We start from the raw sequence: 115,343 nt of genomic DNA on the forward strand, positions 1-115,343 counted from the left end.
TTCATGGGGACTGTCTTCCTCCGTCGGCCATCCGGCATGGCGAGGTATGCGATGCCGGTCAGCCTGGTTGTGGTTGCTTTCCGCTCAGGTTGACGATAACGTAAACGTCGATTCTATCGTTCAATCCGGTTTTCTGCCCGGCTACGAGATACCCCGATGAACACGCAATACACCATCACCGAGCTCGCGCGGGAATTCGACGTCACGCCACGTGCGATCCGCTTCTACGAGGATCAGGGTTTACTCTCGCCGAGCCGCGAAGGATCGGGCGGCTTGCGGCGCGTTTATTCGGGTCGCGACCGAACGCGTCTGAAACTCACGCTGCGCGGCAAGCGGCTTGGCTTCACACTGTCGGAAATTCGCGATCTGCTCGACGTGTACGAATCGCCGACCGACACCGTGCCGCAACTGCACGCGTTTATCGCAACGGTTACGCGTCACCGCGAAGTGCTCGAACGTCAACGCGAAGATCTCGACGCGACGCTCGAAGACCTCGCGCAATACGAAGCGCAGGCGCGCGCGCTGCTCGAGAGCGGCCAGCGCGACGCGAAGCCTGCCTGAGTTTGCCCGACCCTGACCGGCGTTTCCGGAGCACGCGCCTCATGAATCACTTCCCCAAACTGTTGTCGTCGCAAATCGGTTTCGACGTCGCGCAGACCATGCTCGAAGGGTTCGACCGCCACTACCGGATCTTTCGCGACGCCGCGATTCACGCGAAAACGCTCTTCGAAGCCGCCGACTGGCACGGTTTGCAAAGGCTTGCGCGCGATCGCATCACGTCCTACGACGATCGCGTGCGGGAATGCGTGGAGCGGCTCGAAGACGAATACGACGCGGAGAACATCGACAGTGAAGTGTGGCAGCAGATCAAGCTGCACTACATCGGCCTGCTCACCACGCACCGGCAGCCCGAATGCGCGGAAACGTTTTTCAATTCGGTGTGCTGCAAGATTCTGCATCGCTCGTATTTCAACAACGATTTCATTTTCGTGCGCCCGGCCATCTCGACCGAATACATCGAGAACGACGAGCCGGCCGCGAAGCCGACCTACCGCGCGTACTACCCCGGCAAGGACGGACTCGCCGCGACGCTCGAGCGCATCGTCACGAACTTCCAGATGGAGCCGCCGTTCGAGGACCTGACGCGCGACGTCGGCTGCGTGATGCAGTCGATTCACGACGCGTTCGGTGTCTTCGACGAAGCGCCGAACTTCCAGATTCACGTGCTCTCGTCGCTGTTCTATCGCAACAAATCGGCGTATATCGTCGGGCGCATCATCAACGGCGACGCGCTGCTGCCGTTCGCGGTGCCGCTGCGTCACGTGAGGCCGGGCGTGCTCGCGCTCGACACGGTGCTGCTGCGGCGCGAGCAGTTGCTCATCATCTTCAGCTTCTCGCATTCGTATTTTCTCGTCGACATGGAAGTGCCCTCGGCGTACGTCGAATTTCTTTGCACGATCATGCCTGGCAAGCCGAAGGCGGAAATCTACACGTCGCTCGGCTTGCAGAAGCAGGGCAAGAATCTGTTCTATCGCGACCTGCTGCATCACCTGTCGCATTCGAGCGATCGCTTCACCATCGCGCCCGGCATCAAGGGGCTCGTGATGCTCGTGTTCACGCTGCCGTCGTTCCCGTACGTCTTCAAGCTCATCAAGGACAACTTCCCGCCGCCGAAAGAAACCACGCGCGCTCAGATCCAGGAGAAGTATCAGCTCGTGAAGCGCCACGACCGCCTCGGACGCATGGCCGACACGCTCGAATATTCGAGCGTCGCGCTGCCGCTCTCGCGGCTCGACGAAACGCTGTTGCGCGAACTCGAAAAGGAAGTGCCGTCGCTCATTGAATACGACGGCGGGAACCTCGTGATTCGCCATATGTACATCGAGCGGCGCATGGTGCCGTTGAATCTGTTCCTGCAGAACGGCAACGACGACGACGTCGAGCACGGCATCAAGGAATACGGCAATGCGGTGAAGGAACTGATCCAGGCGAACATCTTCCCCGGCGACATGCTGTACAAGAACTTCGGCGTCACACGTCATGGCCGCGTGGTGTTCTACGACTACGACGAGATCGAATACCTGACCGATTGCAACGTGCGTGCGGTGCCGCCGCCGCGCAACGAGGAAGACGAAATGTCGGACGAGCCGTGGTATGCGGTCGGTCCGCACGACATTTTCCCGGAGACGTACGGCACGTTCCTGCTCGGCGATCCGCGCGTGCGCCGCTCGTTCATGCAGCACCACGCGGACTTCTTCGACCCGGCGTTGTGGCAGGAGCACAAGGATCATCTGTTAAAGGGCGAGTTGCCCGATTTTTTCCCGTACGACCAGAGCGTGCGCTTTTGCGTGCGCTATCCGGAGCGTTTTATCGAGGCGCCCGATGCGCAAGCGGATGAACCCGACGTGCGCGTCGCCTGATGGATCGCAGCAGGGATCGCGTCAGGGATCGCATCAGGACTCGCATGAGAAAACGCGCGGCGGCAGCCATCAAAGGAATGACGTCGAGGGTATGACCAAGGAGCTGAAACATGAGTGACGCAAACAGCAGTGGGAATCACGCGGATCCGGTTGTCATCGTCAGCGCTGCGCGCACGCCGATGGCGGGATTTCAGGGCGACTTCGCGGCGCTGAGCGCGCCGCAATTGGGCGCGGCCGCGATCGAAGCCGCGGTGCGACGCGCGGGCCTCGAGCCCGAACAGATCGACGAAGTGGTGATGGGCTGCGTGCTGCCCGCCGGCCTCGGCCAGGCGCCCGCGCGCCAGGCCGCGCTCGGTGCGGGTCTGCCGCTTGCCACCGGCAGCACGACCGTCAACAAGATGTGCGGCTCCGGCATGCGCGCGGCGATGTTCGCGCACGACATGCTGGCCGCGGGCTCGGTCGACGTAATCGTCGCGGGCGGCATGGAAAGCATGACGAACGCACCGTATCTGCTGCCGAAAGCGCGCGGCGGCATGCGCATGGGCCACGGCCAGGTGCTCGACCACATGTTCTACGACGGCCTCGAAGACGCCTACGAAAAAGGCCGTCTGATGGGCTCGTTCGCCGAGGAATGCGCGGCGTCGTTCGATTTCACGCGCGCGGCACAAGACGCGTTCGCGGTCGAATCGCTGAACCGCGCGAAACGCGCGAACGAGGACGGTTCGTTCGAATGGGAAATCGCGCCGGTCAAGGTGGCGGGCCGCAAGGGCGACGTCACGATCACGCGCGACGAGCAGCCGTTCAAGGCCAACCTCGAGAAGATTCCGACACTCAAGCCCGCGTTCAGCAAGACCGGCACCGTGACGGCGGCGAACTCGTCGTCGATATCGGACGGCGCCGCCGCGCTCGTGATGATGCGCGAATCGACCGCGAAGCGGCTCGGCGTCACGCCGCTCGCGCGCGTGGTGGGTCATTCGACGTTCGCGCAGGAACCGGCGAAGTTCACCACCGCGCCGGTCGGCGCGATCCGCAAGCTGTTCGCGAAGAACGGCTGGCGCGCCGGTGACGTCGATCTCTACGAGATCAACGAAGCGTTCGCGGTCGTCACGATGGCGGCGATGAAGGAGCACGGCCTGCCGCACGACAAGGTCAACGTGAACGGCGGCGCGTGCGCGCTCGGCCATCCGATCGGCGCCTCCGGCGCGCGGATTCTCGTCACGCTGATCGGCGCGCTCAGAAAGCGCGGCGGCAAGCGTGGTGTCGCGACGCTGTGCATCGGCGGCGGCGAAGCGACCGCGATGGGCATCGAACTCGTTTGATGCCCGATTGACGCACGCCCGGCGCGCGACGTTCGCCATGTCATACGTGCGAGCCCGCAGCGCCGGCAACCTTTGAGGAATGCGATGAAAACAGTGTTGATCGTCGGTGCGTCGCGCGGCATCGGCCAGGAATTCGTACGGCAGTACAGGAAGAGCGGCTGGCGCGTGCTCGCCACCGCGCGCGACGGCGCCGCGCTCGACGCGCTCAACGCACTCGGCGCCGAAACCTTCGCGCTCGACGTAACCGTGCCCGAAGAAATCGCCGCGCTCGGCTGGAAGCTCGACGGCGAACGGCTCGATGCGGCGATCTTCGTCTCGGGCGTGTACGGCCCGCGCACCGAAGGCGTCGAAACGGTCACCGCCGAGGACTTCGATCACGTGATGCACACCAACGTGCTCGGTCCGATGCAACTGATGCCGATCGTGCTGCCGCTCGTCGAGGACGCGAACGGCGTGCTCGCAGTGATCTCGAGCCACATGGGCAGCATCGCCGATGCGACCGGCACGACCGGCTGGCTCTATCGCGCGAGCAAGGCGGCGTTGAACGACGTGCTCAAGCTCACGTCGATCGAAGCGCGGCGGGCGACCTGCGTGTCGCTGCATCCGGGCTGGGTGCGCACCGACATGGGCGGCGCGCAGGCGGCCATCGATCCCGCGCGCAGCGTCGCGGGCATGCGTGACGTGCTCGCGCAGGCAGCGGCCGCGCGCGACGCGTTCCATGGCCGCTTCTATCAATACGACGGCACGCAGCTCGACTGGTAAGGAGACGTACTCATGGTGCTCGATCAGGATCACCTGATGGTGCGCGACGCGCTGCGCACCTTCGTGCGCGAAGCGATCACGCCGTACGCGGCCGCATGGGACCGCGAGCGCACTTTTCCACGCGACGTGCACCAGCAGCTCGCCGAACTCGGCGCTTATGGCGTGCTCGTGCCGGAAACGTATGGCGGCGCGGGCATGGACGCGCTCGCGCTCGCGTTGATCCTCGAGGAAATCGCAGCTGGCGACGGCGGCACGTCGACCGCGATCTCGGTGAACAACTGCCCTGTGTGCAGCATCCTCCTGGCTTACGGCAACGACGCGCAGAAACGCGACTGGCTCACGCCACTCGCGCGCGGCGAGATGCTCGGCGCGTTCTGCCTGACCGAACCGCAGGCGGGCTCCGATGCGTCGGCGCTGCGCACCACCGCGACGCGCGACGGCGACACGTATGTGCTGAACGGCGTGAAGCAGTTCATCACGAGCGGCAAGAACGGCCAGGTCGCGATCGTGATGGCCGTCACCGACAAAGCCGCGGGCAAACGCGGCATCAGCGCGTTCATCGTGCCGACCGGCACACCGGGCTACGTGGTCGCGCGCGTCGAGGAGAAGCTCGGCCAGCATTCGTCGGATACCGCGCAGATCGTGTTCGAAGACTGCCGCGTACCGGCCGCGAACCTGATCGGCGCCGAAGGCGAAGGCTACCGGATTGCACTCTCGGGACTCGAAGGCGGACGCATCGGCATCGCGGCGCAAAGCGTCGGCATGGCGCGCGCCGCGTTCGAGGCGGCCTTGGGCTACGCAAAGGAACGCGAGAGCTTCGGCTCGCCGCTTTTTTCGCACCAGGCGGTGCAATTCCGTCTCGCCGAGATGGCGACGCAACTCGAAGCCGCGCGTCAACTGATCTGGCATGCGGCGTCGTTGAAGGATGCCGGCTTGCCGTGCCTGACCGAAGCCGCGATGGCGAAGCTCTTCGCATCCGAAGCCGCCGAGCGCATCTGTTCCGCGGCCTTGCAGATTCACGGCGGCTACGGGTATCTGAGCGACTTTCCAGTCGAGCGGATTTATCGCGACGTGCGCGTCTGCCAGATATACGAAGGCACGAGCGACATCCAGAAGATCCTGATCGCTCGCGCGCTCAACTGAAATTTCGATGAATAAGCCATTGTTGTCGCAGCAACGACCCGCCGACTGTCCGTGCGGCGGCGCCACCTCCGAACCGCGCAGCGGCGCCGCCGCCAAAGCGCCGCGCTTCGCGCAATGTTGCGGACGCTACATAGACGGCGGCGAAGCGGCGCCGCGCGCGCTCGAACTGATGCGTTCGCGCTATAGCGCCTACGTGCTCGGCTTGAGCGACTATCTGCGCGCCACGTGGGATGCGCGCACCTGCCCCGCCGATCTCGACGCGGACCCCGCCGCGCCCGGCGCGCCGCGTTGGCTTGGACTACAGATCAAGTCGTTTGCCGAAAGCGACGCCGATCACGCGACGGTCGAATTCATCGCCCGCTACAAAGTGGGCGGCCGGGCGCATCGGCTGCACGAATTGAGCCGCTTCGTGCGCGGTGAGGATGGCCGCTGGCGCTATGTCGACGGCGACGTCAGCGAATAAGCGCCGCAATCGTCGCAACCACCGCAAGCCTGTCGCACACCGAACCTTTCCCCTCTCTTTCACAAGCTGACGGCGCGATTAGTGCCACCTCACATAAGGCCCTCATTACAGGGCCTTTTCTTCGTGTTGGCCTCGCACCACAGCACGCACGCGACCATTGTTCGCCGCTTGCCGCCACGCATCGCAGAGGCCCGTTAGCTTTGGCCTTGCGAGCCTTGTCACGGGTACAGCAATTTTTTCGGCCCGGGTTCTCCTTGATTGCACAAAACAAAATTGTCGTGCCAGGATGAGTCCGTAGTTTCATGACGTCACTTTGCGAGAGCAGGTCATACCGGCTCCGCGAAATGCGCAGGAAACCGTGCCGGCCGCTACATCGATGCGAGCCGCGGCGGTTCCGAAGTGCAGGAAGTGACGCTCATCATCGGCGCGTGGGGTCGCGTCGGCCGTTGGGTTCATCCCGTGCGATCTCGATCAGCGTACGTTGCGCGCAAAGCGCACAACGTACGCGAGTGAATCTGTTTGTCGAAAATGCGGACGAAAGGAAGCCGTCAGCAACCACTTTCGACAGACAGGCAGCACGGAGTTCAGGGCAAGTCTTTCAGGCAGGTGCGTCAATGGTGTTGAGCAAGGTTCTGAAGAAGTGTGCGGCGATCTGCGCCGCGTCGACTTGCGCTGTCGCGATCGCACACGCCGATCCGCTCTCCTACGCGTCTACCGCAAACCCGAGCGCTACACCGCTCACCGCGCCGGTCACCGATACTCAGGCCGGGCCGCTCACGCGCGCACGCGTGCCGCGCATCACGCTCGACGACGACGTCTACCTGCCCACCGCGCACCTGAACGAACAGATCATCCGCGTGCCGGTCGACGCCGCCGGTACGGTCACGCTCGAAACGACGATCTACAAACCGGACGGCCCCGGTCCGTTCCCGATGATCGTGTTCAACCACGGCAAGATTCCCGGCGACCCGCGCACCCAGGAACGCAGCGACCCGCTGCCGTTCGCGCGCGAGTTCGTGCGCCGCGGCTACGTGGTGGTCGCGCCGAACCGCCAAGGCTTCGGCCATTCGGATGGCGTGTACCAACAGGACGGTTGCGACGTCGAACTCAACGGCCTTGGCCAGGCGAGCGACGTCGCGGCCACGATCAATTACATGTCGAAGCAACCTTACGTCGACGCAACGCATATCGCGGTGGCCGGCACCTCGCACGGCGGTCTCGCGACGATCGCCTACGGTACCGAAGCGGCGTCGGGCGTGCGGGCGCTCATCAACTTCTCGGGCGGCCTGCGCCAGGACGCCTGCACCGACTGGCAGGGCAACCTGACGCGCGCATTCGGCGCATATGGCGAGAAGACCAAAGTGCCGTCGCTGTGGCTGTACGGCGACAACGATTCGGTCTGGAGCGCGCCGCTCGTGGCAGACATGTACGCCGCCTACGACGCGCACGGCGCGAGCGCGAAGATGGTCGATTTCGGCAACTACAAGAACGACGCGCATCGGCTGGTCGGCGACCGCGACGGCGTGCACGTGTGGTGGCCGGCCGTCGAGTCGTTCCTCGCGCGCGCCGGCATGCCGACGGCCGTGCAGTATCGAGTGGCCGACCCTACCGCGCCGAAGGCCACCGGCTTTGCCGCGCTCAATGCAGTAGATGCCGTGCCGTATCTCGACGAAGCGGGCCGCAACGGTTATCGCAACTTCCTGCATCAATATCCGAGCCGCGCGTTTGCCGTGTCGGATTCGGGCGCGTGGTCGTGGGCCGAAGGCGGCGACGATCCGATGTCGGTGGCGGTCACCAATTGTCAGAAACAGAGTTCCGATCCTTGCCGTCTGTATGCGGTGGACAACTCAGTGGTCTGGGGCAGCCAGTCTTCGCAGACGGCCGATGCGAACGGCACGTCTCACTCTGGCGATGCCGATGGACAGCGTGCTATCGCGAGCCGCGAGTAAAGCGAAGCGCGCAGGAATCGTGAATCAAGCCCGGTTCTAACGGGCTGCAAGCCTGCCGTATCGGCAGGCTTTTTATTGTGCGCTGAGCATGTCCCAACATGACTCGGGTGCGAGTCCCTTGCATTGCTCGCCAGACATTTCGTGTACCCGCTGAGCCCGGAAGCCAGCGGGTTTTTTGTTAACCGTGAATCAGCGCCTGAATCAGCACGTGAGCGATCGAGTGAACGAACGTTCGCGCCGCGCGTGCCCCAAAAAGCCCGCTTGCCTCACATTTGCGCCAGTAACCGCCAACTATTTTGACGTCGCCATCTCCGTCGATCGGCGAGCTTCGATTCCGAAGTCGTCCTAGCTGCGTCGAACAGCGCCAAACCCCGGCGCCGCAAGGAAAAATGCACATTTCGCCCCTGCTGCGCGCCGCTCAATAAACCGCTAATCTCGACTCCGCGCATTCGCCTGGGCTCTTGCGCCGCCACCTGAAAAAGCTTGCGGCACATCGCAAAAGACCTTCGAAAACGACCTTTAAAAAGGGCTCAAAAAGAAGCCTCGCGCGTGAGTGGCAAAAAAGCACCCTGGAGTACCTCTTTGGAAAAATCAGCAGCACATTCCGTCGCACCCTCAATGGCGGCCTCGATCGCACCAGCGGTCGCCCCTGAAGACTGGGTCGCCCGCAGCCTGCGCGCGGTGTGGCACCCATGCACGCAGATGAAGCACCACGAGCGCCTGCCGCTCGTGCCTGTCGCGCGTGGTCAGGGCGCGTGGCTCTACGATCGCGCGGGCCATCGGTATCTGGACGCGATCAGCTCGTGGTGGGTCAATCTGTTCGGTCATGCGAACCCGCGCATCAATGCGGCGCTGAAAGACCAACTCGATACGCTCGAACACGCGATGCTCGCCGGCTGCACGCACGAGCCTGCGGTCGAACTCGCCGAACGCCTCGCCGCGCTGACCGGCAACACGCTCGGCCACGCGTTCTTCGCCTCGGATGGCGCGTCCGCGATCGAGATCGCGCTGAAGATGAGCTTCCACACCTGGCACAACCGTGGTTTCGCCGACAAGCAGGAATTCGTCTGCATCGCTAACAGTTACCACGGCGAGACGATCGGCGCGCTCGGCGTGACCGACGTCGCGCTGTTCAAGGACGCGTACGATCCGTTGATCCGCCACGCGCACGTCGTCGCATCGCCCGACGCACGGCTCACGCAAGCCGGCGAAACCGCCGCCGACGTCGCGCGCCGCGCGCTCGAACACGTGCGCTCGCTGTTCGACGCGCGCGCGAGCCGCATAGCCGCGCTAATCGTCGAGCCGCTCGTGCAATGCGCGGCCGGCATGGCGATGCACGACGCGTCGTATATCGCGGGCCTGCGCGCGCTGTGCGACGAATACGGCGTGCATCTGATCGCCGATGAAATCGCGGTCGGCTGCGCACGCACCGGCACCTTCTTCGCATGCGAACAGGCGAGCGTGTGGCCGGACTTCCTGTGCCTGTCGAAAGGCATCAGCGGCGGTTATCTGCCGCTGTCGATCGTGCTGTCGCGCGACGACATCTTCGCGGCCTTCTATCACGACGACACCGCGCGCGGCTTCCTGCATTCGCACTCGTACACCGGCAATCCGCTCGCGTGCCGCGCCGCGCTCGCGACGCTCGACCTGTTCGCCAGCGACGACGTGCTCACCGCGAACGCGCGCAAATCCGCAACGCTGAAAGCCGCGCTCGCGCCGCTCGCCGATCATGCGCAGGTGCGCAATCTGCGTCAGTGCGGCACGATCTTCGCGTTCGATGCGCTCATCGACGATCCTCAGCAGGCCAGAACGTTTTCGCGCCGCTTCTTCGAAAACGCGTTGCAGCGTGAGTTGCTGCTGCGCCCGATCGGCACCACGGTGTACCTGATGCCGCCTTATATCCTCGACGACGAAGAACTCGCGCTGCTCGCCGCACGCACGCGCGAGACCTTCGACGCCACACTCGCGGAGGCCCGCTGATGCATCTGCTCGACACACTCGCCGAAGGGCTCAAGGACATCGATGCGCGCGGGCTGCGCCGCCGCCGCCGCACCGCCGACACGCCCTGCGCCGCGCACATGAGCGTCGACGGCCGCGACATCATCGGCTTCGCGAGCAACGACTATCTCGGTCTCGCCGCGCATCCGCAACTGATCGAGGCGATCGCCGAAGGCGCGCGCCGTTATGGCGCGGGCAGCGGCGGCTCGCATCTGCTCGGCGGCCATTCGCGCGCGCATGCGCAACTCGAAGACGATCTCGCGCAGTTCGCGGGCGGTTTCGTCGACGATCCGCGCGCGCTCTATTTCAGCACCGGCTATATGGCGAATCTCGCGACGCTGACCGCGCTCGCGGGCCGCGGCACGACGCTCTTCTCCGATGCGCTCAATCACGCGTCGCTGATCGACGGCGCGCGCCTCTCACGCGCTGATGTGCAGATCTATCCGCACTGCGACATGGACGCGTTGAGCGCGATGCTCGAAGCGTCGGACGCGAACGTCAAGGTGATCGTCTCCGATACGGTGTTCAGCATGGACGGCGATGTCGCGCCGCTACCGCGTCTGCTCGAACTCGCCGAGCGGCATGGCGCATGGCTCATCGTCGACGATGCGCACGGCTTCGGCGTGCTCGGCCCGCAAGGGCGCGGCGCCATCGCACAAGCCGCGCTGCGCTCGCCGCATCTGATTTCGATCGGTACGCTCGGCAAGGCGGCGGGCGTGTCGGGCGCGTTCGTCGCCGCGCATGCGACCGTGATCGAATGGCTCGTGCAGCGCGCACGTCCGTACATCTTCACGACCGCGTCGGTGCCGGCGGCCGCGCATGCGGTGTCGGCGAGTCTGCGCATCATCGGTGGCGCGGAAGGCGACGCGCGCCGTGCGCATCTTCAGCAGCTGATCGAGCGCACGCGCGCGATGCTCAAGCGCACGCCGTGGCTGCCGGTCGATTCGCACACCGCGGTGCAGCCGCTCATCATCGGCGCGAACGAGGCGACGCTCGACATCGCCGCGTCGCTCGACCGCGCGGGTTTGTGGGTGCCCGCCATTCGTCCGCCGACGGTGCCGGCCGGCACGTCGCGCCTGCGCATCTCGCTCTCCGCCGCGCACTCGCACGGGGATCTCGACCGGCTCGAAGCGGGCCTGCAACAACTCGGCGTGCGCGCCGCATGAGCAGCCGCATGAGTCCCATCACGTACGCAGACGACGCGCTCTCGCTGTTCGTCACCGGCACCGATACGGAAATCGGCAAGACGTTCGTGTCGTCGGCGCTATTGCGCGGCTTCGCGCGCGAGGGTCTGCAAGCGGCTGCGATGAAGCCGATCGCCGCAGGCGCCGCCGAAGTGAATGGCGTGCTGCACAACGAAGACGCGGATCAACTCGACGCCGCGTCGAGCGTGCTGCTGCCGCCGGCGCTGCGCACACCGTATCTGCTGAAAGAGCCGGCCGCGCCGCACATCGCGGCCGCGCTGGAAAACGTCACGTTCGATATCGGGCACATCGTCAGTTGCCATCAGCAGGCGGTGAAGCTCGCGGAGATCGTGGTCGTCGAAGGTGTCGGCGGCTTTCGCGTGCCGTTGACCGCGACGCAGGACACCGCCGATCTCGCGGTCGCGTTGAAGCTGCCGGTCGTGCTCGTGGTCGGCATGCGGCTCGGCTGCATCAGCCATGCGCTGCTCACCGCCGAAGCAATCGCCGCGCGCGGTCTGACGCTCGCAGGCTGGGTCGCGAATCGCATCGACCCGGACATGACGTTCCCCGACGAAAACATCGCGTCGATTCGCGCGCATCTTGCGCAGGCGTACGACGCGCCGCTGCTCGGCATCGTGCCGCATCTCAGCCCGATCTCGCCGGAGCTTGCGGCGCAGCAACTCGACATTCAACGGCTTCTGCAAACGCTGCGCCGATTGCGCGCGGCATAGCCGCAGCCCCGCGGCGCTGAACCCCATTTCATCCCTACACGAGGATCGATCACATGACACAACTGAACATCGCAGCGGGCACCGCCGACTGCAATCCAAACCCCGCCGCCGCAACTGAAGCGAAGCCGCTCGCGCGCTGGCGCGTCGCCGATATCGTTGCGTTGTACGAACTGCCGTTCAACGACCTGCTGTTTCGCGCACAGCAAACGCACCGCGAGCATTTCGACGCGAACGCCGTGCAACTGTCGACGCTGCTGTCGATCAAGACCGGCGGCTGCGAGGAAGATTGCGCGTACTGTCCGCAGTCGGTGCATCACGACACGGGCCTCGCCGCCGACAAGCTGATGGCCGTCGACGACGTGCTCGCCGCCGCACAGGTCGCGAAAGACAACGGCGCGACGCGCTTCTGCATGGGCGCCGCGTGGCGCAATCCGAAGGACCGTCACCTCGAACCGATCAAGGACATGATTCGCGGCGTGAAGGCAATGGGCCTTGAAACCTGCGTCACGCTCGGCATGCTCGAAACGCACCAGGCGCACGCTCTGCGTGACGCGGGCCTCGACTACTACAACCACAACCTCGATACGTCGCCCGAGTTCTACGGCCAGATCATTTCGACGCGCACGTACCAGGACCGCCTCGACACGCTCGAACGCGTGCGCGACGCGGGCATCAACGTGTGCTGCGGCGGCATCGTCGGCATGGGCGAGTCGCGCCGCGAACGCGCGGGCCTCATCGCGCAGCTCGCGAACATGGAGCCGTATCCGGAGTCGGTGCCGATCAACAATCTCGTGCAGGTGCAAGGCACGCCGCTCACGGGCACCGAAGCGATCGATCCGTTCGAGTTCGTGCGCACGATCGCGATCGCGCGCATCACGATGCCGCGCGCGATGGTGCGTCTGTCGGCGGGCCGCGAGCAGATGGACGAAGCATTGCAGGCAATGTGCTTCCTCGCCGGCGCGAATTCGATTTTCTACGGCGACCAGTTGCTGACGACGAGCAACCCGCAGGCCGAAGCGGACCGCAAGCTGCTCGCGCGTCTTGGCATTCGCGCCGAGGCCGCGCAACAGATGCCGCTCGAGCAGAGCGGTTGCGAGCATGGCTGCGCTCATGGTCACGATGAGCACGCTGCGCCGAACTGAGCGCGTGCGCCGCATGCGATAGGCGCGTGCGAATAAAAAAGGCTGCCTCGTTTCTGCGAGGCAGCCTTTTTACATTGGGCATCCGTATTCCGCGGGTGATTTGTCGTTGTGCGGCGCAGTGAAAGCAGCGGGATGCAAGTGGCTGCTATGGCCTGGTTCGTGCTTGATTCGAATCACTTACCTTCGAAACATCGACCAATTGGCGCTCCCGGCCACAACGCCGCGCATGCGCTCGCTTGTAAGAAAAATTATGTGTCGCGCAATGGAATAGTTGCGCGCAGGTCATGTTTACGAATGAAGACGCAGCCTGGTCGCGGCCGGCCGGCGGTCCGAGCATGTGCTACCTCATCAATCACGAGATCGCTTTGATTCACACGACGATTCAACCCGCCTGGATCCGCATCACACACTGGATCAATGCGCTCGCTGTCGTACTGATGGTGACAAGCGGCTGGCAGATCTATGACGCCTCGCCGATCTTTCCAGCCTTACAGTTTCCTTCCGTCATCACATTGGGCGGCTGGCTCGGCGGAGCCTTGCAATGGCATTTCGCGGTCATGTGGATGCTGGTCGCGAATTTCCTCATCTACGTCGGGCTGAATATCGCTTCGGGACGTCTGCGCCGAAAACTGCTGCCGATCAGCTTCAAGTCGCTTGCAACCGATCTCGTCGCCGCACTGCGCGGCACGCTCGGGCACGAGGACCTCACACGCTACAACGCGGTACAGAAATTCGCCTATCTCGTGGTCATTGTCGATATCGCGCTCCTGATCGTGTCGGGACTGGCGGTATGGAAGTCGGTGCAGTTCCCGCTGCTGCGCACGCTGATGGGCGGATACGACAATGCGCGCGTCGTGCATTTCGTTGCCATGAGCGTGCTGGTGGCGTTCTTCGTCGTGCACGTCGTTATGGTCGCGCTGGTGCCGCGCTCGCTGCTTTTGATGATTCGTGGACGCTAACCATGACCTTTCGAAAAAAGGCTGTGAAGCCTGATACGTTTCTTCGGTCTCACGCTGAATCGATCATCAATGATGCGCGCAACGAACTGAAAAATCCGGCCCGCCGGCTGCTCGGAAAGCGGATTCTCACGCTCGGCGGCATTGCGATGCTGTCCGGCTGCGACTTGTCCAATGACAAGTCGGTGAACACCATGCTGCGGAGAATTTCGTTCTTCAACGACGACGTGCAAGCCCTGTTGTTCAATCCGAACGAGATGGCCCCGACCTATCCGGAGTCGATGATCACACGGCCGTTTCCGTTCAACGCGTTCTACGATATCGACGATGTGCCCGAAGTCGACGCTGCGACATACCGGCTACAGGTGGGTGGCCTCGCGACTGGCAAACGCGTCTGGACGCTCGACGAGCTGCGCGCGTTGCCGCAGGAAAGCCAGATCACGCGTCATATCTGCATTGAAGGATGGAGCGCGATAGGCCGATGGGGTGGCGTGCGCTTCTCCGATTTCCTGAAACGCGCGGGCGCGGACATCACGGCGAAGTACGTGTCACTGCACTGTGCGGACAACTACTGGACCAGCATCGACATGCCGACTGCGCTGCATGCTCAGACGCTGCTCGCACTCACGTACGACGGCCAGGTGCTGCCGCCGAAATACGGCTTCCCGATGAAGCTGCGTATGCCGACCAAGCTCGGTTACAAGAATCCGAAGCATATCGTCGCAATCAGTGTGACGAACGAATATCCCGGTGGTTACTGGGAGAACCAGGGCTATAACTGGTTCGGCGGTTCCTGATATGCACGGGTCCACTCGAAACTCAACAGTCCTTTATGGAGTATCCATGTCTATTCGCTTGAAACTTGGCGTCATCCTCACTACGCTGACTTTTGCCGGTGTCGCGCTCGCTCAGACGCCCGCGGCCAAACCGTCGCGCATCCGCGGCGATATCGTGTCGCTCGACGGCGACGTCCTGAAGGTGCATCGTCGTAGTGGCGACACTGTGTCGATCGAGCTCAAACCGGCCGTTGCCGTGTCGGCGGTCAAGGCCATGCAGCTTTCGGACATCAAGCCGGGCTCCTTCGTCGGCACGGCTGCAACGACGGGCACTGACGGAAAGTTGACGGCCACCGAAGTGGTCGTCTTCCCCGAATCCGCGCGCGGCACGGGTGAAGGTCACTACGCATGGGACCTCGGTCCGAACAGCACGATGACGAATGCGAACGTCGATACGGTTGTTCAGGGTACCAGCGGCCGGAATCTCAAGCTGTCGTACAAAGGCGGAAGCAATGAGGTAACCGTACCGCCTAACGTACCCATCGTGACTTTCACGCCGGCCGCACGCACCGATCTGACCCCGGGCAAGAAGGTGTTTGTGGTCGCGACGCCCGCGTCGCAGGGTGCATTCGTAGCGCAGCGCGTGGTGGTCGAAAAGGATGGGGTCGCTCCGCCGATGTAGTCGATTGGCGGCCGGATGGATGACCTGCCCGCTGCGGTAGCACGTGGTTCAATGTCCGCAGCGAGTCGATTTATGCTATCCGCATCGCCTCGCGTTTGTTGTCCCCTAAAGGAGAAAACCAAATGTCACGATCCATCTCGCAGTGCGCTTTCAGGGTGTTCGGTGGCCTGGCCTTGGCGGGTACGCTGACCTTAGTACAAGCGGCGCCGGTCTCATTTGCAGTGCCGTTGTCGGGCGCTCAACAGGTTCCGCCGGTGCAGACTCCAGGCAGCGGCAACGCCAACCTCACGTACGACTCAGCCACGCGGGTCGTAACCTGGAACATCAGCTTCAGCGGATTGTCGAGTCAGACCACGATGGCACATTTCCACGGACCTGCCCCAGCCGGAAAAAACGCCGGCGTGAAGGTCTGGCTCTCCCAGAAGGGCAACATGGAGGTGACGAGCCCCATCAGCGGCCAGGCCACGCTATCCCCGGACGATGCCAAGATGTTCGAGGCCGGTGACATGTACATCAACGTTCACACCAAAAACAATCCGAACGGCGAGATCCGCGGCCAGGTGGTGCCGCCGAAGAGCAACTGACGCGGCCACTGAAGCGGCGTCCTGAGATCAGGTTCCCGGCGGGCTCAGAGATAAGCCGCGAGCAGCATCACCACGGCAGCGCCGACGCCGAGCGGCAGCAGCGCCAGCAGCGCTGGCGTCTGCCGCGGCGCGTCGATGGACGAGGGCAACAGCTTGTAGCCCGTTAGCATCGGACGCACCAGGTTGTGTCCCTTCGCGACCGCGTAGAGAGCGATCACGAGCACGTGCAGCACCACCGCGGCGAGCAGCACGTCCCAAACAACCCCATGCAGCGTCGAGATCGCGTTGGCGAGCCATGCGGGCACGACTTCGCTCAACGGCCCTTCGTCGGCGATGTCGTTGTTGACGTAGAGCCCGCTCAGCGTCTCGACCAGCAGCAACGCGAGCAGCAGCAGGACCATCCAGCCGCCGGCCGCATTGTGGCCCACCTGCACATCCGGCTCGCGGCGAAACAGGTGGCGCAAATGACGAAGTGCAGCCGCGGGCGACGCCACGAAACTGCGAAAGCGCGCGGTCTCACTGCCAAAGCAGCCCCATAGCAGCCGGAAAATAACCAACGCGAGCAGCGTCTCGCCGACCCGGACGTGCCAGTCGATCCAGTTTAGTTTCAAGGTGACATAGGCCGCCGTGACCAGCACGACCACCAGCCAGTGAAACAGTCGCACCGGCGCGTCCCAGATCAGCACCGGGCGGCGGACAGGCTGTGTCGGCCGCGTGACGAGTTCGTGAGCATCCATGTTTCGCGCCTCCGTCCGCAAGCGGCTGGAAGAGATACAGGCCCGGGGTGAACACCACTCCGGGGAATAGCAACGCGGTGACGCAATAGCCCGTGATGTTCTGTACGCCAGGCTTCTCAATCGCGAGCTCCGGCAGCGCCCGGAACGGTTGCATCCAATGACCCAGGACTCGCCGAAAGCGATTGCCATCGCCGCCTTGTCCAAGTTGGCGTGCAGCGCGTGCGCGGCTGGCATCGCGATTACGAATCTACCAGTTCGTCCAACCGCGCGCCCGTTGTGGGTGGCGAAACGACCGATGTACTTCATCAAGCGGCGGTCATGGTCCGGCAACTGATTGTCTGTTCGCGATGCTGGAATGGACGTCCACGAATTTCGGGTAACGCTCCGGAAGGGGTACTGAAACGCGATTGAAGCGAATGCGCTGATGATCGCTCAAGCAGCGCTTCTTGCTGGACGAACTTGCGTTTCGCTTTCCTGCCGATCCGCGCGGCAAGGCTGACTCCGCCTGCAGCTTGTATCCGCGTATTGCACGGCGTAGACTGAGAATTGACGTGGAGATGGCATTCCTCCCTAACCGCCCGCAAGGGCTAATGATGCCTACAGGCCTGGGTTTAGGTACTGTGGGCACGCCTCGACTCGCTTCGTTTGTCTGAAGCGCGCGCCATCGTCAAGCTGGCGTCCCCTCCCAGTTTTCATCACCGTACCGATTAACGTCTGTCCGCCTCGCTGATTGCAGTCGAGCGCGCTGGCGGCGTCGGAATCTCTGCTCAGGCTCCATCCCGCCGTGTGACAGCCGTGTCTCGTGCGTGCGGTCGACGGAATCTGGTTGCAGGCACAGGTGTGCGGCTGCCAGGCAGGAAGTAGGAGGAAGGGGGTGCGCATGGTCTTTCACAGCATCCTGTTCGAAAAACCAGAGGACGGCCCCAGGCGCGATGACGTGCCCGAGCCAGATTTCTTTTGCGATCTCAATCTCGACCAGATCGTTGCGGCAGTCACGACGGGATGGAACGACTACAACCTGAAGCCGTTCTTTTACACCGAGTTGTCGCGTGAGGAAGCGATCACGTATCGGCACGAGGTCATGCAGGACCTCGACGATGCTGGCGTGTTCGCCAGCATCAATGCTTTCGCCCAGGGCATGCGCAAAATGCGCGAGCACCTGGCACAGGCGGAAAAGCTCCACTACAGGCTCCAGAAGGAGTGGTGGTTCCTCGAAGCAGTCGTGGTTTATTGCGAGACACTTGCGGTCTTTGCCCGGGATCTGCCGCTGGCAGCGCCCACATCGAAAGGGCTAAGGGCGTTTCATCAATACCTGACTGGATATGCTGCATCGGAGCGCTTTCAGTCGCTCACACATGACGCAGACCATATCAAGAGGCGCCTTTCGGCGATTCGATATTGCGTGCTCATCAAGGGAAGCGTCGTCACGGTACGCCACTACGACGCGGAAATTGACTACAGCACCGACGTTCTGCATATCTTCGAGAAATTCAAGCAGGGCGTGGTCAAGGATCATCGCGTCGAGTTGCGCGACTGGCTCGACATGAATCACGTCGAAGCGCACGTCCTGGACTTCGTTGCGCAACTGTACCCGCAGGAGTTCATGGAGCTCGCCACATACTGCGCGAACAACGCGAGCTTTCCCGATGCCACGATCCGCACGTTCGACCGCGAAGTCCAGTTCTACTTCGCGTACCGCGGCTACATCGATATCTGCAAAGCGGCGGATCTGTGCTTTTGCTACCCGCGCGTGTCATCCAGCAACAAAGCCGTGCGCTGCGACGAGACGTTCGATCTGGCGCTCGCGCACAAACTCACGAGCGAAAACGCACGTGTCGTCCAGAATGATTTTCATCTCGATGACGAAGAACGCCTGATCGTCGTATCGGGTCCCAACAACGGCGGAAAAACGACCTTTGCGCGCACCTTTGGCCAACTGCATTATCTGGCGAGGATCGGTTGTCCAGTTCCCGGCCGCAATGCCACGCTCTTTCTGTACGACCGGCTGTTCACGCATTTCGAGCGCGAAGAAAATACCAAGGATCTGCGCGGCAAGCTTCAGGACGACCTGATGCGCGTTCATCACATAATGAGGCACGCCACGTCGCGCAGCCTCATCATCATGAATGAGATCTTCAGCTCGACAACGCTGACTGACGCACTCTTCCTGAGCAGGAAGATCATCGGCGAGATACTGGAGCGCGACTCGTTGTGCGTTTGTGTGACCTTCATCGAGGAGCTTGCGCATCTTGGCGAACAGGTCGTGAGCATGGTCAGCGAGATCAAGCCGGGGGACCCGGCTTCCCGCACCTACAGAGTGAGAAGAAAACCCGCTGACGGTCGCGCGTATGCGGTGTCGGTCGCAGAACACTATGGCTTGACATACGACCATCTGAAGGAGCGGCTCGGGCTATGAAGGCATATCTCCTCTACAGGGACCGCGACTTCAATATGCACCGCGAGGCCGGGTGGAACGAGCCGGCGCTGGTACAGGACCTGGAACTGAACACGCTCTATCAGACGATGGCGCAGGGCGACGCGTTTCTCTACGACGTCATCAAGCGGGTCGTCCCGGTCAGCTCGGTCGTTCTGGACGAAATCACCTATCGCCAGACCATTCTCAACGACTGCATCACTCGCGAAGCCACTGTGCGGCAGCTCTACGCTATCGCGATCGAGGCGATCGAAACAGAGCGCAAGAGCCACTACAGTTTCTTTTCCTCGTCGGCCAGTTCGGTGCTGTACGGTGCGCGGGAAATGATCCAGCAATTTGTCGGTGTGCTGAAGACGCTGAGGACCGTAGCGGACTCGCAGGCCGGGCAGTTCCAGTCAGAAGGGTTTGCCCAATTTTTCTCGATGATTCAGCGCGAGTTGACGGACGAGTACTTTTTGACGATCCGGCAATGTCTCAAGGAGCTCAAGTTCGGCGGCGGAGTGCTGATCAGTGCCGGTTTGGGCACGGGCAACAAGGGAATCAACTACGTACTGCGCAAACCACACGAAAAAGATCCCAATTTTCTGAAGCGGCTGCTCGCCAAACGGTCGCCCTCGTTGACGTTTCGTATTGCCGATCGAGACGAGAATGGTGCCCGCGCATTGGCAGAACTGGAGGCGCGCGGTATCAATCTCGTCGCCAACGCGCTTGCGCAATCAGCCGACCACATTCTCAGCTTCTTTACGATGCTGCGCACCGAACTGGCTTTCTACCTCGGTTGCGTCAATCTGCATCACGAACTGACACGGCGGGGCCTCGCCATGTGCGTTCCGGTTCCGCATGAGCGCATTGAAAGACGGCACGCCATCGAAGGGTTGTACGACGCGAGCCTGGCGCTGCGCAGCGGACGCGCGCCCGTCGGCAATGACATGCACGGGGACGACAAGGAACTCGTCGTCATCACCGGCGCCAATCAGGGCGGCAAGTCGACATTCCTGCGAGCTCTCGGACTGGCGCAGATCATGATGCAATGCGGAATATTCGTCACAGCGGCGTCGTTCTCGGCGAACGTATGCGACGGAATCTCGACCCACTACAAGCGCGAGGAAGATGCATCAATGAAGAGCGGCAAGCTCGATGAGGAGCTCAAGCGAATGAGCGAAATCGTCGCACACATCAAGGAACACTCACTGTTGTTGTGCAACGAATCCTTTGCCGCAACCAATGAACGCGAAGGTTCCGAGATCGCCCGACAGATCGTCGTGGCGTTGTTGCAGAAGCACGTGAAAATCGTATTCGTGACGCACCTGTACGCATTGGCTCACGGGCTGTATGAGCAGAAGACTCAGGACATGATGTTCCTGAGAGCAGAGCGGCGAGCCGATGGAGAGCGCACATTCAGACTGACCAACGCCGAGCCCTTGCAGACTAGCTACGGAGAAGATCTGTACCGGCGAATTTTTCTCTCACAGCGTGATGGGGACGCGCACGGCGAGTCCGCCTCGGCGGACCTGTCGAAGGTCGAATAGCGAGCCGCCTATCGCGCAGGCATTAGTCCGGCCGAACACGACCGACGCATTCGCCATCTTCTGATTGCCATAGCGGACGGATTCGGGACGTCGGAATGACGTTATGGCGGGCATATCTTCCCCGCTAGCGGCAGCAGACTTCTGATCAATTCGGTCCATCCGCTGCACCAGCCGATGGCGCTAATGAGTGCGCCCCGGTCTTCTGCCGTGTCGGTGCCCCGCAGGTCCCATCGGAACGAGTTCTCGAAGGTCGAGAGGTGGGTGGAAATGCTGAGGATGCTCGCGTGTTGGGACTTTGCGATTTGCACGCCTTCGTGCTCCATCGCCTCGATCAGATGCAAGCGGCAAAGGACGGGCGAATCGGTCCCCGCGCATCGGCCGCATACATAGGGGAGCCATCCACGCCGGTTGTCCGCGGCAAAGCGCACTGCGTTCGTCATGTCTCGTCCCTGCGCCAGGCGATCGGGTGGCACATTGCCTTCGGAGCGCTCGTGGTAGCCAAGGTCGCACAGATGGCACGGGCCGGGCGCATGCAAGAGGTGCCGCGAGACACGGCCCGGGACCAGGCCGTGGATGCCACGATCGTCCAGGACATGCAGGGCGCGACGCATCAGTTCCCCATACAGAATCGTGCAGCCGTGAATCAGATGAGGGCGGAACGCTGCTTCGACGACCAAGAAGCCCAGGCTATGGCGCGAGCACAGGCCCCAATTCGCGTAAAGGCGCGCACGCACGCCGGGGTCCATGATGCTGCCTTGAATAAACCACCAAAGGAAATCCACTTCGCCGTTCGATAGCACGAAGGTTCGCGCGGATTCGACTTTACCTTCCTCATGCATCGCAGTGCTCCCGGATAGGCCGTGAGCACGCATGTGCGTGAGACCCGAAACGTCGGCACGCGAGATGCAATGTGGGGAAACCGGGGAAAGTTGCGCACACAGAACGCCCAGATTACGAACAGCGAGGTAAGCCTGGACAGAGGGGGTTGCGGCTCTACAGCCCTTCTCCAGGGAACTGTAGGCATCATCAGCTGCGGCCTATGCAAGCAGCGATTCAGGGAGGAATGCCATCTACCATTTCGACATTTTCATTCTATTCACCGCGTTCGCGCTTTGCAACGCGCGCAGCGGCAAGTTCTGCGGCGCTTGTCGCGAGCCCTTTTTAATCTGAGCTTCTGGTCGGAGAACCAGACTGCTGCGGTGCGAGATGCAATCGGACCGTGGTCGCGGCACAAGTCATCGCTGAACCGCCCTGCAGTTTCCTTGCTACACTGAATTCAGTGGAGATGGCATTCCTCCCGAACCGCCGGTCAAGTCCGGCTGATGATGCCTACGAGTTCCTGGGTCAGGAGGTCGTGGGCATGTCCCCGCGTCCCGCTGGCCAGATTTGTACCCAACTCGAATCTGGTTTCCTATGCTTATCATCATTACGTCAAGGTCGTACGTACTCGTCACTCGAAGCATCCGTGCGTATCGTGGCGCGCCCTGCATGCAACGATGGTTCATGCATTCTTCGTGGACCAATTGGAGCGCCTCATGAAAGGCAGTCAATTGACGGTGTTTGTAGCCAATCAGAGCCACCGCAAGAGTCGCATGACCGTCGTCGACTGGATTCTGAGCAAGACGAAAGAAGCCGGCATCGAGGGCGCAACGGTGATCGAAGTGAGCGAAAGCATCGACGCTCATGGCAAGTACCACGCGGCGCGCTTTTTTGAATTGATTGACCAGCCCGTCGTGGTCACGGTGGCCGCGGAGGATGCACGCATCGATGCACTGCTCGATATTCTTCGACACGGCGGTGTCGAACTCTTCTACACGCGCTGTCGTATCGAATACGAGGTGCTCGGCGCAGGCGTGAGAGGCGGCAGCGAGTAGCGGACTCCAGTGCTATGCTGCACGGCACAATCGTGTGTCGCGGTGGCGGTGAACTAGAATGAATCAAGCGGCGGATGACCGGGCCTGCCTCGGTCGAGCAACGCGGTGTTACTCCGGGTAGTGGACGCAGCCACGTGCGCGCCGCCCGGAGCTGCAAGGACCCGGTGAGCGGCGGAGATGCACGATGAACGGATATCAACTGACGTTCTACACAGAGCAGAACAGGAAACACGGCCATCAGACCGTATGCGAATGGCTGCTGCATGAGGTCCGCCAACTCGGCATCGGTGGAGCGACCGTCATCAATTGCGCCGAAGGCATCGGCCACGCGGGTTCGCATCATGCGGCCCACATGCTCAGGCTCGACGACCAGCCGGTGCAGATCATTCTTGCCGTGACTGAAAAGGAAGCCGGGCAGCTTCTGGATCTCGTGCGCACCGAAAACGTACACGTTTTCTACATGCGCTTTCCGATTGAGTTCGGCGTGATCGGCGACGACGTCCCGCATAAGCCGTCGAAGCATTTTTCCCTGTTCGGCCGGTCAGCGGGATAGCAGGAAACGCAAACCTTGCAAGCGTCGACGCGTCACCTATACTCAAAACTGATTTTTGCGGAGATGGCATTCCTCCCTAACTGCCGCTAGCAAGCTTTGCGGCTAATGATGCCTACAGGGTCCCCGGGCGCTTCGGGGCCGGTAGGCATTTTTCAGCCGGCTCGCCTTTTCGAGCATCCCGGGCATATCGTTGCCTACAAGAACGCAAAAAAAACATGGGATGCGTAAGCGAGTCGCCGCGCAGCAATTGTTGCCTCCCCCGTCCATACGCTTCGCAGCGCAGTCGCGTAGCGATCCGCGCGTGCGTTAGGTCGCGGCCCCAATGCGTCGTCCATCGGCCCTTCGTCTTCGCGGAGGGTGTATGAACACGCGCGACGTCGCCCTCCAGATTGCCCAGGTGGTGACCGTCATCGCACTGTCGCCACTGCTGCAAGGCGTCATCCTGCAATGGGAAGAACGTGTGCAACGCGCACGCGGCCCCGGCGTCTTCCAACCCTATCGGGACCTGTGGAAACTCTTCCACAAGCAGCTTGTCGTGCCCAATTCCGCTTCGTGGATTTACTGGACTGCGCCGGTGGTCGCCTTTACCTGCATGCTCACGGTGCCGATCCTCATCCCGGTGCTCACTGACTTTCCACTGCCGCTTTCCGACATGGGCGACATCCTTGGCGGTGGCCTCATCCTGACGCTCGGGTCGTTTGCAGTCGTGCTGGCGGGTCTGGATTCGGGAAGCGCCTATGGCGGCATTGGCTCGAGCCGCTCGGTGATGCTCGGCATTCTCGCGGAGCCCACGCTGATCCTCGTGCTGGTCGGCATCACGCTGCTCGCCAAAGCCATGTTGCCGTTCGTCGTGAACCATCTGCTCGTGGCACAGCCATCCGTGTACTGGAGTCCGGCACACCTGTTTCTCGTCTTCGCGTTTTTCGTCCTGCTGCTAGTCGAGACGGACCGCTTGCCGATCCACTCGAGTACGCACATCGAGGTGTACATGATCGAGGAGGCACGCATCCTCGAATATTCCGGAGCGCTTCTGGCGTTGCTCAAATGGGCGTCGATGATGAAGCAGTTCATTCTCTACACCATTTTCTGCAACGTGCTGACCCTGCCGTGGGGACTGTCGCAGCATGGCACCGCGTTGGGCGCATTGGGTGCGGCGATCGGTCTTTTCCTGCGCATGTTGCTGGTCGTGCTCGTCGTTGTCGTTGTCGAGACGGCGCAATCCAGGTTGCGCTTCTTCCGCTATCAGGAGCCGCTTGCGGCGTCGTTCATGCTGGCGGTGCTCGCGATCGCCGCTAACCAGCTTCGGTGACATGTCATGCTGCTCGCCCACCTGAGTCCGCTCGCCGCATCGCTCTTCAGCCTGCTGGCGATTGGCAGCCTGCTGCTTGCGTTCGTGATGCTGGGTTCGCGCTGGCTGAAGGACTATCTGCTCGCGTTCATTGCCGAATCGTGGCTGATCGCGGCGCTCTCCGGTGCAGTGGGCTACTACGGCAACTACCACGAACTGTATCTGATCGCGCTTCTCACCGCGCTTTTTCGGGGCATGGTGCTGCCCTATCTGATCTGGCGAATCATCATCCGGCTGGAAGTCGAACGGGAATTGCACGTGATCCTGCAGCCCAGCTCAAGCATCGTGCTGGGGGCGTTGCTGGTGCTCTTCGCGTTTGTCGTGTCGAATCATCTGGGCAATGCGCTGGGCCTGGGCGGCACGGTGGTAGTGCTGGCGCTCACGGTCATGCTCTCGATGAAGCTCATCGGCTTTCTGATGCTGGCAGTGCGTCATGAAGCGATCAGCCAGGTGCTGGGCCTCCTGATCCTTGAGAACGGTATCTTCCTGGGCTCCCAGATCCTCGTGCCTGGCATGCCGATGCTGATCGAACTGGTGTTGCTGTTCGATCTGCTCGTTATCGTCGTGAGCTTTGGCGTATTGGTTCGCTATCTGGTCGCGCATGTCGGCAGCACGAGCAGCCGTGAACTTAGACGGCTGATGGGGTGAACATGATCGAGACATGGAGTGTCGTGATCGTCGTTGCACCGGTCGCCGCGGCAGCAATTTGCGTGGCGAGCCGGCGCGCGTCCGTCGCCGAGTATGCGAACCTCGCCGCATCGATTGTCTGCGTGGTCGCGGCGGTTTCGCTCGTCTGCACTGTCAAGGACGGACATCGCTTTCTTCGCGACTACGTCGTGGTCGATGCGCTGGCCGCCTGGACCCTCGTTTGCACTGCGCTTGTGTATTGCCTCGCTTCGATCTACGCGGTTGGCTATATGCGGCTGCTGGCGGAGGAGCGTGAGCGACTGCCGAACTTCTATGCGCTCTTCGCGCTATTCGCGGCGACGATGATCTGCGGGCCGATCATGAACAATATCGGTGTTTACTGGATCGCAATTGAGCTGACCACGCTCGTGAGCACATTCCTCGTCGGCTTCGAACGCGGCCAGGAAGCAATCGAAGCATCATGGAAGTACATCATCGTCGTTTCCGCAGGCATCAGCCTTGCATTGCTCGGAACGGTGCTCTTCTACTGGGCGGGCAGTCTTGTCATCGGCCCGACCTATGACATGACGTGGGACGCGCTGCGCCGTGCGGCTCCCAGGATGAATCCCGCGCTCACCCAGATGGCGTTCCTGCTCGTACTGGTCGGCTATGGCACCAAGGCTGGCCTCGCACCGATGCATACGTGGCTGCCGGATGCACACAGTGAAGGGCCGGCGCCTGTGTCCGCGATGCTCTCCGGTGCGCTGCTGAATACGGCCATGCTCGGCGTCGCGCGCTTCCTGACGATCACCGATGCCGCCAGCTCATCGCTGCTGCCGCGCACCGTGCTTGTTGCGCTTGGCGCGTTTTCGCTCTTTGTCGCCGCGCTGTTCATCGTGCGTCAGGAGGGCGTCAAGCGGCTGATGGCGTATTCCAGTGTCGAGCATATGGGCGTGCTGGCGCTCGGACTAGGATTCGGTGGTCCGCTCGCGATTGCCGCGGTGCTGTATCACATGCTCAACCATTCACTGAACAAGTCGTTGATGTTCTTCGGCGCCGGAAACGTCATACGCGTGTTCGGCACCAAGGACATGGGTGAAATCCGCTATGTTTGGGATCGCTTTCCCGTCACGGGCGCACTGTGGCTGGCGGGCGCGGTGGCGATCACGGGAGCGCCGCCGTTTGGTCTCTTTCTGAGCGAGCTGACGTTGATGCGCGCGGGGATGGTGACCTCGAACGTTTGGGCCGTGATCGTGATGTTGATATTGCTGATCGTGATCTTCATCGGTTTTCTCAACCACTTCAGGGCCATGTACTTCGAAGCCCGGCCCGTGGGCCAGGTGTACAAGGTCACGCGCGCGGCAAACGCCAGCGCATGGATGACGGTCCCAATGTGGCTCGCCTTTGTGCCGGTACTGATCCTCGGTGTGTGGTGGCCACAATACCTGTGGCGTTTCTTTGCAATGGTCGCCGCGGATCTGGGAGGGCAGGCACGATGAACAACTGCACGCTCAAGGAAGTCACGCTCGCCGAACTCGGTGCGGCCGCCGACGATCTGCTCGGCCGCGGGGGGCGCATGCAGGCCGCCTACGCGTGGTTCCCTCGCCGGGACGCTGCGGAAATCCGCTATATCGCGACCGCGCCTGGCCAGCGCGAGTTCGTGAGCTGGCGCGTCGAAACAGGCAACGCGCCTGTTCCCAGTCTCGCCGGCAGGTGCCCGCTGCTCGGCTGGTATGAGCGAGAGATCATGGAAATGAGCGGTGTCGCGTTTGCCGGACATCCGGAACCCGAGCGCCTCGTCACCGCATTTTTGCCGCCGATGGAGCGCGGCCCGCTCGAACCGGCGGATACGGCGCAGGCGAGCGTCGCTCGCTCGCTTCCCGCCCCGACGCTGCCGCAAGTGTCAGGCAAGCACGTCCAGTTATTGCCGTTCGGCCCCGTGCGCGCCGATGTCGTCGAGTCGGCCCAGTTCATCTTCTACTACGTTGGCGAGGGCATTCTCCACTATCACCCGAATCTATTCCTCAAACATCGCGGGATGGAAAAGCAGTTCGAGGGGATGGACATCGAACAGGGTGCCCTGCTGGCGGAGCGCGTTGCGGGCATCGACAGCGTCGCGCATGCGCTCGCGTATGTGCAGGCGGCCGAAGACGCCGCAGGCTGCATCGTGCCACCTCGCGCACGTTGGCTTCGCGTGATCGTGGCGGAGCTTGAGCGTGTCTACAACCACTTGCATTACCTCGGCCACTTGTGCCATACAACCACGCTGAAGGTCGGCGAGGCCCAGGGCAAGCTGCTTGAGGAGCGCGCCAAGCAAATGAATGCGCTGGCCTGCGGCAGCCGGCTTTTGCGGGGCATTCTGTGGCCAGGCGGCGTACGCCGCGATCTGGACGTGGTGGCGATTGCCGAGGGTGTCGCGGCGCTCCGCCCCGAACTGGAGCGGTATGTCGAACTGATTGAGCGGACCACCAGTCATCTCGATCGGCTCATTTCTACAGCGCCGCTCAGTCAGCAACTGGCCTTCGATCAGGGCGCGACTGGACCAGTCGAACGGGCATCGGGCGTCGACCGGGACCTCAGACGGGATCACCCTTATGCCGCGTACGATGAATTGCCGCCCGCTGTCGCGACCCGGAGCGAGGGTGACGCGTTTGCCCGGATGAAAGTGCGGATCGCTGAACTCCGGACGAGTCTGGCGCTGCTCGACGACGCGATCATGCGCGGCATTCCTGCCGGGCCACTCCTCGCGCCCTGCCGCTGCGCTCCGAACGCCGAGGGGCTCGGCTGGGCTGAGTCGTCACGGGGCACCGTGCTCTACGCGCTGCATCTCGATGACAGGTCACGCATTGCGCGAGCGAAGATCAAGTCGCCGTCGTTTTCCAACTGGCGCGTTTTCCCCTTCACCGTGCACGACAGCAACATGATGGACTACGCGATCAACGAAGCGAGTTTCGGTTTGACCGTTTCGGGTTGCGCGCGATAGGACGGAGCGACTATGTCTCTATGGAGCTGGTTTGGACTGACGAGCGGCAGCGCAAGTACCGAATGGCCGCTCAAGGGCGATGCGCACGGTCAGCAAGGCGTGCTTGGCATGCCGCGTTACGATCCGGCCAGGTGCCGGGATGGTTGCGACGCATGCGCAAAGGCATGCATCACGCACGCGATCACCTTTTCTCCCGGGCGGGGAGCGCATGTCCCTCCGGAGGTGGATTGGGGCCGTTGCATCGTGTGCCAGCGCTGTACCGAAGCGTGTCCGACAGGCGCCTTCTCGCCATCGACGGACTGGGCGGTTGGAGTGACGAATCGGGACGACCTCGTGTGGGACGAGGCCTTGGCTTCCCGCATGCCACGCGAGGTGGCCGAACGGACGCGCCGCACATTCCGCCGCAGTCTGCATATCCGCCATGTCGACGCGGGATCGTGCAATGGTTGCGAATCGGAACTGCAGGCGTTGAACAATCCGTTCTACAACCTGCACCGCCTTGGCATCTTCTTCACGGCGTCACCACGCTTTGCCGATGTCCTGCTCGTCACCGGGCCGGTGACGCATGCGATGCGTGCACCGCTACTGACGACGTATGAGGCGATGCCCGATCCGAAGTGGGTCATCGCGACAGGGACATGTGCGGTGTCGGGTGGCGTCAGCGCAGGAAATTACGCGTGCGGCAGCGGCCTCGACGGCGTCTTGCCGGTCGACGTCTACCTGCCGGGCTGTCCGCCTAATCCTGCTGCGATCATTCACGCGTTGCTGTTGATAGTCGGTCGCGCGGAGCAACGGATGCGAGGAGGGCAACTTGAGCGCTGACCTGATTCTGGCCGCGAGCGTCCTGTGGCTTGCCGCCGCCATCCTGTCGCCGATACGCCCAGTCCGGGCGTTGCCCCGATATTTGCTGAGCGCCGGCTGCGTGCTGGGCGTCGCGGCGTGTCTGATCGCTTTGCCCACCGCCCCCCCTCGCGTTGAATTTCCGTTTGCGCTTGCCTCGCAGCGCATCGCGTTCGCGCTCGAACCCTCAGCGCTCTGGCTGCTCGGCTTCGGTCTTGTACCGGCGATCTTCGCCTGCTGGCTTGGCTCGCCCCTCTCGGGCGATTCCGGCACGTGGTGGGCGGGGGCATCGCTGAGTCTGCTCGGCGCACTGGGTGTGTTCGGTCTGCAGGACGGTATGTCGATGCTCGTCGCCTGGGAAGTGATGAGCCTGGGGGGAGCGGTGATGCTTGCCGGCGAACGCGCGCGCGAAGCCAATGGCAAACCCGTGCTGCTCATGCTCGCGCTGCTCGAGGTGGGCGCGATTGCACTCGTCTTCGCGATTCTGCTACTCGATCACGCGTCGGCCGGCATCGGTTTCGACGCATTTATTGCCCATGCGCCCCACACGTCGACGCTTCTGTCGTGGGTGGCCGGTATGGCTCTGCTCATCGGCTTCGGCGCGAAGCTCGGCCTCATCCCCTTCTACGAGTGGTTTCCGCGCGCATATTCGAGCGGCAGTGGTGCGACTGGTGTGCTGTTCTCCGGCGTCGTACTCAATGCGGCCTATTTCGCGCTGAGCCGCGGCTGGAACAGCTGGCTGGGCGTCGCCAACGCTAGCGGCACAGCGTTCGGGCTCGGCGTGGTCGCGATCGCGATCGGCGTTGTCAGCGCGGTGCTGGCGATCCTGTTTGCTTTCCAGCAGGACGATTGGAGAGCGTTGCTCAGCTATTCGTCGGCGGAAAACGCGTCGGTCGCGGTGGCGATGCTCGGCGTGACGCAACTCTTTCGCAGCGACCATTTGAACGATCTCGCCGGCCTCGCATGGACCGTCGCGTTGTTGCATCTCGCCGGCCATGCGCTCGCCAAGGGCGGGCTCTTTCTGGTCGCCGACGGCATCCAGGCGTCGACGGGCAATTACGACATCGTGCCGCGCGGCTGGATCAGAAACAGCGGTTTCATGCTGGGTCTCGGCGCACTTTTCGCCGTGATGAGCCTGGCGTCGATTCCCCCGCAGGCGGGGTTCGTCAGCGAATGGTACGTGTTCCAGTCGGTGTTTCAGGGCTTTCATTTATCGGCTTTCACCGGGCGTCTTGTGCTGGTGCTGGCCGGTGCGGGTCTCGCACTCGCTGCCGCGGTGGCACTCGCCACGTTCGTCAAACTGTTCGGGCTGGGGCTGTTGGGAATGCCGGACCCGGACTATCACCGCCCGGTGCCCCGGCGAAGTGCCGTGGCCGTCGGCATGCTGGGACTTTGCGTGCTTGCGGTGGCCGTCGGTGCGCCGTTGTGGCTCAACGCGCTGGCAAGCGGAGCCCAGGCACTATTTCAGGCCAACAGCCCGCAGGCAATGGTATCGGGATGGCTGCTGGTGCCGCTGACCGACAAGTTTGCCTTTATCTCACCGTCGAAGCTCATCATCGCGATGCCGTTGCTGGCGCTCATCCCGCTCACACTGTTGCGGCTCACGGGAACGCGCCCGGTGCGGCGCACGGCGGTCTGGTTTGGTGGCATGACCCAGCACGGCCGTGACGCGATGACTACGCCGCTGACGTTCTCGAATGCAATGCGCACGTTCTACAGCTTCGTGTATCAGCCGACCATGAGCACCGAGCGCGAACATGAGCAACGCGAGTACTTCATCAAGCGGCTGGTGTTTTACGAGGGAGTGACGGACCTGTTCGAACGGCATCTGTTCGAGCCGGCAATCCGGATCGTGACGTGGTGTGCCGACAGGCTGCGCGCATTGCAGTCCGGCAACCTGAACTTCTATCTCGCCCTGATCGGTGCTCTGCTGGTGGCGATACTGGCGTTGACACTCGTATAGCCTGCTTTGAGCGGGCGGTCGCGTAATTCGACGCGGCGTCCTCGCGAACGATTGCCCCAAACGCTGGTGAGTGTTGCTGCACATACGGCTTCGTCCTGAGTTGGTCGGCGCGCACGATCGTTGAGCCGGGTAATGGCTTTCCGGGAGGTGGCATGGCAAATCAGACGATAGGCCCCGGAAGTCGCCGAGCGATGCGCTTTGTACTGCTGGTGGGCATCCTGAGCTTCTTCGCCGATTTCACGTACGAAGGCGCACGCAGTATCCTGGGGCCTTTCCTCGCGGGCGCAGGCGCATCGGCAACGATCATCGGGATCGTCGTCGGCTTGGGCGAACTCCTCGGCTATGGCCTGCGCGTTGTCTCGGGCACGATGGCCGACGCGACGCGACGCTTCTGGCCGATCACGATCTTTGGCTATATCGTCCAGATGGGCGCAGTGCCTGCGCTTGCGTTGACACACAGTTGGCAGGCGGCCGCGTGCCTGATCGTCCTGGAGCGCGTCGGCAAGGCAATCCGCAATCCGCCTCGTGATGTGATGCTCTCGAGCGCCGCACAACGCATCGGCAGATATGGATGGGCTTTCGGCATTCACGAAGCCTGCGATCAGTTCGGTGCGATGTTGGGGCCGCTTGTCGTAGCGGCGGTGCTCGCCACGCGTGGAGACTACCGGCTGGCGTTTGCCGTCCTCGCCGTGCCTGCTGTGATCAACCTGTGTTTTCTCACGGTGGCGCGTCTGGTCTTTCCGCGCCCCCAGGACATGGAGCAGCGCACGCCGGGTGCGGCAGCGGCGGGCAGCTTCCCGGCACTTTACTGGGTCTACCTCTGCGGCGCAGGTCTCGTTGCGGCAGGCTTTGCCGACTATCCACTCATCGCTTATCACTGGGTCAAACAGCACACGCTGACAACGGAATGGATTCCGGTCTTCTATGCTGTCGCGATGGCCGTAAGCGGTGGAGCGTCGCTCGTGCTCGGCCGCTTTTTCGACCGGTTCGGCTTTAAGGTGCTGATTGGGTTGACCGGCGTCTCGCTATTCTTCGCGCCACTGGTGTTTCTCGGTGGCCATTTCGGTCTGGCGATTCTCGGCGCCGCGCTGTGGGGGATGGGCATGGGCGTGCACGAGTCGATCATTCCTGCAGCGGTCGCGCCAATGGTTGCGCAGTCGCAAAGAGGCTCGGCGTTCGGCACGTTCACTGCGGTGTACGGAGTCTGCTGGTTCGCGGGCAGCGCCTTCATTGGCTGGATCTACGATCAGTCGGTAATCGGGGCCGTCGCATTCTGTGTGATTACACAAGCGACGGCTATACCGGTCTTTGTCTGGGTGGGCTGGCGTCGCGAGAAGGGTTAGGCGGCGCACTGAATCATCGGAGGTAACACGACGTGCGAGCGGCGCGGCCCGTGGCCGCGCGGCGCTCACACGAACGCGTGCTGCGCGACCTCGAACGCCTCTTCGCGAAAGCGCAGCGGCGCCGCGCAGTGCACGAGCGTATCGACGAAGTACTTCGCGCGCGGCCACGGACCAAAACCGGCCGCGGTATTGATGTGCCCCGCGTCGCCGAGATTGACGAACGCGCTGCCGAAACGCTGCGCGAGATCGCGAGCATCGGCAAGCGGCATCCACGGATCGGTTTCGCTGCCGATCAGAATCGACGGCACGCCGAGGCGTCGCGCGTCGAAGGATCCCGCGAACGTGAATTTGCGCGGACTCGCGGGCGCGACGAACAGCACTCCGACCACGTCGTTCAGGAGCGACGTCTGCCGCAACGCATGCGCGGTCGCTAGGCAGCCGAAGCTGTGCGCGGCCAGCACGAACGGGCCGCGTTCGCGCGCGAGCAGATCGTGCAACGACTTCGCCCATTGCGCGATGTCGGGCGCATCCCAGTTGGTCTGCTCGACGCGCAGCGAGCGCGCGAACTGCCGCTCCAGCCACGTTTGCCAATGCGCGCCTTCGCTGCCGTGCAGGCCTGGCACGGTGACGAGCCGTGGCGGCCATGTCGATCTGGTGCATGAAAGCATGGAAATGCCTCGCTGCGGGAGTCCGGGCAGTCATTGTCCCGCCGCGTGGCGCGTGGGCGAACCAAGTTTTTGTGCTTTGGTTATGGGATAAACGGCGGGGATAAACCGCGGGGTTAAACGGCAAGATCAAGCGATGAAACCGCACGCCTGTGCGCAAACGCGCGCGATTCGCGTCGAAAAAGTAGAATGAGGCCTATCCATAACGGGAGGAGACCCGATGCCGCACGCGTCGTCCCAGGCGCCGCAGCCGCCGCAGTCCTCGTCGCCACGCTTGCATGGCGCGGCCGTGGTCCGTCCCGCCGAGACCAACCCACACGCAGGCACAACCGCGGACGCGTTCCGGACCGTATGAAAATCCTCTTCTACATGCCGCATACCGATGCCGCCGCGTGGCTGCACGACCTCGCGCGCGCCCTGCCCGAAGCGCACTTGCGCGAATGGCAGCAGGGCGACACCGAGCCGGCCGATTTCGCGGTCGTGTGGCGTCCGCCGCACGAGATGCTGGCCGGCCGCGACACGCTGCGCGCGATCTTCAATCTCGGCGCAGGCGTCGATGCGATCCTCGCGCTCGAACGCGAACATCCCGGCACACTGCCGCGCAACGCTCCGCTGATTCGCCTCGAAGACACCGGCATGGCCGTGCAGATGACCGAATACGTCACGCACGCGGTGCTGCGCTATCTGCGCCGCTTCGACGAATATCAGGCGCTGCAGAACGAGCGCCGCTGGCAAGTGCTCGAGCCGCATCCGCGCGCGAGCTTCACGGTCGGCGTACTCGGGCTCGGTGTGCTCGGCACGCAGGTCGCGCAAACGCTCGCGACATTCGGCCTCCCGGTGCGCGGCTATAGCCGCAGTGCGAAGCAGATCGACGGCATTGCGACGTTCGCGGGAAGCGAACAGTTCGACGCGTTCCTCGACGGCGCGAAGGTGCTCGTGAATCTGCTGCCGCATACGCCCGACACCGGGAACGTGCTGAACGCGCGCACGTTTGCGAAGCTCGCGCGCGGTGCCTATCTGATCAACGTCGCGCGCGGCGCGCATCTGGTCGAGGCGGATCTGCTCGACGCGCTCGCCAGCGGCCAGCTCGCCGGCGCCACGCTCGACGTGTTCCGCGAAGAACCGCTGCCCGCCGATCATCCGTTCTGGCGCGAGCCGCGCATCACGATCACGCCGCACGTATCGGCGCTGACGCTGCGCGAGGAGAGCGTCGGGCAGATCGCGCGCAAGATCGAAGCGCTGATGCGCGGCGAGCCGGTGAGCGGTATCGTGGAGCAGGAACGCGGATACTGACATCCGTGCGACATTCGTGAACGAGCAGTTGAACTGAACGCAGGAACGCCGCGCCACGCGGCAACAACCATCTTGCATGAGACCGGACCAGGCGCTAAAGCGCCGACGCCGATCGACCGCGATAAACGCATGGGATCGGAGTAAGTGCTAAAGCACTAACTCCGATCGACAGGAGACAGATCATGGCCTTACCGAAGCAGGTGAAAATCGTAGAAGTCGGTCCGCGCGACGGGCTGCAGAACGAAAAGGAATTCGTGCCCACCGCGACCAAGATCGAGCTCATCAACCGCTTGTCGGCGGCCGGCTTCCGCAACGTCGAGGCGGCGTCGTTCGTGTCGCCGAAATGGGTGCCGCAGATGGCCGACGGCGCCGAGGTGATGGCCGCCATCGAGCGCCGTCCCGGCACGATCTACTCGGTGCTCACGCCGAACCTGCGCGGCTTCGAAGGCGCGCTCGCCGCACGTGCCGACGAGATCGTGATTTTCGGCGCGGCGAGCGAAGCGTTTTCGCAGAAGAACATCAATTGCAGCATCGCGGAAAGCATCGAGCGCTTCGCGCCGGTAGCCGCGGCCGCGAAGGAACATGGCCTGCGCATTCGCGGCAGCGTGTCGTGCGCGCTCGGCTGTCCGTACCAGGGCGAAGTGCCGGTGGCGTCGGTGGTCGACGTGGTCAAGCGCTTCGCGGCGCTCGGCTGCGACGAGATCGATATCGCCGATACCATCGGCGTCGGCACGGCGCAGCGCACTCGCGCAGTGTTCCAGGCGGTGACCGAAGTCTTTCCGCGCGAGCATCTGTCGGGGCACTTTCACGACACGTATGGCCAGGCGCTCGCGAACATTTACGCGGCGCTGCTCGAAGGTATCGAGATTTTCCATGCGTCGGTCGCGGGGCTCGGCGGCTGTCCGTATGCGAAGGGCGCGACCGGCAATGTCGCGACCGAAGACGTGCTGTACCTGATGAACGGCCTCGGCATCGAGACCGGCATCGACCTCGCGCAGGTGGTCGCCATCGGCGACTTCATTTCGACTGCGATCGGCCGGCCCAACGTGTCGCGCGCCGGCAAGGCTCTGCTCGCGAAGGCGCGCAGCGAAGCGAACACCTGCGTGTAACTGCGCGCTCCACTCACATCGTCACATTTCAATCAGGATCCCCAACGATGACCGACCTCGCGTCTTCCGAATCCGACGATCTCGCCGCGCTGCCCGACGCGGCACGCCGCGTCGCGCTACTGCTGCGCGAACGCGGTCACGCGGGCCGAATCGTGATGCTGCCGGAAACCGGCAAGACTTCCGCCGAAGCAGCCGCCGGACTCGGCTGCTCGGTCGCGCAGATCGCCAAGTCGATCCTGTTTCGCCGTCGCGAAGACGATGCGCCCATACTCGTGATCGCGAGCGGCGCGAATCGCGTCGATGAAAAGAAGGTTGCCGCGCAGGTCGGCGAAGTCGGCCGCGCGGACGCGAAGTTCGTCCGCGAAAAAACCGGCTATGCGATCGGCGGTGTCTGCCCGGTCGGTCACGCCACCGAGCCGGTCACGCTGATCGACGCCGATCTGCTCGCGCTCGACAGCCTGTGGGCCGCTGCCGGTCATCCGCATGCGGTGTTCAATCTGACCGCGCAGGAATTGATCGCACTGACGGGCGCGCCGGTCGCCGACGTCGCGCTGCGCGAGACGGCCTGAACACGATGGCGATGACGGGCGGCAAGGACGACGAGGGCAAGGACCGGGGCGAGGACGAGGACGACGACCGCGGCGGCGCCTCGGTGCCGTCGCCGTGCATCAACGTGTGCCGGATGGATGCGTCGACGGGCTGGTGCGAAGGATGTCTGCGCACGATCGACGAAATCGCGGGCTGGTCGATGTTCGACGACGATGCGAAGCGCGCCGTGTGGGACGCGATCGAAGCGCGTCACGTGGAGTTCATCGCGAAACATACCAACAAGCCCACGAAGGAGCTGCAATGAAAGCCGCGCCGCGTGTCGTCACGCTCGGCGAGACGTTCAGCTCGACAGTCTCGTTGTCGACGGATTCTGTCAAATCGTTCGCGACGCTCGTCAACGATCTGAACCCGCTGCATCACGATGAAGCCTATGCGGAGCAAAGCCGCTTCGGTGGTCTGATCGCATCGGGCACGCAGCCCACCGCGTATTTCATGGCGCTGCTCGCCACGCATTTCTCGACCTACGCGCAGCCGCTCGGCCTCGAGTTCGATATCAAGCTGAAGAAAGCGGTGCATGCGCACGACACACTCACGATCCAGTGGCGCGTGCGCGACGCTTACTGGAAGCCGAGCCTGAACGGCGATCTGACGCATCTCGAAGGCTCGGTCGTCAATCAGCACGGCGAGTTGATGCTGACCGGCGCCTCGACCATTCTGGTCATGCCGAAACCCTCTGCATCCGCCGCGCCTGCGGATGCGGCGCCCTCGCAGCCATGATCGCGCTGCCCGCATCGATTCAGGTGTTCGAGCGCGGCTGGCTGTCGTCGAACAACGTGCTGCTCGTCGACGACGCCAGCGCCGCGCTCGTCGATACCGGCTATGCGACGCATGCGCCGCAGACCGTCGCACTGGTGCGCAACGCGCTGAAGGCACGGCCGCTCGATCTGATCGTCAACACGCATCTGCATTCGGATCACTGCGGCGGCAACGCGCTGTTGCAGGCGACGTGGCCGTGCCGCACGCTGATCCCCGCGCCGGAAGAAAGCGCGATACGCGATTGGGACGAAGCGCGCCTGAGCTTTCGCGCAACCGGCCAGACCTGCGAGCGCTTCGGCTTCAGCGGTACGATCGCGCCCGGCGCACAGTTGCAACTCGGCGCGCTCGACTGGCAGGTGCTCGGCGCGCCCGGCCACGATCCGCATTCGCTGATGCTGTATTGCGCCGACGAACGCATTCTCATCAGTGCGGACGCGCTGTGGGAAAACGGCTTCGGCGTGATCTTTCCGGAACTCGAAGGCGAAAGCGGATTCGCCGAGCAGCAGGCGGTGCTCGACACGATTGCCACGCTCGACGTGCGCGTCGTCATTCCGGGGCATGGCGCGCCGTTCACGAACCTCGAACAGGCGCTCGAACGTGCGTTTTCGCGCGTCGCGTGGCTGCGCGCCGATCCCGCACGAAATGCACGCAATGCGCTGAAGGTGCTGATCGTGTTCAAGCTGCTCGACGTGCGCGAGATGAGCTTCGACACGCTGCTGCGCATGGTCGGCGACGCGGCCGTGATGCGCGCCGCCGCCTCGATGCTGAAGCCGCGTGGCGAATGGCCTGCGCTGCTGAAGGGGATGCTCGGGGAACTCGCGGCGAACAACGGGCCGCTCGCCGTGGACGGCGCGCGCATTGTCGCGCGGCGTTGAGGCTGGCTGGCGTGGGCGCTGATGCGCCGGTACGCAAACCGCCTGCACAAAGCCCGCAAAACCGTCCCCACAAAAAGAAAGCCGCTCGACAAAGCGAGCGGCGGAACTTCCGTTGGACGTGATCAGCGTCGACCTGAATGATACGCGTGCGGGTTTTTGCAACGCATCGGTGATTTCCCTACAGAAATTTGACGCTGCGTTTTAAAGCCGTATACATAGTGGGTTGTAAAGCCGTTGCAAGCATTTGAATACAAGCGATTGGTCCGCTCATATGAACAATGACACGCACGTTACTCCGGAATCCATAACATTTGCGTCCACGGAGCGGCGATCATCAGGCAGCCGGATCGTCACGTCGACGACAAGCGCTTCTGCGGCACGATCCGCCAGCCGAGATTGACACCCGCCGCCGCGATCAGAATCAGCGCGGCGCCGAGCACCTGAATCCACGCGAGCGTCTGGCCGAACGCCAGCCGGTCGACGATGATCGCCACCACCGGATAGATGAACGACAGCGCGCCCGTCATCGACGTCGGCAGCTTCTGGATCGCACCATACAGCAGCACGTACATGAGCCCTGTGTGCACGACACCGAGCACGACCAGTTCGAGCCACTGCGCGCCGCTTGCCGGTAGCGCATCGAAGCGCACGAACGGCGCGAGCAGCAGCACGCCGAGCGACACCTGAAGCAGCGCGATCAGATGCGGCGGCGTCCCCTTCAGGCGCTTCGTGATGATCGACGACACCGCGTACATCGCCGCCGCGCCCACCGCATACGCGACGCCGACCAGGTACTGCCCCGGCACGGCAAGCACTGCCGGCTCGACTTTCACGACGAACACGAGGCCGATGAACGCGACCACCAGCCACGCGATCGTCGATGCGCTGATGCGCTCGCGAAACACGAGCGCACCGAGCGCGACCAGCATGAACGGCTGCGTGTTGTAGACGGCCGTTGCCATCGAGATCGACGCGCGCGAATACGCGGCGAATAGCAGCACCCAGTTGACGACGATTGCGACGCCGCCGAGCAGCGCGAGGCCGAGCATCTTCCACGAGAAAAGCTCGCGCCTGAAAAAGCCGAGCACCGCGCAGACGAGCGCGAGCGTCGCGCCGCCGAAGATGCAGCGGAAAAACACCACGTTAAAAGGGCTTTGCTGCGACGACACCACGAGCCAGCCGATCGTGCCGGACATCAGCATCGCCATGCTCATCTCCGCCGCGCCGCGGCGCAGATCGCCCGAAGCCCTGCTCGAAGTCCTGTCTGAAACCTTGTCTGAAGCCATGATTCGATCCCGGATCGATACCTGCATGACAGGCAGTGTAATCAATCCGTTTGCACGAATACATGGTTAAACTTAAGCGTTGCTGCGATTCAACCTCATAATCGAAGGTCATCATGAGCAAACGCCTTGCCTCGGCCGGACCCGTCCCTCTCGACGAAACCGACCGCGCGCTGCTCGCCGCACTCGCGCAGGACGCGCGCCAGCCGGTCAGCGAACTCGCGCGCGAGGTCGGACTATCGGCGCCGAGCACCGCCGAACGCGTGCGGCGGCTCGAAGCGCAGGGGGTGATCGAGCGCTTCACGGTGCAGATCGATCCGCGCGCGCTCGGCTTCACGCTGCAGGCAATCGTGCGCGTGAAGCCGCTGCCGGGTCAGTTGCATCTGGTGGAGGACGTGATCCGCCGCATTCCGGAATTCGTCGAATGCGACAAGGTGACCGGCGACGATTGCTTCATCTGCCGCCTGTACCTGCATTCGATCGATCAGCTCGACGAGATCCTGTCGAAAGTCACCGAGCGCGCGGAGACCAGCACCGCGATCGTCAAGTCGACGCCGGTCGCGCGCCGCCTGCCGCCGCTCGGTTGAGAAAAGTCGCTTGAAGCATGAATACAACCGGAGCAAAGCGCCCAGCCGAAGTGCCTCGCTGAAGCACGCTATTGCTCGACCGCCTCGAAGAACGACAGCATTTCGGCAACCAGTTCGTCCGGCGCTTCCTCAGGCAGATAGTGCCCACAGGACAGCGCGCGGCCGCTCACGTCGCGCGCGACATGACGCCATTCGGCGAGCGCATCGAAACATTTCTCGATCACGCCCTTGTCGCCCCACAGCACGCGCAGCGGACAGCCGATCTTCTCGCCGCGCTCGATATCGGCGCGATCGTGTTCGAGGTCGATGCTCGCCGACGCACGGTAGTCCTCGCACATCGCATGCACCGCGCCCGGTTGCGCGAGCGCGGCGCGATAGGCGTCGAGCGCGGCAGGGTCGAACGGAGCCAGGCCCGCGTGGCGGCTACCCATCACCGAGTCGACATACGCGGCCGGGTTCGCGCCGATCAGCGTCTCGGGCAGCGGCTCGGGCTGGATCAGGAAGAACCAGTGGAAATAGTGCGTCGCGAACGTGCGGTCGGTGGCCTCGTACATCGCGAGCGTCGGCGCGATGTCGAGCAGCATCAGACGCTCGACCGCGTCGGCGTGATCGAGCGCCATGCGGTGCGCGACGCGCGCGCCGCGATCGTGCGCGCAGACGAGAAAGCGCTCGAAGCCGAAGTGGCGCATCACGGCGACCTGATCGGCGGCCATTGCGCGTTTGGAATACGGCTTATGCGCGGCATCGCTCGGCGGCTTACCCGACGCGCCGTAGCCGCGCAGATCAGTCGCGATCACGGTGAAATGCCGCGCGAGCGGCGCGGCGCAACGTTCCCAGATCAGATGCGACTGCGGATGGCCATGCAGCAGCAGCAGAGGCGGCCCCGCGCCACCTTTCACTCCGAAAATATCGACATCGCCCACGGCGACGCGAAAGGGCGTGAAATTCTCGAAGGCCATGTCGTCTCTTTGGTCGTTTAAGGGTCCGTGCATTGTAAAAGCCCGATATGTCCGCGTGACGTGGGTTAACCCACGCAAACATAGAACCTGAACACTCCTTCCAACTGTTCCCGACGGAGCCGCCGCGCACAGGTCGTGGGCTTCGCATATAATCGAACGATCGTTCTTAAATTTTTTGGACGGCTTCGCTTCCGATGCGCTTGCGCATCGACACGCCGCAAGCCGTGTGCCGCTAAACTCATCAAACGCCGGATGCCCAACGCCGCACCGGTTGGCCCAATATGGAGACTCGCACCATGGCATTGCCCGCCGTTCTGCAAAACCTCGCGCTGCCCGTCGTCGCATCGCCGATGTTCATCGTCAGCTATCCCGAACTCGTGCTGGCCCAGTGCAAGGCCGGCATCGTCGGTTCGTTCCCTGCCCTCAACGCGCGCCCGGCCGAGCTGCTCGACGAGTGGCTCACGCAGATCCAGGCACAGCTCGCCGAGCACAAGGCGGCCAATCCCGATGCGACCATCGGGCCGATCGCTGTCAACCAGATCGTCCATCATTCGAACGCACGGCTCGAGCACGACGTGCGCGTGTGCGTCGAGCACAAGGTGCCGATCTTCATCACAAGCCTGCGCGCGCCGGCGCGCGAGATCGTCGATGCGGTGCACAGCTACGGCGGCATCGTGCTGCACGACGTGATCAATCTGCGCCATGCGCAGAAAGCGCTCGAAGCGGGCGTCGATGGGCTGATCCTGGTCGCCTCCGGCGCGGGCGGCCATGCGGGCACGACCTCGCCGTTCGCGCTGGTCGGCGAGGTGCGGCGCGTTTTCGACGGACCGATCGTGCTGTCCGGCGCCATCGCGAACGGCGGCTCGATTCTCGCCGCGCAGGCGATGGGCGCGGACTTCGCGTACATGGGCACGCGCTTCATCGCGACCAGAGAGGCACACGCGGTCGACGACTACAAGCAGGCGATCGTCAACTCCACTGCGTCGGACATCATCTACACGAACCTGTTTACCGGCGTGCACGGCAATTACATCCGCGAGAGCATTCTGAACGCGGGGCTCGACCCGGACGCGCTGCCGGAATCGGACAAGAGCAAGATGAACTTCGGCGGCGACAAGGCGAAGGCGTGGAAAGACATCTGGGGCGCGGGCCAGGGCGTCGGGCTGATGGACGACGTGCCGAGCGTCGGAGAACTCGTGCAGCGGTTGAAGAAGGAATACGACGACGCGAAGGCGCGGCTCGGCATCGCGCGTTGAGGGGTGAAGGGAAGGCGCCCGCCTCCGGCGCTCTGCGTCGGGCGCCTCATCCCTGTGTCCTGGCTCGCGCAAAACCCGAAGCGAAGCAGCAAGCCCGAAGAAGCGGCAAGCCCGCCGCTTAGCTGCGGGCCACTCGCCTACATATTGCGCCGATACTGCCCGCCCACCTCGAACAGCGCGCGCGTGATCTGTCCGAGCGAACACACGCGCACCACGTCCATCAACACCGCGAATACGTTGTCGTCGTCGATGACTGCACACTTCAGGCGTTCGAGCGCGGCAGGCGCGGCATCGCGATGACGCGCCTGGTAGTCGCGCAGCCGCTGCAACTGACTCTGCTTTTCCTCGTCCGTCGAGCGGGCCAGCACGACCGGCCGTGGCGCCTCATGCGGATGCGCGCTCAGGAACGTGTTCACGCCGACGATCGGATACGAGCCATCATGCTTGCGATGCTCGTACAGCATCGACTCGTCCTGGATGCGGCCGCGCTGATAGCCGGTTTCCATCGCGCCGAGCACGCCACCGCGCTCGGTTAGCCGCTCGAATTCGGCGAGCACCGCTTCCTCGACCAGATCGGTCAGCTCGTCGATCACGAAGCTGCCTTGATTCGGGTTCTGGTTCTTCGCGAGCCCCCATTCGCGATTGATGATCAACTGGATCGCCACCGCGCGGCGCACCGAATCTTCGGTCGGCGTCGTGATCGCTTCGTCGAAGGCGTTGGTGTGCAGCGAGTTGCAGTTGTCGTAGATCGCGATCAGCGCCTGCAGCGTGGTGCGGATGTCGTTGAAGTCGATCTCCTGCGCGTGCAGGCTGCGGCCCGAGGTCTGCACGTGATACTTCAGCTTCTGGCTGCGCTCGTTCGCGCCGTAGCGCTCGCGCATCGCCACCGCCCAGATGCGTCGCGCGACGCGGCCAAGCACCGTGTACTCCGGGTCCATCCCGTTCGAGAAGAAGAACGACAGATTCGGCGCGAAGTCGTCGATCGACATGCCGCGCGCGAGATACGCCTCGACGTACGTGAAGCCGTTCGCGAGCGTGTACGCGAGTTGCGAAATCGGGTTCGCTCCGGCCTCCGCGATGTGATAGCCGGAGATCGACACCGAATAGAAATTGCGCACGCCGTGCTCGACGAAATACGCCTGGATGTCGCCCATCACTTTCAAGCTGAATTCGGTCGAGAAAATGCAGGTGTTCTGCCCCTGGTCCTCTTTGAGGATATCGGCCTGCACCGTGCCGCGCACGTTTTCGAGCGCGCCGCGGCGCGTCGCGGCGAGTTCGCCGGCGGTGAGCGGACGGCCCTGTTCCGCTTCCTTGCGTGCGATCTGCTGATCGATCGCGACGTTGAAGAACATCGCGAGGATGGTCGGCGCGGGACCGTTGATCGTCATCGATACCGACGTTTCCGGCGCGCACAGATCGAAGCCGTCGTAGAGCGTTTTCATGTCGTCGAGCGTCGCGACCGACACGCCCGAATTGCCGACCTTGCCGTAGATGTCCGGGCGCTCGTGCGGCTCCTCGCCATAGAGCGTCACGGAGTCGAACGCGGTCGACAGTCGTTTGGCCGGCATCCCTTCGGAGAGCAGCTTGAAGCGGCGGTTGGTGCGCTGCGGATCGCCTTCGCCCGCGAACATGCGGGTCGGGTCTTCGTTCTCGCGGCGAAACGGAAACACGCCAGCGGTGAATGGGAAATAGCCGGGCAGATTGTCGAGCATCAGCCAGCGCAGAATTTCGCCGTGATCGACGAATTTCGGCAGCGAGACTTTGCGGACTCGCGAACCGGAGAGCGTCGTCACCGCGAGCGCGGTGCGGATTTCGCGCTCGCGGATGCGCACGACGTGTTCGTCGCCGGAATAGGCGGCGACGATTTGCGGCCACGTGTCGAGCAGCTTGCGCTCGTGCTCGCCGAGCGCGGCGGTGCGTTGTTCGATAAGGGCGTTCAGCGGTGCCAGGAGCGGGCTGGCCGGAGCAGCGCCGGGGCCTGCTTGGGCGCCTGCTTTTGCTTTCGCGTCGGAATGCGCATCCGCACTCGCGTCGCCTAGCATGCGACGCGCCTCGACAAGCTGCCAACGCTCGCGCGCAATGCGCGCCTGCGCGTCGGCTCGCTCGTGGTACGCGTGAACCGTCTGCGCGATATCGGCGAGGTAGCGCACGCGCGACGGCGGCACGATCGCATGAAGGTTGCTCGAAAAGCGCAGGCCGCCGGGTGCGCCGAGCCGTCCGCCGCCCTCGCGCAAGCCATGCTGGCGTAGCGCGTCGGCGATATGCCGGTACAGCGCGGTCACACCGTCGTCGTTAAAGCGCGACGCGATCGTGCCGAACACCGGCATCGCGTCGGGTGGCGTCGCGAATTCCGCGCGATTGCGCTGCACCTGCTTCGCGACGTCGCGCAGCGCGTCCTGCGCGCCCTTGCGGTCGAACTTGTTGATCGCGACGAAGCTCGCGAAATCGAGCATGTCGATTTTCTCGAGCTGGCTCGCCGCGCCGAACTCCGGCGTCATCACGTAGAGCGCTTCGTCGACGAACGGCACGATTGCCGCATCGCCCTGCCCGATCCCGGAGGTTTCCACGACGATCAGGTCGAAGCGCGCCGCCTTGCAGAGCATCAGCGCGTCGGGCAGCGAATCGGAGAGTTCGCTCGAAGCCTCGCGTGTCGCCATCGAGCGCATATAGACGCGCGCGCCGCCGCCCCAGTCGCCGATCGCGTTCATGCGGATGCGGTCGCCGAGCAGCGCGCCGCCGGATTTGCGGCGCGACGGGTCGATCGCGAGCACGGCGATGGTCAGCGCGTCGCCGTAGTCGAGCCGGAAGCGGCGGATCAGCTCGTCGGTCAGCGACGATTTGCCCGCGCCGCCCGTGCCGGTGATGCCAAGCACGGGCACGTGGGCCGCCTCGGCGAGCGCCGCCAGTTTTTCCCGTGCGGGCGCATCGGCGCTGCCGGATTCGAAGGCGCTGATGAGTTGCGCGAGGCGGCGGAAGATGGGGGTGATGGAGTCCACATCGGCACATGCATCGCCTCGCGGCGATTCGGACGAAGCAGCTAATCCGAAACGCTCAAAACCCGGCAACGGCCTCGCCGCCAAATCCGTCAGCCATTCGTCCACCGGCACTCGCCGTGCCGCCTCGGCCGCGCGCGCGCCCTCGGCGCAGCGCGCAATCATGTCGTCGATCATGCCTTGCAGACCGAGCCGCTGGCCGTCGTGCGGCGAATAGATTTTTTCGACGCCATCGCGCTCGAGCGCGGCAATTTCCTCCGGGACGATCACCCCGCCGCCGCCGCCGAACACCTTGATGCGTTCGCCGCCACGCGCGCGCAGCAGCTCGACGAGGTAGCGGAAGTATTCGTTGTGGCCGCCCTGGTAGCTCGACACGGCGACGCCATCGGCGTCCTCGTTGAGCGCGGCGGTCGCGACTTCATCGACGGAGCGGTTGTGGCCGAGGTGGATCACCTCGACGCCGCTGGCTTGCAGGATGCGCCGCATGATGTTGATCGATGCATCGTGACCATCGAACAGCGCGGCAGCAGTGACGAAGCGAAGGCGCCGGGCCGCGGGCAGCTTGTGGCTGCCGGTGCGCTGCGGCATGGACAGATCGGTCATGTCTCCCCCAGATCGTTTTCGCGTAGGGTGCTGGCACCAGTATAGCGAAATGGGGGGTGACGGCAGGGACGGCCAGGGGCGCTGGTTTGGGGCTTTTGCGCCTGTTTCCGCGCGCCTGTATGGTGTGCTCGCCCTGGTGTGCTCGCCCATGCTGCGCGTTCCCCTACCGCACCGCCAACGCCTTGATCTCTTCAAGCGACGGCCACAGCGACTCGTTTCCAAACCGCGCAACGAGAAAATCGACGAACGAGCGCACCTTCGCCGACAGATGCCGACGGCTCGTGTAGACGACGTGGATCGGCAACTCGCGCGGCGGCACTTCGTCGACGAGCAGCGGCACGAGACGCCCCTCGGCGAGATCGTTGCCGATCACCTCGGTGCCCAGCACCGCGATACCCGCGCCGTGCAGCACGATCACGCGCTGCGCCTCGAGCTGGTTGACGATCAGATTGCCCGACAGGCGCACGCGCGACGACGCATCGTCAGTCGCGACCTCGAGCGCCGACACGCCCGAGTAGCGCAGATAGTTGTGGCGCGCCAGATCGGCGACGCTCTTCGGCGCACCGTGCCGCCGCAAATAGGCCGGCGATGCGCACAGCACGAGATGCGCAGTCGCGATCTGCCGCGCGATCAGCGACGACGACTTCAGCCCGCCTGGCGACGCGCGGATCGCGACGTCGAAGCCCTCGTCGATCAGCTCGACGACGCGATCCGACAGAGTCATGTCGACGGTGACCTGCGGATACTGCGCAGCGTAGTCGGCTATCGCCGCCATCACGTGACTCAAGCCGAACGCCGACAGCGACGACACCCGCAGCCGTCCTTGCGGCACGACGCTCGCCGCGCCGACCGCCTGGCCGGCTTCGTCGAGTTCGGTGAGCGCCTGGCTCAGGCGCTCGTAGTATTCGCGGCCCGCCTCGGTCGGCGCGACACGGCGCGTGGTGCGGTTGAGCAGCCGCGCGCCGAGCTGCTGCTCGAGATGCATCACATGCTTGCTCGCCATCGCCGCCGACATCTCCATGCGCTCCGCCGCACCGACGAAACTGCCGGCTTCGACCACGTGGCGAAACACTTTCATGCTGACGAGGGTATCCATCTCAATCGCTCGCTTGAGGAATCAATCGATGGCATTTTGCCCGGTTTATCAAAGGCGGAAAAACAAACTGTCGCGATGACGCAAGCAGAAACGACGAAGCCCGCCTTCCGGAGAATCCCGAGAAGGCGGGCTTCGTGATGCGGCTGGAACGGACGGGAGCGAAAGCGGGAGCAAAGCGCGGCCCGTACGCCGCAGGCGTCAGAACTTCATACGCAGCCCCCCGCCATACGTATTGCCGCTCGACTGCCCGGTGATCTTGTCATACATATACGCCGCATACACGTCCGTGCGCTTGGAAAGCGGATAGTCGTAGCCGAGCGCCGCCGTCTGGCGCGTCTGGTTCGAGCCGCCGCCGTTGCGCGACCACGCGAACGACGCCATCACCGAGCCCGGGCCGAACGGCACCGTGACGCCACCCTGTCCCGTGTTGACGTGCCAGCTCGTGACCTGCTGGTTGTTGTACGTGTACATGTACTGGCCGTAGAGCTTCACGAACTTCAGGTCGTACGACACGCCTGCCTGCGCGACGCTCTGGCTGCGCAAACCGGGCACGCCCGAGGTCTCGAAGCTGCCGAGGTCGCCGGGCACGTTGTTGAAGTTCACGTACTGGTACACCGCGGTCGCCGCGAACGGGCCGTGGAAGTACAGCACCTGGCCGCTCCACTTCTTCGCGCCGTTCTGCGTCGTGTTGCCGAGTGCGTACATCGCCGACATCGACAGGCCGTTGAAGTTAGGCGACGCGTACTGCACCGCGTTGCTCCAGCCCGAGTCGCCGGTCACGCCCTGATCGGTCGTGTAGGTCGGGAACGTGCCGAGGCCGAGGTAAGTCTGCTTGATCATCGGCGAGAACACATACGAATCGACGAACGGGTTGAACAGGATCGTCGAGACGAACAGCTCCGTCGTCAGACGGCCGGCCGTCAACGTGCCGTACGGCGATTCGACGCCGACGTACGCGTTGCGCGAGAACATCGTGTCGCCGGTGAAGCGGCCGTACTGGCCGTTCTGCGCGAGAAAGAAGCCCTCGAGCGCGAAGATCGCCTTGTAGCCGCCGCCCAGATCCTCGGCCCCCTTCAAGCCCCAGAACGACGTCGACATGCCGCCGCCCGACACCACCGCCGACGCCTGGCCGCCCGGGAATTTCTGCGAGCCGACCCATTCGTCGACCTGGCCATAGAGCTGCACGCTCGATTGCGCGAAAGCGGACGACGCGCTCGCTAGCAGGACAGCGCACACGCTGGCCTTGAGAGGGGTCTTCAGCGCGCTGCTGAGGCTTGTTTTCATGGATTCTCCAATCTTTGTCAAAAGGGTGTGGCTGTGCGAAAGGGGGCGCTCGCGCAAGCCATTAGTTGTTATCCGTTCGGCCGCCGAGCCAATCTGGGCTGGATCATCTTTGCGGACCATTTTTATAAACAAAAACATTGCTGCTTATTGCCGGTATATCGGTCTGATTAGTTTGGTCGGTTATCTGCCTGATACGACGGCCTGCCAGCGCTTTCTCCGGACTGCCGCCGGCTGCGTGAACGCGTTGCGTCATGCCGCGAATGGCGCACCGAGGCACGAATCAACGCCCCGGATGGCACGCCTATGACGCGACGCAGCACGATGCCGGGATTTGACGCTGACGAATACTTTGCTGCCGAGCGTTTTTCAAAAAAGTGTGGCGTCGAAACGTCAGATTGGGATGAGGCTGGGGACTGAGGCGGGAGAAACCGGGCGGTGAGGCAGCAGGAGGCGAGCCGAATGGCCGGTGAAGCGGGGGATGGGGACGAGGACGGGAGCGGCCGTGCGCCGGGATGGCGGAAAGCGACCGGGAGAAGCGTGGTTCAGCGAGGGAGCAGCAAGAGCAGGCGACTGCGGCAAACGCATCCCGCGACGTGCGGGATCGTGAGCTGAACAGCCTCTATCTAGTTACGGTATGGCGAGCCTTCCGACTGACGCGGATCGTCGGCCGGGCGCGGCATCGCGCGGGCGCCGCCGCGCTCTTCGTTATAGCGGGTGACGTCGGCGCGGATCGAGCCGCTGCGCATCGGCGTGTTGGGCGGCGGACGCGGCACCGGGCGCGACTCCGCACTGACCGGCGTGATGGCGCCGGCGTACTGCATCCGCCCACGCCCGTCGCCGTAGGCGGACGGTCCCGCGATACGGCGCGTGCCCGATTGATAGCCGCCGAAGCTGTTGCCGTAATTGGCGCCCGCGAAGTTCGCGCTTCGCTGCGTGCGCGGATCGCGCGCGGCCATGGAATTGCGGGCGGGGCTTGTCCTCGGCATACCGGCGGCGCCGGCGTAACGGCCGCTACCGCGCATCTCCATGCGCATTGCACGGTCCGCGCCGCCATGCGAAAAAGCGCCGCCGCCATGCGGCATGTTCGGCGCTTTTGCATAGGCGAGCGAACACAGCACGGCGATGACCGCGCCCCACGCCCAATGCCTCGTTCTCGACAACCCGTCCACCTTTGTGACTCTCACGCCCGAAGACTTGCCTGAAATCCACCGTTCGAGCTGCGATGGACCTGTTGCGGGACTGACGGAAAACGCCGCGCTCATCTCGCGGCACGGGAAATATCCCTACGGCCTTTGAACGGTAATTTATGGGTGGCGGCAGAGGGTGTCGAGCCAAAAAGTGTTAGGTCTCCTCCGTGGATGTAACACCTTGTTACTGCGACGTTTTTGTGCGACACAGTCCTTGCGCGACGGCTGCGGAACGGCTTGCCAGAAAGCGTTTGCGCCCTGCCCGCGCGGACCCGCGAAGCCGCCTGCATCAACCGGTTGTGCGCCCGCAATCGTTAAATCGGCTGGATGAGACGAAGCGCGTCGCCAATACTGAGACTTGGGCTGAAACCCGAGCTGAAATCCGGGCAGCCAGCATGACGCGTAAGGCGAGCCGCTCCGGCTGAACTAGTTGATGCGCAACATTCATTAATCAATTCGGCAAATGAATTTGCCTTTTCAATCGATTCCCAAGGACAATAGCGGTTTCCCATTGGCTGGAGACAGCGCCCGCACGCGTGCGTCCCGTGCCGCTCCGCGTCATTGAATCGAGATTCCGACATGGCTCGCCCGAAACTACTACCCGACAACTTCACCCTGTGCCTCGTGGGCACCGTGATCCTTGCCAGCCTCCTGCCCGTTCACGGGCAAGCCGCCGTGGGGTTCAACTGGGTAACGAACATCGCGGTCGGCCTGCTGTTCTTCCTGCACGGCGCCAAGCTCTCACGCGAAGCAATCATTGCGGGCGCGACGCACTGGCGCCTTCATGCGGTGGTACTGCTGAGCACGTTCGCGCTCTTTCCGCTGCTCGGCCTCGCGCTTAAGCCGATCCTTTCGCCGCTTGTCACCCCGACGCTCTATGCGGGGGTCCTCTTCCTCTGCACGCTGCCGTCGACGGTCCAGTCGTCGATTGCGTTCACGTCCATTGCCAAGGGCAACGTACCGGCCGCGGTATGCAGCGCGTCCGCCTCGAGCCTGCTCGGCATCTTCATCACCCCAGCCCTCGTCAGCGTCGTCGTGACCAATCAGGCGGCGAGCGGCGGCGGCTCGCCCTGGCATACGATCGGCAACATCGTGCTGCAGCTGCTCGTGCCGTTCATTGCCGGCCAACTGCTGCGCCCGCTGATCGGCAAGTGGATCGAGCGCAATCGCAGCGTGCTGAAGTTCGTCGACCAGGGCTCGATCCTGCTGGTCGTATACGGCGCGTTCAGCGAGGCCGTGAACGAAGGCTTGTGGCACCAGATTCCGCTGTCCGCGCTCGGCGGCCTCGTGGTGGTGAGCGCTGTTCTGCTCGCGCTCGCGCTGGCTGTGACGATCTTCGTGAGCAAGCGGCTCGGCTTCAATCGCGCGGACCAGATCACGATCATCTTCTGCGGCTCGAAAAAGAGTCTCGCCGCCGGTGTGCCGATGGCCAAGGTCATTTTCGCCGCGCATGCGGTTGGCGCCGTCGTGCTGCCGCTGATGCTGTTCCATCAGATCCAGTTGATGGTGTGCGCCGCGCTCGCGCAACGCTGGGGTGCTCGCGACATCAGCAGCGAGACCCCGGCCGCTTCGCAGCGGCCCGCCGCGGCCGTCGCGCGCCGTTGAGAACACGCGCAATGCAAACAGGACATTCATAAGCGCCCTCCCTGAGCGTCATTTGAAAAAGCCGCCTTGTGCGGCTTTTTTCGTTATTTCACGCTCAAACGCGGACGCTGTCGCCTCAGCCTGATGGCATAAGAGAACTCCTGGAGATTCGAGCCCGCCGGCCGCCGTCCGGCGCAATCCGGCGCAAAAAGGAAGCAGGATTCTGGCGTGCTGCAAGGGTGCTTTTCGGTTCATCCGCCCATTGTTTAGCGAATTTTACTAAACAAATATACCGAGACCACAACCATAAAATACGGGTATCTACCGGGATAACGCTAAGGTTTTTCGGGCTGTTTTACTCACGTTTTACTATACAATCGCCCGAACCCAAACACGCGAGGCCGCGTTTGCGCGGCCGTCTCATCCGATGACCACAACCATCCGCGACGTCGCCCGCGCGGCCAGCGTTTCGATCGGCACCGTCTCGCGCGCGCTGAAGAATCAGCCCGGTCTCTCGGAGGCCACGCGCGAGCGCGTCGTCGAGGCCGCACGGCAGCTCGGCTACGATTCCGCGCAACTGCGCCCGCGCATCCGCCGCCTGACCTTCCTGCTGCATCGACAGCACAACAATTTCGCCGCGAGCCCGTTTTTCTCGCACGTGCTGCATGGCGTCGAATACGCGTGCCGCGAGCGCGGCATCGTGCCGTCCGTGCTGACCGCCGGCCCGACCGAAGACGTGATTCATCAGATGCGCCTGCACGCGCCCGACGCCGTCGCGATCGCCGGCTTCGTCGAGCCCGAAACGCTCGCCACGCTCGTCTCGATGCGGCGTCCGCTCGTGCTGATCGATCTGTGGTCGCCCGGCCTGCGCTCGGTGAATCTCGACAACGCCGCCGGCGCCGCGCTCGCGATGCGTCATCTGTTCGAACAGCAACGCAGGCGTGTCGCGTTCATCGGCGGCTCGCTCGCGCATTTCAGCATCGCCGAGCGCGCGCTCGGCTACCGGCGCGCGTTCTTCGAAGCGGGGCTGCTGTTCGACCCGTCGCTCGAAGTGAACATCGACGCCGGCCTCGATCCGGACACCGGCGCCGCACGCGCCATCGAGCGCCTGCTCGACGCGCCGGGCCCGCGCCCCGACGCCGTGTTCGCCTACAACGACGCCGCCGCGCTCGCCGCGCTGCGCGTATGTCTCGCGCGCGGCTTGCGCGTGCCCGAGGACATCGCGATCATCGGTTTCGACGACATTCCCGCCGCCGCCCACGCCACACCGCCGCTCTCGACCATCGCGGTCGACAAGGAAGCGCTCGGACGGCGCGGCGTCGAGTTGCTGCTCGAAGACTCACCCGCCGAACTCGAAGTCCGCTTGCCCGTTCAACTCGTTGCCCGTGCCAGTACTTTGGTGAAAACGCCATGATGCAAACCGATCCGCTTCACCCCACCGGCGACGCCGCGAAGGCGCCGCCCGTCGAAAGTTTCCGCAGCCGCGAGTTCCTGCTCGCGCATGTGCAGGACACGTTGCGCTTTTACGCGCCGAACGTGCTCGATCCGAGCGGCGGCTTCTTCCATTTCTTCCGCGACGACGGCTCGATCTACGACCGCACCACGCGCCACCTCGTGAGCAGTTGCCGCTACGTATTCAACTACGCGATGGCGTATCGCCAGTTCGGCGACCCGAAGCACCTCGAATACGCGCGCCACGGTCTGCGCTTTCTGCACGACGCGCATTGGGACGCGCAGCACGAGGGCTACGACTGGGAACTCGAATGGCGCGACGGCAAGAAGCGCACGCTCGACGCGACGCGCCACTGCTACGGCCTCGCGTTCGTGCTGCTCGCGTATTCGCATGCGGCGATGGCCGGCATCGAGGAAGCGAAACCGATGATCGGCGCGACCTTCGATCTGATGGAACACCGCTTCTGGGACGCCGCCGCCGGCCTCTACGCCGACGAAGCCTCACCGGAATGGCGCGTGAGTTCCTATCGCGGCCAGAATGCGAACATGCACACCACCGAGGCGCTGCTCGCCGCGCACGAGGCGACCGGTCATCTGGTCTACCTCGATCGCGCCGAACGCGTGGCCTCGAACATCACACTGCGCCAGGCGAAGCTCTCGCAAGGGCTCGTGTGGGAGCACTTTCACGCGGACTGGTCGGTCGACTGGCATTACAACGAGGAAGACAGCTCGAACATCTTCCGTCCGTGGGGTTTTCAGCCCGGCCATCAGACCGAATGGGCGAAGCTGCTACTGATTCTCGAGCGCTTCCGTCCGCTGCCGTGGCTGCTGCCGCGCGCGATCGAACTGTTCGACGCCGCGATGACGCACGCATGGGACGAAGACCACGGCGGCCTCTACTACGGCTTCGGCCCGGACGGCACCGTGTGCGACCACGACAAGTACTTCTGGGTGCAGGCCGAAACGTTCGCGGCCGCCGCGCTGCTCGGCCAGCGCACCGGCAACGAGCGCTTCTGGGACTGGTACGACGAGATCTGGCGCTATAGCTGGGCGCACTTCGTCGATCACAAGTACGGCGCGTGGTATCGCATCCTCACCTGCGACAACCGCAAGTACAGCGACGAAAAAAGCCCGGCCGGCAAGACCGACTATCACACGATGGGCGCATGCTACGAAGTGCTCGCTCATGCGCCCGGCAACGGCGTCGCGGCTGCATCAGCCGCATCCGCCGCCACGGCAGACTCCGCGGAGAAAGCACGATGAACGCGACCACAGGCTTACCCGTTTTCGTTTCCGCCGGCGACATCCTCACCGATCTCGTACGCACCGGCGCATCGCATTGGCTGTCGCGTCCGGGCGGCGCGGGCTGGAACGTGGCGCGCTGCGTCGCGCGGCTCGGCCTGCCGACCGCATGCGCGGGCTCGCTCGGCGTCGACAATTTCTCCGACGAACTGTGGAACGCGAGCGTCGCGGCGGGTCTCGACATGCGCTTCATGCAGCGCGTCGAGCGCCCGCCGCTGCTCGCGATCGTGCATCAGACGCATCCGCCCGCGTACTTCTTCATGGGTGAGAACGGCGCCGATCTCGCGTTCGATCCGGCGCATCTGCCGGCGGGCTGGATGGACGAGGTGAAGTGGGCGCACTTCGGCTGCATCAGCCTCGTGCGCCAGCCGCTCGGCGACACGCTCGCGGCGCTCGCCGCGCGACTGCGCGCGCACGGCGTGAAGATCAGCTTCGATCCGAACTATCGCAATCTGATGGAGCGCGGCTACGAGCCGACGCTGCGCAAGATGGCCGCGCTCGCGGATCTCATCAAGGTGTCGGACGAAGACCTGCGCCTCATCTTCAAGACCAGCGACGAAGCCGCCGCGCTCGCCCAACTGCGCGCGATGAATCCGGCTGCCACCGTGCTCGTGACGCGCGGCCCCGAGTCGGCGATGCTGTTCGACGGCGCGACGGTGATCGAAGCGAAGCCGCCGCGCGTCGAGGTGGTCGACACGGTCGGCGCGGGCGACGCGTCGATCGGCGGGCTGCTGTTCAGCCTCATGAGCGCGCCGCAACGCGCGTGGCCCGAGCATCTCGCGTTTGCGCTCGCGGCCGGCGCGGCGGCCTGCCGGCATGCCGGCGCGCACGCGCCCGCGCTCGACGAGGTCGTCGCGTTGCTGTAATGAGCCTGCTGTAATTTTCCTGCCTTGGGGGGCACGTAGTGTCGCGGATGTCGAGGACATCGCGCACACGAAGCGCCGCCCTTGGCGCCGCGTTGGTCCGAAGCCGAACCGCCAGCGCCGTGCTACGATGAAATATCGAAACCTTTGCAAAAAGGAGCGAGGCCATGGAAGACATCACCTACACCAAAGGGATCTACACGGCCACTGCGTCGATAAGAGAAGTCGCGCAAGACGCCTGGCAGGGTCTCGTCACACTCGCGCGCGACGAAGGCGAAGCCAGCGCCGATCAGGAAACCACGGTCTACGAAGTCGAATCCACTTCGTCGACGCCGGAAGAAGCGCTCGAAGAAGCCAAGGCGCTCGCTCATCGTATCCTCGGGGAAATCGAACTGTAGGCCGAACTTCGGGCAGCGCGCCGCGTTTCGCCAAACCCGGGCAGCGCGCGCGCCGCTGCCGAAGCCGGCCGGCTGGAGGCGATCATGGCTGAACAGCTCTTCCTCTACGGTGTGTATTCGATACATGTCCGCCCGCTCGAACTCGACGGCGCACGCTGGGATGCGGAGTACGAAATCCGTCACCGCGAGAAGGCCGTCAAGACGTGGACCACCGTCGGCGGCGACGCGGGCTATGCCGGCGAGGCCGAAGCGGTGGAACACGCGCACCTGCAAGCCGTCGACGATATCGAGCACGGCGCGGGTATTCCGAAGCCGCGGGTGTTTCCGTGAGAGGCTGATGACGCGCTTTTTGGGGCGCAGTGAGATTCGGTGCGACGCAGCGCGGCGCGATTTAGCGCTGCGCGCTGCAAAGCAAGACAACACGCAAGCTATTCCGGATAATCGAACGTATCCACGACCTTCGTGATTTTCCAGACGCCATCTTCCTGACGCAAAAATACGATATTGGTCTGCTTGTCTTTCGAGCCGAACGTAACGGGCACGAGCGCCACGTTTTCGAGCATGATGACTGGATGCACAGCGATATGCGCTTCCCAATCTTTCTCGTCGAAGTCTTGCACTTTCGTGAAGTATTCCGCATCTTCAGCTAATTTATTGGCTTTATATTGCTTTCGCAAAAAATCGACGGTTTTCTTTGCAACGTGTATGTATATCTCCTTGTCCATGACGGGATAATCGTGATCTGCGGCCAGACGTGGAATAAACCATGTGTAAAAATCTCTTACGCTTGCCTCGGGGGTTGTCTGTTTCGCATGCGTCGCGTTTCCTGCATATGAGAAGCCGTTAAAAATCAGCAACAGCATGACAGCAAAAAACGCCAGATATTTTTTCATGTATGCAAACCTCAGTCGTGACGATAGACTTTAAAATTTGGTCGCGCAGATCGATAATCCGGTCCGGGATAGAAGCCGTGCCACTGTTTGAAATCGGAAATCCAGTATTGCCCGTCGTACATTGCCATATGTCCGTGCGGATGCAAATGTATGCCTTCGATTACGATTACATCACCCTTTTGCGGGTGAGTGGTTGATATCGTTCGAAATCCGGCGTGAGTCAGCGAAGTGCCATAGTCTTTCGCGGAGCGTGTGCGGGTCAACATAATTCCGCCTCGTTCAACTGCTTCTCGCACGTACCGGGCGCAATCTCCGTGGCTCATCGGCCTGGCATGCAATTGCAGATAATTTACAGCGGCGTTTTTATCCCACGGCATATAACATTCCTCAGGTCAAAATTTGACCCTAACACGGCACAACAGAGTCAAGCATTCAATTAACAATGTTTAAATTCATCTAAAAATAATTTAATTTGAGACAATTTCTTAATAAATAACAATCCACTTCACAGTGGGTTCTTTACGGGATGGAAAATCACGGTGTCCCACCCCTCTGCGCGAACGACGCGCCATGCTACGCTGTGCTCGTTTTCATCCCCGCGAGCGCGTGATGGCAAGCGAATCGTCAGACCGTTTCCCCGACCTCGGCGACGCCAGCGCTGGTGCTGACGCGGGTGCGGCTGCAAGTGAGCCGAAGCGTCGCGCGCGCGGCAGCCGAGAAATGCGTCTGGACGATCGCGTGGTGATCGCGCACGGCATGCCGACACCGCTGTGGCAGGACCTCTATCACCGCGCGCTGGTGGTGCGCTGGCCGGTGTTTTTCGTGTCGCTCGCGGTGCTGTTCCTGCTGCTCAACACGGTGTTCGCCACGCTCTACATGCTCGGCCACGCGCCGATCGCCAACCAGTTCCCGAAGGGCTTCGGCGGCGCGTTCTTCTTCAGCGTCGAAACGCTCGCGACGGTCGGCTACGGCGACATGCATCCGCAAACCGTCTACGCGCACTGGATCGCGACGCTCGAAATCTTCGTCGGCATGTCGGGCATCGCATTGGCGACGGGGCTGATCTTCGCGCGCTTTTCGCGGCCGCACGCGAAGATCATGTTCGCGCGTTACGCGGTGGTCCGGCCGATCGACGGCCGCATGACGTTGATGGTGCGCTCGGCCAACGCGCGTCAGAACGTGATCGCCGAAGCACGCGCGCGGCTGCGCATCCTGCGCCGGGAAACGTCCGCCGAAGGCTACACGCTGCGCAAGCTCTACGACCTCACGCTCGTACGCGACCAGCATCCGGTGTTCAAGCTCGGCTGGACGCTCATGCACGTCATCGACGAAAGCAGTCCGCTGCTCGGCGAAAGCGCCGAAACGCTCAGAGGCAGTGACATGTCGCTGCTGCTCACGCTCGAAGGTGTCGACGAATCGACCTCGCAAACGATGCAGGCGCGTCATATGTGGACCTGCGATCAGATCTTCTGGCAGTACCGTTTCGTCGACATCATGAGCGAGCGCGACGGCGTGAGCCACATCGACTATTCGCACTTCGACGAGATCGTGCCGCTCGACGCGGCGCCGCTTCAAGCGGACGCCGCCGTCACGAGGGCGGCACCGTAAGCCTCGTGGCCGCACCGCACGCGTTCAGAACTTGTGGCGAATCCCAACCACGCCCACCACCTGCGTGCGCGAACTCGACGGATTGCTGACGCCCTCGATGGCCGCCACCGTATTCGACGACGAGCGCTGATAAATCGCATTCACATACAGATCGGTGCTCTTCGACAGAAAATACTGCACGCCCGCGCTGGTTTGCAGATAGTGCATGCTCGGCTCGGTGCTCTGCGTCGTCAAAACCTGCGTGTACGTCTCGCCGATTGCGAACGCCACCGCCGGCGTGAAGCGATAGCGGAAGCTGCCTTCGTAGTTATTGAAGCGTTGCGAGGCCCCCGTCTGCAGATTGAATAGCGAGGTCGTGTACAGCAAGCCGAAAGTGGCGTTGCCGAAGTCGTAAGTGCCCGCCGCCCCCCAGATCTGCTGCTTCGTGATGCCCTTCAGGAAGGTGAAGTAGTTGTCCGAAGGAATCGCGCCGGTCGTATCGAGTGCCGGATTGTCAAGCACCACGTACGCCACGCCGAGACGCACCGGACCCTGCGCATACGTGCCGCCAACGCTCCAGCTGCGGTTCTCCGCGAAATTGGTCGAATTGGAAAAGCCGTACATTGCATTGCCTTGCAAGCCGGCGAAGCTCGGCGTCACGTATTTCACCGAGTTGTCGGTGCGGAACGTGTTGTTCAGATCGTCGGTATCGAACGGATGCAGCGCGAACTGCGTCAACGAGGTGCTTGCGCCGATCTGCAACGGCGCGAGCGAATCCTGCGCGGCATTGTACTGGCGGCCCATCGTAAAGGTCCCCCAGCGCTGGTTCGACAAACCGACCCAGGCCTGACGGCCGAATATGCGGCCGTTCGCGCTCGCCGTGCCGGTCTCGATGTTGAAGCCGTTCTCGAGCTTGAAGATGGCCGTCGTGCCGCCGCCGAGATCCTCGACGCCTGTCATGCCCCAGCGCGTGCCCTGCTCGTTGCCGCCGGTCGCCTGCCAGGTAGAACTGCCCTTCTGGTTGCTGGTGTAGGTGATGCCGGAATCGACGATGCCGTACAACGTCACACTCGACTGCGCCACGGCGTTGCCGCACAACGCTGCGCCGATCCCCGCGCCCGCCAGCGCTCTTGCCAAACCTTTGCTGTTCATCCGCGTTTTTCCCTTGTTGTGAGTGTTTAAACCTGTATGCCGAAAACGCTCGGCAGAGGTCGGATATATTCGGCCACTTTGTTTTATTGAATAAAACAAAGTATTGTTTATTATTCGAAAAGCAAAAAATCGTGGTCAAGGCACAGAAAAAGCACTGGTTTGCCCGCATTGACGATATCGCGAGGCACTGGGAGTTTTAGTAGTCAATACGACGAAAAGGCTTGCTACATAAGGCTTCGCGAATCGCCTCCCGGATAGCAAGGCTTTCGGCGGACACCTTGACCAACAATAAGGATCGTCGTTAAATATTGATATGCTGTTTTATTTAATAAAACACACGAGACACTCACCCGGTCGCGGCGACCTTCAGAACACGCCGGCCACCCGAAAGGAATTCTGTTTTGACGCTCAATAGCAACACTTCCGCTGCGCTTTCAAACGCACCGTTCTTCGTTACCGAACCCGCCACGGTCCGGCTGCCGATCCTGTTCGATTCGCCGCACAGCGGCTTCACGCTGCCGGCCGACTTCGGCACCTGTGCGCCGGCCTCCGCCATTCGCACCTCGTGGGACGCATTCGTCGACGAACTGTGGGCCGGCGTGCCCGAGCACGGAGGCGTGCTGATCGGCGCGCATTTTCCGCGCGCCTACATCGACCCGAATCGCGCCGTCACCGATATCGACGCGCAATTGCTCGCCGAGCCATGGCCCGAACCGCTGTCGCCCGAGAAATACACGCTGCGCGGCATGGGCCTGATCCGGCGAGATGCGCTGCCGAACCTGCCGATGTACGACCGCAAGCTGTCCGTCGCCGAAGTGCGGCACCGGATCGATGCGTACTACCGTCCCTATCGCGCGGCGCTCAGTGCCGCGGCGGAACACGCTTACGCGGAACACGGCGCGCTGTGGCACGTCGACTGTCATTCGATGAAATCACGCGGCAACGAGATGAACGTCGACGCGGGCGAAGCTCGGCCCGACTTCGTCATCAGCGACCGCCACGGCACGACCGCCGCTGCGGCCTTCACGCAATGGGTGGCCGACTACTTCAGCGGCGCGGGCTATCGCGTGCAGGTGAACGAGCCTTATCAGGGCGGCGACCTGCTGACGGCCGTCAGCGATCCGGCGCGGCACCGCCACAGCATCCAGATCGAACTGAATCGCGCGCTTTACATGGACGAAGCCGCGTTCGCCAAACATGCCGGCTTTGCCACGCTCAAACGCGATCTCGACGCCTTTGCCGCCACGCTCGCCGGTTACGTGCGCGCGCAACTCGCCGTGCTTCGTCCGGCACAATGAAGATGAAGGAACAGCCGTGAACTACATCGTCGATTCCGTCGACAGCGCGCTCAAACTGCTGAGCCACGTCGCCGAACATCCGGGCCTGGGCGTCACCGAACTCGCCAATCGGCTCGGCATCAACAAGTCGCGTGCGTACCGGATGCTGTGCACGCTCGAACTGCATCGCTTCGTCGTGCTGGACACGCGCGCGTCGACATACGCGTTGGGTCCGCAGGCATTCGTGATCGGCGTCGCGGCGGCGCAGCAGAACACGCTGGTGCGCTCGGCGCAAAAGCACATGCTTGCGCTCAATCAGGCGATCAACGAAAACGTCGTGCTGCGGGTGCGCGAAGGTCTGGAGACAGTGTGCGTCGCGCGTTGCGAGAGCACGCACGAGATGCGCACCATCGGCGCGGTCGGCAACCGCCGGCCGCTCAATAGCGGCGCGTCCGGCAAGATCCTGCTCGCGTTCGCGCCGGATGCGGTCAGGACCGAATACCTGGGACGTCTGAAGAAATTGCCGCAGCCGCCCGACCTGATGAAGCTGGTCGACGAACTCGATGCGATCACGCGCAAAGGCTACGCGGTCAGTGTCGGCGAAGTCACCGCGGGTGCGGTTGCGATCTCGGTGCCGGTGCGCGATGTGAGTGGCGACACCGTCGCCGCGGTCAGCGTGTCGGGGCCGGAAATGCGCATCAGCCGGATCGAAATTCCCGATTACCTCGAACGTCTGCAAGCATGCAGCCGCGAGATTTCCGCCGAGCTCGGCTACACCGCGCCCCAGTTGAAGCCGCAACCGGCGTGACAGGAACTTGCACATGACCCCACTCGCTCCATCCGCGACGCCCGCCACCGGCGACGATCATCCACGCAGCCAGTCCGGCAACGGCAGCCATGAGCACAAGCCCCACGGCAAGATGCTGCATCCCGTCGTGATGATGATCTGGGTCGTGCTCGCCGCGGTGGCGATGACGTATCTGATCGACGCCGGCCACTTCGAGCGTCACGACAAGCTCGTGGTACCGGGTACGTACCAGGTCGTGCCGAAGAGTGCGCGCCTCGCCACGCTGGTCGCGCCGAGCGTCAGCAAAAGCACGCCCGAACAGGCGATGCCGGCCAGTCTGGTCTCCGCGTTCGTCGCGGTGCCCAATGGGCTCATCAAGAACGCACCGCTGATTTTCATGGTGATGTTCGTGGGCGGCATGTTCGGCGTGATGCGCAAAACAGGCGTGGTGGATGCGGGCATCGACCGGCTGCTGCAACTCACCGCAGGCAACATCTATGTGCTCGCGCCGCTGCTGATGCTGCTGATCGGCCTCGGCAGCACGCTGCTAGGCTTCATTTCCGAATACCTCGTGATCATTCCGATGGTGATGGTGCTCGCGCGGCGGCTCGGTCTGTCGAACCTGTTCGCGGTCGGCCTCGTCGCGATTGCGGCGAAAGTGGGCTATATCGCATCAGTGACCAACCCGCTGTCGCTCGCGGTCGCGCAGCCGATTGTCGGCGTGCCGCTCTTTAGCGGCATCGCGATGCGTATCGGCGTGTTCGTCACGTTCCTGACGCTCGGCATTCTGTATCTGCTGGCTCACGCGCGTAGGAGCGGCTACCGGCTGGCGAGCGCGCGCGCGAGTCTCGATGAACATCCTCGCGCAACCCTTTCGCGCCGCCACAAGGCAACGCTGGTCGTGCTGGCGGCGGCGGCCGCGGCGCTGGTGACCGGCACGCGTGAACTGCATTGGGGCAATGTGGAGCTATCGGCGTTCTACATATTCATCGGCATCGTGACGGCGGCGGTCGGCGGGCTCGACTCGCGCAGCGCGGCCGATGCCTTCGTCGACGGCATGAAGGGCATGATGCTCGCGGGCCTGCTGATCGGACTCGCCGCGTCGGTCGAACTGATCCTGCAGGACAGCCTCGTGCTCGACACGCTGATCGAGCACTTCACGCGCCTCGCGCGCGGCCAGTCTGCCGTCTGGGTCGCGAATGCACTGATGGCCGTCCAGATGGTGCTCGACGTGTTCATTCCATCGGTGTCCGGCAAGGCCGCGGTCAGCATGCCGATCATCGGACCGATCGCACAGCTCTCCGGCGTGAGCGGACAAACCTCGGTGCTGGCTTTCGTGCTGGGCGGCGGCTTGACCAATATGGTGACGCCCACCTCGGGGATGCTGCTCGCCTACCTCGCCACCGCGCGGGTCGGCTTCGGCCAGTGGATCAGATTCATCCTGCCCCTCTTCGTCGTGCTGCTTCTGCTCTCCGGCGGCGTGCTGGCGCTCGCGGTGTGGACGGGATACTGAAGCACCCAGGGCATACCCGAACCAGGCCGCCGCGCGGCAAATCCGGCTCAAAACAGCGTCAAAACACGCGGCTCTTCGCGCCCATTCGCGAGGGGCCGATTAAAGAAGAAAAAATTCACTCAGACCGCCGCTAAAAAATAGAGTCTCTTCCGCTGCCTCACCTGTGGGGTCCCCACCACCGCACGCGGATGCAAGATAACGGAGACTCGCCCATGACCGCCCGCCTGCCCATCGACGGCACGCCTGCTCTCGCCGATTACCGGCTATCCGACAACCTCACCGCGACGCGCGGCCGGATCTTTCTGACCGGCACACAGGCGCTCGTGCGCCTCGCGCTCATGCAGCGCGCGCTCGACAAAGACCGCGGCCTGAACACCGCCGGCTTCATCAGCGGCTATCGCGGCTCGCCGCTCGGCATGGTCGACCAGCAACTGTGGAAGGCGAACAAGCTGCTCGACGCGAGCGACATCCGCTTCCTGCCCGCGATCAACGAAGAACTCGGCGGCACCGCCGTGCTCGGCACGCAGCGCGTCGAAGCGGACCCGGAGCGCACCGTCGAGGGCGTGTTCGCGATGTGGTACGGCAAGGGCCCGGGCGTCGACCGCGCGGGCGACGCGCTCAAGCACGGCAACGCGTACGGCTCGTCGCAGCATGGCGGCGTGCTCGTGGTCGCGGGCGACGATCACGGCTGTGTGTCGTCGTCGATGCCGCATCAGAGCGACTTCGCGATGATCGCGTGGCACATGCCGGTCGTGAATCCGTCGAATATCGCGGACATGCTCGAGTTCGGCCTGTACGGCTGGGCTCTCTCGCGCTTCTCGGGCGCGTGGGTCGGCTACAAGGCGATCTCGGAGACGGTCGAGTCGGGCTCGACTGTCGATCTCGACGCCCTGCAAACGCAATGGATCACCCCTGAGGATTTCACCGCGCCGGCTGACGGCCTGCACAACCGCTGGCCCGACTTGCCGAGCCTCACGATCGAAGCGCGTCTGCATGCGAAGCTCGACGCGGTGCGCCACTTCGCGCGCACGAACAGCATCGACAAATGGATCGCGCCGAGCCCGCACGCGAACGTCGGCATCGTCACCTGCGGCAAAGCGCATCTGGACTTGATGGAAGCGCTGCGCCGGCTCGATCTGACCGTCGCCGATCTCGACGCCGCAGGCGTGCGCATCTACAAGGTCGGCCTGTCGTTTCCGCTCGAAATGACGCGCATCGACGCGTTCGTCTCGGGCCTCTCCGAAGTGCTCGTGATCGAGGAGAAAGGGCCTGTCATCGAGCAGCAGATCAAGGACTATCTGTACAACCGCACGCAGGGCACGCGGCCGGTCGTGATCGGCAAGAACGCCGAGGACGGTACGTTGCTGCTGTCCTCGCTCGGCGAGTTGCGGCCGTCGCGCATCCTGCCCGTGTTCGCGAACTGGCTCGCGCGCCACAAGCCCGCGCTCGATCGCCGCGAACGCGTGGTCGATCTCGTCGCGCCGCAAATCCTCTCGAACGCGGCGGACACCGTCAAGCGCACGCCCTACTTCTGCTCGGGCTGCCCGCACAACACGTCGACGAAAGTGCCGGACGGCTCGATCGCGCAGGCGGGTATCGGCTGTCACTTCATGGCTTCGTGGATGGAGCGCGACACGACCGGGCTCATTCAGATGGGCGGCGAAGGCGTCGACTGGGCTTCGCATTCGATGTTCACGAAAACGCGCCACGTGTTCCAGAATCTCGGCGACGGCACCTACTTCCACTCCGGCATTCTCGCGATCCGTCAGGCGGTCGCCGCGAAAGCGACGATCACGTACAAGATCCTCTATAACGATGCGGTTGCGATGACGGGCGGCCAACCGGTCGACGGCAGCATCTCGGTGCCGCAGATCGCGCGCCAGGTGGAAGCCGAGGGCGTGTCGCGCTTCGTCGTGGTCAGCGACGAGCCCGAGAAATACGACGGCCATCACGGTCTCTTTCCGCAGGGCACGACGTTTCACCATCGCAGCGAAATGGACGCGGTGCAGCGCGAGTTGCGCGACACCGACGGCGTGACCGTGCTGATCTACGACCAGACCTGCGCGGCCGAAAAACGTCGGCGCCGCAAGAAAGGCGAATTCCCCGATCCGGACAAGCGCCTTTTCATCAACGAGGAAGTCTGCGAAGGCTGCGGCGATTGCGGCGTGCAATCGAATTGCCTCTCGGTGGAGCCGGTCGAAACCGCGTTGGGGCGCAAGCGCCGCATCGATCAATCGTCGTGCAACAAGGACTATTCGTGCGTCAACGGCTTCTGCCCGAGCTTCGTCACGGTGGCGGGCGGCAAGCTGAAAAAAGCCGCGGGCGCCGCGTTCGATCCGCAAGCGCTCACCGCAAGCGTCGAAGCGTTGCCCATTCCCGCGACGCAACTCGATGCCGCGCCGTACGACATCCTCGTCACGGGCGTGGGCGGCACGGGCGTCGTGACGGTCGGCGCGCTCATCAGCATGGCCGCGCATCTCGAAGGCAAGAGCGCATCGGTGCTCGACTTCATGGGCTTCGCGCAGAAGGGCGGCTCCGTGCTGTCGTTCGTGCGCTTCGCCGCGCGCGATGAATGGCTCAACCAGGTGCGCATCGACACGCAGCAGGCCGACGTGCTGCTCGCCTGCGACATGGTCGTCGGCGCGAGCGCCGATGCGCTGCAAACGGTGCGGCATGGGCGCACGCGCATCGTCGTCAACACGCATGCGATTCCGAACGCGAGCTTCGTGCAGAACCCGGACGCGACGCTGCACGCCGACGCGCTCATCGACAAGATGCGCCACGCGGCTGGCGCAGAGCGCATGTCGACCTGCGACGCGCAGGCGCTCGCCACGCGTTTTCTCGGTGACACGATCGGCGCGAATATCCTGATGCTCGGTTTCGCGTGGCAACTCGGTCTCGTGCCCGTGTCGTTCGCGGCGATGATGCGCGCGATCGAGTTGAACAACGTCGCCGTTCAGATGAACCAGCTCGCGTTCTCGATCGGGCGTATGGCCGCGGCCGATCCGGCTGGGCTCGAATCGCTGTGGCAGGCGCGTCACGTGGCGAAGCCGAGCGTGCGCGTCGATACGCTCGATGAACTGATCGCGCATCGCGAAGGGCGTCTGCTCGCGTACGGCGGCCCGGCGTATGTGAAGCGCTATCGCACGCTCGTCGAGGCGGCGCGCCGTGCCGAAACAGCCGTCGACGCAACGGGCGAGCGCGTCACGCGCGCGGTCGCGACGACGTTCTATCGACTGCTTGCGGTGAAGGACGAATACGAAGTGGCGCGTCTGCATACGGATGCCGCGTTCCGCGAAGCGCTCGAAGCGCAGTTCGAGGGCGTGGCCGGCAAGGACTTCAGCATCAGCTTCAACCTCGCGCCGCCGACGCTCTCGCGCGCGCAACCCGGCGTCGTGCCGCGCAAGAAAACCTTCGGTCAATGGATGTGGCCCGTGCTGGGCACGCTCGCGAAATGGCGCGGCCTGCGCGGCACGCCGCTCGATCCGTTCAGCCGCACGCTCGAGCGCAGAATGGAGCGCGAACTCGCGAGCGATTACGAAACCACGCTGCAGCACGCGCTCGCGAAGCTCGACGCGAGCAATCTCGACGACGTTGCGAAGCTCGCCGATCTGCATGCTCGCGTACGCGGTTATGGTCATGTGAAGCTCGCGAACCTCGCGGGAGTGAAGCGTGGCGAGCGTGATATCGCCGCACGCCTCGGAATCGATGCGGCGACCGGTGCCGCGGTGAAGAAGTCGCTCGAAGAGATGAAGGGCGCCGGGCAGTTGCGCGGGATTCCGGTGGTGGTCACGAAGTAGCGCAGAACACGTCTGCTCGATTGACGCGCCAACAACAAAGCCGCTTCGGATTCATTCACCCCGAAGCGGCTTTTTTTGCGCAGCGCCTCAGCTACGCAGACGTTGCATCGAGCAGCGCCCTCACCCGCGCGACTTTCGCGGGATCGACCGGTGCCAGCCCGTTACCGTCCACGCGCACGCCCGAGCCGAAATGCACGGCCTCGACGTGCGTCTCGCTCACGAAGCCCGCCACCGCGTCTATCGTCAAACCGGCACCGGCGAGCACCGTGCAATGCGAGCCCGACGCTTGCCGCACCAGTTCGCCAATCACCGCTGGCGCCTGCAGCACCGACGGCTTTCCGCCCGACGTCAGCACGTTTTTCACCGCGTCGACGCGCAGCAGCACGTCGAGCGCTTCGCGCAGATCGCGCGCTTCGTCGAACGCGCGATGGAAGGTGATGTCGAGCCCATCGGCGGCATCGCAGGCACGCGCGAGACCTTCGCGGTCGATCGCGCCAGCGGTATCGAGCATGCCGATCACGATGCCGTTCGCTCCCGCCGCCTTCACCGCGCGAATGTCACGCAGCATCACGGCATAGTCGTCGGCGTCGTAGACGAACGAGCGGCTATGTGGCCGCACGATCACATTCACGGGAATGTCGGCCGCGGCAACCACTGCCTCGATCAGGCCGACGCTCGGCGTGAGGCCGCCCTCGCCCATCGCGGTCACGAGTTCGAGACGCCCGGCGCCGGCCTGCGCGGCGGCGCGCGCATCGGCGACGGTCGTGGCAATCACTTCGAGCAGCACGGACATGAATGAACCTGATGTCGTTGAAAACGACATCATCTCAGAACCGCTCTTCGTCCACCCAGTCGATATCGCCGCACAGCACGCAGGTTTCGTTGCCGACGCGCGTCGCCACCGAGAGCGTCACGCACGGCAACGCCTCGTTGATCGACAGATACGGCCGCGTCACGTGCACGCGTTCGGGTGCATTGATCGCGGCGCTGAAATACGGCCGGCGCAACCAGTTCGCACCCTGCGCATCGGCAAGCGGCAGAAAGCGCGTTTCGTGCGCCGCGCGGTCGGCGCGCAGCACGACGTTGCGGCCCGCCTGACGGCCTTTTGCGTCGAGCAGAAAGCAGCGCGCGGCGTGATCGAGCGCGAGGAAATTCCAGCACACTTCGTCGAGCGGTTCACCGGCGGCGAGCCGCTCCGCGGCGCGCTCGAAGGCGCGCAGATACGGCGCGAGACGGCTCGCGCCGCGGCGCTCGCGCGCTTCGGCCTGCTCGCGATAACGCTCGGTGACTTCGCCGATGCACGCCGCCGCGTGCGCCGCGTCGGCGAGGCCCGGATTCGGCCTGCCGAAGAAAAAGCCCTGCACGAAGTCGGCGTTGCAGGCGAGCGCCATCTGCGCCTCGTGCTCGGTTTCGACGCCTTCGACCAGCACGAGCTTGCCCGCTTCGTGCAGCAGCGACACGAGTCCCGGCAGGATCGTCGCCATGTCGGCGCGATGCGCGGCGTGCGACAGCATGATGCGGTCGAGCTTCACGATGTCGGGATTCAGTTGCCAGATCCGTTCGATGTTCGAATGCCCCGCGCCGAAATCGTCGAGCGCGATCAGAAAGCCGCGCTCGCGGAACTGGCGCACCGCTTCCGCGAGACGTTCGAGATCCTCGGCGCTCTGCTCGAGCACTTCGAGCACCACGCGCCGCGGCGACAGATCGAGCCGCTGCAGGCTCGCGAGCAGCGTCGCGGCCAGATACGGATCGGTGAGCACGCCCGGGTGCACGTTCAGGAACAGCCACTCGCGCTCGGCGCCGAGCACCCGGAAGTTTTCCAGATGCAGCGTCTGCGCGAGCCGGTCGACCTGGAGCGCCTCGCCAACGCGCGCGGCGTCGCCGAACACGTCGAGCGGCGACACGGGACGATCGAGCGCATCGTGCGCGCGCAGCAGCCCCTCGTAGCCGACCGCCCGCATGTGCGACAGGCTGAAAATCGGCTGGAATACGCTCGTCAGCGTCAGCTCGCCATGCTGCACCGAAAAGCGTTGCAGGCCCGAGGCCACCTCGACCTCGAAGCCGTGCGGCGCATTCGCCGCCTTGTCCTGTTGCGCAATCGTCATGCAATCCTCTCACCAGGAGCCGGCCCGGTCCGGGCACGGAAGCAGACAGACCCCGTGCCGGTTCTAAAAATGTGCGTCATCGCCACGGGTTAAGCAAGCTCCATGCGCACGCCGGCGCACATAGCGCTGTAAATCGACCGAAAGATTGCACCGGCGACACGGCCCGCGCGCCGCCCGTGGGCGCGGCATGCACCATAGCGGTGCGAGCGCGGATGCGAGCCACACGACGACCCCGCGCGCGGCCGGGCTACACTCCACCCTGCGCGTTGCGGCGCCCATGCGCTGTGCCCCTTCCATCGCGAGCCCCCGATGCGCTCGACGCATGCGAGGCGGCAAACCCGGCGCCGCGGCGATTCGCCCTGAGACACCCCCGCTATTCCCGGAACACACGATGGAAATTGTCTTCACTGTCCTGATCCTGTTGCTCGCCGTTGCCGCTTCCGGCGTGCTGACTCGCGCGCTGCCGTTCAAGCTGCCGCTGCCGCTCGTGCAGATCGCGATCGGTGCGCTGCTCGCGTGGCCGCGCCTCGATTTGCACGTGACGTTCGATCCGGAAATTTTCATGCTGCTGTTCATTCCGCCGCTGCTGTTCGCGGATGGATGGCGCATCCCGAAGCGCGAATTCTTCATGGCGCGCCGCGCGATCCTGATGCTCGCGCTCGGCCTCGTGTTCATGACCGTGCTCGTGGTCGGCTATTTCGTGCACGCGCTCGTGCCGCAGATTTCGCTGCCGGTCGCGTTCGCGCTCGCTGCCGTGCTGTCGCCGACCGACGCCGTCGCGCTCAGCGGGATCTCCGGCAAGGGCAAGATACCGGGGCAACTGATGCACATCCTCGAAGGCGAGGCGCTCATGAACGACGCGTCGGGCCTCGTCGCGCTGAAGTTCGCGATCGCCGCGGCGCTGACCGGCGCGTTTTCGCTACGTGAAGCGTCGGTGAGCTTCGTCATCATCGCGGTGGGCGGCCTCGCGGTCGGCGCGGCGGTCAGCGCGCTGTTCAGCTTCGTGTCCGCGCGTTTTCTCCATCTCGCCGAGGAAGGCGACCCCGCCCCCGGCGTCGTGATGACGCTGCTGATTCCGTTCGCCGCCTATCTGACCGCCGAGCGCTTCGAACTGTCTGGCATCCTGGCGGCGGTCTCCGCCGGCATGATGATGAACTACGCGGACATCGCGAATACGTGGCAGGTCGCCTCGCGCGTGCGGGCCTCGAGCACGTGGACGATGATCGAGTTCGTCTTCAACGGCATGGTGTTCATCATGCTCGGACTGCAGTTTCCGCACATTCTCGGCCGCGCGCTGCTCGACGCGCACGAAACCAACGACGCGCAGGTGGCGCTGCTGATCGGCTACATCGTCGCGGTGGCGCTTGCGCTGTATGCGATGCGCTTCGTGTGGGTGTGGCTGCTGCGCTGGTTCGCGAGCCGGGGCGCGGCGAAGCATGGCATCGCGAATGCGGTGCCGGGCCTGCGCATGGTATCGGTGACGACGGTGGCGGGCGTGCGCGGCGCGGTGACGCTCGCGGGTGTGTTGTCACTGCCGGAGCTGCTGCCGAACGGCACGCCGCTGCCGGGACGCGATCTGGCGATCTTCATCGCGTCGGGCGTGATCCTGCTGTCGCTGCTCATTGCGGTCGCGGCATTGCCGGTCCTGCTGCGCGGCTGGCGACGCGGCAAGGATCCGCATGCGGCCGAAGAAGCGCTCGCTCGCACGCTTGCCGCACAAGCGGCGATTCGCGCGGTCGACGATATTCACGACACTGAATGCGCGGACCTCGAAGAATCGGCGCAGGCGTATGCGACCGATGTGACCGCGCGCGTGATGGACGTGTACCGCCGCCGCCTCGCGGCGCTCGACGACGAACAGGAGCCACGCGAACTCGCGCGCCGCGCCGATGCGCTGGAATTCCGCATGAAGCTCGCGGCGATGCGCGCCGAACGCAAGACGCTGCTCGATTTGCGCAACAGCCAGCGGATCAACGACGAAACGATGAACAAGCTGATACGCGAGGTCGATCTGTCGGAGACGGCGCTGACCGCGCGCAAGAGATAGCGGTTCGGGTGCTCTGGAGAACGGCGGCGGCGATGGAGCCGCTCGTCGGTTTTGATATCCGCGACGCCGGCAGTGCGCGCTCGGCGGCGGCGCCCGCCGTCCTACGCGGGCGGCGGTGCCGGTCGAACGAAACTCAGGCCACCTGTCCTTGCGTCGGCTTCCTCCTCAACAGCGCGTACAGGATGATCGCGCCGAACGTCGCGGTGCCGATCCCGCCAAGGCCGAAGCCGCCGAGCTTCAGCGAGAAGTCGCCGGCGCCGAGCACGAGCGTGACGGCCGCGACGATCAGGTTGCGGTTGTCGGAGAAGTCCACCTTGTTGACGACCCAGATGCGCGCGCCCGTCACCGCGATCAGCCCGAACACGACGATCGACACGCCGCCGAGCACCGGTCCGGGAATCGTCTGGATCACCGCGCCGAACTTCGGCGAGAAGCCGAGCGCGAGCGCGATCACCGCGGCGATCGCGAACACGAGCGTCGAGTAGATCTTCGTCACCGCCATCACGCCGATGTTCTCGGCGTACGTCGTCATGCCCGTGCCGCCCGCGAAGCCGGACACGATGGTCGCGAGCCCGTCGCCGAGAAAGGCGCGGCCGACATAGCGGTCGAGGTTCTGCCCGGTCATCGCGCTCACCGCCTTGATATGGCCGAGATTCTCGGCGACGAGGATCACCGCGATCGGCGCGAGCAGCGTCATCGCGTGCACGTCGAACACCGGCGCCGTGAAGCGCGGCATGCCGAACCACGCGGCGTTCGCGACGATCGAGAAATCGATCGGCTTGCCCATGCCGAGGCCGTTCGCGACGATCGCGTAGATCACGTAGGCGACCAGCAGGCCGATCAGGATCAGCAGACGCTGCAGCATGCCGCGCGCGAACACCGCGACCGCGCCCACGCATAGCACTGTCATGAGCGCCATCCACGAATCGAAGTTGCTGCCGCTCACGCCGTGCACGGCGATCGGCGCGAGGTTCAGGCCGATCACGCAGACGATCGCGCCGGTCACGACAGGCGGCATCAGCGTTTCGATCCAGCGGGTGCCCACCGCCGAGACGATCAGGCCGATCACCGCATACACGGCGCCACACACGATGATGCCGCCGAGCGCGACCGGAATGTTCGGATTCGGGCCGTGGCCGCCGTAGCCGGTCACCGCGATCACGAGACCGATGAACGCGAAGCTCGAACCGACATAGCTCGGCACGCGGCCGCCCACGAGCACGAAGAACAGCAGCGTGCCGATTCCCGACATGAAGATACACAGGTTCGGATCGAAGCCCATCAGGAGCGGCGCGAGCACGGTCGAGCCGAACATCGCGACGACGTGCTGGATGCCCATCGCGAACATCTGCGGCCACGCGAGCCGTTCGTCGATGCCGACAATGCCGCCCTCGGCGGCGGCAGGCTGGCGGCGCCAGCGGGGGAAATAGGATTCGGCCATCGCGGGGGTTCTCCTCTTGGTCGGCGCGGTGTGTGGTGTGGTGTGTGTGAATCACGCCCTGCGGCGTGCGGTCCGGCAAGTTACGCGCGAGTTTACGGAGAGCAATAAGGGCTGGCAAGCGCCTTCAATGCGTGCCGGGCCCTTGCGTGTCCGGCGTCACGACCGCTCCATCGGCCGGCGCCCCCTCCGCTGCCCGATAAAGCTGCACACGATTGCGGCCCGCGTCCTTAGCGCGGTAAAGCGCTTCGTCGGCGGCGTTGATGAGCGCGCGGCTCGTCTCGATCAGCGGACCGTGCGCGGTGGCCGCGCCGACGCTCACCGTCAGCACGTGATGCGTGCTCGCCACGTGGCGGCACTCCAGCGCCTGCACCGCCGTGCGAATCTGCTCGGCGATGCGCTGCGCGCCCGCCGCGCCGGTGTCCGGCAACAGCACGGCGAACTCCTCGCCGCCGTAGCGCGCCGCCGTGTCGCCCGGGCGCCGCACGTTCTGCGTGATGCAGCGCGCCACGCCGATCAGCGCTTCGTCGCCCGCCGAATGGCCGTACAGGTCGTTGAAGCCCTTGAAGTAGTCGACGTCGATCAGCAGCAGCGACAGCGGCCAGCCGTTACGCTGCGCGCGGCGCCATTCTTCGTTCACCTCCTCCTCGAAGGCGCGGCGATTGTTCAGCCCGGTCAGGCCATCGGTGCGCGCGAGTTCGCGCAGTTCTTCCTCGGCCTCGCGGCGGCGGCGCAACTGGTACGAGAACAGGATCGCGAGCGCGATGATCGTCACGTCGAGCCCGGCGATCAGCGTGCCGATGATCCACGCGCGCCGCCGCCATTCGACGTAGATGTCGCCAGTGGAAAGCGCGACGTCGAGGATCAGCGGATAGATGTCGATATGGCTGAACGCGTACCAGCGCTCGACGCCGTCGATTGCCGCCGTGCCGAAAAAATCCCCGTTCGGCTGCCGGATGAAGCGCGAATAGTTCGCGGTGCCGGTCAGGTTGATACCGATCGTTTTGGGATCGTAAGGACGGCGCATCAGCATCGTGCCGTCGCTCAGCATCAGCGCCATCGAACCGCTCGGCCCGAGCTTCATGCCATCGAAGAGGTGACGGAAATACGTGAGGCGCATCGTGCCGACCACCACGCCACCGAAGCTGCCGTCCGGCTGCGAAATGCGCCGGCTCAGCGCGATGCGCATGTCCTTGTCTTGATCCTTGTCCTGGTCCTTTTCCGTGCCGCTGCCGCCGGGGCTGAACGGATGGCTGATGAAGAGGCCGACGTTGGGCGAATCACGCTGCACCTTGAAGAAGTCACGCCCGGCGAAATTGAGCGGCCGCGGCTCAACGGAGCGCGAATCGAAGCGGACGTTACCGTTTTTGTCGAGGACGAACACCGAGCCCATGTCCTTCGCGCCGATCGAGCCGTCGAACAGCACCATCTGACGGATGACCGGCGGCAGTTCGAGCACGCCGGGATGCCTGAGTCCGTCGATCACCGCGCGCAGCGACAGGTCGTAGATCTCCAGATTGCGCGATACGTCGCGCTCGACCAGCAGCGACACGTTGAAGACCGCGTCCTGCGCGCGCCGCAACGCGTCCTCGCGCATCTGCGCGAGCAGCCACACGGCGATTGCGAGAATCGCACCGGCCAGCACGATGCTGATAGCAATCACGGCGTTCGGTCGGCGCGTCACCATTTGCTGTTCGTTCTGACATGCGCTGAACCACGCGCGTGAAGAAGCGGCGCGCCCCCGTGAATACCCTCGGATACGCGTCCCGTGAACCGGTAGGGTAGCAGACGCAGCCGCCCGCAATGGTCCGAATAAGCGTGTTTTTACAGGCTTATGCGGTAGCTCGGCGCAGATCCCGCGTGCGAGCCGAGCGGACGCCGTGCCAACCGGTCACCCAGGGCCGCCTGGCCCCGCTCCGGCGCCCGTCTGCCGGGCTATCCAGCCGCGCCCAAATTAATCGGATAACGAATGCAAATTGGACGGATAGTTCGCCCCGCCAATTGGGTATTCAATCGAGCCTGTCAACGTTCAAACGATTGGCCCCCTGCAATCACCTGTATGGGATCGGAGTCAGCACTGAAGCGCCGACTCTGGTCGACATTGGAGAGAGACACATGATGAGCGAGAAGCGCAGCGCCTCCGAATGGCGCGAATTCGTGAGCGGCTGTCTGGACTTCCGCCCGGCGGAAGGCGTCTACCGGATTGCCCGCGAAATGTTTACGGAGCCCGAGTTGTTCTCGCTCGAAATGGAGTTCATCTTCGAGAAGAACTGGATTTATGCCTGCCACGAAAGCGAAATCGCCAACAAGAACGACTTCGTGACGATGCGCGCGGGCCGCCAGCCGCTCATCATCTCGCGCGACAGCGCCGGCAACCTCAACGCGATGATCAACGCGTGCCAGCACCGGGGCGCCACGCTCACGCGCATGACCAAGGGCAACCAGTCGACCTTCACGTGCCCGTTCCATGCATGGTGCTACAAGAACGACGGCCGCCTCGTGAAAGTGAAGGCGCCGGGCGAATACTGCGACGACTTCGACAAGTCCGTGCGCGGCCTGAAGAAAGCGCGCATCGCGAGCTATAAGGGCTTCGTGTTCGTGAGCCTCGACGTCGGCGGCACCGACACGCTCGAAGACTATCTCGGCGACGCGCGCATCTTCTTCGACATGATGGTCGCACAGTCGCCGACCGGCGAACTCGAAGTGCTGCCGGGCAAGTCGACCTACACGTTCGACGGCAACTGGAAGCTGCAGAACGAAAACGGTCTCGACGGCTATCACGTGAGCACGGTGCACTACAACTACGTTTCGACCGTGCAGCACCGCATCGAGTCGAACGCGAAGAACGGCGACGCGCCGAGCGGCACGCTCGACTACAGCAAGCTCGGCGCCGGCGACAACGAAACCGACGACGGCTGGTTCGCGTTCAAAAACGGCCACAGCGTGCTGTTCAGCGACATGCCGAACCCCGAGGTGCGTCCCGGCTACGCGAGCGTGATGCCGCGTCTCGTCGAAGCCTACGGCGAAGGCAAAGCCGAATGGATGATGCACCGGCTGCGCAACCTGAACGTCTATCCGAGCCTCTTCTTCATGGACCAGATCAGCTCGCAGTTGCGCATCGTGCGGCCGGTCGCATGGAACAAGACGGAGATCATCAGCCAGTGCATCGGCGTGAAGGGCGAATCGGCCGAGGATCGCGAAAACCGCATCCGTCAGTTCGAAGACTTCTTCAACGTGTCCGGCATGGGCACGCCCGACGACCTCGTCGAATTCCGCGAGCAGCAACGCGGCTTCCAGGCGCGGCTCGAACGCTGGAGCGACATCTCGCGCGGTCATCACAAGTGGGAAAGCGGCGCGACCGCGAACACCACGCTGCTCGGCATCACGCCGAACCTGACCGGCACCGAGTTGACCCATGAAGGGCTTTACGTGAACCAGCACGGCACGTGGCGCGACACGATCCTCAAGGGTCTGGACAAATCCATCGAATCGCAGGGAGAGCAGGCATGAGCCAACTCCAACACTCCGTCGAGCAGTTTCTGTATCTGAAGGCCGACCTGTGCGACAAGCAGCAATGGGACGAATACCTCGAACTGTTCGATCCGCAGAGCGTTTTCCACGTGCCGCAGTGGGATTCCGAGCATGTGTACACGACCGACCCGAAGCAGGGCATGTCGCTGATTTACTACTCGGACCGCGCCGGCCTCGAAGACCGTGTGTTCCGCCTGCGCACCGGCAAGTCGGCTGCGTCGACGCCGCTGCCGCGCACGATGCATCAGATCAGCAACGTGCGTCTGAGCGGGCGCGAGGATTCGCTCGTGGAAGCGAACGTGAACTGGTCGACGATGTACACGCGCCACGGTTCGACCGACTACTTCTACGGCCGCGCGGTGTACGACCTGCAGCCGTCGGGCGATAGCTGGAAGATCAGGCGCAAGCACGTGCTGCTGCTGAACGACCACATCAACGCGGTGCTGGACTTCTATCATCTGTAAGCAGGGAGCACGACGATGAAACATAAAGTCGCGTTGAGCTTTGCCGATGGCAAAACCGCGTTCTTCGACGTGAGCCCGAACGAGCTGCTGCTCGATGCGGCGCTGCGCCACGGTGTAAGCATTCCGCTCGACTGCCGCGAAGGCGTGTGCGGCACCTGCCAGGGGCGCTGCGAATCGGGCACCTATACGCTCGATTACGTCGACGAGGAAACGCTCAGCGAAGCCGATCTCGCGCAGCGCAAAATCCTCTCGTGCCAGACGCGCGTGCAGTCGGACGCGTCGTTCTACTTCGACTTCGATTCGACGCTCTGCGAAGGCGCGAGCACGAGCACCGTGTCCGCGAGCGTGGTCGCCGTCGAACGGGTCTCGGCGACGACCGCGATCCTGCGTCTCGATGCGAGCGCGCATCCGCGTCAGCTCGATTTTCTGCCGGGGCAGTACGCTCGCGTCAAGGTGCCCGGCACCGAAGAATGGCGTTCGTACTCGTTCGCCAATCATCCGAACGCGCGCAACGAGCTGCAATTCCTGATTCGTCTGCTGCCCGACGGCGTGATGAGCAACTATCTGCGCGAGCGCTGCAAGGCCGGCGACACGGTCGAGTTCGAAGCGCCGCTCGGTGCGTTCTATCTGCGCCAGGTCGAGCGTCCGCTCGTGATGGTCGCGGGCGGCACCGGTCTCTCGGCGTTCCTCGGCATGCTCGACGATATGTCGGCGAAGCGCAATTGCGCGCATCCGGTGCATCTGTACTACGGCGTCACCCATGCCGCGGACCTGTGCGAAACCGAGCGCATCAACGGCTATAAGGCGAGCATCGAAGGCTTCGCGGTCGAAACGGTCGTGATGAATCCGGCGCCGGAATGGGCGGGGAAAACCGGTTTGATCCCCGAGCATTTCGACCGTTCGTTCCTCGAAGCGAACGGCTTCGACATGTACGTGTGCGGTCCGCCGCCGATGGTCGAAGCGATCAAGACCTGGCTCACCGAACAGGGCATCCAGGACTACCGGCTGTACTACGAGAAGTTTGGCGAGAGCAACGCGCGGTAAAGCGCGTGGTTCGAAGGCATGTCTGTTTCGTTTTCGTCCCGTTCTGTCGTCGTGAGACGATGCGGCGGGACGATTGCGGCAGGCGCGGTGCGCGGCATTGCGCCGACGTGCGCGTGAATGCGCGAGTTTAAAGCGAGCCTCAGGGCAGCCTCGATCGCCGGCGGACCTAGCGTCGGCTCACCGGCGCGCGCGCAGAGCGCTTGAGCGTATCGGACGGCGACTCGCCGAACATCGCCTTGTACTCGGTCGAGAAGCGCCCGAGATGCGACATCCCCCAGCTCAGCGCAACCGACGAAATGTTGCGCACCGAGCGGTCTTCCACGAGATCCCGCCGCGCCGATTCGAGCCGGTATCGCTTCAGATACGCAATCGGCGCGCAGCCGAAATACTGCCGGAATCCCTCGAACAGCTTGAAGCGCGACACACCCGCCGCGCGCTCGATGTCTTCGAGCGTCAGCGGCTCGCGCGCGTTGTCGTGAATGAACTGGCGCGCTTTGGTCAAGTAATGCGGCGGCGTCAACGCCGACACATTGGCGAGTTGCTCCGAGTAGTTGTGCGGCTGCGACAGCAATAGCCCCTTGAGCAGCGTCAGTTCGAATTCGCTCGACATATAGAGCTGCCCCAGCGACGGCCCCGTGCGCTCCATCTCGCCGACCAGAAACTTGACCATGCGCCACCACGATGCCTGGTCGCCGATGGCCGCGTTCATGTCGGGCTGGAACACGAGCGGCGCTTCGACGGGACGCTGCAGCATCGTTTGCAGCACCTGCCGAAGCGCCGAGCGCGGAATCGCGACATGCAGCTTGCGGCAATTGCCAGTGATGGTCAGATCCTGCGACTCCTGCGGACTGACGATCAACCCGCAGTCCTGGTCCGACAGCCACGTCTTGCCGTGCGCGACCAGCTCCTGCTGCCCGGCCATCGGCAGGCTCACGCTGTAGCAGTTCAGCGGACTGTTCTCGCGCACCGCCACCGTGACGTCGGTGCCGTATTCGACATAGCCGAGCGTCGTCGCCATCGAACGCAACACGGTGCCCGACTGATGGAACCGCAGCCGCTCAGGCTGACTCACCTGCAGCCCGTGAGGACCGCAAATGGACGCCATCCATTCGCGCGCGCCATCGAGGTCGCTCAGCGCGGCACGGATATCGCGATTGCCTGGTTCCGGTGTTGATCGCATTTGCAGAAAATATGGCAGGGATTTGCGCGCCCACTGGGTTCATCCAGGGACAACCATGAGGGTGCTGAACGGGGCATCGTGGAGCATTGCGGGTTCCGTTAAGACTACCTCAACAGCGACGGATCCGCATAAATGGATAAAAACATTGTCCGCGAATAAACAGACGTTGCGCCTGGATGGAACCCGCAAGGAACGCCCCGGCAAGCCCGCATGAAGCGCTTACGCCTGATGAAATCTACTCGAAAGGCGAAGTTTTCGCCAGGCGCCTAAATACATTCAAAGCCACGAGTCTTTCCACTTTCTTCATGCATCGCATGCAAGCCTGCACGGAAACGGCGTTATCTCTCAAGTCCGGCTGCATTCGATCCGATATCCGGTAGATGGGATGTCTTTTTGCCGGTACCACGGCAGGCACCCACGGGGGTAAGACGCAAAGCCGCCGGAAAGCACGGCGGCCTGATACAGACATTCCCATTCCCGGACCGCAGAGTCCACGCGAACCGTTCTACGTTTCGTTACTGGAGAAAATAAAAGTGCGCCTCAATCGCCTCACTATCAGAAGCAAACTCATTGCCGGCTTCGGCATGCTTTCCTTGATCGTCGTTGCCGTCTCCTGCCTTTCTCTGAAGGCGCTGAGCGATTCGACCGATGACTTCACCGACTTCGTGCACGGCGCCAACGCGCGCGCGGACATGGTCGTTCAGGTGCGAACCGCGATCGACCGCCGCGCGATCGCCGCACGCAATCTCGTGCTCGTGACCAAACCTCAGGATATCGAAATAGAGAAAGCCGACGTGATGCGCGCGCACGAAGACGTGCAGGCCCACCTGAAGCAGCTCAACCAGATGATTGCGAGCGCGACCGACTCATCGGAGAAGGCGCGCAGCCTTATCGCCGAGATCAATCGCATCGAAGCGGCGTATGGCCCGGTTGCGACCCACATCACCGAACTCGCGCTCGCCGGCAAGCGCGACGACGCGATCACCGAGATCGACGAAAACTGCCGCCCGCTGCTCGCCGCGCTGATCCGCGCGACGGATACCTACGCCGACTACACGCGTACCCGCCAGGAGCAGATGGTCAACGACTATGCCGCGCACTACCAGAGCCAGCGCAACCTGCTGATTGCGATCAGCGTCGCCGCGATTGCGCTCGCGATTGCGTCGTGCTGGCTGATCGCGCGCGCGGTGACCGGACCGCTCGGCTTTGCGATCAACGTCGCGCACACCGTGTCGCAAGGCGATCTGCGCACGCGCATCAGCGTCGACGGTCACGACGAAACCAGCAGGCTGCTCAGCGCGCTGCGCGAGATGAACGAGCGGCTCACGGCGGTCGTCACGCGCGTGCGCGACAGCAGCACGAGCATCGCCGGCGCGGCGCGCCAGATCGCCGCGGGCAACATGGACCTGAGCCAGCGCACCGAACAGCAGGCCGCGTCGCTGCAGGAAACGGCGTCGAGCATGGAGCAGTTGACGTCGACGGTCAGGCAGAACGCCGACAACGCGCAGCAGGGCAGCGCGCTTGCCGCGAACGCTTCGTCGGTCGCGAAGAAGGGCAGCGCGGTAGTCGGCCAGGTCGTCGACACGATGCAGCAGATCAGCGACAGCTCGACCAAGATCGCGGACATCACCGGCATCATCGAAGGCATCGCGTTCCAAACCAATATCCTCGCGCTGAACGCGGCCGTCGAAGCGGCGCGCGCCGGAGAACAGGGACGCGGCTTCGCGGTGGTCGCCAGCGAAGTGCGCAGCCTCGCGCAACGTTCGTCGAGCGCGGCCAAGGAGATCAAGGATCTGATCGCCAACTCGGTGGACCGCATCCGCGACGGCTCGGCGCTCGCCGGCGAAGCGGGCAAGACGATGAGCGAAGTGACGCAGGCCGTCGCGCGCGTGACCGACATCATGGCGGAAATCGCGGCGGCTTCGACGGAACAAAGCCGCGGCATCGAGCAGGTGAATCTCGCGATTACGCAGATGGACAACGTCACCCAGCAGAACGCCGCACTGGTCGAGGAAGCCGCGGCGGCATCACGCTCGATGGAAGATCAAGGACAGCAGTTGAGCGAAACGGTGGCGTTCTTTCAGGTCGTGAATAGTGCGGGGACGGGCGGGGTTGCTGCTTCAGTGTCGGCTTCCGCTCCGGTTGCCGTTGCGGCTGCTTCAGTTCCGGTTGCGGTTGGGGTTGCGATTGCGCGCAGGGAGATGCCGCGTCGGGCAGTGGTGGCAGCGCCCGTTCAACGCGCAGCGCGAACGACCGCTGCAGCGCCGGTGGCTGCGTTGGTGGGAGCGGCTGGCGGCGTGGGTACGGCGGGCGCGTCTGTCAAAAACGCAGACGACGGGTGGGACACGTTCTGATCGAGGTTTTTTGGCAAAGCGCCGTGTGGTCTACGTCAGCACTCAGAGTCAGACGGGCAATCACAACGGTTCTGCTGCCGGGCGAGTATTGACATGCTCGTCCGGCAATATCATCCCGCGCTGTGGTTCGAGGGCCGCCTGCCGGCAGACGGTTCCGGCAGTCCGTTTTCAGCCGACAAGGCCACTCGGATAGTGGCAGCACGCTGCATTGCGTTGCCATGGCACTCACGCTTTCTGGCGAGTTGCTTCTCGAAGCGCGTCCTCACATCGCCCTGCGACGCTGCCGTCTGGACGATGAGGACCGGTCGGGAGCTCCCGACCGGTATGAAAGAGCGGTAGCGGATACTTCCAGCGACGTCATTCCGTAATGAATGCGACTGTACGTTTTTGCCGTTCGTCGACCGAGAGCGAAAAAACGTCGGGACGCGAATAATGACCGATGACGTCGAAATCGTAACGAGCTCGCGTAATGTCATCCGTGTCCACCTCGGCCACGACGAGTCCTGTTTCGCCATGCAGCGGTCCTGCAAGCACTTCTCCCAGCGGTCCAACAATTAGGCTGCCACCGTTGATGAGAGGGCGATCCTTGTCCCAGCCGGGCACGTCGAGGCCGAGCGCCGCCGGCGACGGTTGCACCTGGCACGCGCTGATGACGAAACACCGACCTTCATGAGCAATGTGCCGCATCGAGCATTGCCAGATGTCGCGTTCGTCGACGGTGGGTGCACACCAGATCTGCACGCCCTTCGCATACATCGCCATGCGCAGTAACGGCATATGGTTCTCCCAGCAAATCGCCGCACCGACGACGCCCGCCTCTGTCGCCACGGCCGGGAGCGTCGAGCCGTCGCCTTGTCCCCAGATCAGACGTTCCGTTCCCGTCGGCATCAGCTTTCGATGCCTGGCCACGAGTCCTTCACCAGGGCTGAAAAACAGGGCGGTGCAATACAGCGTACTTCCCGCGCGTTCGATGACACCGATGACAATCGACGCGTTGCATCGAGCAGATAGCTCGGCAAGCGCGTCGGCTTCCGGGCCGGGTACGTCGACCGCATTCTCGTAATAGCCGGCAAAGGCTTCGCGCCCTTCAGGCAGCCGGTACCCGAGCCGCGTTCCGAATATCTCGCCTTTAGGATAGCCGCCAAGCAGCGCTTCAGGCATGACGACAAGCTTCGCGCCGGATGCGCGAATTTGATCTTCGAACGACAAAATATGTTGAAGCGTTTTCGCTTTACCCAGCGGCGATGCCCCGATCTGAAGCGCGGCAACTTTCGATTTGGACACGGTACTCTCCATGGAAACTTTTGATGCATCCATCATCGCGCAGCCATAAAATAGAAGGAATGCATATCCCAACTTTTCGATATGAGCAATATTGATATCTCGACTGTCGATCTGAATCTTCTGAAAATTTTTGAAGCATTGTTCGAGGAAGGCGGAGCAAGCCGGGCCGCAATTCGTCTGGATATGACTCAATCGGCGGTCAGTGCCGCATTGAGGAGACTGCGCGATGTCTATTCGGACACGCTGTTCGTACGCACGGGGCGTGGTCTTGCACCGACATCGAGGGCGCGCGAACTGAAGCCCGTCATTAGCGAGGCGCTCGACGGATGCCGTCTCAGTCTCACGATCTCGGCGCCCGATGCAAAGACCTTCTACGGCCGCGCGGTATCCATCGGGCTCTCGGACGACATCGAGATCGCAGTGGGACCCAAAATCATGGATGCGGTTAGCAGACGAGCCCCTGGGCTGCGAATCATTTTTCGACAGACGTATAGCCAGATCGTCAGCGATTCACTCGCCAATCAGGAAATGGATTTGGCTATCACGGCAGGCGGACTGGCGTCGCGAGGGCTCGGCCACAAGGTATTGGGTGAGGGAGGCTACGCCTGTCTGGTCGATCGATCGAGCTTCAAGGATTCAACCAACGAATTGACGATCGACGAATATGTCGAGCGCGGACATATCCTTGTGTCTTCCGGTGGAGTGGTCGGAATCGTCGATGAAGCATTGGCTACATTGAACCTGAAACGAAAGGTCATCGGATCGACGACCCATTTCGCCGGGCTGCCCTTTTTATTGAAAGGGAGCCGGGCAGTGGCAACGATTCCGCAGCACGCAGCTGTCGCGATAGCGAATATGACCGGTCTGCAATTGCTAGCCTGTCCGCTCGTCCTGCCACGCTATTCCATCGAACTCGGCTGGCGCAACAGTTCATTGCGCGACGCTGCGATCGTCAAGGTTCAGGGCGCAATTTCCGAATGCTTTTCGAATCCGGCTTAGCCCTGAGGGAAAGACCTTGTCTCGATAGTGCCGACGGCAAAACCGGGCCCGTTCCGATGCAAAGCCGCCGACGCGGCTTCGCACCGGAAGGGACGATCAGAACAGATGCGAAATGCCTACCTGGAACGTTCTTGCTGTCGGATTTCCGGGGCCGACCGGGGCACCGGAATAGAGTCCGCCACCAAGCGACCATTGCGATCCATTTCTATTCTCGATCTGACCATAATCCGAATAGAGGAACGTGCTCTTCGAGAGCGAATAAGTCAAACCGATCGCGTACAGAGATGAAGACTGGCTTGCCGCGGAACTACGGGTTCGGTCGAATATGTGCGCATATTGTGCGATTAGCGTCAACGCAGGAGTGGCGTTCCACGTCACACCTATCGGAACCATGTCGTAGATCTGGGTGCCCAGGAATTTGGTTTCCGAGTTCGCCCAACTGTTCCAGTCGCGATGGAAGCCACTGAACACCGTGAAACTGTAAATCTTATAATTTCCGCCCGCTGTAAATGACGCATAGTTTCCAGTTCCGTACGCGTTCTCACCTATTACGTAACCCGCGCCTAGCTTGAGGTTGTACCGGTCGTAGGAAATCGAGCCACCTTTCAGATTTCCGGCAACACCTGTGTCTGAAAATCCATACATCAACCGTACGCGCAAACCCGCATAGTCCGGCGATACGTACTCGACGGAATTGTTGGCACGGCCGAGCTGAGCTCGCGCCTGATTTGCCGCGATAGGCTGTGAAAGTCCTCCGGCCATCCCGAGAGTGAATGCATCGATCGTCCAGAAAATACGGTTCTCGGGGTTGTACTGGCGTCCCATCGTAACGTTACCGTAGCCGCTCGTGAGACCAACGTACGCCTGCCGCCCGAACAGAAGTCCCCCTTGTTGCAACGCGCCGGTTGCCGAAGAAAAGCCATTTTCGACCTGGAAGACTGCATGCACGCCGTTGCCCAGATCTTCGTCGCCCTTGAGGCCCCACCGCGAGCCCAAATCGCTGCCGCTCATCATTCTGCTCACGGTTCCATATCCCTGATTCGAGATATCGACGACCGTATCGATCACGCCGTACAGGGTTACGGAATCTGCCCGTGCCGGCGAAGACAAGCAGATCGTCGTTGCCGCAGTTGCCCCAATGCATCCCAATCTCCAAACCTTTTTTCTTTTCACTATAAATTAGTAAATCTAAATAAATTAGATGAATAGATACGCTGATCTTGTTACTGCATGGGTGCTTGAAGACCTAATCACTCATCGAGTAATCAGACACCGCGATCGTGGCGCGAAGCGTCTCTGCGTATCGCTTCCGCGCATCCCTTGCTTCGTCGTTCCCGTCGAAAGACGCGGCGGCTTGTGCCATTGCCTGCGCAAGCGCGTCCCGGTGAGCTTCGTCCCGGAAGGTGAAGATTCGTGCATGCGTCCATGCAGCATCACCTTCCGGCCGAATAGTGACGACATCGACGAATACATTCGCCGCGTGTGCAATTTCATCGATCGGCTCGACCACGTCGCGGACGTAATCCGCATACGCCTGTTCTTTGCCCGGATGAACCTTCACCTTGAAGACACGAGCGCATGTCGCTCGCGAAGTAATCGGATTTTCAAGCATCGGATTTCACTCCTTTCAGGTTGTCGTTTATCGCCCGGTCGCGGACAACGGGCAGGGTCGAGCGCACGCGGCCGACTTCCGACAGATCGATGTCGACGGTCAATACGCCCTCACCTTCGTCGATCGTTCCGAGAACGCGGCCCCACGGATCCACCGCCATCGTGTGTCCCCACGTGCGACGCCCCGATTTATGAAGACCGCCTTGCGCCGAAGCGAGCAGAAAGCACTGGTTGTCGACGGCGCGTGTGCGAATCAGCAATTCCCAGTGCGCGGCGCCGGTTGGAAAAGTGAATGCGGACGGGAGAACCACGACGTCGACTTCGCCGAGTCGCTCAAAGAATCGTGGAAAGCGGACGTCATAGCAGATGCCCAGACCGACACGCCCCCATGGAAGATTCACCGCGACCAGTTCGTCGCCACCGATCATCGTGAGATTTTCGTCATGGGTCACTTCGGCAGACGAAATACTGAACAGGTTGCACTTGTCGTACCGGGCGACGCATTCGCCATCGGGGCCGAACATGAGCGTCGTATTGGTCACCCGTTTGGGATCGGCTGTCTTGAGCGGTATCGAACCGCCGACAAGCCAGATCCCGTGTCTCCTTGCGGCGCTTCCAAGCATGTCCTGAATCGGCCCGGCTCCCTTATCTTCAGCGATCCTCAATTTTGCAGAAGCGTCGCTGCTGAGCTGGCAGAAATATTCCGGCAACGAAACAAATTCGGCGCGGCTGGAAGCAGCTTCGGCAATCAGGCGCTCAGCTGTCTCGAGATTCTCGGCACAATCGGGTGACGAAACCATTTGAATGGCAGCGGCGCGTATCGTGGACTTCATGATTTCCTCGGGATAAGTATTCGAACGTTGGTTCTTTCTGTTGACGAGCGAAGCGTCAGTTAGCCAAGCGGGTGTTTGCTCGCATCGGATAGATCAACAGCCATGCGAATGCGCCGACTATTGCAATGGCTGCAGTGGCGCTGAGCGCGACGATCCAGTTTCCGTCGCGATGTACGAGCATGGCCATCAAAACGGGCCCCAACGCTGCGCCGCCATTGGTCAGCATGCCGTTCCACGCAGTGAGAATGCCGGTGTTGTCGCCGCCTACATGCTGAATGGTCGACCACGTGGAAACCTGAACGAACCCCATGCCTCCGAGGGAAACGGCGAGCAACGCCAGAGCTGCCGGTACTTCATGCATGTTCACGCCTAACACGAGACAAACGGCCGAAACCAGAAAGCCGAACACCGCCGATGGGACACGTGCCGCCCATTCAGACCCGGTGCGTTTGTAGATGTGGTCCGCAGCCACCGATGCGATGCAAACCACTGCCAGCAGGATCATCCACGGAACGGACGAAAAGAAACCGAGCGACTTCAATGCGACGCCGCGTTCCTGCATCAGGTAGGTGGGCAACCAGGTGTTGAAGAAGCCCATGACCCCGCCCGTGCAGACACCTTGAAGTCCGATCGTCCAGAATGCGCGACGCCGAACAAGTGCGGCCAGCGACCCCTTCCGTTCGTGTACGCGTTCGTCAGCCATGCCCTTGCGGATGTATGCGCGCTCGTCGTCGGATACGCCCGGATGTTCGTCAGGCGTGTTGCGGAAGAATGTCCACCACAACACGGCACTGACCAGGCCAAGGAGACCGAACGTCAAAAACGCGCTGCGCCATCCGAAATCGCTCACCAGCAACGCAGTGATCGGCGCGCCCAGGATCGGCCCGAGATAGACGCCGGCCAGCAGCGCCGAATTTGCGCGGGACCGTTCTGCGGTCGGGAACCACTGCTTGAACGACGCGATGGAACTTGGCCAGTCGACGGCCTGAAATCCACCGAGCAGCAAACGCATGCCAGTCAACGCACCAACCGACGGCGCGAACGGTATGGCGAGCGTGAGGACAGACCAGGCAGCATTCGCGACGACGAGTGCAATACGCGCCCCGAAATAGGCGGCAAACATCCCGGCTGGAATGGAGAGCAGCGCATAGGACCAGTGAAATGCCGTCAGAATCCACGACATCTGCTGCAGACTGAAGCCCAGGTCTTTCTGGATGATGGGCGCGGCGACCACCATCGCTGTGCGATCCAGTGACATCAACAGAGTGATTGGCAGGAACAGTAACCACGCAAGCTTCCAGCGCACGACCGTGCGTGTTTTCATATTTCTATCTCTTCCAAAAATGCCCGCGATGGTGCAATCGGCCGGAATGGCTCGGGGCGCTAACTGACGACCAGGCGGTTAGCGCAATGGCGAAGCGGCCGGTTAGAGCCGTGTCCGTATGGTCGCAGGTCGACAGCGCAGGGAAACCGGTCTGTCGAGATATTCGATATGAACACCAAAAATATCGAGCAGCGGGAGCGTGCTTCGAGGCGTATCACGCCATGTGGATAGCTGGTGTGGCGACGTAAGCGCGCTGGCGAGTTGAGATGCCGGTCGAATTCTTTGTCTCGGCCGCCGCAGTGAATGTCCTGGACAACCCACGGGCGTCGACCATCAGCCTGCTGATCCACCACGTTCGGGAGGACCGGGAGATGTGTGCGAGGCTAGTCGCCCGCAAAACGAACTGTCGGCCGATGCTGGCCTGTGCTTCCTGTCCAGCTACGTCTTGCCCGGCGGATAAATCGTCCGGTTCATTGGGGAATGGAATCGTTCATCGAGCAACGGTGATATCCGCGCGTGACAGATGTTCGCCAATGTCTCCGTAGACGGACTTGTGATGCCCGTCGCGCTGAGGCCGCGAGAGGACGTCAGGGCTCCCGGCCATGCTACGCCATTGCCTTAAAAAATTAGAACGGCGGGGAAACGATGACTCAGTATGACGACCTCACCCGCCGCGGCACCGCGCGACGCAGGCTATTCAGCCGAAGTGACGAGCGTTGAAGGTCCTGCAATACGTTTGCCGATGCCCTTCCTTGTGTTTTGCATTCCGAATTGTTCTGCTTTTATGCCTGAGGTCAATGCGCCAGAATCCCCATCGCACGCTTTTTCAGCTCCAGAAAGTGAGGTTCGAAAGCGACCTCCTGAGTACGCGGCCGTTCCAGTTCGATGGGTACGTCGAGCGCGACGCGCCCCGGTCGCGCCGAAAGCACGACAAGACGCGTGCCGAGAAAGATCGCTTCGTCGATGTCATGGGTGATGAACACGACCGTGCAGTGAAGCTTTTCCCACAGCGCCGTCAAAAACGTCTGCATGGAACTGCGGGTCTGCGCATCCAATGCGCCGAAGGGCTCGTCCATCAGCAGCACCTTCGGCTTCATCACGAGCGCCCGCGCGATCGCCACACGCTGTTGCATGCCGCCCGACAACTCATAGGGTTTGTGCCGGGCGAAAGACTCCAGACCGATGATCCGCAGGATGTCCGCCGAGTCCTTGCGCCGTTGGGCTCTCGACACCGAATGCAATGACGGCCCGAACTCGATGTTTTCTTCCACGCTGAGCCACGGAAACAATCCGGCCTGCTGGAACACGACGACACGGTCGGCCCCAGGCTCGTCCTTGACCTCGCCATCGATATAGATGTTGCCGCGCGTGGGCGACGTCAAACCTGCGAGCAGGTGCAGCAAGGTGGTCTTTCCGCAGCCGGAGGCGCCGAGCACGGTGACGAATTCGCCGCCCCGGAACTGCAGATTGATGTTTTCCAGTGCCGCTGTGGCGCCGAATGTCTTGTACAGAGAATCGATGACGATATTCAAGTTCGTCTCCTGCTTGACGGTCAGACAGTCAATGGGTCAGTGCGCGAGAGATTTGGAGTACTGTGGCGCGACGTTATTGTCGAAGTTCGCCGGCACCGTCGGGATGCGGCCTATCGAGTTGAGCACCTTGGCCGTATTCACCAGGGTCAGGTACGTCGCGGAGGTTTTGACGCCCGCGTCGAGGCCCATGACTTTCGGCGTGGTCTGGTCGGCGCCGGAGAACAGTTCATAACCGGCAAGCTCACTCGTCGCGACAGGCACGGTCACACCCGTTGCTTTCGCCATCTCGGCGAGCGCCTGGTCGCGATTCTTCATCGTCGCCTGATAGCCCTGGTCGAGAGCCGCGACGAAACCGCGGACCAGGTCCGGATGCGCCTTCGCCCACTCCGAGTTGGCAATGCAGACGTTGTAGCTCGAGGCTTCTCGCGGCAGATCGCCATCGGTCTTGATCGCATTGCCGCCAGCCGCGCGCAGCGCGCTGAATACCGGATCCCAGACGATTGCCGCGTCGATCGCACCGGTCACCCAGGATGTGCGCATCTGCGGTGGCGCCATGTTGATCTGCGTGACCGACGAATACGGCACGTGCGCGGCAGCAAGGAAGGTCGCCAGTTCGAAAGAGGCCTGCGAGCCGGCCACGATCGCGATCTTCTTGCCTTGCAGCGCCGCGACGTCATGGATGCCGCTGTCGGGCTTGACCACGATGCCGGCCGCATTCGTATAGCGCTCCTGGTTGTACACGATGGTCATCGGCAAGCCCTGTGCGATGGCGGTGACGAGCGGTGGAACACCGAGGCCGCACATGAACGTGAGACTGTTCGACGCCAACGCGCTCATCGCCGCAGGGCCCGAACTGAAGAGCTTGTACTGGACGTCGGCGTTCATCTGGTGTTCGAACATATGTTCAGCCATCGACACCATGTACGGATCGGCGCCGTTGTCCTCGTAACCGATGATGACCTCAGGCTTGCTCTGCGAGTAAGCCGCGCCCGGAACAAAACAACTGCTGGCAAGCACGACCGCGCTCACGCCATAGACCCATTGCATCGTTTTCATTTTTCGTCTCCTCCGAAACCCGCTCAGTTATGTCCGCGCCAGGGAACAACCCAATTTTCGATCCTGCGAATCACCAGTTCCATGGCATACCCGATCAACCCGATGATCACGATGCCGACAATCACGATGGCAACCTGCAAGGCTTGTCCGGCGAACTGCACGAGCCAGCCCAGCCCGCTGCTCGCCGCGATCAGTTCCGCGGCAACGAGACACGTCCAAGCCACGCCGATCCCCACGCGCATCGCGGTGAAGATCTCCGGCAGCGCCGAAGGCAGCACGACCCTGCGGAAGATTTGCGCGTTGCTCGCACCGAGCGTGCGCGCCACCGAGATGCGTAGCGCTGGCGTGCTTTTCACGCCCGACATCGTGCCGATGATGATGACCGGAATGGTGCCGACGAGAATCAGAATGGCCTTGGGCAATTCGCCGATCCCGAACCACACCACCAGCAGCGGAATATAGGCGAGCGGCGGAACCGGCCGGATGAACTGGAGCAAAGGATCGATGATGTCGAACACGATCTTGTTGCGCGACATCAGGAGTCCGATGGGAACGCCGATCGCAATCGCGCCCACAAAACCGATGACGATGCGAAAACAACTGATCAGGATGTCGCTAATGAGCGCCTGCCCGCCATATCCGTTGCGGACGATTTCGACGAAGGCCTGCCACACCGCCACCGGCGAGGGCAGCGCGAACGCCGGGAAGATGCCCGCCATCGACACCACCTGCCAAAGCGCGACCGATACCACGAGCACGGCGCTCGTCAGCCAGTAGGAATTGAATTTCCCGCGGGTGCGGCGGATATTGATCACCGGCTCGATCGACGAGTCGACCGGATGCTTCATCGTCTTTGCTGGTCTGGGTAAGGCTCTCACCGCCGTCTCCTCAAGTTGAAAAACAATGAGCACGCCAAGGAACGCCCTTCGTCACCCAATTCGCGCGCGCGGCGTACGGATTACGGCGTGAACCACCGGTCGGTGGCTCGAAGTTCCACGTCCTGCTTTGGTTCCATCTAAAGTATAGTCAGCGGCTATCAGGACAGATTTCAGCTTCTTCTTGTATTTCGCACTTGCAGTCTCGCCGGTTTAGTCAAGCATTCTCAATCAATAAAGCGGCGGGTAGTACCAGGCGAGACGATCCGATGGATCCAGTGTCTGACGAGCGTTGTTCCCGGTCTTTCGGGGCGTCGCAGGAACAATCAGTCTGATCTCTTCCGATTATTTGAACGACGCGCGCTCGAACTCGAAGCCCGTACGGCGTTCGCGCTGCGTCGCAGCAAGCGCATGATGGGCGCGCTCGTGTCGAGTTTTTTCCCGAAAGCGCTGTGCGGACTGTCTCGTCGCCAACAGTCGCTCCGAAATTTACCTAATCGACTCGGGTGGCCAGTCTTGAATATCGTGTGTTGATTGACCGGCCGGTTACCGGCCTCGCCAATGCCCTTTCACCGCCTTCATCGATCACAGGAGTAAGCATGCCGACCCGTACCCCGTCCGCCCTTTGGGCCCAGCAGTTCCGACGGTCACCGGAGTCGAAGACAAGTCTGCAGCACCAGATTCGCGAGATGCTGGTGGCCTCCATCCTCGACGGGCAGTTGCCCCCTGACGCCGCCCTGCCGTCGAGCCGGGATCTGGCCGAGCAGCTCGGCGTCGCTCGCAACACCGTCGTACTCGCCTACCAGATGCTCGTAGAGGAAGGCTATCTGGTCTCGCGCGAGCGCAGCGGTCACTTCGTCAATCCCGCGATGCTGGAGGGCCTGCACGGCGTGACGGTGCAACAGCGGGTGCAACAGCGGGCGCAGCAGCCCGGCGTCGTCAAGCCTCACGGCGCGGAGTCGCCCGCCCCGCCCGTGTGGAAATCGCGCATCGTGCGCCCGCCCTCGGCCCAGCGCAACATCGTCAAACCCGCCAATTGGCAGAACTACGCATATCCCTTCATCTACGGGCAGTTCGATCAATCGCTCTTTCCGACCAACGACTGGCGCGAGTGCTGCCTGAAAGCGCTCTCGATCATGGAGATCCGCAACTGGGCGCCCGACCTGATCGAGCGCGACGACGAGTCGCTGATCCAGCAGATCCGCACGCGTGTCCTGCCACGGCGCGGTGTGTTCGCGATGCCCGAGGAGATCATCATCACGAACGGCTGCCAGCAGGCGCTCTATCTCGTCGCCGACCTGCTCTGCGGAAAACAGACGACGGTCGGCTTCGAGAACCCGGGATATCCCGATGCGCGCAACATCTTCGTGAACCGCAACGCGCGTCTGCTCGAGCTGCCGGTCGACAGCGAAGGGATCGATCCGGTACGCCTGCGCGACTCTCTCGCTCGCTGCGATTACGTATTCGTCACGCCGAGCCACCAGTGCCCGACCACGGCCACCATGCCCATCACTCGCCGCCGGGCGCTGCTCGAACTCGCCCAGCAGCACGATTTCGTCATCATCGAAGACGACTACGAGAGCGAGAACACCTTCTCCGGCACGCCGCATCCGGCCTTGAAGAGCCTCGACACGGCGGATCGCGTGATCTACGTCGGCAGCCTTTCGAAGACGTTCGCACCCGGCCTGCGTCTCGGTTACGTGGTCGGCCCGCCCGAGCTCGTGCGCGAGTTGCGCGCGCTACGCCGCCTGATGGTCCGGCACCCGGTGGCCTATATCCAGCGCGCGTTCGCGACGTTCCTCGCGCTCGGACACCACGACGCGCTGCTGCGCCGGCTCGCGCATGCTTACAAGGAGCGGGCGAGCGCGTTGATGGCGGCGCTCGACACTCATCTGCCGGAAGTGCGTTACGTGCCAGTCGGTGGCGGCGCGTCGTGCTGGGTTCAGGGCCCGCCGTGGCTCGACGCCACGCGCCTTGCAGACGAGGCGCGCGAGGCTGGCATTCTGATCGAGCCCGGCGGCGTGTTCTTCGCCGACGAGACCGAACACAGCCCCTGGTTCCGCATGGGATTCTCCGCGATCAAGCTCGAGAAAATCGAACCCGGCGTGCGCGCGCTCGCGCAAGTCGTGCGCCAGCAGCGGCCCGACTGAGTCTTCGCAGATCCGGCCGCGCGCTGGCCCAGGCGAAAGCTGCGCACTGGTGCTACCGCGCTCGATGGCCAAACCCTAACGTGTCGCTATACCGTGCCGCGCGCGACTTCACGCGCGCAGCACGGCACCGGCTTTTCAACTGGAGACACGTATGGCAGATACGCTCAGCGCCCAACGCGCCGTCACGGCCGACACGCTCGCCGCTTTTTCCGATGCCTTCAACCGCCATGACGCCACCGCGCTGATGGCGTTCATGACCGAGGACTGCGTGTTCGACGCAGCCGGCGGCCCCGAGGTCTACGGCGCCCGCCATGTCGGACGCGAGGCGGTGCGCGCTGCCTTCGAAGCGGTCTTTCGCACGTTCCCCGATGCCCACTGGGGCGAGGGGCGCCATTACGTCACGGGCGACCGCGGCGTGTCCGAATGGGTGTTCACCGGCACGCATGCCGAAGGCTGGCGCATCGAAGCCGAAGGCTGCGATCTCTTCGAGTTCCGCGACGGTCTGATTGCCGTGAAGCGCGCGTTTCGCAAGGAGCGCCCGAAGCAGCCCGCCTGATTCCACGCATCGGCGCCTGGCAGCGCCGGGCGTTTTGAAACGAAACGTTCCATTCCATTTCAGATTCATTCATCGAGGACGGAATCCCTTGACCCGCATGGGCCGCCGAATAGCATTCAAAAAACGGCATTCCGTCAAACGATAACCGGAGACAGTTGATGAGCGAAAAGACCCCAACCCAGACGGCCAGCGGCCCGCAGGACATGACCCCGTCTGAAGCCTTCGTCGAGACCCTCGCGGCCAATGGCGTGACCGACATGTTCGGCATCATGGGCTCCGCGTTCATGGACGCGATGGACATCTTCGCGCCCGCCGGCATCCGCCTCATTCCCGTCGTCCACGAGCAGGGCGCGGCGCACATGGCCGACGGCTACTCGCGCGTATCGGGCCGCCACGGCGTCGTGATCGGCCAGAACGGTCCCGGCATCAGCAACTGCGTGACGGCTATCGCGGCCGCTTACTGGGCGCATAGCCCGGTCGTGATGGTCACGCCCGAGGCGGGCACGATGGGCATCGGCCTGGGCGGTTTCCAGGAAGCGAATCAACTGCCGATGTTCCAGGAGTTCACAAAGTACCAGGGCCACGTGACGAACCCGGCACGCATGGCCGAGTTCACCGCGCGTTGCTTCGACCGCGCGATGTCCGAAATGGGCCCGACCCAGCTCAACATTCCGCGCGATTACTTCTACGGCAAGATCAAGGCCGAGATTCCGCAGCCGCGCCGCCTCGACCGCGGCCCCGGCGGTGACGAAAGCCTGAACGAAGCGGCGGATCTGATCGCCGCCGCGAAGTTCCCGGTCATCATCTCCGGCGGCGGCGTCGTGATGGGCGATGCGATCGAGGAGTGCAAGGCGCTCGCCGAACGCCTCGGCGCACCCGTCGTGAACAGCTACCTGCACAACGACTCGTTCCCGGCGAACCATCCGCTCTGGTGCGGCCCGCTTGGCTACCAGGGATCGAAGGCCGCGATGAAGCTGATCTCGCGCGCGGACGTCGTGATTGCGCTGGGCTCGCGTCTCGGGCCATTCGGCACGCTGCCGCAACATGGTATGGACTACTGGCCAAAAGACGCGAAGATCATCCAGATCGACGCCGATCACAAGATGCTCGGCCTCGTGAAGAAGATCTCAGTGGGCATTTGCGGCGATGCGAAGGCGGCCGCGCAGGCGCTGACCGAGCGCCTCGCGAACCGCACCCTCACGAGCGACGCCACGCGCGGCGAGCGCGGCGACCAGATCGCCACCGAAAAGGCCGCATGGGAAAAAGAGCTCGACGCATGGACGCACGAGCGCGACGCCTACAGCCTCGACATGATCGAAGAGCAGAAGCACGAGCGCACGCCGGGCGGCGGCGAGTATCTGCATCCGCGCCAGGTGCTGCGCGAGCTGGAGAAGGCGATGCCCGAGGACGTGATGGTTTCGACCGACATCGGCAACATCAACTCCGTCGCCAACAGCTATCTGCGCTTCAACAAGCCGCGCAGCCTCTTCGCCGCGATGAGCTGGGGCAACTGCGGCTACGCGTTCCCGACCATCATCGGCGCGAAGGTGGCCGCGCCCCATCGCCCGGCGATCTCGTATGCGGGCGACGGCGCCTGGGGCATGAGCCTCATGGAAACGCTCACCTGCGTGCGCCACAACATTCCGGTGACGGCCGTCGTTTTCCATAACCGCCAGTGGGGCGCGGAGAAGAAGAACCAGGTGGACTTCTACGATCGCCGCTTCGTGGCGGGCGAGCTGGAGAGCCCGAGCTTCGCCGGCATCGCGAAGGCGATGGGCGCGGAAGGCATCGTCGTGGACAGGCTGGAGGACGTGGGCCCGGCGCTCAAGCGCGCGATCGACCTGCAGATGAACCACGGCAAGACGACCATCGTCGAGATCATGTGCACGCGCGAGCTTGGCGATCCGTTCCGCCGCGACGCACTCTCGAAGCCTGTGCGCCTGCTCGACAAGTACAAGGACTTCGTCTGAAGGGCCAGCAGCCCGCGCGCCACACCGTGCGCGCGGGCGCGCGCGTTCGCCGGCCGCAGGCGGTGCATCCGCTCGTGGCCGGTTGTCGTCTGGACACGCCAGGCGCCGGTGTGAGTCCATCTGTTCGTGAGCCCCATTTGTGGGCTCATTCGTGAGCCCATGACACCATGAAAGCCCTGAACCGTATCGTCGAAGCCGCACGCCTCGCGCCCATGCGCATCGTGCTTTGCGAGGCCGAGGACGCGCGCGTGCTTGCCGCCGCGGCCCGGGCAAGCCATGAGGGCCTCGCGCGCATCACGCTCGTGGGCGACCCGGGCGCCGTCCGGGCGGCCGCCGCGCGCGAGTCGGTCGATCTCGGCGAGATCACGCTGATCGACCCGCAAACCAGCGCATGGCGCGCAGCTTTCGCCGACGAGCTCGTTGCGCTTCGCGCCCGCAAGGGCATGACGCCCGCGCTTGCCTGGGAGGAAGCCGCGAAGCCACTCGCCTTTGCCAACCTGATGGTGCGTCTCGGCCACGCGGACGGTTCGGTGGCGGGAGCCGTTCACACGAGCGCCGACGTCGTGCGCACGGCCATCCAGCTGATCGGCGTCGAACCGTCATTCAAGCTCGTCTCGAGCTTCTTCCTGATGATGCTGTGCGAGCCGTTTCATCGTTATAAAGGCGGGCTGATCTTCTCCGACTGCGCGCTCGTGGTGGACCCCGACGCGGCGCAACTCGCCGAGATCGCCATGGCCGCCGCCGACAGCGCGCGCAGCCTCCTGATGGAAGAGCCACGCGTCGCAATGCTGTCGTTCTCGACGAGCGGCAGCGCCCACCATGCGAGCGTGGACAAGGTGATCGAGGCGACACGGCGCGTGCACGAGCAGCGTCCCGCGCTCTGCGTGGATGGCGACGTGCAGCTCGACGCGGCGCTCGTCGCGGAGATCGCCGAGCGCAAGATCGAGCATTCGCAGTGCGGCGGCCACGCGAACGTGCTGGTGTTCCCGAATCTCGACGCGGGCAATATCGGCTACAAGCTCGCGGAGCGCCTCGGCGGTGCGAAGGCCATCGGCCCGCTGATGCAGGGTCTCAACCTGCCCGCCAATGATCTCTCGCGCGGCTGCTGCCCCGAGGATATCTATTACGTGATTGCCACCACGGCGGTCCAGGCGCAGACGGCCCGCCAACGCGCCGTCACTCATCTGAAGGAACCCCACGCAGCATGACTTCATGCCTCGCGCCCGTCGCAAGCATCGCCACCCTGCTGAGTCTCGTCGCACTCGCAAACCATGCGTCCGCGCTGCCCGGCAAGCTCCACCCTATTTGCTAACGCCGCGCTCCGATCCATCGCGCGAGACCGATCAACCGCGTCATGTCGAGCGGCTCGCCGGAGTCGAGCGCGACGCAATGCCGGTAGTACGGGCTGAGGTCCAGCCCGACACCTAGCCCGATCACATCGACGTCACGCATGGCCTCGTGGCGCGCCACCACCTCCTTCAGGTGATTGTCGAGATAGAAGGCGTCGTTCGCCTGGGCCGTTGCCGTATCCATCGGGCTGCCGTCAGAGATCGCGACGAGAATGCGCCGAGCCTCGGCGCGGCTCGCGAGCCGCGCGCACGCCCATTCGACGGCTTCCCCGTCCACGCCCTCGCGAAACAGGTCGGCCTTGAGAAGCGCGGCGATGGCCGGGCGAGCGCGCCGCCAGCTCTCGTCGGCGGACTTGAACACCATGTGGCAGGTCTCGTTCAGGCGCCCCGGATGCGGCGGCCGTCCGTCCCCCAGCCAACCTGCACGCGCACGGCCCCCGTTCCAGGCGAGCGTCGTGAAGCCGAGCACCTCGGTCGCGATTCCCACCTGCTCGCACGCACGCGCGAGCAGATCGACCATCATCGCGACGGGCTCGATATGCGCCTTCATCGACCCGGAACAATCGATCAGGAAGCCGACCACGCAATCGCCACGCGGCTGCAGCCGCTCGCGCCTGAACACGCGCCGCTCGGCGGGCGAGCTAACGATCTGCGCAAGACGCCTGCCGTCGATGCGGCCGTCCTCCTCGCCAAAGAGCCAGCCGTCACGCTGCGGCACCGCAATCGCCATCTGCAGCACGCGCGCGAGCCGCGCGACGTTGATGCCGCACGCGGCGATGCGCTCGTCGAGCCGCTCCCGATACTCGCGCAGCAGCGCCTCACGCACATGCGTCGCAGGCCGGATCTCGCGGTCGTACTGCGTCGTGTACGCGCGATAACCGTCCGCCGCCTCGGCCAGCACGCGGCTCTCGCCGGTCTGCGCAAGCGCGGGCAGCTCGACGCTCGTTTCGTCGAAATCGACCCAGAGCGAGAACGACGTCAACGCGTCGTCGGGCGCGCTGGCTTCCTCGGCGTCGTCCTGCATGCGTGCCGCGCGCGCGTCCTCCAACAGTGACGCGACGCGGCGCGCAAGCTCGCGCGCGTGCGCCGCGTAGGCGCGCTGGTCCGCGCGCGCGGCGCGCAGCCCGGCGAGCTGCGCACCGATCGCCGGCACGATGCCGGCGCGCGTCGCTTCGATCAGATCCTCGGTCTCGTCGAGCACGGGCCAGCCGGTCACGCGCGACCATACGATCTGTGCGACCGTATAAAGCAGGATGCCGAGATGGCTCTCGCTCAAGCCCGACCGGCAATATGCGCGCGACCACGTTTCGAACCGGTGCCGCAGGTTCCCTTCGAGGCCATGCATGCCGGGCGGCAAGCACGCCTCGCAGCGCACCTGCTCGAACAGTTCGAACAGCAGGCGCTCGATCGGCGTGTCGGGAGACAGCAACCGGTGCAACGCTGCATCGGAATGGAGAAGCCGCTGCGCGGCGGCGTCGGCGGCGCCGCGCAGCGACGCGAAGTCGTCCTCGTAGACGTTGCTGCGCAGATGCGGCGCATGCAGCGGCAGCGGCCTCGACTCGCGGCAAAGCCGGCCGCCGCGATAATGCAGCGCGGCGTCGCCGGTGAGCGCGCGCACGGCGGCCGCGCATAGCGCCTCGCGCCGCAGCGCGGCGCGCACGGCCTCGGGCGTGGGCGTGGCCGTCATGTGTTCTGTCACGCGCGCGGCTCCGACGCATCGCCGCCGAAGCCGCCGTCGCTGTCCCTCGCGGTGGGCACGGCGTCCAGCTCGACGCCAAAGCAGCGCTGGTAATACTCGGCGACGATCGGCCGCTCCGCCTCGTCGCACTTGTTCAGGAACGTGAGCCGGAACGCCAGCGCGGGATCGCGGAAAATCTGGCAGTTCTCGGCCCAGTCGATGACCGTGCGCGGCGACATCAGCGTGGAAAGATCGCCGCTCGCGAACCCTTTGCGCGTGAGCGCCGCCATGCTGATCATCGAATCGACGAGCTGCCGGCCCGCCGCGTCGGCCATCTCCGGCACGCGGGCGAGCACGATGCCGGCCTCCTCCTCGCGCGGCAGGTAATTGAGCGTGGCGACCACGTTCCAGCGGTCCATCTGCGCGTGGTTGAGCATCTGCGTGCCGTGATACAGGCCGTTGAGATTGCCGAGGCCGATCGTGTTGGTGGTCGCGAAAAGGCGGAAGTGCGCGTGCGGACGGATCACGCGATTCTGGTCGAGCAGCGTGAAGCTGCCGTCGCGCTCGAGGATGCGCTGGATCACGAACATCACGTCGGGGCGGCCCGCATCGTATTCGTCGAAGATCAGCGCGACCGGACGCTGCAGCGCCCACGGCACGATGCCCTCCTGAAACTCCGTGACCTGGCGGCCGTCGCGCACCACGATGGCGTCCTTGCCGACGAGATCGAGCCGGCTGATATGGCCGTCGAGATTCACGCGCACGCAGGGCCAGTTCAGGCGCGCGGCGACCTGTTCGATATGCGTGGACTTGCCCGTGCCGTGCAAGCCCTGCACCATCACGCGCCGGTTGCGCGTGAAGCCGGCGAGTATCGCGAGCGTCACTTCCGGGTTGAAGCGATAAGCCTCGTCGACATCCGGCACGTGGGCGTCGCGCTCGCTGAAGGCGGGCACCATCAGGTTCGAATCGAAGGCAAAGCGTTCGCGCACCGACACCATGCGATCCGGCCCATCCATCGCGCGTTCCGTCGTCATCGCGTTCTCCTTTTCGTCTTCACGGCTGCATACGGGCGGCCTCATTCATCGGCCTCATTCGCCAAAACGGCCCGCGCCCGTCTCGGCCGCGACAGCGGGCTGCCACGTCGAGAAGACCGGCTCGTAGGCGCGGATGCGGGCACGGATGCGCGCGCGGCGCTGCAGCCATGCATAGGTGACGAGCAGCACGGCAAGGCTCGCGACGCCGAGCCAGAGCGGCTTGCGTTGCTCGGGAATGAACGCCATCGCGACCAGAATGCTCACCATACCGGTAATCGCGACCCATGTGAGGTACGGAAAACACCACATCTTCACGCGCAGCTCGCCGACTGCCGCCGGATCGAGACGTTTGCGCAGGCGCAGTTGCGACAAGGCGATCAGCAGATAAACAAAAATCGCGACCGTGCCATATGAATTGACGAGGAACGCGAACACCGTATCTGGCGACACGTACGACATCACGACCGACACATAGCCGAACACGGTGCCAAGCAGGATCGCGCGCACCGGCACGCCGCGGCGGTTCACCTTCGCGAGCGCCGCCGGCGCGTCGCCGTTGCGGGTCAGCGCGAACAGCATGCGCGACGCGGCATAGAGCCCCGAGTTGAGCGCTGAAAGAACCGCCGTCAGCACGATCGCGTTCATGACGTTCGCGGCGCCCGGCAAGCCCATCACTTCGAGCGCGCTCACGTAGGGTGTTGCCATGCGCGCCGAATTCCACGGCACGAGCGCGACCACGAGCAGCACGGAACCCACATAGAACACGAGCACGCGCGTGATGACGGAGTTCGTGGCCTTCGCGACGGCCTTGGCGGGTTCGCGCGCTTCAGCCGCCGCGATCGTGACGATCTCCGCGCCGAAGTAAAAGCCCGTTGCCGCGACGGCGCCGCTCAACACCGGCCCGATGCCCTTCGGCATGAGGCCGCCATGGCCGAGCAACGTCGGCAATACCGCGCCCGTATGCAGCGACGACGGCCACAGCCCAAGCACGTAGAGCCCACCCAGAAACAGGAAGACGACGATCGCCGCCACCTTGATCGAGGAGAACCAGAACTCGAACTCGCCGTAGCTGCCCACCGAAATCAGGTTCGTCGCGCTCAGCAGCACGAGCAGGACGAGACTGATGATCCAGGCGGGCGCATCGGGCAGCCAGAACTGCACGAGCTTGGCGCCCGCCACCGCCTCGACGGCGACCACGATCACCCAGAAATACCAGTACATCCAGCCCGTCAGGAAACCCGCCAGCTTGCCAGGCCCGCGCCAGGTGGCGAACGCGAGCCGCGCATATTCGTAGAACGAACCGACCGCGGGCATCGCGCACGCCATTTCGCCGAGCATGCGCATCACCAGCACGACGAGGCCGCCGGTGATGAGAAACGACAGCACCGCGGCGGGCCCTGTCTGCTGGATCACGACGCCGCTGCCGACAAAGAGACCGGCGCCGATCACGCCGCCTAGCGCGATCATCGTCATGTGGCGCTGCTTGAGCCCACATTTCAGTTCATGGTTGTCCATCGGGGGTTGCATGTCACCTCCTCAGATTCAAATCCGGGTTTTGCATGAGTGCGCGACGTGGGCCGCGCGTGCCATCCGTGACGGGTAGCGGGTGCGCGGCGCACACGCTGCTCGCCCGGAGGGTTATCGTCGGCTGTTATTCGCTTCGTGATCCGAACGGATGGGTTGCGGATCGGTGGCGGACGGTGATGGCGGCAGAAGCGGCCACGCCATGATCCGGCCGCCGTGGCGTGGCCGATTCTCAGGGCTTCTCGTCGTTCCTGAAGTACTGCAGATAGAGCATGCGCTGACCGATGCGCCTGAACGGCGCGAACGGGTGGCCAGGCAGCGGCGTGGTGAAGATCGGCAGCGTGTGCTGCGCCCCCTTGCCGGCGATGCGCTCGGCAAGCCGCCGCCCCGCCTGCTGCGAATACGATACGCCATTGCCACCGTAGCCGAGCGCGTAGAACACCGATTGCCCAGGATCGGGCTGGCACACGCGCGGCATCATGTCGTGGCTCACGTCCACCCAGCCCCACCACGAGTAGTCGATCTGCACGCCGCGCAGCGCCGGAAACTTGCGCGCCATGCCTTCCTTGAGCAGATCGAGATGGCGCGGATTCGGCGCGTCCTCGCCGGTGATCGCGCTGCGGCTGCCGATCTGCAGCCGGCCATCGGGCAGGAAGCGATAGTAAAAGCGCAGCGTGCGCGTGTCCGTGAGCACCTGGGTCGTGCGAAAGCCGCAGGCGGCGATCTCGGCTTCGGTGAGCGGGCGGGTGACCATCGAGTTCGAGAGGATCGGCATGACCTTGCTGCGCAGCGTGGGATGCAGCGTCTGCGCCGTGTACGCGCCGGTCGCGATGCCAACCGCGCGCGCGCGCACGACGCCGCCCGGTGTGCGCAGATGATGAACGCCGTTGATGGTCTCCCATCCCATCACCGGGCTGCTCGTGTGGACCTTGGCTCCCGCCGCGCGCGCGAGGCGCAGATAGCCGAACGCGAGCTTCAACGCGTGCACGCCGATCCCTTCGGGCTCGTGCAGCGCGCCGGCGGCTTCGTGGTCGTCGATGAATTCGCGGCGGAACGTCTGCGCGCTCAGAAGCTCCGACGGGTAGCCGAATACGTCCTTCCACACCTTCGCCTCGGCGGCGAGCTTCGCCATGATGCGCGGCCGGTGCGCGATCAGGAAGTGGCCGCCCGGCTGCGGATCGCAGTCGATCTCGGCGACGAGCTCCTTGAAGTGATCGAAGCCTTGCTGGATCTCATCGTGCATTTTCAGCGCGACGTCCTTGCCCCAGCGCTCGATCCACTGCGAGCGCGAGAGGCGTCCCGAAGCGTTCTGCCCCTGTCCGCCGTTGCGGCTGCTGCAACCCCAGCTCGTGCGGTTCGCCTCCAGCACCACCGCCTTGATGCCGTGCTCGCGCGCGAGGCACAACGCCGTGGCGAGCCCTGTGTAGCCCGCGCCGATGATCGCGACATCCACGTCGAGATCTTTCGTGACCGGCCCGTCGTCCGGCGGCGGGCTGCCCGCCGTCGCGACCCAGTAGGTCGGCGCATAGTCCTTGCCGACTCCGGGGCCCGGCGAGACGAGCGGATCGTAGGTGGGGTCGTACTTCGTGGAGCCGGAGCCGCTTGCGGCAAAACCGGCGGCGACGGGATCGACTGTGCTGTATCCCATGATCAATGCTCCACAGGCTTCGTGAAGACGGTTGCGCGGGCCGTTGCGAGAACGGGTCCTGCCGACTGCCTGTTCGTCATGCCTGTCTCCTTTCTCTTTTCGTATTGCTTTGGCGCTCCGTTAGAAAAAATTCTAGGCAGACCAGAATTGCTCAGGTAGATCCAGTGGCCTGGTATCGCCTGGTACAGCACGGCGCTTCACGCGTATTTGCACAACGTATCGGGGTAATCCGCTACGTAACCGCATGAACTTTGCGTCGATACTGAAACATGCTAAAAAACTCGAACAATTCGTTTCATTTCCCCACCTGCCAGATTCCATGGCACGCCCCTTTGGGAGGAAACCGATGCATGACACAGTGCGAGACGCCGCACAAGACAGTGCCCCCGCGCCGCGCGAAGAATCGTCGGCGGACGACGCTCGTGTGCTGCGCGCGCTCGTGGTGCTCGAACAGTTGGCGTCCGCGGGCCAGCCGTACACGCTCTCGCAGTTGTCGGCGCGGCTGCATATTCCCAAGGCGACGCTTCTGCGGCTCATCGATTCGCTGGAAGCGCGCGGCTACGTGATCCACATGCCCGATTCGCGAGGGCACGACCGCAGCATCGCGCTGGGCCCGCGCGCGGCGCAGCTCGCGCTCGCCACGCTCGCCAACAACACCTTTACGCGCTCGTGCCGCGTGCTGCTGCGCACGCTCGTGGAAGCGCTCGGCGAAACCTGCAATCTCACCGCGCTCGACGGCGATCGCGTGCTCTACATCGAGCGCGTCGAGACGACGGAGCCGTTGCGTATGGAGATGCGTCCGGGCATGCACGTTCCGCTGCACTGCACAGCGAGCGGCAAGCTCTTTCTTTCGCAGATGACGGTGCTCGAGCGCAACGCGCTGCTCGAACGCCTCGTGCTGACGAAGATGACGCACCGCACCCTGACTGCCCCGAAGGCGCTCGTGGCCGAGCTCGAACAGCTCGCGGTGCGCGGCATCGGCATCGACAACGAAGAATTCGTGCGGGGCATGGTCGCGATTGCGGTGCCGGTGCGCGACCCGAGCAGCAAACACGTGCTCGCCGCGCTCGCCGTGCATGCCCCAACCGCGCGCGCCACCCTCGAGGAGTTGCTGGAGTCCGTGGACCGCATGAAGCAAACGGCGAGCAGGCTCGCCCCGCTGCTCCAGGGGCTGTCGTTGACCTGAACGGCCGCGGGCGCGTCGCCGCTTCGACTGCAAACGCCCGCCCTTCGCGCCCGCCCTTCGCCGTGGACTTCTGATTCCGTTTCGGCAGTTTCCGTTTCACTTTCGGCCTGTGCGCATGATCCGCGCTTGCGGTCGGCCTCCCTATCCCCGACATTGATCCAAAAAGCGCGGCACATCATGCCGCTCCTGGATTTCGAGGAGACGGGATTCATGGACCATGAGGTCGACTACCTGATCGTCGGCGCCGGATCGGCCGGTTGCGTGCTTGCCAACCGGCTGAGCGCCGACGCACGCAACGCCGTGCTGCTGCTCGAAGCGGGCGGCGAGGACAACAACCCCTGGATCCACGTCCCGGTCGGTTACTTCAAGACCATGCACAACCCCGCGCTCGACTGGTGCTATCGCACCGACCCGGACGAAGGCGTGGCCGGTCGTCAGATCGACTGGCCGCGCGGCAAGGTGCTCGGCGGATCGAGCTCGCTCAACGGCCTGCTCTACGTGCGCGGACAGCGCGAAGACTACGATCGATGGGCGGCGCTCGGCAATCGCGGCTGGAGTTACGCCGAAGTCCTCCCTTATTTCAGGAAGTCCGAAGATCAGGAGCGCGGCGCGAGCACGTGGCACGGCGTGGGCGGCCCGCTGAAGGTTTCCGACCTGCGCTTGCGCCGGCCCATCGCCGATCATTTCATCGCTGCCGCGCAGGAAATCGGCATCCCGCTCAATGACGACTACAACGGCGCGGTTCAGGAAGGGGTCGGCTACTTTCAGCAGACGGCATACAAGGGCTTTCGATGGAGCACCGCGAAGGGCTTTCTCAAGCCCGCGCGCAAACGCAGCAATCTGATCGTGCAAACGCGGGCGCAGGTGTGCCGGATTCTTTTCGAGGGGCGCCGTGCGGTGGGCGTGGAGTATCTGCAGGACGGCGTGCGCAAGCGCGCGCGTGCGCGCGTCGAAGTCATTCTCGCTTCCGGCGCGATCGGCTCACCGCAGATTCTTCAGCACTCCGGCATTGGCCCCGCGCACGTGTTGCGCAACGCCGGCGTCCCTGTGCTGCACGACCTGCCGGGCGTCGGTCAGAACCTGCAAGACCATCTCCAGGTGCGGCTCGTGTTTCGCACGCGCGAACGCACGCTCAACGACGAGGTCAACCACCCGCTGCGCAAGGCGTGGATCGGGTTGCAGTACGCGCTCTGGCGCACCGGGCCGCTCACGCTGGCCGCAAGCCAGGTGGCGGTCTTCACGCGCTCGAGCCCCGCGGCCGAGCGCCCGGACATTCAGTTCCACATGCAGCCGCTGAGCGCCGACAAGCCAGGCCACGGCGCGCATCCGTTCTCGGCTTTCACGGCGTCGGTCTGCCAGCTCCGGCCCCATAGCCGGGGCAGCGTCGAAATCCGCTCGGCCGATCCGCTCCAGTATCCCGCCATTCGCGCCAACTACCTGTCCGATCCGCGCGACCATCCGGTCGTGATCGGCGGGATCCGGGTGGCGCGCCGCATCGCCGCCGCGCCGTCGCTTGCGCCGCACATCGTGTCCGAGTTCGTGCCGGGCGCCCAGTATCAGAGCGATGCCGAGTTGCTGGACGCGGCGCGCCAGTTCAGCCAGTCCATCTATCACCCCGCGGGCACCTGCAGGATGGGCCGCGACGCGATGGCGGTCGTCGACGACCGGCTGCGCGTGCATGGCCTCGCAGCGCTGCGCGTGGTCGATGCGTCGATCATGCCGGAGCTCGTCTCCGGCAACACGAACGCCCCCGTAATCATGATTGCCGAGAAAGCGGCCGACATGATTCTCGAGGACCACTCGGCGCTCGCTCCGCCGCAACGCGAGTACGCCGAAGCACACCCCTGATGGAAGCAGACGCTAGGGTCCATGCAGGACACGCATGACAAAAAGAACACGCAGCAAATAAAGGACCCCTTAAGAAAACATCGGTTTTTCGAGGAACAGCACCACGCCAGGTGCGCCCTCAAAGGAGACAGCCATGAACGCATTGCCCCGCACCGACGCCCGGCAGATGAGGCGCGTGGTCATCGCGAGCCTGATCGGCGCGACTATCGAGTGGTACGACTTCTTTCTCTACGGTGTCGTCGCCGGCATCGTCTTCAACAAGCTCTATTTCCCGAGCGGCGATCCCCTCATTTCGACGATGCTCGCCTACGGCACCTTCGCCGTGGGATTTTTGAGCCGCCCGCTCGGCGGCATTGTCTTCGGCCACTTCGGCGACCGGCTCGGCCGCAAGAGCATGCTCATCATGACGCTCTCGATCATGGGCGTCGCCACCGTGCTGATTGGCACGGTGCCGACCTATGCGCAGATTGGTCTGTGGGCGCCCGCGCTCCTGCTCATCCTGCGCGTCGCGCAAGGTCTCGGCCTCGGCGGCGAATGGGGCGGCGCCGTGCTGATGTCGTTCGAATACGCGCCCGAGGACAAGCGCGGCTTCTATGCGAGCATTCCGCAAATCGGCCTCGCGATCGGGCTCTGCCTCGCGTCGGGCGTCGTCGCGGTCCTTTCGTCGGCGCTCAGCAATGAGCAGTTCCTCGCGTGGGGCTGGCGCCTTGCGTTCTTCCTCTCCTTCGCGCTCGTGGCGATCGGCATGTATATCCGCCTGCGTGTGCTGGAAACGCCCGAGTTCGAACGCGTGAAGCAGCAGGGCGCCGAGATCCGCGTGCCGATCGCCGAGGTGCTCAGCCGCTATACCGGCAACGTGCTCGCAGGCATGGGGGCGCGCTTCATCGACGGCGTGTTCTTCAACGTCTTCGCCGTCTTCACGATCGCCTACCTCACGCAGACGCTCAAGCTCTCGCGCACCGACGCCCTGCTCGCGGTCATGGCCGCCGCCTTCACGATGATCTTCACGATTCCGTTCTTCGGCCGCCTCTCGGATCGCATCGGCAGAACGCGCATTTACTTCTGGGGGTCGCTCTTCACGGGCTTTTCGTCGTTCTTCGGCTTCTGGCTCATGAAGCACAGCGGCGGCTCGCCCGTGCTCGTGTGGATCGCCGTGATCATTCCGCTCGGCGTCATCTACGCTTCCGTCTACGGGCCCGAGGCGGCGCTCTTCGCGGAGTTGTTCGATGCGAACGTGCGCTACTCCGGCATCTCGTTCGTCTATCAGTTCTCCGGCATCTTCGCGAGCGGCATCAGCCCGCTCATCGCGACGTGGCTTTTGCAGCGCAATGGCGGGGATCCGTGGCTCATCTGCGTCTATACGATGTTCGCGGGTCTGGTGAGCGCGCTCTCGGCCGCGTGGGTGGGCCGCCGGCACCACTCGCGGCGCCTCGCCGTGAGCGGAGCGCGGTGATCTGTTTGCGATGCTTCGCGCGCGACGTTCGATACGACGCTACCCAACAACACGCGCGCGGCACGCGATCAGTCCATCGCGCAACATCGCTTCGGTCTCCGTATCGATGAATCCGATGAAGACCATGACGCCCTGCCCCGCTTCATCCGCATGCTCGCCCTGCGTGGGCGGCGTCATGCGCAGACGGCGCGCCGCGACCTGGCACACGCGCGTGCTGACGCGGCCCTGCGCGTCCACCACGCGCACGAAGCCCTTCGCGCGCAGGATCGTGCGCGGCAGGGCTTTGAGCCACGCACGCAGACGCACCTTCTCCAGCACGTCCGGCGCGTCAAGCGCCACGCTCGTGAACGTGGGGAACACGCTCATGCCCTGGCCGGGAGGCCGGTGCTGCCAGCGGCCGGCATCGGCGAGCGCGCGCGTTTGCGGCACGCTCGTGTCGAACAGCAGCGCGAGCGGCACGCGCCCGTGGTCCGCGGCCACGACGATGTCGGTCGCCGCGAGCGCGCGCACGTCCGAGACGGCGCGCTCACGCGACTCGGGCGCGATCAGGTCGAGTTTCGTGACGATCACCGCGCTCGCGCTGTCGATCTGCTGCTGTGCCATCGCGCCGACGAGCGGATCGACAAGCGTGCGCACGAGCTCCGGCGCATCCACGACCACGAGCACTGCGGTGAGGCGAAACGCGCCGTTGAGCAGGCCAACCTGGGCGATCTTCGCCGGATCCGACACGCCGCTCGCCTCGATCAGGAGAAGGTCCGGCCGTTCCTCGCGCGCGGCGAGGCGTGTGAGCGCATCGACGAGCGCGCCGCCGATGGTGCAGCAGATGCAGCCGTTATCGAGTTCGATCACGTCGTCGCTGCGCGCGCGCACGAGCCGGGCGTCGATGTTCACGGCGCCGAAGTCATTGACGAGCACCGCAATACGCTTGCCGTGGGGCGCCTCCAGCAGACGGTTGAGCACCGTGGTCTTGCCCGCGCCGAGGTAGCCGCCGATCACCGCGAGGTCGATCGGCGCGCGTACGGGTGGCGGCGCGGCGGCGGCCTTCATCGCGGGGCGCGCATGACACGTCCGCCGAGCACCGTGCCCCACACCGGCACGTCCTTCAGGCGCTCGGGCGCACAGGTGCTCGGGTCTTCGTCGAGCACCGCGAAATCGGCGAACTTGCCCACCTCGATGCTGCCGATCAGATGATCGAGGCGCAGCGTGTACGCGGCGCCGAGCGTGATCGCGTGCAGCGCCTCGTCGACGGTGAGCCGCTCGGCCTCGCCCAGCACGCGCCCCGACGCCGTCTCGCGCCGCACCGCGCACCATGCGGTGAAAAGCGGGCTCAACGCCGTAATGGGCGCATCCGAATGCAACGCGTAGGGAATGCCCATGCGCTGTGCCGAGCCGGCCGGGTCCATGCGGTTCGCGCGGTCCGGGCCCATGGTCTGGCTGTAGTGCGCATCGCCCCAGTAGTAGATGTGATTCGCGAAGAGGTTCACGCAGAGGCCGAGCGCGCGGATGCGCCGCAGTTGCGCCGCGTCCGCCATCTGGCAGTGCTGCAGCGTGTGCCGGTGATCGGGCCGTGGATGCCGCGCGAGGAGCGTCGCGAGCGCGTCGAGCACGACCTCGGTCGCTTCGTCGCCGTTCGTGTGGATATGCAGTTGCAGCCCGGCGCAATGGTATGGCTCGAACACCTCGACCAGTTGCTCGGGCGGAATCAGCCACAGGCCGTTGGGCTGCCCACCCGCGTAGCCGGGCCAGCGCACGCGCGCGGTGAAGCCCTGGATCGAGCCATCGACGATGAACTTCACCGGCCCGAAGCGCAGCTTGTCGGTATTGCCTGCCATCGCCTCTAGCACGCCGGCGGCGCGTTGCGCGGGATTACGCTGCGGAGCGAACGCGGGCACGATGCGCACCGGGTAGTCGGGGTCGGCGGTGACGCTGTGCAAGGTCCGGTTGCCCTCGGGCGAGAGGTCGTTGACGAGATCGGTGGCCGTCGTCACGCCCGCGAGCTGCGCGACGCGGCCGAAATTCCAGACCGCGTGCGGCTTTTCGCTCGCGGCGATCCCAAGCTTGCCGCCGATCACCTGATAAATCGGGAACATCGCGGCGAACTCCTGGAGCTCGCCCGTGGGCTGGCCATCTCCATCGAGCGCGATGCCGTCGATGTCCGTGTCCTCGTCGATGCCGGCCAGCGCGAGCATCGCGCTGTTCACGTTCATCAAATGCACGCTCGCATGAAGAATCGCGATGGGGCGGCTCGCCGAGACCGTGTCGAGTTCGCGCGTCGTGAGGCGCGACGCGCCGAAGTAGATCGGATCGAAGCCCCAGGCGAGCAGCGGGCCGTCGCCGGTCATGGCGCGTTCGGCTTCGCGAAGACGCTCGAGCACTGCGTCGAGCGTGCGCAGACCGCGCCATAGCGTGCCGTCCGGGCCGCGCCGGTCGTAGTAGCCCACGTACGCCGCGTCCCATACCGCGCCTTCCATCAGGTGGCAGTGCCCTTCAACGAGGCCCGGCATCAGCACCTTGTCGGCCAGCGTCTCGTCCAGTGCATAGGCGCCGAATTGCGCCTCCCACAGCGCGGCGTCCTCGCCCGTGCCCACGGCGAGAATGCGGCCGTCGCGCACAGCCACGTGCGTCGCGTGCGGCTGGCTCGGGTTGAGCGTGAGGATGCGGCGCGCCGCGAAAACCGTGACCGGGCTGGCCGGATCGCCAGACTGAGGCGGCTGGCTCGACTGGATCGACGCGGGCGACGATGCTTGCGGATTCATCGACAGGCTCAACTCCCTATGAATGGTGAACGGGATCGGGCATGGTATAGCGCTGGCCGGACGGCCGCATCAGGATATGTCCGACGAAGACCACGAGCACATTGACACCGAGGCACACCAGCCCCAGATTGATGCCGCCGAAGCCGATATGCAGCGCATAGCACACGATCGCGAGGACCTGGCCGCAGACGATGCCGGCCGCCACCGCGCCGGGCCGCACGCGGCGCCCTGCGAGCAGGATCAGCATGCCGGGCAGAAACTGCGTCACGCCATAGAGCGTCGTGTTGATGAGCGCGAGCATGAGGTTGGGCGTGAGCAGCGTGGTGAGGATCGACACCAGCAGGTACGCGACGATCACGAACTTGGCGGTGCGTTTCTGGCGCGACTCGGGCAGGTTCGGCAAGAGGTTGCGCGTGACGATCGGCCCGATCGCAAGGCAGATGCCCGCGAGCACGAGCAAACCCGAGAGTGCGGCGCCCGCGGCGACGAGGCCGAGCAGCCAGTCCGGCAGCAGATGAACGGCGGCCGCGAAGAAGGCGTCGTTGGGCGAGGCAAGCTTCAGGTTCGCGCTGATCGCGTAATACGCGGCCACCACGAGGAACGGATACATCACCATGTAGAGTGGCATCACGATCTGCGTGCGGCGAATCGTGTTGGGCCCGCGCGCGGTGAAGAAGCCCTGCACGCCGAACGGCATCATGTAGAAGCCGAGCGACTGGAACAGGATCGTGCTCATCGAGAAGCGCAGCTGCGGGGCCGTCATGGTGTTGCTCACGTGCTGGCTCGCCGCGTGGAACACCTCGTGCGTGCCGCCCGCCATCCACACGGCGGCCACGCCGGTGACGACGATCGCCAGCATCATCAGGATGTCCTTGAGCACGGAGATCCACGCTGACGCGCGCACGCCGGAGATGGCGACATAGGTGAAGGCGAGCCCGGCGCACACGAGGATCAGCCAGACCGGCTGGACGTGCCAGCCGAGGCCCTTGAGCGCCGCCACGAGGCCCGTGAACTGCAGCTGGCCCCAGGGGATCAGGAACAGGATGGCTGAACCCGCAACGATCAGCTCGAGCGCGCGGCTGCGGTAGTGGCCCTTGAAGAGGTCCGCCTGTGTGATCGCGTTATGCAGCTTGCCGGCCTCCCAGATGCGCGGGCCGATGAAATAGCCGATGGGATAGGCCAGCAGAATATAGCCGAGGAACCAGACGCCGTAGGTCGGCCCCCTCGCATAGATGCCGCCCGGAAAGCCGACCATCGTGCCAATGCTGTAGATCTCCCCTGCCGTGAGGAAGAACACGAAGGCGGTGCCGAACTGGCGCGAGGCGACGAAAAAGTCGTGCACGCTCTGCTTGCCGTGGCCGCGCCGGGAGCGGATGGCGAGGTACAGCGAAAACGCGATCAGAAGGAAGAAGACGAGAGTGGACATGCGTGGCACTCCGCAATGGCGACAGTAGGATGAGCGGTGAAATCGTGGCGAGCGAGCTGGCGGGGTGCCACGATCTCGCGCCGGTCAGCACCGGCTTGCGCTGGCGAACGGTTCAAGCCTCGTTCGCGTAGCGATGCCGGTCGAAGCAGCGCCAGCAGATGAAGAGACACGCGGAGGTCAAGCCGAACCAGGCGAAGATCCACGCGTAGATGAAGGGCACGCCGAAGACATAGCGGTCCTGCGCGGCCACCCACGGCAGCGCGCCGATGACACCCAGAAAAGGGAGGCCGATTCCGATCAGATACCTGAGCATCCTTGTCTCCTTTTGGGGCTTTAGCGCCTTACCCTCGCTCCATGCAAAGCGCGTCAAGCCGTCCTGTTGCTTCGAGTATCGGCCGTCAAAAACACGCGCGACTAGTGCCAGATACGGACTATCGTTGAGTCCAATTCGCGCCCGGGCAGGCGCGGCCGCCTGCAGACCTCGGCCAGGAGTCGCGCCGATAGCTGAGATAATGAAGTCAGCCCCAGCCTCAAACCCCACCCCAAGGAACCCACTGTGAGCCAATCCTCATCCTCGTCCTCGTCAGCCCCTAGCCAGGTACGTCGTGTCGCGTTCCTGGGTCTCGGCGTGATGGGCCATCCCATGGCCGGTCATCTCGCGAAAGCCGGACTCGATGTCACGGTCTACAACCGCACCGCCGAAAAAGCCGCGCAATGGGTCGCCGAATACGGCGGACGCGCAGCCGCGACGCCGCGCGAAGCAGTCCAGGGCGCCGAGCTGGTGCTCGCCTGCGTCGGGAACGACGACGATCTGCGCAGCATCACGCTCGGCGCGGACGGCGCATTCGCCGGCATGGAGCGCGGCGCCGTATTCGCCGACCATACGACCGCCTCCGCCAACGTGGCGCGCGAACTCTCGGCGAGCGCCGCCGGACATGGCCTGCATTTCATCGACGCCCCCGTCTCCGGCGGCCAGGCGGGCGCGCAGAACGGCAAGCTCACGATCATGTGCGGTGGTGAAGCCGCCGCCTTCGAGCGCGCGAGACCCACGCTAGCCCACTACGGGGCGGCCGTGACGCTGGTCGGCGCGGCAGGTGCGGGACAACTCGCCAAGATGGTCAATCAGATCTGTATTGCCGGCCTCGTGCAGGGGCTTTCCGAGGCGGTCAACTTCGGCGAACGCGCAGGGCTCGACATGGCGCTCGTGCTCGACGTGATCGGCAAGGGCGCCGCCGCGAGCTGGCAGATGGACAACCGCGGCAAGACGATGATGGCCAACAAGTTCGACTTCGGTTTCGCCGTGGACTGGATGCGCAAGGATCTCGGCTTCTGCCTCGACGAAGCGAAGCGCAACGGCGCGGCGCTGCCGGTCACCGCGCTCGTCGACCAGTTCTACGGCGATGTGCAGCGCCTCGGCGGCAGCCGCTTCGACACGTCGAGCCTCATCTGGCGCCTGCGCAAGCTCGACGGCGGCGCATAAGGCTTACCTGCGACGTACCCGCGCGGCGGCACTGCCGGCGTCGGAAGAAGCGGCGGCCTGCCCGTGCCGGAAGAAGCGCCGGCACGCCGCCGCATGCCCTCACTCGGGCTTCGCGCCCTTGCGAGGCTCAGCGCCACCAGCGCAACGGCCGCCGCAGCGTGTGCCGTTCGAGCCGCACCGTCGGCATGGTGTCGAGGAACGCGAAGGCGCCGGCCTCCTGCGCGCCCATGCGCCGCTCGCGCTCCTCGTCGGCCTCGACCGTGCGGGACGTATCGATGAAGAACGCCGCGATGATGCCAAGCGCAAGCAATCCCGCCGAGATCATGAACGGCACGTTATAGCTGCCCGTGTGCTGGATCAGGTAACCGAACACGACCGGCGAGAGCATCCCCGCAATGCCGAAGCCCGTGTTCATCATGCCGCCCGCCGTGCCGGCGTACTTGCCGGCGATGTCGAGCGGCAACGTCCACAGCACCGGATTCGTGATCTCGAGGAAGAAGAACGAAGCGGAGAGAAAGAGCACCGCGACCATCGGGTTGGACGCGGACACCATCGGCAGCAGGAAGGCGAGCGAGCCGCCCATGCCGCCCACCAGCACCGCGCAGCGCGCGAAGCGCAGCCGGCCGGTCCACTTGAAGAGCCGGTCCGAGAGCACGCCACCGAGCGTGTCGCCCACCACGCCCGCGAGCAGCGGCAGCGCCGTGAAAAGCGCGAGCTGCTTGAGGTCGAAGCCACGCGACTCTTTCAGATACGACGGCAGCCAGGTCAGATAGACCCACAGCAGCCAGCCGTAGCAGAAGTCGACGAACGTAACGAGCCACATGCGCCGCACGAGCTTGCGCCACGGCGTGGCAGCGCGTTTCGCGCGGTCGCAGTCGCCCTGGCGATAGCCGATCTCGGCGGTCTCTTCGGGCGTGACACGCCGGTTCTGCTCCGGCGAGTTCGTGAACACGAAGAGGTAGAGCACGGTCCACATGAGGCTCACGATGCCGAGCAGGATGAACGCATCGCGCCAGCCGCGGGTGACCACCACCGCGAGCACGAGCGGCGGCGTGATGGCGCCGCCCAGGCGCGCGAAGCTGTGCGTGATGCCCTGCGCGAAACCGCGTTCGCCCACCGGCATCCAGTACGTGAAAGCGCGCGTCGCGGTGGGAAACGCCCCACCCTCGCCCACGCCGAGCGCGAAGCGCAGCCCCACCAGCATCGCGACGCTGCCGGCAAAGCCCGTGGCGAGCGTCGCCGCGCCCCAGATCAACGAGAGCACGGTGAGCACGATCTTGGGGCCGAACTTGTCCGAGAGCCAGCCGCCGATGATCTGCATGACGGCATACGGATAGGCGAACGCGGAAAACACGAGCCCGAGCTGCACCGCACTCAGGCCCATTTCGTGGCGGATCAGCGGTCCCGCGACCGCGATGTTCACGCGGTCGATGTACGAGATGAAATACATCAGACACATGACCGCGAGAATGATATGGCGCGTCTTGACGCGCTGAGCGTGCTGTTTCATGCCGTCGTCTCCTGAGTCTCTCGTTTTTTGTCACCTGGCCGGATGCGCGTATGCGCGCAGGCGTACGTCAGCCCGAGGGCGTCACGAGCTTCAGACGCTGGACCTTGCCCGACGGACCACGCGGCAGCTCGTTCACGAAGCGGAACTCTCTTGGCGTCTTGTAGCGGCCCAGTTCGCGCAGGCAGTGCTCGCGCAGATCGGACGCGTCGGGCGCGCCTCGCCAGTGGGCCTCGCGCGGCACCACGAACGCGACGATCTCCTGCCCGTAGGCGGGATCGGGCACGCCGACGGCCGCCGCATCGAGCACGCCGGGATGGCGCAGCAGCGCCTCGTCGATCTCACGCGGCGCGATGTTCTCGCCGCCCTTGATGATCAGTTCCTTCGAGCGGCCGTTGATATAGAAGTAGCCCTCGTCGTCGCGATAGCCGAGGTCGCCGGTGCGCAACCACCCGTCGGCGGTGAACGCCCTCGCGGTGTCCTCGAGGCGCTTGTAGTAGCCGCGCATGATCTGATCGCCGCGCAGCACGATTTCGCCGCACTCGTTCGGTCCGCACTCGCGCCCGTCGCGGTCGATCACGCGCGCTTCGCTGCCCGAGGGCAGGCCGATACTGCCGATCCTGCGCCGCGATACGTCGTACGGATTGCTAAAGACCGGCGCGGCGGTCTCGGTCATCCCCATGGTTTCGATGACACCGATACCAAAGCGCGCCTCGAACGCGCGATGATGGTCGGCGGGCAGCGCAGCTGACGCGCTGCGGCAGAACTTGAGCGCCGAGAGGTCGAGCCCGCGCGGTTCGTCGCCGTTGAGGAGATAGGCGACGATCGTCGGCACCACGTTGATCCACGTGCAGCCGTAGCTGGCGGCGTCGCGCCAGAACGTGCGCGCGGAGAAGCGCGGCGTCAGCACGACCGAGCCCGCGTGCCAGAGCGGCGCGAGCAAGGTCACGACGAGACCGTTGATGTGATAGAGCGGCAGCGAGGCGAGCACGCGGTCATCGGCGGCGAGGCGGTGCTCGAGGCTGATGTTGCGCGCGTTCGCATGCAGGCTCTCGTGGCTCAGCAACACGCCCTTCGGCGCGCCGGTCGTGCCCGAGGTGTACATCAGGAGTGCGATGTCGGCGCCGTCGCCGTCGCAGTCGGGCCGGGTGGAGCTTTCCATCGGCGCCTGATCGACGCCCGCAAGGTCGGCGCGGGCCAACGCGGGCGCGGCGCTCGAAACATCGGCGGCCGCCGTTTCGAGCACCGGCAACAGCGGCAGTGCGACGGCGTCCGGCTCCGTCAGCACGAGCGCGATGTCGCGCGTCACGCCCTGCTCGCGCAACGCGGCGAGCGCCGCCGCGAGAGCACCGCCGGTCTGCGCGCTCGCGAAGATCATCCGTGTATCCGAATGCTCGACGATATAGGCGAGCTGGGACGCCTGGCAAAGCAGGTTGAGCGGATGGGCGATCAGTCCGCTGTACATCGCGCCGAGCAGCAGCGTGGCGGTCTGGATGCCGTTTCCCATCAGCACCGACACGACGTCGCCCGGCTTGAGGCCGGCGTCGCGAAAGCGGATGTCGAGCGCGCGGCAATGCTCGCGCAGCGCGCCAAAGGTGAGCGTCGCGCCCGCACCGGCAAGCTCGCCGCCATCTTCGTCGGGCGCCGCCAGCAGGAAGGGCTTGTCCGGGTACTGCGCCGCGCGCGCTTCGATCAGTGCGCGGATCGTCGCGGGCGCACTCATTGGCCGAACCTCTGGAAATAGTCGCCGAGCAAGGCGTCGAGTCCGGGAACGTGCTCTGCGATCGGGTACGCGACGCGCGTGATGTTCAGGTACTGACGAAACCCGAGATTGTCCGAAAAATTGTTGCGCCCCCACGTTCCGCACCCCATCGAGAGCGAGAACGGCAGGCCGTTGTCGAAGTTGCCGCCCGTCGCGAAGCAATGCGCCTGGTTGACGATCACGCGCGCCACCGGCAGCGTCGATCCCAGCATCACGGCTTCGTGCGGCTCGCCCGTGTGCAGGCCTACCGAGTGACCCGCTCCCATGTATGCGTAGAGGTTGCGCACGATGCTCGCGGCATCGGCGAAATCGCGCGCACGGTAGACCGTGAGCACAGGCGCGAGCTTCTCGCCCGAAAACGGATAGCTCGCCCCGAAGCCGGCCTCTTCGACCATCAGGAACGCGGGCTCGCGCGCCGCCACTTCGTCGAGGCCCGCGATGCGCGCGATCTGCGTCGCCGACTTCGCGGTGCAGCAGGCCGATAGCTTGCCGTCTGTCCACATCGCCGCCTGCAACTGCGCCTTCTGCCGCGCGTCGAGCAGCACGCCGCCGCATGCGCCCAGCTCGCGCAGCATGGCATCGTGGACCGCCTGATCGATCACGACACTGTTCTCCGACGAGCAGCTCGTCGCGTAGTCGAAGGTTTTCGAGGCGGCGATTTGCTGCGCCGCCTCGCGAAGCTTCGCCGTCTTCGTGACGATCGAGGCCACGTTGCCCGCCCCGACGCCGAAGGCCGGCGTGCCGCTGGTGTACGCCATCCGCACGTTCGCCTGCGAGCCCGTCGCGACCACCAGGTCGGCCTCGCGCATCAGCGCGGCCGTCGCGGCCTTGTCCAC

General features: G+C 63.9%; 97 protein-coding genes, 2 pseudogenes and 4 riboswitches (2 of these 103 cut by a window edge). Of the genes and pseudogenes, 60 read left to right on the forward strand and 39 right to left on the reverse strand.

Annotated features, from left to right (window positions below; genetic code table 11):
* A protein-coding gene (locus B9Z01_RS09900) for an MBL fold metallo-hydrolase (RefSeq protein ID WP_085482421.1) crosses the window boundary here: on the reverse strand, positions 1-5 show its beginning. It extends 1,069 nt beyond the left edge of the window; the window shows 5 of its 1,074 coding nt (coding positions 1-5); the start codon lies at positions 3-5; its stop codon lies off the left edge, out of view.
* A 151-nt stretch (positions 6-156) separates the two neighbouring features.
* On the opposite strand from B9Z01_RS09900, the gene B9Z01_RS09905 reads away from it, so the two are divergent.
* The 15 genes from B9Z01_RS09905 (at position 157) to B9Z01_RS09975 (ending at position 16,109) form a co-directional block, all read left to right on the forward strand.
* Positions 157-561 carry a MerR family transcriptional regulator gene (locus B9Z01_RS09905; RefSeq protein ID WP_085482422.1) on the forward strand — a complete coding sequence of 135 codons (405 nt, stop codon included), beginning with the start codon at positions 157-159 and terminating at the stop codon, positions 559-561.
* A gap of 41 nt (positions 562-602) precedes the next feature.
* Complete coding sequence (gene aceK, locus B9Z01_RS09910) at positions 603-2,420, forward strand: bifunctional isocitrate dehydrogenase kinase/phosphatase (protein WP_085482424.1); 1,818 nt, start codon at positions 603-605, stop codon at positions 2,418-2,420.
* Positions 2,421-2,530: 110 nt separating this feature from the next.
* The gene (locus B9Z01_RS09915) at positions 2,531-3,739 is read left to right on the forward strand and encodes an acetyl-CoA C-acetyltransferase (protein WP_085482426.1); all 1,209 of its coding nucleotides are present in this window, start codon (positions 2,531-2,533) and stop codon (positions 3,737-3,739) included.
* 84 nt (positions 3,740-3,823) lie between these two features.
* Positions 3,824-4,501 carry an SDR family oxidoreductase gene (locus B9Z01_RS09920; protein WP_085482428.1) on the forward strand — a complete coding sequence of 226 codons (678 nt, stop codon included), beginning with the start codon at positions 3,824-3,826 and terminating at the stop codon, positions 4,499-4,501.
* 12 nt (positions 4,502-4,513) lie between these two features.
* A complete protein-coding gene (locus B9Z01_RS09925) occupies positions 4,514-5,644 on the forward strand; it encodes an acyl-CoA dehydrogenase family protein (RefSeq protein ID WP_085482430.1) in 1,131 nt (376 codons plus the stop codon).
* 7 nt (positions 5,645-5,651) lie between these two features.
* Positions 5,652-6,107 (forward strand): YchJ family protein, encoded by a 456-nt coding sequence (locus B9Z01_RS09930; protein ID WP_085482432.1) that lies wholly within the window; start codon positions 5,652-5,654, stop codon positions 6,105-6,107.
* A 614-nt stretch (positions 6,108-6,721) separates the two neighbouring features.
* Positions 6,722-8,056, forward strand: coding sequence for a dienelactone hydrolase family protein (locus tag B9Z01_RS09935; protein WP_085482434.1), 1,335 nt, complete (start codon positions 6,722-6,724; stop codon positions 8,054-8,056).
* 618 nt (positions 8,057-8,674) lie between these two features.
* Complete coding sequence (gene bioA, locus B9Z01_RS09940) at positions 8,675-10,036, forward strand: adenosylmethionine--8-amino-7-oxononanoate transaminase (protein ID WP_085482436.1); 1,362 nt, start codon at positions 8,675-8,677, stop codon at positions 10,034-10,036.
* A complete protein-coding gene (bioF, locus tag B9Z01_RS09945; RefSeq protein WP_085482438.1) occupies positions 10,036-11,220 on the forward strand; it encodes an 8-amino-7-oxononanoate synthase in 1,185 nt (394 codons plus the stop codon). The genes bioA and bioF overlap by 1 nt, the downstream gene beginning before the upstream one ends.
* An 8-nt stretch (positions 11,221-11,228) precedes the next feature.
* Entirely contained in the window at positions 11,229-11,969 is a 741-nt protein-coding gene (bioD, locus tag B9Z01_RS09950) for a dethiobiotin synthase (RefSeq protein WP_085483471.1), read from the forward strand.
* A gap of 53 nt (positions 11,970-12,022) precedes the next feature.
* Positions 12,023-13,111: a biotin synthase BioB gene (gene bioB, locus B9Z01_RS09955; RefSeq protein ID WP_085482440.1), complete on the forward strand. Its 1,089-nt coding sequence runs from the start codon at positions 12,023-12,025 to the stop codon at positions 13,109-13,111.
* A 335-nt stretch (positions 13,112-13,446) separates the two neighbouring features.
* Positions 13,447-14,070: a cytochrome b/b6 domain-containing protein gene (locus B9Z01_RS09960; RefSeq protein ID WP_143808910.1), complete on the forward strand. Its 624-nt coding sequence runs from the start codon at positions 13,447-13,449 to the stop codon at positions 14,068-14,070.
* Between the two features lie 2 nt (positions 14,071-14,072).
* Complete coding sequence (locus B9Z01_RS09965) at positions 14,073-14,864, forward strand: molybdopterin-dependent oxidoreductase (protein ID WP_085482444.1); 792 nt, start codon at positions 14,073-14,075, stop codon at positions 14,862-14,864.
* Positions 14,865-14,910: 46 nt separating this feature from the next.
* Positions 14,911-15,525: a hypothetical protein gene (locus B9Z01_RS09970; RefSeq protein WP_085482446.1), complete on the forward strand. Its 615-nt coding sequence runs from the start codon at positions 14,911-14,913 to the stop codon at positions 15,523-15,525.
* 122 nt (positions 15,526-15,647) lie between these two features.
* Positions 15,648-16,109 carry a CHRD domain-containing protein gene (locus B9Z01_RS09975; protein ID WP_085482448.1) on the forward strand — a complete coding sequence of 154 codons (462 nt, stop codon included), beginning with the start codon at positions 15,648-15,650 and terminating at the stop codon, positions 16,107-16,109.
* A gap of 44 nt (positions 16,110-16,153) precedes the next feature.
* On the opposite strand, the gene B9Z01_RS09980 is transcribed toward B9Z01_RS09975, so the two are convergent.
* Together B9Z01_RS09980 and B9Z01_RS36875 are read right to left on the reverse strand one after the other, a co-directional pair.
* A complete protein-coding gene (locus tag B9Z01_RS09980) occupies positions 16,154-16,846 on the reverse strand; it encodes a cytochrome b/b6 domain-containing protein (RefSeq protein WP_085482450.1) in 693 nt (230 codons plus the stop codon).
* An 88-nt stretch (positions 16,847-16,934) separates the two neighbouring features.
* Positions 16,935-17,000, reverse strand: a pseudogene (locus B9Z01_RS36875) (hypothetical protein); the annotation flags it as partial.
* Between the two features lie 390 nt (positions 17,001-17,390).
* Positions 17,391-17,453, forward strand: a riboswitch (Fluoride riboswitch).
* A 273-nt stretch (positions 17,454-17,726) separates the two neighbouring features.
* Here B9Z01_RS36875 and B9Z01_RS09985 point away from each other — a divergent pair.
* Positions 17,727-19,262, forward strand: coding sequence for a MutS-related protein (locus tag B9Z01_RS09985; protein WP_085482452.1), 1,536 nt, complete (start codon positions 17,727-17,729; stop codon positions 19,260-19,262).
* Positions 19,259-20,809, forward strand: coding sequence for a MutS-related protein (locus B9Z01_RS09990; protein WP_085482454.1), 1,551 nt, complete (start codon positions 19,259-19,261; stop codon positions 20,807-20,809). Before B9Z01_RS09985 ends, B9Z01_RS09990 begins: the two co-directional genes overlap by 4 nt.
* 101 nt (positions 20,810-20,910) lie before the next feature.
* Here B9Z01_RS09990 and B9Z01_RS34770 read toward each other — a convergent pair whose 3' ends face one another.
* Positions 20,911-21,648, reverse strand: coding sequence for a hypothetical protein (locus B9Z01_RS34770; protein WP_143808881.1), 738 nt, complete (start codon positions 21,646-21,648; stop codon positions 20,911-20,913).
* A gap of 171 nt (positions 21,649-21,819) precedes the next feature.
* Positions 21,820-21,892: riboswitch (Fluoride riboswitch) on the reverse strand.
* Between the two features lie 189 nt (positions 21,893-22,081).
* Positions 22,082-22,148: riboswitch (Fluoride riboswitch) on the forward strand.
* Positions 22,149-22,305: 157 nt separating this feature from the next.
* Here B9Z01_RS34770 and B9Z01_RS10005 point away from each other — a divergent pair.
* From B9Z01_RS10005 to B9Z01_RS10045, 10 genes and pseudogenes are all read left to right on the forward strand, one after another.
* Entirely contained in the window at positions 22,306-22,683 is a 378-nt protein-coding gene (locus B9Z01_RS10005) for a DUF190 domain-containing protein (protein WP_244195975.1), read from the forward strand.
* A gap of 184 nt (positions 22,684-22,867) precedes the next feature.
* The gene (locus tag B9Z01_RS10010) at positions 22,868-23,236 is read left to right on the forward strand and encodes a DUF190 domain-containing protein (protein WP_085482462.1); all 369 of its coding nucleotides are present in this window, start codon (positions 22,868-22,870) and stop codon (positions 23,234-23,236) included.
* Positions 23,237-23,286: 50 nt separating this feature from the next.
* Positions 23,287-23,358, forward strand: a riboswitch (Fluoride riboswitch).
* Between the two features lie 239 nt (positions 23,359-23,597).
* Positions 23,598-24,545 carry a respiratory chain complex I subunit 1 family protein gene (locus tag B9Z01_RS10015; RefSeq protein WP_085482464.1) on the forward strand — a complete coding sequence of 316 codons (948 nt, stop codon included), beginning with the start codon at positions 23,598-23,600 and terminating at the stop codon, positions 24,543-24,545.
* A 6-nt stretch (positions 24,546-24,551) separates the two neighbouring features.
* Complete coding sequence (locus B9Z01_RS10020; RefSeq protein WP_085482466.1) at positions 24,552-25,232, forward strand: hydrogenase; 681 nt, start codon at positions 24,552-24,554, stop codon at positions 25,230-25,232.
* 2 nt (positions 25,233-25,234) lie between these two features.
* Positions 25,235-26,710 (forward strand): proton-conducting transporter transmembrane domain-containing protein, encoded by a 1,476-nt coding sequence (locus B9Z01_RS10025; RefSeq protein ID WP_085482468.1) that lies wholly within the window; start codon positions 25,235-25,237, stop codon positions 26,708-26,710.
* Positions 26,707-28,194 (forward strand): hydrogenase large subunit, encoded by a 1,488-nt coding sequence (locus B9Z01_RS10030; protein ID WP_085482470.1) that lies wholly within the window; start codon positions 26,707-26,709, stop codon positions 28,192-28,194. Before B9Z01_RS10025 ends, B9Z01_RS10030 begins: the two co-directional genes overlap by 4 nt.
* A 108-nt stretch (positions 28,195-28,302) precedes the next feature.
* Positions 28,303-28,473: pseudogene (locus B9Z01_RS36150) on the forward strand (4Fe-4S dicluster domain-containing protein); the annotation flags it as partial.
* 33 nt (positions 28,474-28,506) lie between these two features.
* The gene (locus B9Z01_RS36155) at positions 28,507-29,016 is read left to right on the forward strand and encodes an NADH-quinone oxidoreductase subunit B family protein (RefSeq protein WP_244196000.1); all 510 of its coding nucleotides are present in this window, start codon (positions 28,507-28,509) and stop codon (positions 29,014-29,016) included.
* Entirely contained in the window at positions 29,006-30,997 is a 1,992-nt protein-coding gene (locus tag B9Z01_RS10040) for a proton-conducting transporter transmembrane domain-containing protein (RefSeq protein WP_085482474.1), read from the forward strand. The genes B9Z01_RS36155 and B9Z01_RS10040 overlap by 11 nt, the downstream gene beginning before the upstream one ends.
* A gap of 191 nt (positions 30,998-31,188) precedes the next feature.
* Positions 31,189-32,340, forward strand: a complete 1,152-nt coding sequence (locus tag B9Z01_RS10045) for an MFS transporter (RefSeq protein WP_143808882.1) — start codon at positions 31,189-31,191, stop codon at positions 32,338-32,340.
* A 65-nt stretch (positions 32,341-32,405) separates the two neighbouring features.
* Here the strand turns inward: B9Z01_RS10045 and B9Z01_RS10050 are convergent, their stop codons facing one another.
* Positions 32,406-33,008, reverse strand: a complete 603-nt coding sequence (locus B9Z01_RS10050) for an RBBP9/YdeN family alpha/beta hydrolase (protein ID WP_085482477.1) — start codon at positions 33,006-33,008, stop codon at positions 32,406-32,408.
* Positions 33,009-33,356: 348 nt separating this feature from the next.
* Here B9Z01_RS10050 and B9Z01_RS10055 point away from each other — a divergent pair, with 348 nt between their 5' ends.
* From B9Z01_RS10055 to B9Z01_RS10080, 6 genes are all read left to right on the forward strand, one after another.
* Positions 33,357-34,298, forward strand: a complete 942-nt coding sequence (locus B9Z01_RS10055) for a 2-hydroxyacid dehydrogenase (RefSeq protein WP_085482479.1) — start codon at positions 33,357-33,359, stop codon at positions 34,296-34,298.
* Between the two features lie 182 nt (positions 34,299-34,480).
* Positions 34,481-35,407 (forward strand): hydroxymethylglutaryl-CoA lyase, encoded by a 927-nt coding sequence (locus B9Z01_RS10060; protein ID WP_085482480.1) that lies wholly within the window; start codon positions 34,481-34,483, stop codon positions 35,405-35,407.
* A gap of 47 nt (positions 35,408-35,454) precedes the next feature.
* Positions 35,455-35,976 carry a YbaK/EbsC family protein gene (locus B9Z01_RS10065; RefSeq protein ID WP_085482482.1) on the forward strand — a complete coding sequence of 174 codons (522 nt, stop codon included), beginning with the start codon at positions 35,455-35,457 and terminating at the stop codon, positions 35,974-35,976.
* An 11-nt stretch (positions 35,977-35,987) separates the two neighbouring features.
* The gene (locus B9Z01_RS10070; RefSeq protein WP_085483473.1) at positions 35,988-36,260 is read left to right on the forward strand and encodes a DUF1289 domain-containing protein; all 273 of its coding nucleotides are present in this window, start codon (positions 35,988-35,990) and stop codon (positions 36,258-36,260) included.
* Positions 36,257-36,733, forward strand: coding sequence for a MaoC family dehydratase (locus B9Z01_RS10075; protein ID WP_085482484.1), 477 nt, complete (start codon positions 36,257-36,259; stop codon positions 36,731-36,733). The genes B9Z01_RS10070 and B9Z01_RS10075 overlap by 4 nt, the downstream gene beginning before the upstream one ends.
* Positions 36,730-37,647, forward strand: a complete 918-nt coding sequence (locus B9Z01_RS10080) for an MBL fold metallo-hydrolase (protein WP_085482486.1) — start codon at positions 36,730-36,732, stop codon at positions 37,645-37,647. Before B9Z01_RS10075 ends, B9Z01_RS10080 begins: the two co-directional genes overlap by 4 nt.
* A gap of 350 nt (positions 37,648-37,997) precedes the next feature.
* On the opposite strand, the gene B9Z01_RS10085 is transcribed toward B9Z01_RS10080, so the two are convergent.
* Both B9Z01_RS10085 and B9Z01_RS36160 read right to left on the reverse strand, forming a co-directional pair.
* Entirely contained in the window at positions 37,998-38,861 is an 864-nt protein-coding gene (locus B9Z01_RS10085) for a DMT family transporter (RefSeq protein WP_244196001.1), read from the reverse strand.
* A complete protein-coding gene (locus B9Z01_RS36160; RefSeq protein WP_244196008.1) occupies positions 38,791-39,048 on the reverse strand; it encodes a hypothetical protein in 258 nt (85 codons plus the stop codon). Before B9Z01_RS36160 ends, B9Z01_RS10085 begins: the two co-directional genes overlap by 71 nt.
* Between B9Z01_RS36160 and B9Z01_RS10090 the strand changes: the two genes are divergently transcribed.
* Positions 39,047-39,517 (forward strand): Lrp/AsnC family transcriptional regulator, encoded by a 471-nt coding sequence (locus B9Z01_RS10090; RefSeq protein WP_085482490.1) that lies wholly within the window; start codon positions 39,047-39,049, stop codon positions 39,515-39,517. The two genes, B9Z01_RS36160 and B9Z01_RS10090, sit on opposite strands and share 2 nt — an antisense overlap.
* A 68-nt stretch (positions 39,518-39,585) precedes the next feature.
* On the opposite strand, the gene B9Z01_RS10095 is transcribed toward B9Z01_RS10090, so the two are convergent.
* Entirely contained in the window at positions 39,586-40,476 is an 891-nt protein-coding gene (locus tag B9Z01_RS10095) for an alpha/beta fold hydrolase (protein WP_085482492.1), read from the reverse strand.
* A gap of 296 nt (positions 40,477-40,772) precedes the next feature.
* Between B9Z01_RS10095 and B9Z01_RS10100 the strand changes: the two genes are divergently transcribed.
* Complete coding sequence (locus B9Z01_RS10100; RefSeq protein WP_085482494.1) at positions 40,773-41,732, forward strand: NAD(P)H-dependent flavin oxidoreductase; 960 nt, start codon at positions 40,773-40,775, stop codon at positions 41,730-41,732.
* Between the two features lie 137 nt (positions 41,733-41,869).
* On the opposite strand, the gene icmF is transcribed toward B9Z01_RS10100, so the two are convergent.
* The 4 genes from icmF to B9Z01_RS10120 form a co-directional block, all read right to left on the reverse strand.
* Complete coding sequence (gene icmF, locus B9Z01_RS10105) at positions 41,870-45,328, reverse strand: fused isobutyryl-CoA mutase/GTPase IcmF (protein ID WP_085482496.1); 3,459 nt, start codon at positions 45,326-45,328, stop codon at positions 41,870-41,872.
* 163 nt (positions 45,329-45,491) lie between these two features.
* Positions 45,492-46,424 (reverse strand): LysR family transcriptional regulator, encoded by a 933-nt coding sequence (locus B9Z01_RS10110; protein ID WP_085482498.1) that lies wholly within the window; start codon positions 46,422-46,424, stop codon positions 45,492-45,494.
* A gap of 198 nt (positions 46,425-46,622) precedes the next feature.
* A complete protein-coding gene (locus B9Z01_RS10115; protein WP_085482500.1) occupies positions 46,623-47,708 on the reverse strand; it encodes a porin in 1,086 nt (361 codons plus the stop codon).
* 623 nt (positions 47,709-48,331) lie between these two features.
* Positions 48,332-48,877: a hypothetical protein gene (locus B9Z01_RS10120; RefSeq protein ID WP_085482502.1), complete on the reverse strand. Its 546-nt coding sequence runs from the start codon at positions 48,875-48,877 to the stop codon at positions 48,332-48,334.
* Positions 48,878-49,474: 597 nt separating this feature from the next.
* Here B9Z01_RS10120 and B9Z01_RS10125 point away from each other — a divergent pair.
* The 6 genes from B9Z01_RS10125 to B9Z01_RS10150 all read left to right on the forward strand — a co-directional run bounded on the left by B9Z01_RS10125 (position 49,475) and on the right by B9Z01_RS10150 (position 54,824).
* Complete coding sequence (locus B9Z01_RS10125) at positions 49,475-50,500, forward strand: bile acid:sodium symporter family protein (protein WP_085482504.1); 1,026 nt, start codon at positions 49,475-49,477, stop codon at positions 50,498-50,500.
* 406 nt (positions 50,501-50,906) lie between these two features.
* The gene (locus B9Z01_RS10130; protein WP_085482506.1) at positions 50,907-51,893 is read left to right on the forward strand and encodes a LacI family DNA-binding transcriptional regulator; all 987 of its coding nucleotides are present in this window, start codon (positions 50,907-50,909) and stop codon (positions 51,891-51,893) included.
* A complete protein-coding gene (locus tag B9Z01_RS10135; protein WP_085482508.1) occupies positions 51,890-53,194 on the forward strand; it encodes an AGE family epimerase/isomerase in 1,305 nt (434 codons plus the stop codon). Before B9Z01_RS10130 ends, B9Z01_RS10135 begins: the two co-directional genes overlap by 4 nt.
* Positions 53,191-54,099: a carbohydrate kinase family protein gene (locus B9Z01_RS10140; protein ID WP_085482510.1), complete on the forward strand. Its 909-nt coding sequence runs from the start codon at positions 53,191-53,193 to the stop codon at positions 54,097-54,099. The genes B9Z01_RS10135 and B9Z01_RS10140 overlap by 4 nt, the downstream gene beginning before the upstream one ends.
* Before the next feature lie 164 nt (positions 54,100-54,263).
* On the forward strand, positions 54,264-54,494 hold the full coding sequence (locus tag B9Z01_RS10145) for a hypothetical protein (RefSeq protein ID WP_085482512.1): 231 nt from the start codon (positions 54,264-54,266) through the stop codon (positions 54,492-54,494).
* A gap of 84 nt (positions 54,495-54,578) precedes the next feature.
* Positions 54,579-54,824: a hypothetical protein gene (locus tag B9Z01_RS10150; protein ID WP_085482514.1), complete on the forward strand. Its 246-nt coding sequence runs from the start codon at positions 54,579-54,581 to the stop codon at positions 54,822-54,824.
* A 98-nt stretch (positions 54,825-54,922) separates the two neighbouring features.
* Here the strand turns inward: B9Z01_RS10150 and B9Z01_RS10155 are convergent, their stop codons facing one another.
* Both B9Z01_RS10155 and B9Z01_RS10160 read right to left on the reverse strand, forming a co-directional pair.
* Positions 54,923-55,387: a DUF3828 domain-containing protein gene (locus B9Z01_RS10155; protein ID WP_085482516.1), complete on the reverse strand. Its 465-nt coding sequence runs from the start codon at positions 55,385-55,387 to the stop codon at positions 54,923-54,925.
* 11 nt (positions 55,388-55,398) lie between these two features.
* Complete coding sequence (locus tag B9Z01_RS10160; protein ID WP_085482518.1) at positions 55,399-55,764, reverse strand: NlpC/P60 family protein; 366 nt, start codon at positions 55,762-55,764, stop codon at positions 55,399-55,401.
* Positions 55,765-55,996: 232 nt separating this feature from the next.
* On the opposite strand from B9Z01_RS10160, the gene B9Z01_RS10165 reads away from it, so the two are divergent.
* Positions 55,997-56,995: an ion channel gene (locus B9Z01_RS10165; RefSeq protein ID WP_085482520.1), complete on the forward strand. Its 999-nt coding sequence runs from the start codon at positions 55,997-55,999 to the stop codon at positions 56,993-56,995.
* Positions 56,996-57,019: 24 nt separating this feature from the next.
* On the opposite strand, the gene B9Z01_RS10170 is transcribed toward B9Z01_RS10165, so the two are convergent.
* Complete coding sequence (locus B9Z01_RS10170) at positions 57,020-58,126, reverse strand: porin (RefSeq protein ID WP_085482522.1); 1,107 nt, start codon at positions 58,124-58,126, stop codon at positions 57,020-57,022.
* A 401-nt stretch (positions 58,127-58,527) separates the two neighbouring features.
* Here B9Z01_RS10170 and B9Z01_RS10175 point away from each other — a divergent pair, with 401 nt between their 5' ends.
* From B9Z01_RS10175 to B9Z01_RS10190, 4 genes are all read left to right on the forward strand, one after another.
* Positions 58,528-59,424 carry an N-formylglutamate amidohydrolase gene (locus B9Z01_RS10175; RefSeq protein ID WP_085482524.1) on the forward strand — a complete coding sequence of 299 codons (897 nt, stop codon included), beginning with the start codon at positions 58,528-58,530 and terminating at the stop codon, positions 59,422-59,424.
* 16 nt (positions 59,425-59,440) lie between these two features.
* A complete protein-coding gene (locus tag B9Z01_RS10180) occupies positions 59,441-60,211 on the forward strand; it encodes an IclR family transcriptional regulator (RefSeq protein WP_085482526.1) in 771 nt (256 codons plus the stop codon).
* 13 nt (positions 60,212-60,224) lie between these two features.
* Positions 60,225-61,703, forward strand: coding sequence for a Na+/H+ antiporter NhaC family protein (locus B9Z01_RS10185; protein ID WP_085482528.1), 1,479 nt, complete (start codon positions 60,225-60,227; stop codon positions 61,701-61,703).
* Positions 61,704-61,915: 212 nt separating this feature from the next.
* Entirely contained in the window at positions 61,916-65,503 is a 3,588-nt protein-coding gene (locus tag B9Z01_RS10190) for an indolepyruvate ferredoxin oxidoreductase family protein (RefSeq protein WP_085482530.1), read from the forward strand.
* Positions 65,504-65,594: 91 nt separating this feature from the next.
* Here B9Z01_RS10190 and B9Z01_RS10195 read toward each other — a convergent pair whose 3' ends face one another.
* On the reverse strand, positions 65,595-66,296 hold the full coding sequence (locus B9Z01_RS10195; protein ID WP_085483475.1) for a copper homeostasis protein CutC: 702 nt from the start codon (positions 66,294-66,296) through the stop codon (positions 65,595-65,597).
* 34 nt (positions 66,297-66,330) lie between these two features.
* Positions 66,331-67,608 carry a sensor domain-containing phosphodiesterase gene (locus B9Z01_RS10200; RefSeq protein ID WP_085482532.1) on the reverse strand — a complete coding sequence of 426 codons (1,278 nt, stop codon included), beginning with the start codon at positions 67,606-67,608 and terminating at the stop codon, positions 66,331-66,333.
* Between the two features lie 391 nt (positions 67,609-67,999).
* On the opposite strand from B9Z01_RS10200, the gene B9Z01_RS10205 reads away from it, so the two are divergent.
* A complete protein-coding gene (locus tag B9Z01_RS10205; protein ID WP_085482534.1) occupies positions 68,000-69,655 on the forward strand; it encodes a Na+/H+ antiporter in 1,656 nt (551 codons plus the stop codon).
* A 133-nt stretch (positions 69,656-69,788) separates the two neighbouring features.
* Here B9Z01_RS10205 and B9Z01_RS10210 read toward each other — a convergent pair whose 3' ends face one another.
* Together B9Z01_RS10210 and B9Z01_RS10215 are read right to left on the reverse strand one after the other, a co-directional pair.
* Entirely contained in the window at positions 69,789-71,096 is a 1,308-nt protein-coding gene (locus B9Z01_RS10210; protein WP_085482536.1) for a solute carrier family 23 protein, read from the reverse strand.
* A gap of 124 nt (positions 71,097-71,220) precedes the next feature.
* Positions 71,221-72,780, reverse strand: a complete 1,560-nt coding sequence (locus tag B9Z01_RS10215; protein ID WP_085482538.1) for a sensor domain-containing diguanylate cyclase — start codon at positions 72,778-72,780, stop codon at positions 71,221-71,223.
* A 431-nt stretch (positions 72,781-73,211) separates the two neighbouring features.
* Between B9Z01_RS10215 and antA the strand changes: the two genes are divergently transcribed.
* Genes antA through antC form a run of 3 tightly spaced genes read left to right on the forward strand, consistent with a single transcriptional unit; the run spans position 73,212 to position 76,132 of the window.
* Positions 73,212-74,603 carry an anthranilate 1,2-dioxygenase large subunit gene (gene antA, locus B9Z01_RS10220; RefSeq protein WP_085483477.1) on the forward strand — a complete coding sequence of 464 codons (1,392 nt, stop codon included), beginning with the start codon at positions 73,212-73,214 and terminating at the stop codon, positions 74,601-74,603.
* Entirely contained in the window at positions 74,600-75,088 is a 489-nt protein-coding gene (antB, locus tag B9Z01_RS10225) for an anthranilate 1,2-dioxygenase small subunit (protein ID WP_085482540.1), read from the forward strand. The genes antA and antB overlap by 4 nt, the downstream gene beginning before the upstream one ends.
* A gap of 15 nt (positions 75,089-75,103) precedes the next feature.
* On the forward strand, positions 75,104-76,132 hold the full coding sequence (gene antC, locus B9Z01_RS10230) for an anthranilate 1,2-dioxygenase electron transfer component AntC (RefSeq protein WP_085482542.1): 1,029 nt from the start codon (positions 75,104-75,106) through the stop codon (positions 76,130-76,132).
* A 166-nt stretch (positions 76,133-76,298) separates the two neighbouring features.
* Here antC and B9Z01_RS10235 read toward each other — a convergent pair whose 3' ends face one another.
* On the reverse strand, positions 76,299-77,312 hold the full coding sequence (locus B9Z01_RS10235; protein WP_085482544.1) for an AraC family transcriptional regulator: 1,014 nt from the start codon (positions 77,310-77,312) through the stop codon (positions 76,299-76,301).
* Between the two features lie 584 nt (positions 77,313-77,896).
* Between B9Z01_RS10235 and B9Z01_RS10240 the strand changes: the two genes are divergently transcribed.
* Entirely contained in the window at positions 77,897-79,666 is a 1,770-nt protein-coding gene (locus B9Z01_RS10240; protein ID WP_420814656.1) for a methyl-accepting chemotaxis protein, read from the forward strand.
* Positions 79,667-80,023: 357 nt separating this feature from the next.
* On the opposite strand, the gene B9Z01_RS10245 is transcribed toward B9Z01_RS10240, so the two are convergent.
* Positions 80,024-80,950 (reverse strand): carbon-nitrogen hydrolase family protein, encoded by a 927-nt coding sequence (locus tag B9Z01_RS10245; RefSeq protein ID WP_085483479.1) that lies wholly within the window; start codon positions 80,948-80,950, stop codon positions 80,024-80,026.
* Between the two features lie 81 nt (positions 80,951-81,031).
* On the opposite strand from B9Z01_RS10245, the gene B9Z01_RS10250 reads away from it, so the two are divergent.
* Positions 81,032-81,949: a LysR family transcriptional regulator gene (locus B9Z01_RS10250; RefSeq protein ID WP_085482548.1), complete on the forward strand. Its 918-nt coding sequence runs from the start codon at positions 81,032-81,034 to the stop codon at positions 81,947-81,949.
* 96 nt (positions 81,950-82,045) lie between these two features.
* On the opposite strand, the gene B9Z01_RS10255 is transcribed toward B9Z01_RS10250, so the two are convergent.
* The 7 genes from B9Z01_RS10255 to B9Z01_RS10285 form a co-directional block, all read right to left on the reverse strand.
* The gene (locus tag B9Z01_RS10255) at positions 82,046-83,122 is read right to left on the reverse strand and encodes a porin (protein ID WP_275937495.1); all 1,077 of its coding nucleotides are present in this window, start codon (positions 83,120-83,122) and stop codon (positions 82,046-82,048) included.
* Positions 83,123-83,195: 73 nt separating this feature from the next.
* Positions 83,196-83,561 (reverse strand): hypothetical protein, encoded by a 366-nt coding sequence (locus B9Z01_RS10260; protein ID WP_085482552.1) that lies wholly within the window; start codon positions 83,559-83,561, stop codon positions 83,196-83,198.
* The gene (locus B9Z01_RS10265; protein ID WP_085482554.1) at positions 83,554-84,393 is read right to left on the reverse strand and encodes a carbon-nitrogen hydrolase family protein; all 840 of its coding nucleotides are present in this window, start codon (positions 84,391-84,393) and stop codon (positions 83,554-83,556) included. The genes B9Z01_RS10260 and B9Z01_RS10265 overlap by 8 nt, the downstream gene beginning before the upstream one ends.
* Before the next feature lie 55 nt (positions 84,394-84,448).
* Positions 84,449-85,717, reverse strand: coding sequence for an MFS transporter (locus tag B9Z01_RS10270; RefSeq protein ID WP_085482556.1), 1,269 nt, complete (start codon positions 85,715-85,717; stop codon positions 84,449-84,451).
* A gap of 794 nt (positions 85,718-86,511) precedes the next feature.
* A complete protein-coding gene (locus B9Z01_RS10275) occupies positions 86,512-87,249 on the reverse strand; it encodes an ABC transporter ATP-binding protein (RefSeq protein WP_085482558.1) in 738 nt (245 codons plus the stop codon).
* Between the two features lie 36 nt (positions 87,250-87,285).
* The gene (locus B9Z01_RS10280) at positions 87,286-88,305 is read right to left on the reverse strand and encodes a taurine ABC transporter substrate-binding protein (protein WP_085482560.1); all 1,020 of its coding nucleotides are present in this window, start codon (positions 88,303-88,305) and stop codon (positions 87,286-87,288) included.
* Between the two features lie 23 nt (positions 88,306-88,328).
* Complete coding sequence (locus tag B9Z01_RS10285) at positions 88,329-89,120, reverse strand: ABC transporter permease (RefSeq protein ID WP_244195978.1); 792 nt, start codon at positions 89,118-89,120, stop codon at positions 88,329-88,331.
* Positions 89,121-89,779: 659 nt separating this feature from the next.
* Here B9Z01_RS10285 and pdxR point away from each other — a divergent pair.
* The 4 genes from pdxR (at position 89,780) to pta (ending at position 95,064) form a co-directional block, all read left to right on the forward strand.
* On the forward strand, positions 89,780-91,330 hold the full coding sequence (pdxR, locus tag B9Z01_RS10290; protein ID WP_085482564.1) for a MocR-like pyridoxine biosynthesis transcription factor PdxR: 1,551 nt from the start codon (positions 89,780-89,782) through the stop codon (positions 91,328-91,330).
* Between the two features lie 151 nt (positions 91,331-91,481).
* Positions 91,482-91,886, forward strand: a complete 405-nt coding sequence (locus tag B9Z01_RS10295) for a nuclear transport factor 2 family protein (RefSeq protein ID WP_085482566.1) — start codon at positions 91,482-91,484, stop codon at positions 91,884-91,886.
* A gap of 158 nt (positions 91,887-92,044) precedes the next feature.
* A complete protein-coding gene (xsc, locus tag B9Z01_RS10300) occupies positions 92,045-93,856 on the forward strand; it encodes a sulfoacetaldehyde acetyltransferase (RefSeq protein WP_085482568.1) in 1,812 nt (603 codons plus the stop codon).
* Positions 93,857-94,023: 167 nt separating this feature from the next.
* Positions 94,024-95,064: a phosphate acetyltransferase gene (gene pta, locus B9Z01_RS10305; protein ID WP_085482570.1), complete on the forward strand. Its 1,041-nt coding sequence runs from the start codon at positions 94,024-94,026 to the stop codon at positions 95,062-95,064.
* 100 nt (positions 95,065-95,164) lie between these two features.
* On the opposite strand, the gene B9Z01_RS10310 is transcribed toward pta, so the two are convergent.
* The 4 genes from B9Z01_RS10310 to B9Z01_RS10325 form a co-directional block, all read right to left on the reverse strand.
* On the reverse strand, positions 95,165-96,892 hold the full coding sequence (locus B9Z01_RS10310; RefSeq protein ID WP_085482572.1) for a cobaltochelatase CobT-related protein: 1,728 nt from the start codon (positions 96,890-96,892) through the stop codon (positions 95,165-95,167).
* 8 nt (positions 96,893-96,900) lie between these two features.
* Positions 96,901-97,917 carry an AAA family ATPase gene (locus B9Z01_RS10315; protein WP_420814657.1) on the reverse strand — a complete coding sequence of 339 codons (1,017 nt, stop codon included), beginning with the start codon at positions 97,915-97,917 and terminating at the stop codon, positions 96,901-96,903.
* Positions 97,918-97,971: 54 nt separating this feature from the next.
* Positions 97,972-99,432: an amino acid permease gene (locus tag B9Z01_RS10320; protein WP_085482574.1), complete on the reverse strand. Its 1,461-nt coding sequence runs from the start codon at positions 99,430-99,432 to the stop codon at positions 97,972-97,974.
* Positions 99,433-99,673: 241 nt separating this feature from the next.
* Positions 99,674-101,089, reverse strand: coding sequence for an NAD(P)/FAD-dependent oxidoreductase (locus B9Z01_RS10325; RefSeq protein WP_085482576.1), 1,416 nt, complete (start codon positions 101,087-101,089; stop codon positions 99,674-99,676).
* A 346-nt stretch (positions 101,090-101,435) separates the two neighbouring features.
* On the opposite strand from B9Z01_RS10325, the gene B9Z01_RS10330 reads away from it, so the two are divergent.
* The 3 genes from B9Z01_RS10330 (at position 101,436) to B9Z01_RS10340 (ending at position 105,576) form a co-directional block, all read left to right on the forward strand.
* Complete coding sequence (locus B9Z01_RS10330) at positions 101,436-102,275, forward strand: IclR family transcriptional regulator (RefSeq protein WP_085482578.1); 840 nt, start codon at positions 101,436-101,438, stop codon at positions 102,273-102,275.
* A 210-nt stretch (positions 102,276-102,485) separates the two neighbouring features.
* Positions 102,486-104,123, forward strand: coding sequence for a GMC family oxidoreductase (locus tag B9Z01_RS10335; protein ID WP_085483483.1), 1,638 nt, complete (start codon positions 102,486-102,488; stop codon positions 104,121-104,123).
* Positions 104,124-104,256: 133 nt separating this feature from the next.
* A complete protein-coding gene (locus tag B9Z01_RS10340) occupies positions 104,257-105,576 on the forward strand; it encodes an MFS transporter (RefSeq protein ID WP_085482580.1) in 1,320 nt (439 codons plus the stop codon).
* Positions 105,577-105,615: 39 nt separating this feature from the next.
* Here the strand turns inward: B9Z01_RS10340 and B9Z01_RS10345 are convergent, their stop codons facing one another.
* The 4 genes from B9Z01_RS10345 to B9Z01_RS10360 all read right to left on the reverse strand — a co-directional run bounded on the left by B9Z01_RS10345 (position 105,616) and on the right by B9Z01_RS10360 (position 110,071).
* Positions 105,616-106,623, reverse strand: coding sequence for a CobW family GTP-binding protein (locus B9Z01_RS10345; RefSeq protein ID WP_085482582.1), 1,008 nt, complete (start codon positions 106,621-106,623; stop codon positions 105,616-105,618).
* A complete protein-coding gene (locus tag B9Z01_RS10350; protein WP_085482583.1) occupies positions 106,620-108,332 on the reverse strand; it encodes an amidohydrolase in 1,713 nt (570 codons plus the stop codon). The genes B9Z01_RS10345 and B9Z01_RS10350 overlap by 4 nt, the downstream gene beginning before the upstream one ends.
* Before the next feature lie 16 nt (positions 108,333-108,348).
* Complete coding sequence (locus tag B9Z01_RS10355; protein ID WP_085482585.1) at positions 108,349-109,758, reverse strand: sodium:solute symporter family protein; 1,410 nt, start codon at positions 109,756-109,758, stop codon at positions 108,349-108,351.
* A gap of 112 nt (positions 109,759-109,870) precedes the next feature.
* Positions 109,871-110,071 carry a DUF3311 domain-containing protein gene (locus B9Z01_RS10360; protein ID WP_085482586.1) on the reverse strand — a complete coding sequence of 67 codons (201 nt, stop codon included), beginning with the start codon at positions 110,069-110,071 and terminating at the stop codon, positions 109,871-109,873.
* Positions 110,072-110,314: 243 nt separating this feature from the next.
* Here B9Z01_RS10360 and B9Z01_RS10365 point away from each other — a divergent pair, with 243 nt between their 5' ends.
* Entirely contained in the window at positions 110,315-111,238 is a 924-nt protein-coding gene (locus tag B9Z01_RS10365) for an NAD(P)-dependent oxidoreductase (RefSeq protein WP_085482588.1), read from the forward strand.
* Between the two features lie 127 nt (positions 111,239-111,365).
* On the opposite strand, the gene B9Z01_RS10370 is transcribed toward B9Z01_RS10365, so the two are convergent.
* The 3 genes from B9Z01_RS10370 to sauS all read right to left on the reverse strand — a co-directional run.
* On the reverse strand, positions 111,366-112,748 hold the full coding sequence (locus B9Z01_RS10370; protein ID WP_085482590.1) for an MFS transporter: 1,383 nt from the start codon (positions 112,746-112,748) through the stop codon (positions 111,366-111,368).
* 67 nt (positions 112,749-112,815) lie between these two features.
* Positions 112,816-114,468 (reverse strand): AMP-binding protein, encoded by a 1,653-nt coding sequence (locus B9Z01_RS10375; protein ID WP_085482592.1) that lies wholly within the window; start codon positions 114,466-114,468, stop codon positions 112,816-112,818.
* Positions 114,465-115,343: the 3' portion of an acylating sulfoacetaldehyde dehydrogenase gene (sauS, locus tag B9Z01_RS10380; RefSeq protein ID WP_085482594.1), read on the reverse strand. 567 nt of this gene lie beyond the right edge of the window; only the last 879 of its 1,446 coding nucleotides appear in the window; the start codon falls outside the window, past its right edge — the gene reads right to left on this strand; its stop codon occupies positions 114,465-114,467. Before sauS ends, B9Z01_RS10375 begins: the two co-directional genes overlap by 4 nt.

The sequence above is a fragment of the Paraburkholderia susongensis genome (genome assembly GCF_900177725.1).
GTDB lineage: Bacteria > Pseudomonadota > Gammaproteobacteria > Burkholderiales > Burkholderiaceae > Paraburkholderia > Paraburkholderia susongensis.

What these genes read in the sequence shown, in the direction of transcription:
- B9Z01_RS10080 (WP_085482486.1), top strand. Translation starts at nt 36,730, where the DNA reads ATGATCGCGCTGCCCGCATCGATTCAGGTGTTCGAGCGCGGCTGGCTG.
- B9Z01_RS10135 (WP_085482508.1), top strand. Translation starts at nt 51,890, where the DNA reads ATGATGCAAACCGATCCGCTTCACCCCACCGGCGACGCCGCGAAGGCG.
- B9Z01_RS10085 (WP_244196001.1), bottom strand. Translation starts at nt 38,861, where the DNA reads ATGAGCATGGCGATGCTGATGTCCGGCACGATCGGCTGGCTCGTGGTG.
- B9Z01_RS10370 (WP_085482590.1), bottom strand. Translation starts at nt 112,748, where the DNA reads ATGAAACAGCACGCTCAGCGCGTCAAGACGCGCCATATCATTCTCGCG.
- pta (WP_085482570.1), top strand. Translation starts at nt 94,024, where the DNA reads ATGAAAGCCCTGAACCGTATCGTCGAAGCCGCACGCCTCGCGCCCATG.
- B9Z01_RS10140 (WP_085482510.1), top strand. Translation starts at nt 53,191, where the DNA reads ATGAACGCGACCACAGGCTTACCCGTTTTCGTTTCCGCCGGCGACATC.
- B9Z01_RS10110 (WP_085482498.1), bottom strand. Translation starts at nt 46,424, where the DNA reads ATGGATACCCTCGTCAGCATGAAAGTGTTTCGCCACGTGGTCGAAGCC.
- B9Z01_RS09915 (WP_085482426.1), top strand. Translation starts at nt 2,531, where the DNA reads ATGAGTGACGCAAACAGCAGTGGGAATCACGCGGATCCGGTTGTCATC.
- B9Z01_RS10270 (WP_085482556.1), bottom strand. Translation starts at nt 85,717, where the DNA reads ATGAAAACACGCACGGTCGTGCGCTGGAAGCTTGCGTGGTTACTGTTC.
- B9Z01_RS10200 (WP_085482532.1), bottom strand. Translation starts at nt 67,608, where the DNA reads ATGACGATTGCGCAACAGGACAAGGCGGCGAATGCGCCGCACGGCTTC.
- B9Z01_RS10145 (WP_085482512.1), top strand. Translation starts at nt 54,264, where the DNA reads ATGGAAGACATCACCTACACCAAAGGGATCTACACGGCCACTGCGTCG.
- B9Z01_RS09965 (WP_085482444.1), top strand. Translation starts at nt 14,073, where the DNA reads ATGACCTTTCGAAAAAAGGCTGTGAAGCCTGATACGTTTCTTCGGTCT.
- B9Z01_RS10345 (WP_085482582.1), bottom strand. Translation starts at nt 106,623, where the DNA reads ATGAAGGCCGCCGCCGCGCCGCCACCCGTACGCGCGCCGATCGACCTC.
- B9Z01_RS10010 (WP_085482462.1), top strand. Translation starts at nt 22,868, where the DNA reads ATGAACGGATATCAACTGACGTTCTACACAGAGCAGAACAGGAAACAC.
- antB (WP_085482540.1), top strand. Translation starts at nt 74,600, where the DNA reads ATGAGCCAACTCCAACACTCCGTCGAGCAGTTTCTGTATCTGAAGGCC.
- B9Z01_RS10005 (WP_244195975.1), top strand. Translation starts at nt 22,306, where the DNA reads ATGGTTCATGCATTCTTCGTGGACCAATTGGAGCGCCTCATGAAAGGC.
- B9Z01_RS10095 (WP_085482492.1), bottom strand. Translation starts at nt 40,476, where the DNA reads ATGGCCTTCGAGAATTTCACGCCCTTTCGCGTCGCCGTGGGCGATGTC.
- B9Z01_RS10030 (WP_085482470.1), top strand. Translation starts at nt 26,707, where the DNA reads ATGAACAACTGCACGCTCAAGGAAGTCACGCTCGCCGAACTCGGTGCG.
- B9Z01_RS10350 (WP_085482583.1), bottom strand. Translation starts at nt 108,332, where the DNA reads ATGAATCCGCAAGCATCGTCGCCCGCGTCGATCCAGTCGAGCCAGCCG.
- B9Z01_RS10160 (WP_085482518.1), bottom strand. Translation starts at nt 55,764, where the DNA reads ATGCCGTGGGATAAAAACGCCGCTGTAAATTATCTGCAATTGCATGCC.
- B9Z01_RS10310 (WP_085482572.1), bottom strand. Translation starts at nt 96,892, where the DNA reads ATGACGGCCACGCCCACGCCCGAGGCCGTGCGCGCCGCGCTGCGGCGC.
- xsc (WP_085482568.1), top strand. Translation starts at nt 92,045, where the DNA reads ATGAGCGAAAAGACCCCAACCCAGACGGCCAGCGGCCCGCAGGACATG.
- bioF (WP_085482438.1), top strand. Translation starts at nt 10,036, where the DNA reads ATGCATCTGCTCGACACACTCGCCGAAGGGCTCAAGGACATCGATGCG.
- B9Z01_RS10100 (WP_085482494.1), top strand. Translation starts at nt 40,773, where the DNA reads ATGGCATTGCCCGCCGTTCTGCAAAACCTCGCGCTGCCCGTCGTCGCA.
- B9Z01_RS10015 (WP_085482464.1), top strand. Translation starts at nt 23,598, where the DNA reads ATGAACACGCGCGACGTCGCCCTCCAGATTGCCCAGGTGGTGACCGTC.
- aceK (WP_085482424.1), top strand. Translation starts at nt 603, where the DNA reads ATGAATCACTTCCCCAAACTGTTGTCGTCGCAAATCGGTTTCGACGTC.
- B9Z01_RS10070 (WP_085483473.1), top strand. Translation starts at nt 35,988, where the DNA reads ATGACGGGCGGCAAGGACGACGAGGGCAAGGACCGGGGCGAGGACGAG.
- B9Z01_RS36160 (WP_244196008.1), bottom strand. Translation starts at nt 39,048, where the DNA reads ATGATGACCTTCGATTATGAGGTTGAATCGCAGCAACGCTTAAGTTTA.
- B9Z01_RS10260 (WP_085482552.1), bottom strand. Translation starts at nt 83,561, where the DNA reads ATGCTTGAAAATCCGATTACTTCGCGAGCGACATGCGCTCGTGTCTTC.
- B9Z01_RS10315 (WP_420814657.1), bottom strand. Translation starts at nt 97,917, where the DNA reads ATGACGACGGAACGCGCGATGGATGGGCCGGATCGCATGGTGTCGGTG.
- B9Z01_RS10020 (WP_085482466.1), top strand. Translation starts at nt 24,552, where the DNA reads ATGCTGCTCGCCCACCTGAGTCCGCTCGCCGCATCGCTCTTCAGCCTG.
- B9Z01_RS10355 (WP_085482585.1), bottom strand. Translation starts at nt 109,758, where the DNA reads ATGTCCACTCTCGTCTTCTTCCTTCTGATCGCGTTTTCGCTGTACCTC.
- B9Z01_RS10280 (WP_085482560.1), bottom strand. Translation starts at nt 88,305, where the DNA reads ATGAAAACGATGCAATGGGTCTATGGCGTGAGCGCGGTCGTGCTTGCC.
- B9Z01_RS09970 (WP_085482446.1), top strand. Translation starts at nt 14,911, where the DNA reads ATGTCTATTCGCTTGAAACTTGGCGTCATCCTCACTACGCTGACTTTT.
- B9Z01_RS10235 (WP_085482544.1), bottom strand. Translation starts at nt 77,312, where the DNA reads ATGCGATCAACACCGGAACCAGGCAATCGCGATATCCGTGCCGCGCTG.
- antC (WP_085482542.1), top strand. Translation starts at nt 75,104, where the DNA reads ATGAAACATAAAGTCGCGTTGAGCTTTGCCGATGGCAAAACCGCGTTC.
- B9Z01_RS10325 (WP_085482576.1), bottom strand. Translation starts at nt 101,089, where the DNA reads ATGGGATACAGCACAGTCGATCCCGTCGCCGCCGGTTTTGCCGCAAGC.
- icmF (WP_085482496.1), bottom strand. Translation starts at nt 45,328, where the DNA reads ATGACCGATCTGTCCATGCCGCAGCGCACCGGCAGCCACAAGCTGCCC.
- B9Z01_RS10265 (WP_085482554.1), bottom strand. Translation starts at nt 84,393, where the DNA reads ATGAAGTCCACGATACGCGCCGCTGCCATTCAAATGGTTTCGTCACCC.
- B9Z01_RS09975 (WP_085482448.1), top strand. Translation starts at nt 15,648, where the DNA reads ATGTCACGATCCATCTCGCAGTGCGCTTTCAGGGTGTTCGGTGGCCTG.
- B9Z01_RS09925 (WP_085482430.1), top strand. Translation starts at nt 4,514, where the DNA reads ATGGTGCTCGATCAGGATCACCTGATGGTGCGCGACGCGCTGCGCACC.
- B9Z01_RS10335 (WP_085483483.1), top strand. Translation starts at nt 102,486, where the DNA reads ATGGACCATGAGGTCGACTACCTGATCGTCGGCGCCGGATCGGCCGGT.
- B9Z01_RS09930 (WP_085482432.1), top strand. Translation starts at nt 5,652, where the DNA reads ATGAATAAGCCATTGTTGTCGCAGCAACGACCCGCCGACTGTCCGTGC.
- B9Z01_RS10195 (WP_085483475.1), bottom strand. Translation starts at nt 66,296, where the DNA reads ATGTCCGTGCTGCTCGAAGTGATTGCCACGACCGTCGCCGATGCGCGC.
- bioB (WP_085482440.1), top strand. Translation starts at nt 12,023, where the DNA reads ATGACACAACTGAACATCGCAGCGGGCACCGCCGACTGCAATCCAAAC.
- B9Z01_RS10185 (WP_085482528.1), top strand. Translation starts at nt 60,225, where the DNA reads ATGACCCCACTCGCTCCATCCGCGACGCCCGCCACCGGCGACGATCAT.
- B9Z01_RS10240 (WP_420814656.1), top strand. Translation starts at nt 77,897, where the DNA reads ATGCTTTCCTTGATCGTCGTTGCCGTCTCCTGCCTTTCTCTGAAGGCG.
- B9Z01_RS10375 (WP_085482592.1), bottom strand. Translation starts at nt 114,468, where the DNA reads ATGAGTGCGCCCGCGACGATCCGCGCACTGATCGAAGCGCGCGCGGCG.
- B9Z01_RS10025 (WP_085482468.1), top strand. Translation starts at nt 25,235, where the DNA reads ATGATCGAGACATGGAGTGTCGTGATCGTCGTTGCACCGGTCGCCGCG.
- B9Z01_RS10205 (WP_085482534.1), top strand. Translation starts at nt 68,000, where the DNA reads ATGGAAATTGTCTTCACTGTCCTGATCCTGTTGCTCGCCGTTGCCGCT.
- B9Z01_RS10330 (WP_085482578.1), top strand. Translation starts at nt 101,436, where the DNA reads ATGCATGACACAGTGCGAGACGCCGCACAAGACAGTGCCCCCGCGCCG.
- pdxR (WP_085482564.1), top strand. Translation starts at nt 89,780, where the DNA reads ATGCCGACCCGTACCCCGTCCGCCCTTTGGGCCCAGCAGTTCCGACGG.
- B9Z01_RS10360 (WP_085482586.1), bottom strand. Translation starts at nt 110,071, where the DNA reads ATGCTCAGGTATCTGATCGGAATCGGCCTCCCTTTTCTGGGTGTCATC.
- B9Z01_RS10130 (WP_085482506.1), top strand. Translation starts at nt 50,907, where the DNA reads ATGACCACAACCATCCGCGACGTCGCCCGCGCGGCCAGCGTTTCGATC.
- B9Z01_RS10115 (WP_085482500.1), bottom strand. Translation starts at nt 47,708, where the DNA reads ATGAAAACAAGCCTCAGCAGCGCGCTGAAGACCCCTCTCAAGGCCAGC.
- B9Z01_RS09905 (WP_085482422.1), top strand. Translation starts at nt 157, where the DNA reads ATGAACACGCAATACACCATCACCGAGCTCGCGCGGGAATTCGACGTC.
- antA (WP_085483477.1), top strand. Translation starts at nt 73,212, where the DNA reads ATGAGCGAGAAGCGCAGCGCCTCCGAATGGCGCGAATTCGTGAGCGGC.
- B9Z01_RS10045 (WP_143808882.1), top strand. Translation starts at nt 31,189, where the DNA reads ATGCGCTTTGTACTGCTGGTGGGCATCCTGAGCTTCTTCGCCGATTTC.
- B9Z01_RS10055 (WP_085482479.1), top strand. Translation starts at nt 33,357, where the DNA reads ATGAAAATCCTCTTCTACATGCCGCATACCGATGCCGCCGCGTGGCTG.
- B9Z01_RS10210 (WP_085482536.1), bottom strand. Translation starts at nt 71,096, where the DNA reads ATGGCCGAATCCTATTTCCCCCGCTGGCGCCGCCAGCCTGCCGCCGCC.
- B9Z01_RS10250 (WP_085482548.1), top strand. Translation starts at nt 81,032, where the DNA reads ATGAGCAATATTGATATCTCGACTGTCGATCTGAATCTTCTGAAAATT.
- B9Z01_RS10215 (WP_085482538.1), bottom strand. Translation starts at nt 72,780, where the DNA reads ATGGTGACGCGCCGACCGAACGCCGTGATTGCTATCAGCATCGTGCTG.
- B9Z01_RS10065 (WP_085482482.1), top strand. Translation starts at nt 35,455, where the DNA reads ATGACCGACCTCGCGTCTTCCGAATCCGACGATCTCGCCGCGCTGCCC.
- B9Z01_RS09960 (WP_143808910.1), top strand. Translation starts at nt 13,447, where the DNA reads ATGTGCTACCTCATCAATCACGAGATCGCTTTGATTCACACGACGATT.
- B9Z01_RS10060 (WP_085482480.1), top strand. Translation starts at nt 34,481, where the DNA reads ATGGCCTTACCGAAGCAGGTGAAAATCGTAGAAGTCGGTCCGCGCGAC.
- B9Z01_RS10155 (WP_085482516.1), bottom strand. Translation starts at nt 55,387, where the DNA reads ATGAAAAAATATCTGGCGTTTTTTGCTGTCATGCTGTTGCTGATTTTT.
- B9Z01_RS34770 (WP_143808881.1), bottom strand. Translation starts at nt 21,648, where the DNA reads ATGCATGAGGAAGGTAAAGTCGAATCCGCGCGAACCTTCGTGCTATCG.
- B9Z01_RS10125 (WP_085482504.1), top strand. Translation starts at nt 49,475, where the DNA reads ATGGCTCGCCCGAAACTACTACCCGACAACTTCACCCTGTGCCTCGTG.
- bioD (WP_085483471.1), top strand. Translation starts at nt 11,229, where the DNA reads ATGAGTCCCATCACGTACGCAGACGACGCGCTCTCGCTGTTCGTCACC.
- B9Z01_RS10050 (WP_085482477.1), bottom strand. Translation starts at nt 33,008, where the DNA reads ATGCTTTCATGCACCAGATCGACATGGCCGCCACGGCTCGTCACCGTG.
- B9Z01_RS10190 (WP_085482530.1), top strand. Translation starts at nt 61,916, where the DNA reads ATGACCGCCCGCCTGCCCATCGACGGCACGCCTGCTCTCGCCGATTAC.
- B9Z01_RS10320 (WP_085482574.1), bottom strand. Translation starts at nt 99,432, where the DNA reads ATGGACAACCATGAACTGAAATGTGGGCTCAAGCAGCGCCACATGACG.
- B9Z01_RS09985 (WP_085482452.1), top strand. Translation starts at nt 17,727, where the DNA reads ATGGTCTTTCACAGCATCCTGTTCGAAAAACCAGAGGACGGCCCCAGG.
- B9Z01_RS09990 (WP_085482454.1), top strand. Translation starts at nt 19,259, where the DNA reads ATGAAGGCATATCTCCTCTACAGGGACCGCGACTTCAATATGCACCGC.
- B9Z01_RS10075 (WP_085482484.1), top strand. Translation starts at nt 36,257, where the DNA reads ATGAAAGCCGCGCCGCGTGTCGTCACGCTCGGCGAGACGTTCAGCTCG.
- B9Z01_RS10295 (WP_085482566.1), top strand. Translation starts at nt 91,482, where the DNA reads ATGGCAGATACGCTCAGCGCCCAACGCGCCGTCACGGCCGACACGCTC.
- B9Z01_RS09920 (WP_085482428.1), top strand. Translation starts at nt 3,824, where the DNA reads ATGAAAACAGTGTTGATCGTCGGTGCGTCGCGCGGCATCGGCCAGGAA.
- B9Z01_RS09980 (WP_085482450.1), bottom strand. Translation starts at nt 16,846, where the DNA reads ATGGATGCTCACGAACTCGTCACGCGGCCGACACAGCCTGTCCGCCGC.
- B9Z01_RS10340 (WP_085482580.1), top strand. Translation starts at nt 104,257, where the DNA reads ATGAACGCATTGCCCCGCACCGACGCCCGGCAGATGAGGCGCGTGGTC.
- B9Z01_RS09935 (WP_085482434.1), top strand. Translation starts at nt 6,722, where the DNA reads ATGGTGTTGAGCAAGGTTCTGAAGAAGTGTGCGGCGATCTGCGCCGCG.
- B9Z01_RS10150 (WP_085482514.1), top strand. Translation starts at nt 54,579, where the DNA reads ATGGCTGAACAGCTCTTCCTCTACGGTGTGTATTCGATACATGTCCGC.
- B9Z01_RS10170 (WP_085482522.1), bottom strand. Translation starts at nt 58,126, where the DNA reads ATGAACAGCAAAGGTTTGGCAAGAGCGCTGGCGGGCGCGGGGATCGGC.
- B9Z01_RS10090 (WP_085482490.1), top strand. Translation starts at nt 39,047, where the DNA reads ATGAGCAAACGCCTTGCCTCGGCCGGACCCGTCCCTCTCGACGAAACC.
- B9Z01_RS10165 (WP_085482520.1), top strand. Translation starts at nt 55,997, where the DNA reads ATGGCAAGCGAATCGTCAGACCGTTTCCCCGACCTCGGCGACGCCAGC.
- bioA (WP_085482436.1), top strand. Translation starts at nt 8,675, where the DNA reads ATGGCGGCCTCGATCGCACCAGCGGTCGCCCCTGAAGACTGGGTCGCC.